Below are 115,343 nucleotides of genomic sequence, written 5' to 3'. Positions count from 1 at the left end.
GGAACGGCAACAGGCCCTCGATCAGCCACGCCGTCGGCTTGGCGGAATCAAACCCGTTGCCCTGCAACGCTCCCGGCCAATCCTTGCGCAGATCGACACCGACTGCGCGTCGAACAGCGGTCGGCGCAGCTCCGTGGCAGGCAAGAGTCGCCGACTTGTACTCGAGCACCCCGGGCATGTCGATCTCGTAGACAGCCGTGCCGGCCGGCCAGGCCAGCCGGTATGCGCGCGAGTCCAGTCCCGCTGCCAGAATGACCACCTGCTGGACCCCAGCAGCGGAGCTTTCGGCGCAGAACCGATCGAAGTAGTGGGTACGCACCGCATGGTAGTTCACGAGCCGTCGGTAATCTGAATCCGCTTGGTGCTCTGAGGATGCCGCCCACGCAGCGATGCTGGCTCTCGTTCCCTCGAGCTCCGGCGCGGAGATGAGCAGTTCGGCGACCTCGTCGCGCACCAACGGGTTAGCGCTGTTGGTCTCCGCGGCGCGCAACGCGGCAACGATAACCGCGGTGGAACCCACGCCGGTCTGGACGTCCCAGGCATCGTCATCAGACCGGGTCACGGACACCCTCATCTCAGACAAAATCAGAGCCGCCGTCGACGTTCACGGTGGCGCCGGTGACGTAGCCGTTGCGGCGGGATGCCAGATATGTGGTGATGGAAGCGATCTCCTCGGGTAGGCCAGCGCGACCAAGATCGCAGGGCTGATGGAAGTTGTCCTCGATCCACTTCATAACATGCACGGGGTTGCTGGCATCCAGGCCGTCGGCGGCAAGGATGTCCTTGAGGTTCTCAGTGAAGCTGGCCGTGACGATGGTCCCCGGACACACGCAGTTAACCAGAATGCCGTCCTTAGCAAGGCTTTTCGATAGATTCTTGGTCACGCTGCTCAGAGCCGCCTTGGAAGCGGTATATGCGACGATCCGGGGATTCTGCCGCTGAATGGAATGGGCAGACAGCGTGACGATGCGCGCCCACTCGGCAGCTCGCAGCATCGGCAACGCTGCGCGGATCGACCGCACGCCTGACATCGTGCCAAGTGCGAACGCGGCGTCCCAGTCTGCGTCGCTCATCTCTTCGAAATAGCCGTCGCCCGGGCCGATGGTGTGCACCAGGCTGTTGAGGTGGCCCCAATGCTGCGACAGCTGGGCGAAGCCGGCCGCGATGGAGTCAGCGTCAGCCATATCGACGCTGATCCCGATGGCCCCGGGAGCGCCCGCCGCCCGCAATGTCTCGACCGCGCTGTCCAGCGCCACCTTGTCGCGAGCCATTACCGCGACGCTGGCACCCTCGGATGCCAGCGTTTGGGCAATGGCCAATCCCATGCCCTTGCTACCGCCGGTGACAACGGCTTTCGATCCAGCCAACCCCAGGTCCATCGTGGCTCCTTCTGCTCGGTGGTGTTGTTCGTACTGAAGCGCAGCGGTTCATGCGCCGGCTTGCCAATCATCCGGCGCGGCAAGTACTTCGGCGACCGCTTCGGGGGTGACGCCCAATGCGCGCAGACAGGCGCGCATTACCCGCCTGCGGACGTCAGCGCGCACATTATTTTGCGTCGCCCATTGCCGTTGCGTGCACGCCCACACCGCGCCTTGCACGATCTCGGCGTCGGTCGCCGGATCGATATCGTGGAAAACGCCCTCATGCAGACCACGCTCGAGTTGCTCGACGAGCGGCTTGAGCATTGTGTCCAGTGCAGCTTGGACGAGTTCGGGCGAGCTGAACATCAACGTCTGCGCTTCCAGTGACACCTGACGCAGACTCGAGCCGACGCCGCTGTCGAAGGCCACATCTAGGCGGCCGTCAATCCAGGCGACTACAGCGTCTATCGGGGTCGCGCTCGCTCTCATTTTGCGCCGCAGCCGGCGCATCTCGCTAACGGCAGCTTCCCTGAAGACCGCCGACACGAGCTGCTCTTTGGATTCGAAATGCCGGTAGAAAGCACGGGTGCCCAGATGACACCGCTCCAGCACCTCGACGACGTTGAGACCCCGCACCCCTTGCTCGCGAACGATTTTCGAGGCGGCCGCCAGAATCGCACGGCGTACCTCAGGATCGGGACCCAGTTTGTCGCGCCGGGTGGCACGACCGACAGCGTGCTGACTGCTCCTTGTCACCGGTTCGGCCTCGGGCACGTCCCTGACCATCGCGCGCTGCCGCGCCGAAACCGTACTGTGGCGATTACCGTATGGGATCATCTGGCCGCGAATGCATCGGGGAAGCGACGCTCGAGTGTGCTGCGCACGCCGTCACGCCAACGGACTGCGCACGACCCGACGAGCTTTTCGCGTCGGGTGTTGTCCGAAGCGAACGAATCTAGTGTCACGTCATCTTCGACGAATTGGGGGGCGATCCCTGCGAGTTCACCCAGGTACTCGGCAAGCTGCCGATGCGAAACGGCTTCGTCCCCAGCCCAATTGAGGACGGTGGCCGGAACCGAGGCGACGTCGAACAGCGGTCCGCTTGCCTGCTCTGCGATGTCCGCTTCAGAAATCGGCGAGCCCCAATTGTCATAGCCGCGTGGCACACTGATGGGTTGCCCCGCCAGAATCTGCTGGAAGAACAGAACAGGCAAACCGCCGTGGCTCGCCATCCCATAGCCAATGTTCATCCGGGCGATGGTGGCAGGAAGGTCAAGCATGCGTGCCGCGGCGCGGACAACGCCCTCGGACGCGATTTTTGCGACGGGATAGCTGGTCATGTAGGAGGCCTTGCCACCCAACGGATCGGTCTCAGCGTATCGGTGCTCAGGATCTTGGCGCTCGTAGACCGCGGATGCTGATACAAAGAGAAACGACTCGGCCCGCCGGCAGTGCTGCATCAGCATTCCCGTGCTCTCAGCATTGACCCGGACAGCGGCGTCATGTTCTGGCTCGATGATGACGAAGGCCGCATGCACGACATGGGTGAAATCGTCTGGTATCGCCGAGAAGTCGTTCGCCTCGATAGACCATGCACAGGTCTTGATCCCAACCTTCTCGATTTCTCGCCGTAGCGCGGGATCACTGAACCGGGCGGCACACCAGACCTCGTTGTCGGCCGCCAACTTCTCGGCGATTGGTCGACCGATCTGGCCGGTCGCACCGGTGACAAGGATCTTCCTGTCCGACAGCATCAGGTATTCCTAGCCTGCGGTTGCCCAGATCACGCGGATCGGGTTAGGCGGTGGCGTCGTAGGTGGCGAGATACTCAGCGAAACTGGCACGGACCCGATCGGGCGTCAGGCCGTAGTCAGACAGGTGGGGGTCGTGCGCACCACGCGCGCCCGGTTTGTGCCCATCGGCCCACTGCTCAACCGAGCGCAGTGTCGCGTCAGTGAACCCCAGTCCCAGCTGCTTGTAAGCGCCTTCCAGCGCACTAACCGGATTGACCTGCAGGTCGGCGAAGGAAACGTCGGCGAAACGGTCGTCGCCGACCCGCTTGCGGAAGTCCATCGCCCGCCGTACGCCCTCGGCCCAGCTCGCGAGCTGCTCGGCACCGAGTTCCTCGGCGTCGTCGCGGTCGCTGCTCCAGCTGCGCACGTATTTGATCAGGCTGCACACCGACGCCAGCACCTTGGCCGGATCACGATGGCTCCACATGAATTTCGCGTTCGGATATGCATCAACGAGCGCGTCGAGAGCGAAAATATGAACGGGTGTCTTGAGGTGCCACAGGCTCGGCTTGCAGTGCCACTGCAAAAGTTTGAGAACCCGCCGATGGTAAGTGTATGTCTCGCGCATGTCGCAGTCCATCAGCCACGACAGATAACTCGGGACGCGGACCACGCCGTCAAAATGAAACGTACGGAAGCTCATTCCCATCAGATCCTGACATTCGGTGGGCGCCGTCGCCTCCGAGTTGTGCAGCGTCTTCATCAGCGGGAACATGTCATAGAGCATCTCAATGCCCGCTTCAGCCTGGGCGATCCGGGGATCGGTGTGCTGGGTTTCCGCCTCCGGCGGAGGCGTCGGCTGCTGCGATTCCCACATGCGAAGCGATCGGAACTGCGGGTCGGCGGCCACCAACTGGCTCAATGCTGTTGTGCCGGTGCGGGGTAGACCGATCACGAAGACCGGGCCGTCGATGATCTCGTCTTCCATCTCGGGGTGCTGTTTGTAGGCGTCCTCGATCTTGAGGCGCTGAATCAGGGCGTTGCTGATGGTGGCGTGTTGGATCACCCGACCCATGTCGTTCAGGCCGGCTTCGGTGTTCAACGCCTCGACGGTCCTCTCGAGCCCCTCCCGGTAGTAGGACGACCCGAAGTCGTCTAGTCCGGTCGCCGCGCGAGCGCCATCTTCGAGTTCGTCAGCTGAGAATGTCACCGTGCGAACCTCTCGTGTACGGCGCGTCGTCGCGCCTCGACAATTGCCTGCCGCTCTTCGGGATTGACCATCTTCGTCTCGGCCGGCAGTACCGTCGCGATATCGTCGAACTTCACCACCTGTGCCTTCGGCGTCGGTGCCGTCTTCGTCCGTACACACCGCAGGATCATCGCGCCGTTGCTGTGGCCTGCGGTATCGAGCCAGTTCGCGACCCCGGGATCCCGCGCGCTGAGCACCACCCGCACCAGCCCATCGGAATCCACCGCCGCCTGCGCAGCGTTCAAGCTGGACTGGTGGCGTCCGTAGTGGATGGTCTCCCACCACGGATTGCCCAGCGAATAGCTCCAGTAGACGCCTTCGGGTGGTTCGACCTCGAGGATCAGCGCCTCGTCGGCATCGAGCGCCCAGCGACCGATCACCGGTCTGTTTTCGGCAGCCGCGCCCATCGCGCTGCGGTCGATTCCCGGCAGAAATCCATTGACGGGCGGCGCCGCGCCGAAGTCCAGGAAGAACTTCAAGTTGTCGTGAACGAAATCCCCCAGCGCGACCAATTGGCGCGACACGGTGACATCCCGATCGAGGGAAAGGTCCTCCGACTGAACGGATCCGCCGATCCGCTCGATCTGCAGCGACGAGGGCACCTCGGTGTCCCAGTCGTAAAAGAAGTGCCGCACCGTTAGCGTGGGATGCTCGCCCTCGATGCGCATCCAGTTGCCGCTCCGCTCATCGGCGGACAAGATGACCTCGAAGTTTCCGTCGGCGTCCACCTCAAGTTCGTCGACCAGGGCATTGGACGTCGCAACGATGCCGTTCATCGTCTGCAGTCCGACATAGCGAGCGGTACCGCGGTTGCCGTACAACCGGTAGCTCTCCCCCCCGCGCAGGGCAGATCCGGTGTACAAGCCGTCCGGGCACTCCATCCCCCAGCTGATGACGTCGTCGGTGCTGGTGGCTCGGACACCGAGAATCGGGTCGGGGTCGAACCGTAATGCGGTATCGATACCGGCTGCCAGCAGAACCAGCAGGTGCCGCATGCCCGCCGCCAGATCAATGCGGTTACCGCTGACCGGGTCGGATTCGACGAGCGCCGCCGAGCTCGTGAGCCGCTCCGTCAAGTACGACCAGGCCTGCGGCAGGTCCGGCTGGTCCCCGTCGGCACCGGTTGACATCGACGCCTCGGCGATCGAAAACGGCAACCATGCCATTGGCTTGTCATGATCAGCCACGATTCCTCCACTCACTGCCCCGGGCTGGCTAACCGAAAATGCTGTTTTCGACTCAGGGTGCAAGCACTGTCACACGTGGTTGCAACGATTGTCAACGGCGAAACCGTGCGCCACGAGATCACCAGGACCGATCAGCGCGTCGCCTCGCCCGTGCTGCCTCGCGGCTTCATCACGCCAACTGCGTTGAGCCACTGGGCTTTTTCTGACGCAAATGGGAAGGCGGCGCATCGCCAGGCCATCCGCACTGGTCGCCCGCGGGCGATCAAATGACTTCGCCGGAGCCGGGGCAGGAACTGTCGTGAACTCCAGCTTCGCATCGTGGCAAGCCCACCGGCGACCTCACATATATCCTTACCGTAACCTATACCGCAAGGTGCGCGTCTTTGGCTGCGTGCATCGCGTGAAGCTGCAGGTAAGCGGGATTTGATGGACCGCGGAAGCAGTCCATCAAACAAGGAAGGTGAGCCGGTGAAGACACCCGATGTCCACGATCCGTCGTTCTGGCAAGGCCAACCCGACGATGAGCTTCGCGATCTCCGACGCACCTGCCCGGTCGCGCACCATCAAAGCGAGGGCTTTTGGGTCGTCGCCCGCCACGAGGACATCGCCCAGATCAGTAAGGACCCCGCGACATACAGCTCCGCCAAGGGCGTCCTGATCGGCGATCGTAAACGACAGGTCGCGGCCGCCGACTCGATCCTTTACATCGACCCGCCGCGGCACGTCACCCAGCGGCGAATTGTCAACCGGGCGTTCACCGTCCGTCGGGTGGCCGAGTTAGCGCCGGTCATCGAGCGGATAGCTTCGGACGTCTTGGACGCTATCGACCCGGGCACCCCGGTCGACGCGGTTGACGCGATCAGCGCTCCGGTGCCCCTCCTGGTCATCGCGCACATGCTGGGTGTACCGGGCGAGGACCTGCCGGCCTTCCGGGCGTGGTCGGACGCGATAGCTGTCGCGGCGACCGATCCGACTGATCCGCGGGCCATCGCCGCAGCTGACTTCTTTGTCTACTTCAACGAAAGGCTCGATGCTCGAACGGCCGAGCCCAAAGACGACTTGCTCAGCGCCGTGGTCGCCGACTCCGAACTGACACGGGCCGAACAACTCGGCTTCTGCATGACCCTGCTGGTAGCGGGTAACGAGACGACGCGCACTCTCATCAGCGGTGGCCTGGCCGCACTGGCTGATCATCCAGAACAACGCGCGAAATTGGCGGCTGACGAGTCGCTGATTCCCGCGGCGGTCGAGGAGATGCTGCGCTGGGTCACGCCGATTGTCGCCATGTCGCGCACTACGACGTCCCCGGTCGAAATCGGGGGCCAGCATGTCGATGCGGGTTCGTATCTTGTCATGCTCTATGCGGCGGCCAACCGTGACGAGACGGTGTTCGGCGCGGATGCACACGAATTTGACGTGGCCCGCTCGCCCAACCCGCACCTGTCGTTCGGAATCGGCGAGCATTTCTGTCTGGGGGCACAGTTGGCGCGACTGGAGGCCAGGATTGTCTTCACCGAAATCTTGCGCCGATGGCCCGATTACGTGGTGTGCGAAGGCCGGCTGATGGGCGCGTCGACGCTGCTGCGGGAAACCGTGAAATTGCCAATACTGTTTCGGCCCAATGAATGACGGCATCGACGTTGGGCTTCGCGACCGACCAAATCACGCCCAAAGCGGCGGGCAGTGGTGGTCGGTCGTCCGCGGTGGCGCACCGAGCCGAACGCCTGGCCTTGGTAGGCGCACGCGCCCCAGTCAGGTCGTAACGCCCACCCATTCACCAGAAAGGCCACGTTGATGGCGTCGGTCGATTCCCCGGAGATGACGCTGTTCGCTTCGACCACGCAAGCGTTCCTCGACCGCGAAGTACCCCTCTCGCGCGTGCGGGAGCTGCACGAAGTCAGCACCTCGTTCGAACCCGGCTGGTGGCGGAGGGCGGCCGAGCTCGGCTGGACCGCACTGCTAGTCCCAGAACGACTCGGCGGCGGCAGCGTCTCGGGTAATGGCGTCGATGACTTGGCCCTCGTTGCCCGTTACATGGGCCGGAGCGTGGCGCCGGGGCCGCTGCATCCCGTCAGCGCCGTGCTGACCGCACTCGTGGAAGCCGCGACGAGCGACGCCGTTGGCGGCGACCCGGATCATGGCTCGACCATCGCATCACTTGTCGACGGCACGGCCATCGCATCGTGGGCGGTGTATGAGCCGGGCCGGGCCTGGGATCCTCTTGGGGCCGAGGTCACGGCGACGGCCACCGAGTCCGGGTATCGCATCGACGGCGTGAAGGACCGCGTCGAAGCCGGGTGCGAATGCGACACACTGCTGGTCATGGCCCGCACCGTCGACGGGCTACGACAGTTGCTCGTCTCAGGGGACGCCCCTGGGGTCAGCAGGGCGCAGGAACCGTCGATCGATCTGGTCAAACATTACGCACGGGTAACCTTCGACGCGGTTGAGGTGCCCGCGACTGCCGTGGTCGGCACGGCGGCACAGACGCCCGCGATCATCGAGCGGCAAAGCCAGATTGCCCAGATCCTGCAGTGCGCCGAGGTGGTCGGCATCCTCGACGCCGTCCTCGACTTCACCATCCAATGGGCGCTTGACCGCACGTCTTTCGGTCGTCCGCTCGCGTCCTATCAGGCACTTAAGCACTGCTTCGCCGATATGAAAATGTGGCAGGAAGCGTGTCGCGCGACCACGAATGCGGCAGTGGCCGCCGTTGCCGAGCGTTCGCCGGCGGCGGCGCGCGCTGCCAGCATCGCCAAGTCATATGTGGGCGAACGGGCGGGCGTGATCCTGCAGCAGTGCGTGCAGTTGCACGGCGGCATCGGCGTTACGTGGGAGCACGACCTCCATGTCTACCTACGGCGAGTGGCGCTTTATCGCTCGCTTTACGGCACGCCCGAGGAGCACAACCTGCGCGTCTATGCCGCCGAAGAACAGCAACGAGAAGGGTCTGGATCCGGAAATGGCTGATCCGCAGTCAAACGTGACCGAGTCGACGATGACCAAGGACACCGAGACGGTGGCCGAGTTTCGCGCGCGGGCGAGGACCTGGCTGGCCGCGAATATGGCACGCGTCCCGAAGAATCCGGCAGACTTGCCCATCCATCGCGACGACGAAGCGTCCTGGGCACGCGTCCGTCAACTGCAACGGCGGCTGTTCGACGGAGGTTTCGCCGGCATCTGTTTCCCGCGCGAGTACGGCGGGCTCGGTCTGGATTACGCCTATCAGAAGGCCTTCGACGCCGAGTCCGAGGGTTATGAACTGCCCCTCATCCTCAACGCTCCCAGCTTCGCCATCTGCTGTGCGACGTTGCTCGACACCGGGAGTGAGGAGCAAAAGAAGATGCACATCGGTGCCGCGTTGCGCGGCGACGAGGTGCTCGTGCAGCTGCTGTCGGAGCCCAGCGGCGGTTCGGATCTGGCTGGGGTGATCACCCGCGCCGACCGCAGGGAAAACAAGTGGGTGCTCAACGGCGCGAAAATCTGGAGCAGCGGAGCCTTCGCGGCCGACTACGGACTATGCCTCGCCCGAACCAATTGGGACGTGCCCAAGCACGAGGGCCTGACGATGTTCCTGGTCCCGATCAACCATCCCGGCATCACGCTGCGGCGTATCAAACAAGTCAACGGCTCGCTCGAGTTCTGTGAGGAGTTCTTCGACAACGTGGAGCTCGGTGACGACGCTGTGGTCGGCGGAGTCGACAATGGCTGGGCTGTCGCGTCGCGTCAGCTCTTCCACGAGCGCCGCGCGGTGGGCAAGGGCTCCGAGTTCTGCAGTGGCGTTGGTATCGAGAACTTCGACAGCAAACCGGCCGACCTCGTCGAGTTGGTCAACGAGACCGGACAGGCAGGCAACGAGCGGGTCCGGGAACTGGCCGGGCGGGGCCTCGTGCACCGGGCGGTGCGCGATCAGCTTGCCGACCACGTCTACCACGCCGTCCTCGACGGCTCGTTGCCTCAGGCCGGCGGATCGCTGCTGCGGCTATGCCTCGGCGTCACTGAGAGTCTCGTGTCCGACATCGCGCTGGCGATCGCGGGCACGGCAAGCGTCGTCGGGAATTCAACGGAAGCATTCACCGCCGGACAGCGATACCTGTCGCGTCAGGGCGACTCCATCGGTGGCGGCACCACCGAGATCGCGCGCAACATCATCGGTGAGCGGATCCTGAACTTTCCCCGCGAGTACGCCGCCGACCGGGGCATACCGTTCAACGAGGTACGCAAGAATCGAGGCCACGGGACGTCCTCACAAAGTGAGGCACCGCCAACGTAGTCGGCGAGTTGCGCCGCACGAGGCCTACAGAACGGCGCCGACGTCCTTGCCCTTGGCGATGTCGTCCCAGTCGATACCGAGTTCCAGCAGAATCTCTTCGGTGTGCTGGCCGTGCTCGGGTGCGCGGGAGGGTTCGGGCGGAGTCTCGCCGAACTGCACGGGGGCGGCCACCGTCCGGTACTCCTTGCCCTGGTCGTCGACGTTGGCGATCAGGTAGCCGTTCGGCCCGGCCTGCGGGTCGTTGAGGGTCTCGCGAGGTGTCGCGTAGGTGGCCCACACGCCCGGCTCGTCCGCGAGCACCTTCTGCCAGTGCGCAAGGTCGTGCTCGGCGAACGCCTTGTTGAGGATCGCAACCGCTTCGCTGGTATGCGCCACCAGGTTGGCCGACGGCACGAACCGCTCGTCGGTGGCGAGTTCGGGCAGCCCGATCCGGTGACAGAAGCCGGCCCAGAACTTGTCCGGCTGCAAAAAGACTAGCTGGATCCAGCGGCCGTCCTGGGTCTTGTAGCGGTTCACCACGGGGTTCATCGCGACTCCAGGAGGAGCCCCCGGGATGCCGTCCGCGTCGAAGAAGTCGGCCACCAGAATCGACGGCGCGATAGCCCACATCGCCTGCGCCAGTAGCGATGAGTCCACGATGGTGGCTTCGCCCGTGCGCTCGCGGTGGAACAGCGCCGCACACACCCCGCCGGCCAAGGTTGCCCCACCCTGTAAGTCACCGAACGCGGGCCCCTGCACGGCAGGATAATCGGAGCCGAACGGCGTCAACGTGTACGCCACCCCGCCGCGCGCGGAGTAGGTGGCTCCGTCAAAGCCGCCCTGGTTTCTATCCGGACCGCGCACCCCTAGGCCCGATCCTCGCGCGATGATGATATTGGGATTGAAGGCGCGGATGTCCTCGACGGTCAGGCGCGCTCGTTCAAGGGCGCCGGGAAGCCAATTGGTCAACAGCACGTCGGCGGTAGCAAGGAGACGTCCGAAGAACTCGCGGCCGAGCTCGGACTTGAGATCGATCGCGATGCTGCGCTTGCCCCTGTTGCCCAGCTCGAGCATGAAATCGGCGTCCACACGCGCAGCCTCGCGGGTGAATCCGCCAACGACCAGGGCCCGGCTGGGGTCGCCGAACTCGACGCTTTCCACCTTGATCACGTCCGCACCCCAATCCGCTAGCGCCGCTCCGGCGGACGGCACATAGGTCCATGAGGCGATCTCGACAACCCGGACCCCGCTGAGCACACGCGACATAACCAAACCTTTCGATAGCGCGCCGGAGGAACCTGGCGAGCATTTGCCAAGCTGCGTTGACACGACGTTACCGTAAGACCTACCGTTATCGTCACCGAGTCGCCGCAAAAATGACGATCCCGCGACCCGCGGTGGCCCTGGGTAGTGCTATCCAAGGGCCTAACCGCCACCACCTTCAACGGTGGACTTTTGTGCGGGGCCGACGCTCCCGATGGCGGATACGAGGCGAGCGGAATCGGCACACAGAACGGCGTCGAAGGCTGAGCAGCACCTAGACACACCAATCATCGGCCACCGCCGCGTCGGCGATGGCGAACACAACGAACAGGAGTCATAGTGGGACGAGTCGAGGGCAAGGTCGCGGTCATCAGTGGCGCGGCACGCGGGCAGGGGCGGTCCCACGCGCGGCTACTGGCCGCCGAGGGCGCCAATATCATCGCCATCGATGTGTGTGAGGACATCGCGTCCAACGACTACCCGCTGGCCCGACCAGAAGACCTCGACGAAACCGCCCGCCTGGTAGAGAAGGAAGGGCGCACGGCCTACACCGCGATTGTCGACGTCCGCGATCGGGCCGCGCTGGCGGCGGCCATCGACACCGGAGTGACCGAACTGGGCAGACTTGACGTCGTCGTGGCCAACGCCGGGATCGCACCGCTGACCAAGGGCGGTCCGCGCCAGGCCTTCATCGACGCCGTGGACGTCGACCTGGTCGGGGTCCTGAATCTGGTTCACGTCAGCCTCAAACACCTCAAGGCCGGTGCGTCGATCATTGCCACCGGCTCGCTGGCCGCGTCCCTGGCCTCGCAGAACACCAGTGGGATGGACGCCGGCCCCGGTGGCGCCGGCTACGGCTTTGCCAAACAAGTGGTGTCGCACTACGTCAACAACCTCGCACTGCAGCTGGCGCCCGAATTCATCCGTGTCAACGCCGTGCACCCCACCAACGTCAACACCGCCATGCTGCACAGCCCGCCGATGTACGCCGCCTTCCGGCCCGACCTCGACAACCCCACTCGCGAGGACGCGGAGGCGACCTTCCCCATCCTCAACGCCATGCCGGTTCCCTATATCGAACCCGAGGATGTCAGCGAGGCCGTGTTGTACCTGGCATCGGACGCCGCGCGCTACGTCACCGGCCAACAGCTGCGCATCGATGCCGGTGGCGCAGTGAAGGCCATCCCGTGGTCGGGCTCCTAACAGGTCGACACGAGTCCCACGGATCGGCGCGGCGACGATCCGGCGCGGCTTCGCGACCGATGGCCCGCACCGCGGTCGGTGTCCGTTGACATCGGCGCAGCACCGCGCGGTCGACCGCTGGAAGTGCGGCGCCGACCGCCGACACCCCCCGACGACTGAAAGCAGGCGAATCATTGTCCGAAACAATGAAATTCGGCATCACCTTGGCCAGGGCCAACTCGTCACTGTGGCCGGAGTTGACACAGCGCGCCGACGACCTCGGATTCGAGTCGGTCTGGATTCCAGAACATCTGGTGCTGCCGGTGCAGATGGCCGGCAGCCCCCACAAGGGTGACGAGCATCCACCGATCCCACCCCAAACGCCGGTGTTCGACGCGCTGAATTACTTGTCGTTCCTGGCGGGCACCACACAGAACATTCGGCTCGGCACCCAGGTCTACAACATCGGTCTGCGCCATCCCTTCATCAGCGCACGCGCCGCCGCGACCCTCGACATCGTGTCGGGCGGGCGCTTTGAGTTCGGTGTCGGTGCAAGCTGGTTGCGCGAGGAGTGGGACGCCGCCCAATTGGATTTCAGCACCCGCGGCGCCCGGATCGACGAGACGTTGCAGGTGTGCTTCGCGCTGTGGACCGAACCTGTTGTCTCCCACCACGGTCGGTTCTTCGATTTCGACGAGGTGATGTTCGAACCCAAGCCAGTCCAGCCTGGCGGACCGCCCATCCACGTGGGCGGTGACGGCATGGCCGCGTTGCGGCGCGTCGCCCGCTACGGCGACGGCTGGCTCCCAATGAACCACACTCTCGACATGCTGCCGGTATCTCTGCAAAAGCTCGGCACGCTGTGGGAGGAGCAGGAAAGGCCCGGGCGCCCACAGATCAGCATCGGTCTGCCGGTGGAATCCACCGACGACGTGCGCAGACTGGCCGACGCAGGCATCGACCGCCTGATCATCGCTCCGTGGCAGCGCACCAGCGGAGCAATTGACGGAATCAGCCGATTCGCCGACGAGATCATCGGCCGGCTGTGAAAGAAAACCCCCGGGGCGGTGACCCGCAGTGGTTCAGGTTACGGTAGGAGTTACCGTAGGCGTGTGTCGACCCGAAGAGGCCACCACCAGGGTGGCGTTGGGCGTTGGGATACGGAGGATCTATGCAAAAGGCGCTTGCATCCGAAATTTCGACCTGGCCCAATGAGGAGCCCCAACTGATCGGCAGCCGCTGCAGCGAGTGCGGCGCAACCACCTTCCCCGTGCAGGAACGCTGCCCGAAATGCAGCGGCGCCCAGATGTCAGAACTGCTGCTCCCGCAGCGCGGGACCCTGATCGCTTGGACGACACAGGGATTCGCGCCTGGCGCGCCGTTCACTGGCCCGACGGGAAACATGTTCACGCCATTCGGCATCGGCCTCGTGCAGCTCGATGGCGTGATCCGGGTGGAGGCCAGACTCACCGAGAGCGACCCGGCGAAGCTGCGATTCGGCATGGAGGTTGCTCTGACGATGGTCCCCCTCACCACCGACGACGAAGGTAACGAGATCCTGACGTTTGCCTTTCAGCCCGTCTAATCGGAACTGCGCGAAGGAGATTGACAATGAACGACGTGGCCATCATCGGTGTCGGGTTGCACCCGTTCGGCCGGTTCGCCAAATCTGCGGTGCAAATGGGTGCGGAGGCGATCCAACTCGCGCTCGCCGACGCCAATCTCGATTGGCCGGACATCCAGTTCGCCGTGGGCGGCAGCCATGAGGTGTCCAACCCTGACGCCGTGACACGGCTCGTCGGACTGACCGGAATCACCTTCACCAACGTGTTCAACGCATGCGCGACCGCAGCCACCGCGATCAAGGTCTGCGCCGATACGATCCGGCTTGGCACACACGAGATCGGCATCGCCGTCGGGCTTGACAAGCATCCCCGCGGCGCATTCAGTGACGATCCGGCAACCATGGCCTTGCCGCAGTGGTACGGGGAGAACGGGCAGTTCGTCACCACCAAGTTCTTCGGCATGAAGGCCAACCGGTACCTGCATGACCATGACATCTCACGGCAAACGCTAGCCAAAGTGGCGGCCAAGAACTTCCGCAACGGTGCGCTGAATCCTAAAGCGTTCCGCCGTAAGCCAATACCTGAAGAAGAGATTCTCGCCTCAGCGGTGCTGAACTATCCGCTCACCCAGTACATGTTCTGCGCGCCGGACGAGGGAGCCGCGGCGGTGATCATGTGCCGCGGCGACATCGCACACCGATACACTTCCACGCCCGTGTATCTGCGAGCTGCCGAAATCCAGACCCGTCATTTCGGTTCCTACGAAGTACATGCCACCTGCGCACCAGTCGAAGAAACGGCCTCGCCCACCGTATACGCCGCACGAGCCGCCTTCGAGGCGGCCGGGCTGGGGCCAGCCGACGTCGATGTCATCCAGCTGCAGGACACCGACGCGGGCTCGGAAGTGATTCACATGGCCGAGACCGGATTCTGCGCTGATGGCGATCAAGAGAAGCTCATCGCCGACGGGGCCACCGAGATCGGTGGTTCGATGCCGGTCAACACCGACGGGGGGCTTATCGCCAATGGCGAGCCGATCGGCGCGTCGGGGCTGCGCCAGGTCCACGAACTCGTCGTGCAGCTGCGTGGCCAGGCCGGCGCCCGGCAAGTACCCGGGGAACCCAAAGTCGGGTTCGCTCAGGTCTACGGCGCTCCCGGTACCGCCTCCGCGACGATCGTGTCGCTCTGACACCTGGCGAGTCCCGGCAGCACACCGGCTACGCTAGGCCTTCGCGCACCGCGTCGGCCAGATCGTCGAGTATCTCGAGCAGCTCACCGGACTCGTTGTCGGAGAGCGCATTGAGAAGCGGACGCAACTCGCGTTCGAGGTAATCCAATACCTCCTGCGCGTGGCGGCGCGCAATCAAAGACCGCAGCTCTTCGATCGCCGATTCCAGAGTCTCGGAATAGGATTCGGTGCGGGCAAGCTGCGTTGCCAGGACGTCCACCAATTCCCAATCCCGGTACATCGCGTTGGTGGCCTCGGCGATTCCGAAACCCGTGACCGGCCGTCCCCCCATGGTCCCGCGATACCGGTAAGGGCCTTCCAAGTATTCGATCGGCAATGCGTGGGCGGGAGCGTGAACAACAGGCTCACAGATGAGCTCGAGCTCCAGTTCCTTGGAGCTGAGCCGGTGCCGGTCGGGCAAGTACCGCCCACCTGAAGGTGGTCGTACCAGAGGACGAATCTCGTTGGGCCAGCGCACATAACCGGTCGTGGTCACTTCGAGATCTTCGACGCACGCAGGTGCGGTTCCATCAGCGTAGGCAATCGTGACACCGCTAAACGGCACCACCGCATTGCCGATCCGGCGGTCGAATTGCCGCCAGACGCTCAGGTCGACGCCGTTGTCGAGGCTGATGGTGTGCCACTCGTGAGCCTGTCCGCGGGCGTCGCCGCCGGTAGCACCGCCGCCGGCGTAACGAGGGAACCACTGCCGATCGACGTGGCCCGAATGCCCGATCACCTCTTCTGCCACATCACCCCAGCGCAGCGTTCCCTCCATCCGCATGCCGGTCTGGAAGTACGAATAGGTGTCGTCCTGCAAACACGCGACGATCTTGCCGTTGTACGTTGATGCGCCGACCGGCACCGGAGGACGTGTGGGCGTCACCCGCAATCGCAGTTCCATTGCCGCGCCGTCATGGTCGCGGCCAAAAGCGGCGAAGTCGTAGGTGTAGGGCATCAGCTCCCCCGCACTGTCGCGGCACTCCGACCACACGGCTGTTCCCGCACTGCTCTCGTATCGGAGAGCCAAGTAGCCCTCCGCACTGGTCAGTTTGGGGCGCGCGCCGGGCTCCAGGTTCTTCGGCGGCATGTCGTAGTCGGTGAACGTGCCGTAGGCAGCGCGATCGACATCGAACAACGCGAACGTGTGAAAGTCGGCGACCACGTCTGGGCCCGGGCGGTTTCTGTTGAAGATCGCAATGAACGCGAAATGCCGCCCGGCAGCTTCAACGGCCAGATGCCCAGCGAGGTACCAGGTATCCGACTCGTAGTCAGGGTGAGTGCCTTCCGCAGCCGGGAAATCGAGCTGTGAATCACCCGGCACCAGTCGGTAGGGATACCGACGCCAATCGACCCGCGTCGAATCGGCGGTCTCGTCCATTCGCACTTGCCTCAACCTCGATGTCTCTTACTCGTTGACGATTACCGTGCGGATACCCGCACCGCGAACCAGATCGTCGAACGCGACGTTCACGTCCTCGAGCTTCACCCGCCCGGTAATCAGCTGATCCAGCGGAAGCCGACCAGTGCGCCAAAGCCCGAGCAGAAGCGGGAAGTCTCGGCTGGGAACCACCGAGCCGTATTGACAGCCCACCAGGGTCTTGCCGTGCATATAGAGGTCGTAAGCCGACAGAGAGACCAGTTCGTCAGGCGGCGAGGCGCCCACGATGCAGGTGGTGCCACCTCGGCGGGTCGCGCCGATCGCGGTCTCGATGGTGCCGCGGTGACCGACGGCCTCAAAAACGAAGTCCGCGCCGCGGCGGCCCGTCATCGACCGAATCTGTTGGACCACATCGCCGTCGGCCGGATCAACCCCGGCTGTGGCGCCCAGCGAGAACGCGGCATCCCTGCGCGAAGCAACCGGGTCGACCGCGATGATCTCGGCGGCGCCACGAACCTTTGCGGCCATTAGGGACGCCAGGCCGACGCCGCCGAGCCCGATTACGGCCACCGAGCTACCGTGGTCAACCGGCGCGGTGTTCAGGGCGGCGCCCGCCCCGGTGGCGACACCGCAGCCGATCAACGACGCGATCTCCAAAGGGATTTCGGGGTCGATCGGGACGACGGCCCGCGCGAGGCAGTTCGTGGCCGTGGAGAAACTGGACACGCCCATCGCCGTAAATAGCGCCTCACCCTTACTGTCCGTGGCATAGGGCATCGCGTACACATCGCGGATGGCATTGCGGCACAGATGGACCTCACCGTGCCGACAAAACCAGCACTGCCCGCACGCCGCCACCCACGAGATCACCACGTGGTCCCCGGGTACCACGTGATGCACCTCGGAGCCCACCGCCTCGATCACGCCTGCGCCTTCGTGGCCCAGCACGCAGGGCGTGCCCACCGGGAGCGCGCCGGTGGCTTGCGACAGGTCAGAGTGGCACACCCCACTGGCGGCGATCCGCACCCGAACCTGGTCGGGCGCAATCGGTGCAAGCGTTATGTCCTCGATGCTTAACGGCCATCCGATCGCCCGAAGGATGGCGCCGCGTTCGACCATGGTGTGCACCTCAATGCTGCGGGGAATATCGGGGGTCACTGACTTGCGGCCGTTGTCCGTTCGTCCGGGAGCGCCTTGACGGTTTCCGGCAACCCGTACAGGGTTTTGGCGTTACCGCGCATGATTCGCTCACGCTGGTCAGCCGGGAACCGGTGCACCGCCCACGCCGGAGAGTCGAAACTCCAGTGCGGGTAGTCGGTCGAGAACATCAGGTTGTCACCGAGGTCCATCATTTCCATGTACTCGCGGAAAATCCCGACCTCCACGTCCTCAAGCGGCTGAGTGGTGAAATAGACGTGGTCCCGGACGTAGTCAGAGGGACGACGACGCACATGCGGCAGGTCGGATCGGCGCTGCTCCCAAATGCGATCCATCCGTGACATCACCGGCATCGCCCAGGTGAAGCCGCCCTCCACAAAAACGACCCGCAGGCCGGGATGCCGGTCGAACGCCCCATCGAAGACCAGGCTCATCAAATGGGAGACGTACAGCAGCGGCCAGGAGGCGAAAAAGTCATGCCAATGCGCAGGGTTGCCGACGGGGTAATGCGGAATCAACTCGAACGGTGTTTGCCCCATCAAATGGGTGGCCACCGGCAACCCGTTGCGTGCTGCCGCCTCGTAGATAGGGTCGAAATGCGGATTGCCGAAGGGGATTCCCCTGGTCTGCGGAGTGATCAATACCTCGGCCATGTAAGGGTGGCCGGCCCAGCGCTCGATCTCTCGTCCGGACTCGATCGGGGTTTGGGCGCTGACGCTGATCGCTCCCCGCCAGCGTCCATGCCAGTTGTTCTTGTCCAGCCAGACATCGGCTAACCAGTCGTTGTGCGCGGACTTCAGGATGTGCTCGGCCTGGGGAAGCTTTGCGTCGCACATGGGCTCGAGGACAGCGATGCTCACGCCAGCGTCCAAGAGAAGTTGCTTAGCGGCGAACTCCGGATCGGTTCCAGCGAAGCCGCCGCTGGGTGGCATCGAGTCAACCCGCATCGAGCTCGTCTTGAACGCCTCAGGGGTGTCATAAAAGTGCGGGAGAGGCGTCCTGGCGTTCCCGGTCGGCCAGATTCGGTCGACCCACTCCGGCGGTGCATAGGACTTGATCACCTCGGTGGAGGCCGGCAACGGATGCACATCGGTGTCGACGATGGTGACGGCGATCTCCTCGGTGACGATCTCGGACCGGGGCCGCTCAATTGTGGTCATGGGACCCTTCCCTTCGTAAGTGATGCGAGGCCGAAAAGGTCACTCGCATTGCGCCAGAGCACTTTTTCCCGCTGCTGATCACCAAGGCCCGCGGTCACGTCCTGCGGTGACGTCGTTGACCAGTGCGGGTAGCTCGACCCGTACATCAGCAGGTCGGCCTTGTCCGAGAATTCCAGCCACCGCTGTGCCTGCGCGGCTGGTCCGTCGAATGCCGATGAACAGAACCGCACGTGGTCTTTCAGATACTGGCTTGGGTATCGATCGACCCACGGCGTCTGATCGCGGTTGGACAGCCAGAACGTATCCAACCGCCAGATCAGTGGCGTCAGAATGTCGTAGCCGCCGTCGGCGAACGTGAAACGCAGGTTCGGGTGGCGCCCGAAAACGCCTTCGACGATCAGCGTCGCGAGGTGGACGAAATAGTTGAGGGGCATGAAGGCGGCATAGCCCGGGTACGTGTCGGCGTGGCCGGCGAACGTGGGCGCCCGATCGACCCCGTTACCGCCGTTGATGTGCACGGCCACGGGGAGGCCATGGGCCGCCGCGGCCTCCCAGATCGTCTCGAACATGGGCTTGCCGTAGGGCTCTCGGGACTGCATCGGCACCCCCACCTGGACCATCTTGGGGTGGGCGCCGAGGCGCTCGATCTCCGCGACCGCGCCGCGCGGATCTTCAGGGTTGACCCGGATGGTACCGAGCAGCCTTCCGGTGGTGTCGGCATCCAGCCATCGCGCGATGAGCCAGTCGTTGGTCGCCGCGCAGATGCGGCTGTTCAGCAGGTAGTCGGCGATGTTCCCGCGGGTCAGCGGGTTGAGGATGGCGAGGTCGACGCCGCCGTCATCGAACAGATGCCGGCACACCGTGTCAGGGTCCGAGCCTGGATATTTGCCGTCGTACAGGTCGGCGCGATAGTCCCCACCAGGGGCCTGATACCACTGCTGCTCGACGTCGGGAATGGCGCGATTCTTGTACGCGGGCGCGATGAATTTCCGGATCTCAGCGTTGTGGCGGAAATGCGGCTGAACATTCGTATCGATGATGAGACTGGAATCGCTCATGCGGTCAGATACACCGTCCCATCGGTCACCTCTACCGCATAGGTGCGGATTCGCTTGCTCGGACGTGCCAGGCTTTTGCCGGTCGTGAGGTCGAATTCCCATTCATGCCAAGGACAACGAATGATCCTGCCGTCATTGACATGCTTCAGCTGCCCGGGTTCATCGGGCGCATACTCGTTGGTGCCGCAGACCAGGCCTTCGCACAGCGGGGCCCCCTCATGCGAGCAATAGTTCGCGATCGCGTACACCGTGCCGTCCACGTTGTAGACGCCGACGCCAAATTTCCCCACCGGCACGATCTTTGACGTGCCCGGAGGCAGTTCGTCCAGTGCGCACACGACGTGGCGTTGCATCATGCGCGCGCCCCGATCTCGCTTCGCTGCTGCGTGAAGTCGGTGATATAGCGGGCGCCCGGGGTCACGACGACGGGTGGATCTTCGCCCAGGATCTCGAACGCGATCGTCAGGGCGCCGATCCGAGTCTCGGGCACCTTAACCTCCTCACCGGTCCGGTCGGCCGCAGATGAGCTGGCCCGTCCTTGCGCAGCCAACACACATATAGTTACCATGCGCGTTACCGTTAACATTACGGTTAACCTGTAACTCAGGCAACCCGCCTAGGGCGCTGCCCATCAAGTTCACGGTGTCGGCCATGCGGCGCAGCTGTCGCCTGCACCACCGGGAGGACCGTCACCGACCATGCCTTACGTAATCACGCAGTCATGCTGCAAAGACGCATCCTGTACCGCGGTCTGCCCGGTGAATTGCATCCATCCGCGACTCGATGACACCGCATTCACCACCGCGGAAAGCCTTTACATCGACCCCGACGCTTGCATCGACTGCGGGGCATGCGTCGAAGAGTGCCCCGTCGGCGCCATTGTCGCCGACGATGAGCTGACCGACTCCCAGGCGCGTTACCTCGATATCAGCTCGGCTTATTTCCGCAGCCGCGCGCACAGCGACGACGACTTGCGCATGACGGTCCTGCGCCCGAGCGCCGATCTGACCGGGTTTCGGGTCGCGGTCGTCGGGTCCGGTCCTGCGGGCATGTATGCCGTCTGGGAGCTGCTCGAACACCAAGGCATCGCGGTCGATGTTTACGACCGCTCTTGGGCACCATTCGGATTGATCCGCACGGGAGTGGCTCCCGACCACCCGGGGACCAAAAAGATCACCAAACTGTTTGAGCGGGCCGCACGCAAACCCAATGTGACCATGCACCTCGGCGTCGAAGTGGGGACCCACGTCTCGCACGAGGAGCTGTCCGCCGCCCACAGCGCCGTCATCTACGCCACCGGAGCCTCGGCAAACCGCACGACGCGCCTACCCGGCGAGCATCTCGACGGTGTGCATTCGGCGACTGGGTTCGTCGGCTGGTACAACGGCGATCCCGACCATGCAGATCTGGTACTCAACCTGTCCGGCGAACGTGCGGTCATCATCGGCAACGGCAACGTAGCACTCGACGTCGCTCGCGTCCTGCTCACCGACCCCGCCGAGCTCATCCACACTGATATCGCCGAGCACGCCCTAAAAGCGTTGGGCAAGAGCACCATCCGTGAGGTTGTGATTGTCGGGCGCCGGGGTCCGGCGCAGGCAGCGTACAGCAGCCCGGAACTGATCGCCCTGCTCGACCTCCCCGGTGTGGACGTGATCATCGACCCGGCCGACACTGTCATTGATCCTGCCACCGCCGAGCAGCTCAGTCAGTCCGATGTCGAGCCGGCTGCCCGTCTGAAAGCTGATCTAGCTGAGGAGATTTCGCGCCGGCCGCCCACCGGCGCGACACGACGGATCGTTTTCAAGTACCGGCGCTCGCCGACACGATTCTGCGGGGCAAACAAACTCTCCTCCGTGCGCCTGGCCCGAAACACGCTGGTGCCCAATGGCGACGGCAGCATCAGCGTCCAGACAGGCCCTGAATCCGACGAACTCAGCACCGGGCTGGTGCTCGAAGCGGTCGGACACCGTGGCGTTGCAGTCAAGGGTGTGCCCTTCAATGTGGTGCGCGGCGTGATTCCCAACCACCAGGGCCGGGTGTTGGCATCGCCGGGGGGTGAGCCCCTCCCGGGCGTCTACGTGACCGGTTGGATCAAACGAGGGCCGTCGGGTGTGATCGGCAGCAACAAGCGATGCGCCCGGGAAACGGTCACCCAGCTGGTGGCAGATGCGGCGACTGGTGTGGTCGTGGCGGCCCCGGACCAGAGCGGCTTTCGCGAGTTGCTGCGCCGGCGCCAGCCGGACACCATCGGCTTCGATGGCTGGCGGCGGATCGACGCCGCCGAGACGCGGGCCGGCCAGCGACTGGGACGACCGCGCATCAAGTTCACCGAGGCGGCGGCGATGTTGCGCGCCGCCACCGGGGACGGACAGTACAGCCCGGACCGGTCGGGCACGAATGACAGCGCAAGAGGTTCATGAACACACCAATAGCCTTTGGCCACAACGATTTCCGTATACGACGTAACTTCTGGGCAAGGAGGATGAAGTGACCATCTCACAAGTGGTTTTCGACCCATTTTCTGACGACTTTTTCAACGCGCCATATGAGACCTATCGGCGGATGCGTGATGAGGCTCCGGTCTACTACAACAACGAATACGATTTCTACGCGCTGACCAGGCACGCCGATGTCGCCGCCGGATTGAAGGACTTCGCCACGTTCTCGTCGGCGCGTGGAATCGATCTCGAAATGGTGCAGTCCGGCCAACCGGTGCCGCCGCTGGTCATCATGATGGACCCACCCGCACACCGACGGATGCGTGGCCTGGTCAACAAGGTCTTCACCCCGCGCGCCATCCAACGCCAACAACAGATGGTCACCGAACAGATCGAACGATTCCTCAGCGCCGCCGACCCCGCGAATTTCGATGTGGTGCAGCACTTCGCCGCGTTGTTTCCGGTCGAGGTGATCACCGAGATGCTCGGTGTCCCGGCCGAGCTTCGCCAGCAGGTCCGGCTGTGGCTGGACAAGCAGCTTGAGCGGGAATACGGCAAGATCGCAATGCCAGAGGCCGGACTTCAGGCCGGTATCGAGACCGGCCTCATGTACTACAACCTCGTCCAGGACCGTCGCGCGCAGCCGCGCGACGACATGATCAGCTCACTGATCGCTGTCGAGGTCGAGCGCGAGGACGGCACCAAAACGAAGCTCGATGACCTCGAAATCACCGGTTTCGCATCGCTGTTGGGCGGGGCCGGGGCCGAGACGGTAACCAAGTTGGTCGGCAACGCCGTCGTCACCTTCGCCGAGCACCCCGATCAGTGGCAGATACTGCTCGACGACCGTGGCAAGATTCCGGCAGCCATAGAAGAGCTACTGCGCTGGGAAGCACCCGCCCAGTATGTCGTGCGCTACAGCATGAAAGAAATCGAGTTGCACGGCACCACAATTCCGGCGGGCAAACCCGTCATGCTGGTTGTGGGTTCGGCGAATCGGGACGAACGCGCCTTCACCGACGCCAATACCTTCGACATCGAGCGTGATCGCAGCGAGGCGCAGAACCTCGGAATGGGCTACGGCGTGCACAGCTGTCTGGGTGCAGCACTGGCTCGTATGGAGAGTGCGATTGCGATCGATAAGCTGCTCGATTTCATGCCCCGATATGAGATTCAGCACGACGGTTTGAAGCGCGTCGCGATGACGAATGTGATTGGCTGGCACAACGTGCCGGTGCGAGTGGTGCGATAAGTCGATGTCGATCTTGGCCTCTGCGAAGCGCACCAGCGTTTGGCTCGGCTCATCCGCACGTCTGCGGGCCCGAAGGCCGTTGCGCGCTGATCAGCGTCCACGACGAGATTGACCGCACTGCAATTGATTACAGATCCCCCCGGAGGGGTGCAGGTCGGCTAAGTGGTTAGGACGCGCCCGACATTGGGTGGGTAGCCCACGACGGCAATGAGGCCTCAACGGCTCGCCGCAACACGGCCGAACGGGTTTCGGGGTCGGCCGGAGCCCCCGTGTCGTACATTGCCTGCACCGCACCGTTGACCGCACCGACGAAGGCGCCGACCACCGCACCGATGGTGATCTGGTCCAACTCGTCGGAGTACGCATCGTGCAGTTGTCGGGCAATCTCACGTTGGGCGTCGACTTGAAGCTGAAGGGCGCGCCCGCGGATAGCCGGCACGGTTTGGATGAGCCGAGCCCGCAGCTCGCCGTGCCTGCCCCCAAAGTCGTGCCCCGCCTCGATGACATCGCTGAGGGACCGCAACAGCACCTCACCGACACTGTCATCGGATCGTCGTTCGGCGATCGCCGCGTACGCCGCGCCGATCCGCGTCTCGGCCTCGTCGAAGAGCAGTTCGTCCTTGCTGGCGAAGTAGCTGAAGAAGGTGCGCGGAGCGACGCCAGCGGCGGCGGCGATATCGGCGATGGTCGTTTCGTTGTAACCCTGCGACTCGAAAAGGCCCATGGCGGCCTCGACGATTGCCGCCTTGGTGCGCTCACGCTTTTGCTCTCGATGCGTCCCGGCCGGTGCAGGCCCCATGACCCCACAGTAAAGCAGCGACGCCCGTCACACCCAGTAATTGCACAGATTGCAATCTTGCACTGATTGCAGTATTGCACTGACTGCAGTACCCTGGGGCCGGGGGAAGCCACTTCGGTCGGGAGGGATATGACGCTCGAAAACGTTGAAGGCCGGGGCTATTCGCCGCAGCTCAGCTGTGTGCCCTCAGCACAGTGTTGCGGTCGGCCAATTCGAGAATTACCGCCGCGCCGAGAACCGGCGACCGCCGACCCTCCACGCGCAACTCGTCACCAGGCAAACTCCGCTCGCCGTGGGCTGCCGCGATCACAGGCCAAGGTGCAATGTTGAAACAGTTGACCGATCCGCAGATGCTGCGCGATCTGGAGCCGATCGCAGAAGCCAATGTCCATCGACATTTATCCGTGGCCGTCGAGTGGCATCCCCATGACTATGTGCCCTGGGATCGCGGCCGTAATTTCGCGAACATGGGTGGCGTGGATTGGGCGCCGGAGCAGTCGCAGCTCAGCGCAGTCGCGAAGGCGGCAATGATCACCAACCTGCTCACCGAGGACAACCTGCCGTCGTATCACCACCATGCGGCTCAGAATTTCTCCCTTGACGGCGCTTGGGGGACGTGGGTGGGCCGTTGGACGGCCGAGGAAAACAGGCATGGCATCGCGATCCGTGACTATCTCGTCGTCACTCGCGGCGTTGACCCGGTGGCGCTGGACCGGGCGCGAATGGAGCATCTGACAAAGGGATTCGGACCCACCGCCGAGGAAGAGACACTGCGCAAGGCTGACTTTCTCGTGTCGGTCGCTTACGTCACGTTCCAAGAACTTGCTACCCGCATCAGCCACCGCAACACCGGCAAGGTGTGCAATGACCCGATCGCAGACCGGATGCTGCAACGCATCGCCGCCGACGAGAATCTGCACATGATTTTCTATCGAAACATCTGCAGTGCGGCGCTCGATCTCGTCCCCGACCAAGCCCTCGAGGCGGTTGCCGACGTCATCGAGAACTTCCGGATGCCCGGTCAGGGCATGCCCAATTTTCGCCGCAACGGCGTGCTGATGGCCAAACATGGCATCTATGATCCGCGCCAGCATCTCGACGACGTCGTGACACCGAACCTACGTAAATGGCGAATCTTCGAACGGGACGACTTCACGTCCCGAGGTGAACAACGCCGTGAGCAACTCGCGGCCTACCTGGAAGACTTTCAACGCCGAGTACTCAAGTTTGAGGAACAACGCGACCGCCTGCTCGCCCTGCAGGCGCGTAAGGAGGCAAGCCGAGCCGTTTGACGGTGCAGTGAGCAGGCATACGCAATGCTAGTGCCGGTCAATCGGTCCCAGTCAAACCGGTTCGTACCGCGATGCTGGTGTTTGGTGCCTAAGCTGCGACGGCCCTGTCACCCTGAACCGTCCCTGCAACAACAACCCGGTCGTTGACCATGAAATACGTTGCAGCGCTTGGCTCGTTAGCTGCCGCCAGGGTTGATGGCGGTGGTGTTCGGGGTGACGATCTGAGATGCATTCAAGGGCTGCAGTGCCTGCCGTAAGGTCCGCGGGGCGGAAGGGACAACGGCTCAGTGACTAGGCATACGGTGGGAGTATGGCGTCCAAACAGACCCTCTTTCGAATCTTCTACCGGATCGGCTTCACCCCGTGGGACGGTCATCCGATCGGGCAGACTCTGCGCGATCTGGTAGAAGGAGCTGGCGACACGCCCGCGCTGCCCGCGGGATCGGCGCTTGACCTCGGATGCGGTACCGGAGATTCCTCCATCTATCTCGCTGAACACGGCTGGAAAGTCACCGGTGTTGATTTTGTGCCAAAGGCGCTCAGCAAGGCCCGCGCCAGGGTCGGCGCGGCTAGTACTTCCGTGAACTTCGTCCAGGCCGATGTCACGCATTTAAGCCGGGCCAGCATCGGTGCCGACTTCCAGTTGATCGTCGATAACGGGTGCCTGCACAACATGAGCGACGACGCTCGCGACGCGTACGTCCGGGAGGTCAGCGCGGTGGCGGCATCCGATGCACGGCTGTTGATCGTCGCGTTCGTTCCCGGCGGGAGGTTCGGCGTGCCGGGCATCGACCCCGCCGAGATGGAAAGACGCTTCGCACCCGGCTGGACGCAGTTGTCCGCCGGCGACGAGCAGGACCTCGATGCGGCACGGCTGAGGCGGGGAAGCGCGCGCGAGAATACCCCGACGCGTTACTACCTCTTTCAGCGTCGCCCGTGAGGGCTCGGCGCTAGCCGGTCAGCGGGCGGTAGAAAGCGCTCACTGCACTTGGCGGCCAATTCACGGGCCCCGGCATTCCCATTAGCCCACCACGTCCGCCGCCACCCGGAGTGCTCCGATGCGGCTCATGGGGTTCAGAGCGTGGAGCTCAGCGGATCCTCGGAGGTCATGCGTTATTGTCATGCGTTGAGCCTCGAGAGGCGGATAGGCAGTTGTGAGCGCCTGGGTTCAGACATCGACCCACTGCTCGTGAGCATTGCGGTGCTCACCGCCGCCCTGTCCCGTAGACGGCCACGACGATCATGCGGTCGAGGCTGTTCTCCGACCACACGCCGATCTGGGTGTTGGCACAGCTCGTCATGATGGCCAGGTAGGCCGGGTTAGATTGCCACTGTCTGATCACCTCGATGCCGTTGGCGGCGAAGGCCGAACCCGCCATGGAGGCAGGATCGATGGACACCGTCTCGGCCACTTGCCCCTGATATCCAGCAGCCAGCGCACGGTCCTGCGGAGTGCTGCCGTCCGATCCGGTGTCGCCGTCGAGGCTGCGGTCGTTCAGCATGTCGAGGGTGTGCCATTGTGCGGCCTGCCGCAATTGCGGGTCGGAACGCAACTCCTTCGGACAACCCGAAAGTTGCTGCAGCGCATAGACGTGGGCCACCACACCGTTGTTCAAGCGGAAGTTGTCGGCGCCCGCGACCGGAGCGGTCGCCGTCGCAAGCACCGTTAGCGTCGTCACGGCCATTAGACGAATGCCTAGCCGGGGTAGATCCGCGACCCCTCCTTCGAAACCGGTACGAGCGCGCCACGAGATCAGCGATGCGTGGGCCTCAGTCATGTCGCGCTCTCTTCTCCTGGTCGTGTCGGTCGTAGCCGTGATCGGAAATTGCCGGTCGTTCCCTTTTCGCCGATCGCAGAAACCGTCGGACATGGTCCACTCATGGATAAGACAGTGGTGATGCGTTGAGTCGCAACATGATCGACGACATGAGAGCGCACTCTTCGCCTTGATCGCGCGCCATCGCCAGCGCAGCTTGGCGCACGAACCCCGTCTTTGTGTGGTTGAACACGTACATCGCCATGTCGATGCCACCCTGGTGGTGGCGGTACATCAACTGCAGGAACACAATTTCGTTGTCTCGTCCTTTTAACCCCTGCAGTCGGACGAGGTCGGCCCGCGACGCCATGCCCGGCATGAGCATGGCGTCCGACTCCATCCCCGGCATCGACATGGTCTGCGTTTGCCCGTCGTGTCGCGAGTCGGCGCTGCCCGCACCGTGCGGTGCGGTCATCCACGCCATCGGGTGGGCTGCGACCGGCGGGGCGCCGGCGGCTTGCAGCCAGCCGGTCATCTGACCGATCTCGAAGATCTGTTTGGTCCGGATCTGATCGGCGAGCACTCGCACGTCGTCATCAACTCCGGGGGCGAGCACGTCGGCCAGTGTCACCGCCTGTTGGTGATGCACCGACATGTCCTGGGCGAACCCTGTGTCGACTTCTGAAAGCGCGGGTTTGGGCGCCGGCGCGGCGTCGTGGTGCGTCACGAGGATCACCACGACGGCGACGAAGGCCAGCAGTGTGCCGATCCTGGTGATCAGCCACCGGGTGCGGCTCATTTGGGCGGATAGATCGAAGGGTCGAGACGTAGCACCTGAAATCCGTTGTCCGAGCACGTGACGTACAGGAGGTTGCCGCGGAATTCCGGCGGTGACATGCACCAGTCGGCGGTGAGGTCGGCTCCGCCTAGGAACCGTCGACCATCGATCTGGGCGTCCGTGCCTTGGATGTCACCGTCGAGGATCGCTCGCGCGACGGGGAAGAGCGCCGCGATCAGGGGCTGGGCCCCGGTCAGGTGGGTGAATTGGATGTGGCTGGAGTTGGTGAGGTCGGCGTCGCGCCCCACGGCGGCGGGCGGGTTGTAGTAGGCGATCTCGTGGATGTCGTCGGGGTTGCGCACGTCGAAGATCCGGATACCCGACTGTTCCCAGCCGCAGGCCAGCGCCTGTGGATCGTCGCGCCTGTCGACCGAGCAGTAGTGCGAGTCGTAGGAGAAGAACCCGTTGTTCGAGGCGCTGGTGAACGCCCGATCCTGATGCGTGGGCAAGTCGATGTCCAGCTTGATCTCGTTGCGTAACGTCATGTTCGACAAGTCGGAGGCATCGAAGAGCCGCACCCCGCCAGCGCCCGCCTCCTGCACGTTGAACAGGTGCGGCACCCCGTGGTAGTTGACGTAGATGCTGTGCTGGTTGGCCAACCCGTCACCCCAGTGCAAGTTGCTGCGCATGGGCAGCAGCTGATGCATCGTTCCTGGAGCAGCCCGGTCTTGCACGGCGGAGGAATCGAGCACATTGATTCCGTTCAGGATGGACATGAACAGCGTGTTGCCGTCCGGCGTGAAGTCCATGCCGTGAGCCCCAAGGCCGGCTGGCGCGCTCCAGACGACGTGGGGATTGCTCGGGTCGCTCACGTCGACGGCGCTGGCCCACAATTGCCCGGTGGCCCAGTAGGTGTCGCCGTCGGGGGAGAAACTGCCTTCATGAGTGAGCATGGGGATCCGCATCCCGGGCAGTGATCCCCGCTCGGTGTTGAGCAGCCGGGGATGGGCGCAGTCGCCGGCAATGTCGTAGAGCGCGATGTAGCCGACGCCGAGCCCTATACCGGCCCCGGTTCCCGCGAGCAGGCCACGTCCGTCGTGGACCTTCAACGACTCCCAGGTGCCGTCGAACATCGCGGCATCGTTGAGTACTGCCGTCAACTTCGGATGTGCGGGGTCGGAGGCGTCGACGACTCGCACGCCGAGTCCGTTGTTCCGAGTGGAGGCGATGTAGGCGCAATTCTTATAGGAGGAGCTGACGAAACTGGCCCCCTGGCCCTGCAGCTGGCCAACGAGATCGACGTTGCAGTTGTAACCCTGTGCGCTGCGCCCGGATTGCCGGTCCTCGGTGGTCACCTCGCCCTGCAACCCGGTCTCGATCCGATCACCCGGGCGGCACGTCGCCGGTGCCACCGCAGTCCGCCACACGTCGGTGGCCATGTTGAAACCGGGGGGCACGTCGGCCGAAGCCGGCACGGCACTGGTCAACAGCAGCAGCGCCACCATCGTCCACACGAACAGCCGGTAGTCGCGCGGATCGAGGTGCCAGAACTGCGTGTCAGGACCACACCGCATTGAGGCGTGGCGCGGCACCGCTCGGTCAGGCATCGGCACGCTCGTCATCGAGCGGGTTCTCCACAGCGCGGTAAGACGATCCCTGCGCAGTTCGGCCGACGCAGGCACGCAGCTGGGAATCAGCGGCGCGGCCACCAAACTCGCGGCCAGCGCGCGTGTCGCGATCGAAACACCTTCGGCCAGCTCCGGCAACCACGGAAGCGCACTTTACTACCGACGTAGAAGATTGACTACATTTATAGTAAAAATAGTGAAATTGGGGTGGTTACACTTCGTGCATCATTGCCCAACGTCGATACGATCCCGCGCGGCGGCGTCGCGAATTGTGCGACGCCGCCATCGAACTCATCGCAAGCGGTGGCATCCGCGCACTTACGCACCGAGCTGTCGACGCGCGGGCCGGCTTCCCCGCGGGCACCGCATCGTCGTCCTTTCGCAGCCGCGATGCCCTGCTGAGCGGGGTCTTTACCCGAGTCGCAGACCGCTACCTCGCCGACATGATCGCCTGGACCGAAACGACCGAATTGTCCTCCGAGCACCGCAGCACGCTGGCGCTGGCCCAAATGGTGATGCTGTACGCCGAGGGTTCTGGCTCCGTACTAAACAAGGCACGAGTCGAGCTGACGTTCTATGCCGTCAGACACCGCGAACTTGACGAGATGGTCAAAGAGATCGGCTGGCAGTTCTACACGCGCGCCAAAGCAATCATCGCCGCCGACCCCGCCGCGGCCACAGATCCTGCGCTGCTCGAAAGCCAGACCCTTGTCACCCTCACCTTCCTCGACGGTGTCTTCAACGGCTTCGCCCGCAACTTCCGTTTATTCGCCGATGCAGCAGAACTTAACCGCCACATCCAGGGCATTCTGCGCGGAGTAGGCAGACCGTAAGCGTCCAATTCCCAGAACTTTGAGCATGGCCACGACCCCGATTTAGCCGGGGCGGAACTTCCCCGCCGGGTGCCCATCGCCTGCGCGGGCACTTCTGTTTGCGACCCCAGGCGTTTAACCAACTCACATCCGGATATCTAGGCATTATTCGCTTTTTGCGCTCTGCTGCAACGGGTTTCGGATTGGGACAATGGCCGATAAGTCATGGGCGCCAGTACTGTCAACTCGCACAACAATTTTCGCCTTAGGCTCGCCAGTGTTCAGATACCTTCTACTGAGTCACCGGGTCAATCGGCGCGGTCGGTGTGACGACCCGGAAGGAGCGGTCCCATCGGTGTCCCTCCCCCGCTTCGGGAGGTACGGCCCACCTGCGTGGCTGGCGTTGATATCACGTTCTGAGCGCCGGTGTCGAGGTCCAACGTGCAGCGAGAGCCTCGCATATCGTGCGTTGTTGGTCGTTGCTCAGGGGGTGCATGAGCAGTCCCTCGATGGCGAAGACGCCGATCATCACTTCGGCGTCCAGCCCTGCTGTGGGGGTGCCGGCGTTTTCCAATTCGGACCGCAGCAGGCTAGCGGTGAAGAGGTGGAAGTTGTTGTGCCACTCTGCGACTGTCGGGGAGCGTTCGGCGCGGGCATGCACGGTGCTCACCAGGCGGCTCATTTGTTGCAGTTGGTGCACCACCCACAACAGCCGCACGGACATGGGTTCGTCGGCTACCGACTGGTATTGCGTCCAGGCCTCAGCCACGACGTCGTTAAGGACCGCGACCAGCACGTCGTCCTTGTCAGAGAAATACCAGTAGATCGTATTGGCTGCGACCCCGGCCGCAGTGGCCAGGCGGCCCATCGCGGTGGCGTCATAGCCGGCGTCGATGAAAAGTTCGCGGGCGGCGGCGACGATCTCCGCGCGTTTCTCGTCGGCCGCCTGCGGCCGTCTGTTGCGCGGCATGAGACTCATCCTAGACCGTGTCTTGAATGCCAATCAAGATACTGCTAAGTTCCTTGAATGGCCATCAAGAAACAGCGTCACGAGGAAATTCGATGAGCACCGGGCACACCTTCGTCCGCCACGACACCGCCTTTCTCTCTGAGGGCACGGCGTGCGCGGCGTGGTTGTACCGGCCCGATGGAGTCGACAACCCGCCGATCGTGGTGTTAGCGCACGGATTCGCCGCCTTCCGCGACTTGCGTCTGGATGCCTACGCCGCACGCTTTGCGCAGGCCGGCTACGCCGCGCTGGTCTTCGACTACCGGCACTGGGGCGCCAGCGAAGGCGAACCTCGCCGCCTCCTCGACATCGGCCACCAACACGCCGACTGGCGCGCCGCGGTCGCCTACGCCCGCAGGCTCGAGGGCATCGACACCACCCGCGTGGTGGGATGGGGTTCCTCGTTCGGCGGCGGACACGTCCTGGACCTGGCAGCCCACGACGACGAGCTCGCTGCCGCGATAGTGCAGGTACCCCACGTCACCGGCCCGGCATCAGCGTTCGCCCAGCACCCGAAGCTGGTGGCCCGCTTGCTCGTTGCCGCCGTGCGCGACCAGGCCGGCTCCTGGCTCGGCGCCAAACCGTACCGGGTGCAGTCCATCGGCCGACCGGGCCGGGTGGCGATGATGACCTCCCCCGGTGCATTTGAGCTTGTCGAGAAGATGGCCGGGGACAAGCACGAACAGCTCCTCGCCGAAAACGATGTCGCCGCGCGTATCGCGCTACGCGTGCCGTTCTACTCCCCGGGCCGCCACGTCGCAGACATCACCGCACCCACGTTGGTGCAGCTGGCCAAACACGACGACGTCACCCCATACGCCAAAGCCAAAAAAATCGTGGCCCGCATCCCCAAAGGTGAAGTGCTCTCTTATGACTGCACCCACTTCGAGCCCTACCTCGACCCGCACTTCGAACAGATCGTGTCTGATCAGATCCGGTTCCTCCAACGCCACGTACCGATTTCATCCCGAGGCCACAGTCGATCACCAGATGACACCCCAGAGGCTGGCGTTGCCGCTCCAACAAGATCCGGGTAAGCACAAGCCTCTAGGCCGCCCGTGGGAGAACCTGCCGCGTCGGAGACGATGAGCTGCGATGAGCCTAGGTGGGTGCAAGTGTGAAAATGCCTGTCCAACAGTGGAATCATCCGCCCTCAACCACCCATGATTATGCCGATTTCAGAAACGTCGACGGGCCGACGAATCGTTGAACCAGTTCGTACTCCGCGACTTGGTCCTTGACCGGCCAGTACCACAGAGCCAGGGTGACGCGGACGAGCCACTGCGCCGCGAGCGGGTCAACGTGTCCGATGATCTCTTCGGCCATAGCGGCGACCCCGGGAGAATCGGTGAGCCATTCGCCGTCGTGGTTGGGCTGGATCGATCCCATGATCAACGGGCCTAACGGTTCAGCGCGGATACGGGCCAAGGCGACCGCGATGGCCGTCGCCACGCGCTCGGTACCGTGCAGGTTCTCGATCGCCATACGCACCGCCTCGACGATGCGCGCCGACATGCGCATGGTGACCGCCTCCAGGATCGCCTTCTTGCCGCCGGCGTTGCGGTAGATAGTGGACGGCGCGCAGTGCACCGCGGCCGCCAGCGCGTCGATCGAGAAGTTCTCGAATCCGCCGCGCGACACTAGATCTGTGGCGGCGGCATAAATCCGCTCCGCGGCCTCGCTGCGGCGGTCCGCGCCAATCAGCCAGTCGTTACGTGCCATATGTGCTCCTGCCATGGGGATGATGCGGAAACTGGTTCTTGCGCGACGAGGATTTAAGATGACTGTCGAGCACTCCAACGTGCTGGTCAAGAGCACCCAGTGCGAAATGATTGGTCACCGGCCTCCCAGAATGCATGTCAACTTCGCATCCGGCCATTGACCGAGGAAACACGCGCCTCCACCGTGGGGGCATGACACTGCTCGGCAATCCGGTCGACTCCCAGTGCCAACTGTCAAGCCGCACGATCGTGGTGCATCACCATCACAGCGCGGGCCCGTGTCGCGCGACGCGGCCTCCAATGTGCAATGTGCGACGCAACACCCTCCACGAACACCCGCGCGACCTCCACCGCGCCTTGTCCCCCACCGCCGCGTCGGCCGTAACGGCCCGCTGTACCCGTCCCTTATTCGCGCCCAACGGAGGAAACTTCTTGAGCTATCTATCGCTGGGCTCCCACGCAGCTGCGGCACGTCCACGAATTCACGTCAAAGGAGCCGATGAATGACCCTCAGCCAAGACGTACGGTTCCTCGGCACGATGGCCCAGCCGCTCGGTCACGCCGCCCGCGTCAACACAGCCAGAGCTTTTCGAGGCCGTTGGCGTCAGTACCGGTTCTGGACCGGAGCTGAGATCACTGACTACGACCCGATCGACCCCGCACATTTAGCGCAGCCACATGAGGCGTACCGGACGCTCCATGCCGGGGGGCGGGTTCAGTACAACCCCAAGCTGGGGCTCTGGATTTTGAGCCGGCTGCCTGATGTCCGCGCGGGGGCCCGTGCCGCCGAAACGTTGTCCAGCTCCGACGGAGTCACCCGATTAAGGATGGCAGGACCACTCCTGGTGACCATGGACGGCAAACGACACAATGAGATGCGCCGCCACGTGCTGCCTGCGTTCACCAAGGCGGCGCTGGAAAGCTGGCAGGCGCTGATCGACGACCTCGCTGTCAAACTGGTCGGTGAGGTCCTGGACAACCCTGGCTGCGACGTGATGCAGCGTTTGGCGATACCGATGCCCATGCTGCTCATCGCACACATGCTGGGCATTCCCGACGGCGACATTGACGACTTCCGGCGCTGGTCGGCGGCCGCCGTGCGGGCAGCCGATGTGGACATGAGTCGACGCGGCATGACGAGCCTCAAATCGTCGATCGGCGGAATTCGCGACATCTACCGGTATTTCCGCCAGCAGTTCGCGATCGGCGGTCTGAAAGGGTCAGACACCGTCCTTGGGAAGCTGCTCAGTGAAAATGCCAGCGGTTCAATCAACGACGACGAGCTATTCTTCTTCGCCATGCTGCTGCTGATCGCGGGCAACGAAACCACGACCAACCTGCTGGGCGGCATGTTCGACGTCTTCGCTGAGCATCCGGAAAAGTTCGACGCACTCCGTGCCGACCACTCCCTGATCCCGAAAGTGGTCGAGGAACAATTGCGCTTCTCATCACCAGTGCAAGGGCTCTACCGCACGGCGCGCACCGACTACCCGGTCGGTCCCGTAACCATTCCGGCCGGTGCCCGGGTGCTGCTGTCCCTCGGTGCGGCCAATCGTGACCCGCAGGTGTTCGACGAACCCGACGAATTCCGCGTGGATAGAAACCCGACCGAACACCTCGCCTTCGGATTCGGCGCACACCTATGCCTGGGCGCACAGCTCACACGAATGGAAGCCCGGGCGGTACTGCGCGAGCTCGGGACCCGAGTGCGCCGGATCGAGGTCATCGGTGAAACGCAGTGGTCGGCCAACAGCACGCTGCGCGGGCCGGTGCGGATGAACGTGAGACTTACCCCCTCCGTCGCTGCGGGATGATGTCTGCATCGGTGTTTCCCTGCTGCGTCGGCATGTACGCCGTCCTGGGTCACTGACCTGTGCGCCAACGTATTTGGCGATGTAACTGCAATAAAGAACCGATACCCTGGGTTGCGTGCCGTGACGGGGCTGCGAAACCAGTCAAGGCAACCCCCGATCCGCGGTTGTTCTTCATCGGCGCCGTCATCAGCGCCATCACCATCACCAACCGGCCCCTCTCTGCCGGGCCTGTTCCGTCCGAGTTGGCGCTTCAGAGGAACCCACTTCAGAAGTGACTTATTCGCGCCTGAGCACTCCGGCGGGGATCGCACAGCGGGCATCAGGACGGTCCCCGCTGTGCTGGCTCAGATCGATGCCGGCCCGGCATCTGTGATTCGTCTGATGAAAACAGCGTACTTCAATAATGGATAACCGCTGATATCCATGCGCTACGCCGTCGTGACGTGTGTCGCTATGTTGTTTGCGCTTGACGGCATCACCAATATCGTTGGTGTACAACGTACTTCGCGAGTCCAACAACCTACGGACGAAAGCGGATGGGTACCAACAACGTGACGCTAACGCTTAGAGACACTAACCAGATTCTCATCTTCATGGCGGATCCGCCATTTCGACGTCACGAAGATGAGAATTCCGCCATGTTGGATGAGAACCTACAATCGCCGACCTAATCCGTGAGCGCACGCTTGCCGTGGTTGACATATCGCGTGCAATGTCGTACGAATAAGACATGTCGGTAGGTTTGTCTCAAAGCTCTCCGGTCGTGTTTCAGCTCGCCACCGCGGAGACCTGGCCGAACCCGTGGCCGATGTACCGCGCGCTGCGCGATCACGACCCGGTACACCACGTCGTGCCGCCGAAACATCCTGAGCACGACTACTACGTGCTGTCCCGCCACGCCGACGTCTGGTCGGCCGCCCGCGACCACGAGACGTTCTCCTCGGCGCAGGGCTTGACAGTCAACTATAACGACCTGGAACTCATTGGGCTGCAGGATAATCCGCCATTCGTGATGCAGGATCCGCCGGTCCACACCGAATTTCGCAAGCTGGTGTCACGCGGATTCACCCCACGCCAGGTCGAAGCGGTGGAGCCCAAGGTCCGCGAATTCATCGCCGAACGCCTCGAGAAGCTGCGCGCCGACGGCGGCGGCGACATCGTCACCGAGCTGTTCAAACCACTGCCGTCGATGGTGGTCGCTCACTATCTTGGTGTGCCCGAAGAGGATTGGGCCCAATTCGACGGCTGGACCCAGGCCATTGTTGCGGCCAATACCATCGAAGGCGGCGTCACCGGCGCACTGGAAACCGTCGGCGATGCCGTCGGGTCCATGATGGCCTACTTCACCGGTCTGATCGAGCGGCGCCGCACCGAGCCCGAGGACGACACCATCTCTCACCTCGTCGCCGCCGGGGTCGGAGCCGACGGCGATGTCGCCGGGACGTTGTCGATCCTGGCGTTCACCTTCACCATGGTCACCGGCGGCAACGACACCGTCACCGGAATGCTCGGTGGCTCAATGCCGTTGCTGCACCAGCGCCCCGACCAACGTCGGCTGCTCGTGGAAGATCCGGACCGCATCGGCGATGCCGTCGAGGAACTGCTCCGGCTCACCTCGCCGGTGCAAGGACTGGCGCGCACGACCACCCGCGATGTCACCATCGGCGACACCACAATCCCGGCCGATCGCAGGGTGCTGCTCCTGTACGGGTCGGGCAACCGCGACGAACGCCAATACGGGCCGGACGCCGACGAACTCGACGCGGCCCGATGCCCGCGCAATATCCTGACTTTCAGCCACGGCGCACACCACTGCCTGGGCGCGGCCGCGGCCCGGATGCAAACGCGGGTAGCGCTGAGCGAGCTGCTGGCGCGTTGCCCGAACTTCGAAGTCGACGAGTCCGCCATCGAGTGGGCGGGCGGCAGCTATGTCCGGCGGCCCATCTCGGTGCCGATCACGGTGAGGTCCTGATGGCCGGCGTCCCCAAAGGGAAAGATTGGTTGGCCGCGAGCCGCACCGAAGTGGCCGCCGACCGGATACTCGACGCTGCCGAGGACCTGTATACACAGCGGGATCAGGCGACGATCGGCATGAACGAAATAGCCAGGGCCGCAGGCTGTTCCCGTGCGACGCTGTACCGGTACTTCGAGAATCGCGAGGCGCTGCGCACCGCCTATGTGCACCGGGAGACGCGCAGAATCGCCAGGGTGATCAACGAGCAGGTCGATGGCATCGACGACCCGCGCGAACGGCTGGTCGCCGGCATCACCGCGACACTGCGGACGGTGCGCGCCAGCCCGGCGCTGGCGTCGTGGTTCGCCGTCACCCGCCCGCCGGTCGGTGGTGAGCTCGCCGGCCAGTCCGAGGTGATTACCGCCCTGGCGGCGGCATTCGTCAACTCCCTCGGGCCCGAGGACCCTGCGGTCGTCGAACGTCGGGCGCGTTGGATGGTGCGGGTGCTGACGTCACTGCTGATGTACCCCGGACACGATGACGCCGACGAGAAGGCCATGATCGAGGAATTCGTCGTCCCGATCGTCACCCCGGTCAGCGCCCGCGGCTAGGAGCGGTCAGGCCCGTGCGGGAAGGTCAGCTGGGCACCTTGGTCAAACGGTGCAGCAGCCAGGCGGGGGGAATCGTCAGCGCCAGTGTCGCGACGAACAAATACAGCATCGAGCCCGTGTAGACGTGCGCCCGCACCACGTAGTCCATCGCGAATTCCATTGTCACCAGATGGATCAGGAAGATCTCGTAGGAGATCTCGCCCAGCCATATCATCGGTCGCGATGCCAGCAGCCGCGAGTACAGACCCCGGTCACCAAGGGCCAACGGCGCGACCGCCAGCGTGGCGATCACGGTGTAGAAGACCGTCTTGACCACCGCTTCCCACGCCGACGCCGGCGAGGTGGTGGGTGCACCCCCGATGGGAGTGGCGACGATGAAATAGCTGATGCTCGCCAGCGGGATGGCCACGAACGCGTAGCAGCGCACGCCCATCGCCTGTAGCACCGTCAGCAGCATGCCGCCGAGAAACCAGGCCAGATAGGTCGGCAGCCACAGCCGGGCGCCATCGGGAAACCAGTGATCGACGTGCACCAGGGCCAGCCACGTCGGGCTGATCAATGCCAACGTCAGCAGCGCGCCCACCACCAGCCGCGGCCGCCAGCGCCGTCGAGAGATCACCACCAGCAGGAAGTACGCCAAAAACGGCAACAGGACGTAGAAGGACGCCTCCACCGCCAGGCTCCACATTTGGGTGAGCCCCTGGTGCAGGTACTTGCCGAGATAGCCGTCGCAGTAGATCTGCGTCAGCGTCAGGTTGCGGAACAGCCCGTACCAGCTGTGTCCGGGATTGGGTCCCGCTTCGCGGAAATGGTAGAGCACATAGGCGAACAGCACGACGACGACGTAGGCCGGCATGATGCGCCGAATCCGATGCCGCGCATAGCGACTCACCGACGGTGACGGACGGTCGATGACAACCGCCTTCACCCACGGACGGAACAGCAAGAAACCCGACAGCACGAAAAAGATCGGCACCCCGATCTCCATCCTGGCCCCGACCAGGCCCCAATAGCCGTGGGTGTACTTGCCGGTGGTGTAGGCCGCGTGCGTGCCGACGACCAGGATTGCGGCCACCGCCCGGATACCGGTGAGCGACGCGACCCGGTCCACGCCGGCGACCTGTTCGAGTCCGCCCTGGGCGTCCCTTTCCTCGGACAACGTCATTCGGCGTGTTTCCTGCGCGGTTTGCCGCCCCCCGATCCAGGCCCGCGACGGGCATTCTCGGAGGACTTGCCGGCCGAGCGCTCCGGGCGGAGGTCGATCAATATACCCGAGATACGGGTTCGCTCAAGCTTTTTCAGCGTCGTCGGGTGCAGTTTTTCCGGCAGCTCCACCAGCGAGAAGTCCGGTCCGATGGAGATGTGGCCGAAATCGCTGCGATGTAGCCCCCCCTCGTTGGCGATAGCGCCGACGATCGCGCCGGGCCCGACCTTGTGACGCTTGCCGACCGCGATCCGGTAGGTGGCGAAATCTTTTGTTGGCCTTGACTTGTCAGGGCGGTCCCGGCGTTCGGCGTTGCGCTCGTTGCGCTCGCGCCGCTGCGGCGGCGGTTCGGGAGACAGCAGGAACGCCTCGCCATCGCGGGACTGCAAGGCCAGCGCCGCGGCGATGTCAGCCATCGGGACGTCGTGCTCGCGCTCGTAGTCCTCCACCAGCCTGCGGAACAGCTCCAGTCCTGAACCGCCGAGCGTGTCGGTGATGGAGTCGGCGAATTTCGCTACCCGTTGGGCGTTGACGTCCTCGACGCTGGGCAGTTCGACCTCGGTCAACGTCTGCCGGGTCGCCTTTTCGATCGCCTTGAGCATGTGGCGTTCTCGCGGGGAGACGAACAGCAGCGCGTTTCCCGAACGCCCGGCCCGGCCGGTGCGTCCGATGCGATGCACGTAGGACTCGGTGTCGTGCGGGATGTCGTAGTTGAGCACATGCGATATCCGCTCTACGTCGAGTCCCCTGGCTGCCACATCGGTGGCGACCAGGATGTCGATTCGTCCATCCTTGAGTGCGGCGATGGTCCGCTCGCGCTGAGCCTGCGCGATGTCGCCGTTGATGGCGGCCGCGGAAAACCCTCGGGCCCTCAGCTTTTCGGCAACCTCCTCGGTCGCCTGCTTGGTGCGCACGAAGACGATCATCGCCTCGAACGGCTCCACTTCGAGGACGCGGGTCAGCGCATCCATCTTGCGCGGACCGGCCACCTGAATGTAGCGCTGCGAAATGTTTTCCGCGGTGGTGGTTTTCGACTTAGTCGTGACTTCCAGCGGATCGTGCAGGTACTTGGTGGTGATCTTGCGGATCGCCGGCGGCATGGTCGCCGAAAACAGGGCCACCTGTTTGAATTCCGGGGTTTCGGACAGGATGCGGTCGACCTCTTCGGCGAACCCCATGGTCAGCATCTCGTCGGCCTCGTCGAGCACCAGGTAGTCCACGTGCGAGAGGTCCAGGGTGCCGCGTTCCAGGTGGTCGATGACCCGGCCCGGGGTGCCGACGACGACCTGGGCGCCGCGCCTCAGGCCGGCAAGTTGGACGGTGTAGGACGCGCCGCCGTAGATCGGCAGCACGTTGATCTGGGGCAGATGGGCGCCGTAGCGACTGAACGCCTCGGCGACCTGCAAGGCCAGCTCGCGGGTGGGCGCCAGCACCAGGGCCTGCGTCGCCTTATTGGTGACGTCGATTTTGGACAGGATGGGGATGGCGAACGCCGCCGTCTTTCCGGTTCCGGTCTGCGCCAGTCCCACCACGTCGGAACCGGCCATCAGCGCCGGAATCGTCGCCGCCTGAATCGCCGTCGGCGACTCGTAGCCGACGTCGGCGATCGCCCGCATGACGGGGGCAGGAATCTGCAGCTCGGCGAATGTCGTAGAAGCAGCCGCGGGCGAGCTGTCCGGAAGGGTCATGGTTCCTCGGAGTTTAGTGGTGATCGCTAGCCCAGCACAGCTGGGCGCCGCGGGTCACCACCGTCGAGCCCAGCGTGATCGCTAGCCCAGCACAGCTGGGCGCCGCGGGTCCCCACCGTAGCGTCCGGGGATACCGGTACGGTTGCCCGATGTGTGGTTGCTACCTCGTCGCGCCGAGCCACTGACCGCTGCCGTACTGATCGCGGCGACGCTGAGCGGCTGCGGCTCGGGGGATTCCACCGTCACCAAGACGCCGCAGTCGGCGACCGCCACCCCGTCGATCACCGCTCCCGCCACGCCGGGCGCGTCCTCGGGCGCGGTTGCCGCACCCAGCACGCCGACCGACCCGTGCGCGATCGACCTCGCCTCGCCGACGATCGCCAAGGTGGTCTCCGACCTGCCCCGCGACCCGCGCAGCCAGCAGCCATGGAACGCCGAGCCGCTGGCCGGTAACTACAACCAGTGCGCCCAGCTGTCGGCGGTGATCATCAAAGCGAACACCAACGCCGTCAATCCGACCACCCGGGCCGTGCTGTTTCATCTCGGGCAGTTCATTCCGCAGGGCGTGCCCGACACCTACGGCTTCAACGGCATCGACGCCACACAAACCACCGGCGACACCGTGGCGTTGACCTTCCCTGGCGGCCTCAACGGATTGAACACCGACGTGCGCTTCCACTGGAACGGCAACGGCGTGGAGCTCATCGGCAACCCGGGCCACTGAGCCGGCACGCACAAGCCGAAACGCCGCGACGTCGGTGGCCTCACCTACAGTTGCTGCTGTGTTCGTCACCGGCGACAGCATCATCTACAGCGCGTCGGATCTGGCCGCCGCCGCGCGATGCGAGTACGCCCTGCTGCGTGAGTTCGACGCCAAGCTGGGCCGGGGGCCCGCCGTCACGGTGGAAGACGAACTGCTCGCGCGCACGGCCACTCTGGGTGACGAGCATGAGCGACGCGAACTCGAGCGGCTCCGCGGCGAATTCGGTGGTGCGGTCGCGATCATCGGCCGTCCGCACTACACCATCGCCGGGCTGACCGCGGCCGCCGAGGCGACCCAGCGCGCCATCTTGCACGACGCACCGGTGGTGTATCAGGCCGCCATGTTCGACGGCCGCTTCGTCGGGTTCGCCGACTTCCTGGTCCGCGACGGCGAGCACTACCGTCTCGTCGACACCAAGCTGGCCCGCTCCCCCAAGGTCACCGCGTTGCTGCAACTAGCGGCCTACGCCGACGCGCTGACCAGAGTCGGCGTCGCGGTGGCGCCCGAGGCCGAGCTCAGGCTGGGCGACGGCTCGGTCATGACGTATCGGGTCGCCGACCTGATCCCGGTCTTCGCGTCGCAGCGGGTGCTCCTGCAGCGGCTCTTGGATGAGCACTACGCCGGGGGCACCGCGGTGCGCTGGGAAGACGACGGCATCCGCGCGTGCTTCCGCTGCCCGTTATGCACCGAGCAGGTACGCGCCACAGACGACCTGCTGCTCGTTGCCGGCATGCGAGTAAGTCAGCGAGACAAGCTGATTGACGCCGGAATCACGACGGTGACCGGTTTGGCCGCGCATGGCGGACCGGTGCCGGATCTGGCGCCCAGCGCGCTGGGCAAGATGACCGCCCAGGCCAAACTGCAAGTACTGCAACGTGATACCGGAAACCCGCAGTTCGAGATCGCGAATCCGCAGCCACTGGCGCTATTGCCCGACCCCGACCCCGGCGACCTGTTCTTCGATTTCGAAGGCGATCCGCTGTGGACGGCCGACGGTCACGACTGGGGTCTGGAATACCTGTTCGGTGTCCTCGAAGCCGGACCGACCGGCAAGTTTCGGCCGCTGTGGGCGCACAGCCGGGTGGACGAGCGCAAGGCACTGACCGACTTCCTGGCGATGGTGGCCAAGCGCCGCAAGCGTCGGCCCAACATGCATATCTACCACTACGCCCCGTACGAGAAGACCGCATTGCTGCGGCTTGCCGGCCGGTACGGAGTCGGCGAGGACGCCGTCGACGAGCTGCTGCGCAGCGGCACGCTCGTCGACTTATACCCCTTGGTGCGCAAGAGCATTCGGGTCGGTGCCGAGTCGTTCAGCCTGAAGGCGCTGGAGCCGCTGTATATGGGCACGCAGCTGCGCGCCGGTGAGGTCACCACGGCCACCGATTCGATCACCTCCTATGCCAAGTACTGCGAACTGCAGGCCGCCGGCCGCGTTGACGAGGCCGCGACCCTGCTCAAGGAGATCGAGGACTACAACAACTACGACTGCCGGTCGACGCAGGAACTCCGCAACTGGTTGCTGGTGCGCGCCTGGGAGTCTGGCGTCACACCGATTGGGGCCCAACCGGTTTCCGGTGGCATAGGCGTCGAAGACCACGACGGGCTGGCGGCCAAACTGGCGGCGCACACCGGCGATGTCGCCGTCGGCGACCGCACAGCGGAGCAGACGGCGGTCGCACTGGTCGCCGCCGCGCGCGGCTACCACCGGCGCGAGGACAAACCGTTCTGGTGGGCGCATTTCGACCGGCTGAACTTTCCCGTCGAGGAGTGGGCGGACAATACCGACGTGTTCGTCGCCGCCGACGCGGCACTGGTGGCGGATTGGCATACGCCCCCGCGTGCGCGAAAGCCGCAGCGGCGGGTGCAGCTTCGCGGCGAGCTGGCACGCGGTGAGCTGACGAAGAATATGTTCGCGCTCTACGAACCGCCAGCTCCGCCGAGTATGACCGACAATCCCGACCGTCGAGCGGTCGGACGGGCCGAGGTCGTCGAGGTCGACGACCTCGCGGTGCCCACCGAGGTGGTGATCGTCGAACGAATGGGCAGTGATGGCAACCCGTTTCACCAGCTGCCGTTCGCGCTGACGCCCGGCCCACCCGTTTCCACCGCAGCGCTGCGGGATTCGATCGAATCCACCGCGACCGCGCTGGCCACCGCGTTGCCCGAGCTGCCGCACACGGCGATGACCGACGTCCTGCTGCGCCGCACACCGAGAACCCGCAGCGGCGCTGGACTGCCCCGCAATGGCGATAGCGTCTCCGACATCACCGCAGCGACACTCGATCTCGACGCGTCATACCTCGCGGTGCATGGACCGCCGGGGACCGGCAAGACGTATACCGCGGCCGCGGTGATCACCCGCCTGGCCACCGAGCACGGCTGGCGAATCGGCGTGGTGGCACAGTCGCATGCGACGGTGGAAAACCTGCTGGGCGCGGTGATCGACGCCGGGCTGGATGCGGGCCGGGTCGCCAAGAAGCACTACGACCACCAGGCGCCACGGTGGCGCGAGATCGACGGCGGCGACTACGCGGCGTTCATCGCCGATACGCCGGGGTGCGTGATCGGCGGCACCGCCTGGGATTTCGCCAACGCCAATCGCGTGCGGCCGGGCAGCCTCGATCTGCTGGTGATCGACGAGGCGGGCCAGTTCTGTCTGGCCAACACCATCGCCGTGGCACCCGCTGCGGTGAACCTGCTGCTGCTGGGGGATCCGCAGCAGCTGCCGCAGGTCAGTCAGGGCACCCATCCGGAACCGGTCGACACGTCCGCGCTGGACTGGCTGGTCGACGGCCAGCGCACGCTGCCAGATGAGCGTGGCTACTTCCTGGACCGCTCCTACCGGATGCACCCGGCGGTCTGCGCGGCGGTTTCGACGTTGTCCTACGAGGGCCGGCTGCATTCGGTCACCGAGCGCACCGCCGCGCGTCGCCTCGACGGGTATCAGCCGGGGGTGCACGTGAATACCGTTAGCCACCAGGGTAACTCGATTGATAGCCCGGAGGAGGCGGACGCGATCACCGCCCAGATCGCGCAGCTGGTCGGCATGTCGTGGACCGACGAGCACGGCGCCCGGCCGCTGACCGCCCGCGATGTCTTGGTGCTGGCCCCCTACAACGCGCAGGTGGCGCTGGTGCGTCAACGGTTGACGTCGGCCGGCCTGGGCGAGGTCCGGGTGGGCACCGTCGACAAGTTCCAGGGCGCCCAGGCGCCGGTGGTCTTCATCTCGATGACGGCATCGTCGGTCGACGAAGTGCCCCGCGGAATCTCGTTCCTGCTCAACAGGAATCGGCTGAACGTCGCCGTCAGCCGGGCGCAGTATGCGGCGGTGATCGTCCGCTCGGAGTTGTTGACCGAGTATCTACCCACCACGCCCGTGGGCCTGACCGAGCTCGGCGCCTTCCTGGCGCTGACGTCGACCCGGTGACGACGGCTACGCGCGGGGCGAACGCCGGCGCACCCGCTTGCCGCCGTCGGCTTGAAAGTCGTTGCGCGTGAGGTTGATCTCGTCGTCCGGCTCGCGACGAAGAATGAACTCCACGTAGTCGTCGTCGTCATAGCCGTCGACCACCCCGTCGTGGTGCTTATCGGACTTCGCGCTCTTGCTTGCGCGGCCCGCCGGCGACGGCGCGAAGCCAACCAAGAACAGGGCGGCAATGATGCCGAACAGCGCGATGAACGCCGGCAGCAGCACCGATTGCGACATCGCGGCCGAGAACGGCTCGCGCACGAAGACGGGTAGCCGCAACCCGACCCCGCCGTCCGCCGCGGCGGACGCTTCCGGCACCTCGGCACCGATCCGCCAGGTCATGAACGCGGCCATGCCGGCACTGCCGAGCACCGCGCCCAGCTGGCGCACCGAGTTGTACACCGCGGAGCTCGCGCCGGCCAGGTGCGGTGGCAGGTTGCGGGTCGCGGTAGCCGTCAGCGGCGACCAGACGAACGCCATGCCGACACCTACCGCGGTGAACGGCAACACCAACCGCCAGATCGGTGTCTGCGGGGCCATCTCAAACGAGAGCCAGGTCAAGGCGATCGCGAGCACCGAGAAGCCGAAGCCCAGCACCGGGCGCGGGTGGTATCGATCGACGATCCTGCCGACGAACGGTGCGAACACCCCGCTGGCGATGGCCATCGGTGCGATCAGCAGCGCCGAGCGCGTCGGCGTCAGCCCGCACACGGCCTGCGTATAGAAGATCAGCGGCAGCATCATCGCCGTCGTCGCGAACGAGATGATGGCCACACCGACGTTGCACAGGCTGAAGTCCCGGTCACGGAAAATCTCCAGCGGAATCAGCGGCTCCCGGGTGTTGAGCGACTGCCAGTAGACGAACGCCGTCATCAGCCCGATCCCGGCGACGATCAGCGCCCAGATCCAGGGCTGCCAGTGTTCCGTTTGGCCCTGTTGCAGGCCGAAGACGATCAAAAACATACCCACACCGGACAACACGACGCCGACCACGTCGAAACGGTGCGCCTGGGTCGGCAGATCCGGGATGAGCCACACCGCCAGAGCCAGCCCGGCGATGCCGACGGGGACGTTGACGAAGAAGATCCACTGCCAACCCAGCCCGTCCACCAGCACTCCGCCCGCCAACGGCCCGACCAGGCTGGCCACCCCTGCGGTCGCACCCCACACGCTCACCGCGACACCGCGCCGCTGGGCCGGGAAAATCCGGGTGATGGTGGACAGGGTCTGCGGCGTCAGCAACCCGGCGCCGACACCCTGCACGACTCGCGCGGTGATCAGCAGGGCGGCGCTGCCGGACAGCCCACACCAGACCGAAGCAACGGTGAACACCACCAGACCGATCAGGTAGAGATTCTTGGGGCCGAACCGGTCACCGAGCCGGCCGGCCACCAGCAGCACCACCGCGTATCCCAGCAGGTAGGCGCTGGTCACCCAGATCACCGAGCTGTAGCCGATGTGCAAGTCGGCCATAATGGTCGGGTTGGCGATGGCGACGATGGTCGCGTCGACCATGATCATGAAGAAGCCGATCATCATCGCCCACAGCGCATTCCACGGATTCGCCGAGCGCGAGGACGGCGTGGTCATGTCCCCCCACCTCGTTTCGGCTCCCGGCGATGCTGTCCAGCCTGCATTATCCCGGGTCGGGCAGCCAGCGCCGCAGCCGCGGACCGAATACCAGGAAACGCTGCGGCTCGGCTCGGGTTGAGCAAACGCGGGCTAGCCTGGAAGGCACGCAGTCACAGGAGGGGCACTATGAGCTCTCGACGCACCGAGCGAAGCGCCGCAGCCGATCGGCAGCAGGACGCCGCGCAGGGCACGCCTAAAGCATCCGCCCGCGCATTGGCGCAGGTCATCGAGCGCAGTACCCGGGTTCAGGCCCCGGCCGCGGCGGCCTACGTGGCGCGGCTGCGACGGACGGATCCGGGCGCCACCCCCGCCGAGATCGTCGAGAAGCTGGAACGTCGTTATCTGGCCGCTCTGACGGCCAGCGGGGCCGCGGTGGGTTCCGCGGCGACGTTCCCCGGGGTGGGGACGTTGGCAGCGATGTCCGCGGGCGCCGGCGAGACCGTGTTCTTCATGGAGGCGACCGCCGTATTCGTGCTGGCCAACGCCGTGGTGCACGGGATCCCCGCCGACCACCGGGAACGGCGCCGCGCCCTGGTGTTGTCCGTCCTGGTGGGCGACGACAGCAAGCGCGCCATCGGCGAGTTGATCGGTCCCGCACGCACCAACGGCGGGTGGCTGGCCGAGGGAATGGCCTCGTTGCCACTCTCGACGCTGGGGCGACTGAACACCCGGATGCTCAAGTACTTCGTCAAGCGGTGGGCGGTGCGACGTGGCGCGCTCATGTTCGGCAAGATGCTGCCGGTCGGCATCGGCGCCGCGGTGGGCGGCGCGGGTAATCGCATCGTGGGCAAAAAGATCGTCCGCAACGCCCGTGACGCTTTCGGCGCCCCGCCGGCCCGCTGGCCAAGCACCCTGCGCGTGTTGCCGACCGTCCACGGAGTCGGCTAGCGCCCGTCGCCGGCCTCCGTCTCTCTGGCGAATTACCGCCGAAGCGATAGCCTTTGTGGGGCGGAAAAAGTTTTCCAGCCGCCACGGGTGTGAGGTACTCCGTCGACCGGGGTGCGAGATGGCGCAGGCGTGAGGCGAAGCGCCGGCAGAACAAAGGAATTGAGGCGAACAGCGGCCGTGAGCAACGTAAGTTCACCATTCGGGCAAAACGAATGGCTGGTCGAGGAGATGTACCGCAAGTTCCGCGACGACCCTTCGTCGGTGGATCCCAGCTGGCACGAGTTCCTGGCCGACTACAGCCCCGAGCCGGCCTCATCGCCGCAGGACACCGCTAACGGGCCGGCCGCCGCGGCGCCCGCCGAACCCAAGCCCGGGCGCCGCCGCGCCGCCGCCCGCCAAAGCCCCGACCCCGCAGCCGGTCGAAGGCGACGAACTGCAGGTCCTGCGCGGTGCCGCCGCGGTTGTCGTCAAGAACATGTCCGCATCGCTCGACGTGCCGACGGCGACCAGCGTCCGGGCCGTTCCGGCCAAGCTGCTCATCGACAACCGGACCGTCGTCAACAACCAGCTCAAACGCAACCGCGGCGGCAAGATCTCGTTCACCCACCTGCTGGGTTACGCGGCGGTGCAGGCCGTCAAGAAATTCCCGAACATGAACCGGCACTACGCCGAGGTCGACGGCAGGCCCACCGCGGTCACCCCGGCGCACACCAACCTCGGCTTGGCCATCGACCTGCAGGGCAAGGACGGCAAACGCTCCCTGGTGGTAGCGGGCATCAAGGGCTGCGAGGCGATGCGGTTCGCCGAATTCGTCTCGGCCTACGAAGACATCGTTCGTCATGCCCGCGACGGCAAGCTCACCGCCGAAGACTTTGCCGGAGTCACGATTTCGCTGACGAACCCCGGCACCATCGGCACCGTGCACTCGGTGCCCCGACTGATGGCCGGCCAGGGCGCGATCATCGGCGTCGGCGCCATGGAATACCCCGCTGAGTTCCAGGGCGCCAGCGCGGAACGCATCGCCGAACTGGGCATCGGCAAGCTGATCACCCTGACCTCGACCTACGACCACCGCATCATCCAGGGCGCGGAATCCGGCGACTTCCTGCGCACCATCCACGAGATGCTGCTCTCGGACGGGTTCTGGGACGAGATCTTCCGCGAGATGGGCGTTCCGTATCTGCCGATTCGCTGGAGCACCGACAACCCCGACTCGATCGTCGACAAGAACGCCCGCGTCATGGAGTTGATCGCGGCCTACCGCAACCGCGGCCATCTGATGGCCGACATCGATCCGCTGCGGTTGGACCAAAGCAGGTTTCGCAGCCACCCCGACCTCGAAATACTCAATCACGGCCTGACCCTGTGGGATCTGGACCGGGTGTTCAAGGTCAACGGGTTCGCGGGCGCCGAGTATAAGAAACTGCGCGACGTGCTGGGTCTGCTTCGCGACGCGTACTGCCGTCACATCGGCGTCGAGTACACCCACATCCTCGAGCCCGAACAACAGCAATGGCTGCAGGAGCGGATCGAGACCAAACACGTCAAACCGACTGTGGCCGAACAGAAATATATCCTGTCCAGGCTCAACGCCGCCGAGGCCTTCGAAACGTTCCTGCAGACCAAGTACGTAGGGCAGAAGCGATTCTCGCTGGAGGGCGCGGAAAGCCAGATCCCGCTGATGGACGCGGCCATTGACCAGTGTGCCGAGCACGGCCTGGACGAGGTCGTCATCGCGATGCCGCACCGCGGCCGGCTCAACGTGCTGGCCAACATCGTGGGCAAGCCTTACTCGCAGATCTTTTCCGAGTTCGAGGGCAACCTGAACCCGTCGCAGGCGCACGGCTCCGGCGACGTCAAGTACCACCTCGGCGCCACCGGCATCTACCTACAGATGTTCGGCGACAACGACATTCAGGTATCGCTGACGGCCAACCCGTCGCACCTGGAGGCCGTCGACCCGGTGCTCGAGGGGTTGGTGCGTGCCAAAGAGGACCTGCTGGACAAGGGTGACAGCCCGGAGGGCTTCTCGGTGGTGCCGCTGATGCTGCACGGGGATGCCGCGTTCGCGGGCCAGGGTGTGGTCGCCGAGACGTTGAACCTGGCACTGCTGCCCGGTTATCGCGTCGGCGGGACCATCCACGTCATCGTCAACAACCAGATCGGCTTCACCACCGCGCCCGAGTTCTCCCGGTCCAGTGAGTACTGCACCGACGTCGCCAAGATGATCGGAGCCCCGATCTTCCACGTCAACGGCGACGACCCGGAAGCCTGCGTCTGGGTGGCGCGGCTGGCCGTGGACTTCCGGCAGAAGTTCAAGAAGGACGTCATCATCGACATGCTGTGCTACCGCCGGCGTGGGCACAACGAGGGCGATGACCCGTCCATGACGAACCCCTACATGTACGACGTGGTCGACACCAAGCGTGGCGCCCGCAAGAGCTACACCGAAGCCTTGATCGGTCGCGGCGACATCTCGCTGAAGGAGGCCGAGGCCGCACTGCGCGACTACCAGGGCCAATTGGAGCGAGTCTTCAACGAGGTCCGCGACCTGGAGAAGCACGGCGCGCTGCCCAGCGAATCCGTCGAATCCCTGCAGCCGGTCCCCGCGGGGTTGTCCACCGCGGTGGACAAAGCGTTACTGGCCCGCATCGGCGACGCCTTCGTGGCGGTGCCGGAGGGATTCTCCGTACACCCGCGGGTGCTACCCGTGCTGGAAAAGCGCCGGGAGATGGCCTACGAAGGCAAGATCGACTGGGCCTTCGGCGAACTGCTCGCGCTGGGCACCCTGGTGGCCGAGGGCAAGCTGGTGCGGCTGTCGGGACAAGACACCCGGCGCGGCACCTTCTCCCAGCGGCACTCGGTGATCATCGACCGACACACCTGCGAGGAGTTCACGCCGCTACAGCTGCTGGCCACCAACCCCGACGGCACCCCGACCGGCGGCAAATTCCTGGTCTACGACTCGCCGCTGTCGGAGTACGCCACCGTCGGCTTCGAGTATGGCTATACCGTCGGCAACCCGGACGCTCTGGTGTTGTGGGAGGGGCAGTTCGGCGACTTCGTCAACGGCGCGCAGTCGATCATCGACGAGTTCATCAGCTCCGGTGAGGCCAAATGGGGACAGCTGTCCAACGTGGTGCTGCTCCTACCGCACGGCCACGAGGGCCAGGGCCCCGACCACACCTCAGGCCGCATCGAGCGGTTCCTGCAGCTGTGGGCCGAGGGTTCGATGACCATCGCGGTGCCGTCGACCCCGTCGAACTACTTCCACCTGTTGCGCCGGCACGCGCTGGACGGCGTCCAGCGCCCGCTGATCGTCTTCACGCCGAAGTCGATGTTGCGCAACAAGGCGGCCGTCAGTGATATCAGGGACTTCACCGAGAACAAGTTCCGCTCGGTGCTGGAAGAACCCACCTACGAAGACGGCATCGGCGATCGCAGCAAGGTCAGCAGGATCCTGCTGACCAGCGGCAAGATCTACTACGAGCTGGCAGCGCGCAAGGCCAAGGACAACCGCGACGACGTGGCGATCGTGCGGATCGAACAGCTCGCGCCGCTGCCGAAACACCGTCTCGACGACACGCTGGACAGCTACGAGAACGCCACGCAGTTCTTCTGGGTCCAGGAGGAGCCGGCCAACCAGGGTGCGTGGCCGTCGATGGGCTTGACCCTGCCCGAGCTGCTGCCGGATAAATTGAGCGGGATCAAGCGCATTTCGCGGCGGGCGATGTCGGCCCCGTCGTCGGGGTCGTCGAAGGTGCACGCCGTCGAGCAGCAGGAGATCATCGACACCGCGTTCGGCTGACGGCCCACCCGGCATTATCGGGGACCGCTGGTACCGGTTAACCTCGAAGCAGTTTTCCGATACTAGGGAGGGTGTTCATGCGTGGATTCGCGGGCAAGGTCGCCGTGGTGACCGGAGCCGGTTCGGGTATCGGGCAGGCACTCGCCGTCGAGCTGGGCCGCTCGGGTGCCAGCCTGGCCATCAGCGACATCGATACCGAAGGCCTGGCGCACACCGAGGAGCAGCTCAAGGCGATCGGTGTGCCGGTCAAAACCGACCGTCTCGACGTGACCGAGCGCGAGGCGTTTCTGCTCTACGCCGACGCGGTCAACGAGCATTTCGGCAAGGTCAACCAGATCTACAACAACGCCGGCATCGCGTTCACCGGCGACATCGAGGTCAGCCAGTTCAAGGACATCGAACGGGTGATGGACGTCGACTTCTGGGGCGTCGTCAACGGCACCAAGGCCTTCCTGCCGCACCTGATCGCCTCCGGGGACGGCCACGTCGTCAACATCTCCAGCGTGTTCGGGTTGTTCTCCGTGCCGGGTCAGGCGGCGTACAACTCGGCGAAGTTCGCCGTCCGCGGTTTCACCGAGGCGCTGCGGCAGGAAATGATCCTGGCCCACCACCCGGTGCGGGTGACCACGGTGCACCCAGGCGGCATCAAGACCGCGATCGCCCGCAACGCCGGGGCCGCCGAAGGCCTCGACCGCGAGCAGCTGGCCAACATGTTCGACAAGAAGCTGGCCATGACCAGCCCGCAAAAGGCCGCCCGCATCATCCTGGACGGCGTGCACAAGAACCGGGCCCGGGTGCTGGTCGGCCCGGACGCCAAGATTTTGGACCTGATGGTGCGGCTGACCGGCTCGGGATACCAGCGGATCATCGGGGCCTCCTTGGGCCGCATGATGCCGCGCCCGACGTAAAGCTCAGCGCCCCAGCGGGTGCTCGGCCAACCACGCGCCGGCCACCGCCAGCGGATCGGCGCCGCCGGCCACCTGACGGCGCATGTCGGCCAGGGCCGCGGTGTCCAGCACGCCGGCGACCTCGTTGATCGCCAGCAATTGCCGATCCGTCAGCGCATTGCGTCGGTACAAGGGCACCACGTTTTCGGCCTGAATCAACGCGGGCTTGCCGTCGGCCAGCGACACCAGGTCGCCGGGGATCGAGGGATCGGCGGTGGTGGCCCACGCCGCGGTCACCTGTCCGGCCCGTAGCGCGGCGAACATCGTTGCGTCGTCCGGGAATTCGCGCGGAGCCGGCAGCCGGCAACTGCCGATCGCCGCGGGTGCCCGGCGGCCGGTGACCAGCCCGACGGCCAGCCCGTCGCAGTGCTTTGGTAGCAGGGAAAGGTCGGCGTTGCGGTCGTTGCCGCCCCACGCCGTGGCGGTGGTCGCAGTGACCAGCAACACGGGTTTGTCTTCGCCGGCCGTCGCGTAATCGCCGGCGGCGACACCCTCGGGCAGCGCCGACACCATGGCGCGGTAGACCTGCGCGTCGGACTTCGCGTCGGACTGCGCCTCGCCGGGCCGCAGCGTCTGCAACATCTGGCCGGTGAGGACGGGGACGACGGTGAACGCGCCGGAGTCCAGCTCCGCCATGGGATCCGCGGCCGCCTGGGTGTGTGCGGCGACACCGTATGAGCGCAGCGCCGCAAGATAGACGCCGGCCAACAACGTCGACTCGGCGTCGGGGCCGGATCCGACGACCACGTCGTGGCGATTGTCGGGATGAGCCGCGCAGCCGGCCCAGACAAGCACAGCGAGCGCGGCGGCGAGCAGCGTCGCGGCCAGCCGTCGGGCTTTCACCCGAGCTGTCTCAGGCGTCCGAGGCTTCCGCAGCCTGAGCCACCGCCTTGGCCACCGCCTCGCTGACGCGCAGGTCCAGCGGGCTGGGGACGATTCGTTCGGGCGCCAGGTCGTCGCTGACTACGGAGAAGATCGCCTCCGCGGCGGCCACCATCATCTGCTGCGTGATCCGGCGCGCCCCGGCGTCCAGTGCGCCGCGGAACAACCCCGGGAACGCCAGGACGTTGTTGATCTGGTTCGGGAAGTCGCTGCGGCCGGTGGCCACGACGGCGGCGTGCTTGGCCGCGATGTCGGGATGGATCTCCGGATCGGGGTTGGACAGCGCGAACACGATCCCCCCGGGCGCCATGGTGGCGATCAGCTCCTCGGGGACCACACCCGCGGAGACCCCGAGGAAAACGTCGGCCCCATCGAGGGCTTCGACCATGCCGCCGGTGAGGCCGCGGGGATTGCAGCTGCGCGCCAGGTCGGCCTTGACGGCGTTCATGTCGTCGCGACCGGTGTGCAGAATGCCACGCGAGTCGAGCACTGTGATATCCGAAACACCCATGGCAAGAAGGAGTTTCGAGCACGCAACGCCGGCAGCGCCGGCACCGGAGACCACCACGCGCAGCGCTGTCATGTCTCGGCCGAGCAACGTGGAAGCGCCCATCAGAGCCGAAAGGACCACGATCGCGGTGCCGTGCTGATCGTCGTGCATGACCGGACAGTCCAGCGCCTCGATGGCCCGTCGTTCGATCTCAAAGCAGCGCGGAGCCGAGATGTCCTCGAGGTTGACCGCACCAAAGGTCGGCCGCAGCCGCACCAGGGTGTCCACGATCTCGTCGGGATCCTTGGTGTCCAGCACGATCGGGATCGCGTCCAGCCCGGCGAACTCCTTGAACAGCGCGCTCTTGCCCTCCATCACCGGTAGCGCCGCCGCCGGCCCGATGTCGCCGAGGCCGAGTACCGCGCTGCCGTCGCTGACGACGGCCACCAGGCGATGCGCCCAGGTGTAGCGGGCGGCCAGGGTGTGGTCGGCGGCGATCGCGCGGCTGACCTGCGCGACGCCCGGGGTGTAGGCGATCGACAGTGCGCGCTGGGTGTCCAGCGGGGCCCTCAGCTCTACCGAGAGTTTGCCGCCGACGTGAGCGTCGAAGATCTCGTCGTCTCCGATGACAATCTGCGACTGCACGATTTCGGACACGCGCCCAGGGTACTGACTACTCATTAGTAGCCCTAATCGACTGGATCCGTGCGCGACGACCCGTGCTTGCGCCTGTCACGCGCCTCAGATGAGGCCCAGCTCGGTCACCGCATTGCGCTCGTCGGCCAGCTCGGCGGTCGATTTGTCGATCCGGCCGCGGGAGAAGTCGTCGATCTCCAGGCCCTGGACGATCGACCAGTTGCCGTCCTTGGTGGTCACCGGGAACGACGAGATCAAGCCCTCCGGCACACCGTAGGAGCCGTCGGACACGACCGCCATCGAGACCCAGTTGCCGTCCGGGGTGCCCAGTAGCCAGTCCCGGGCGGCGTCGGTAGTTGCCGACGCGGCCGACGCGGCCGAGGACGCCCCACGGGCGTCGATGATCGCGGCGCCGCGCTTGGCGACCGTCGGGATGAAGTCGTTCTCGATCCAGTTCTGGTCGTTGACGACCTCGGCGGCGTTCTTGCCGCCGATCTCGGCGTGGAAGATGTCCGGGTACTGCGTGGCCGAGTGGTTGCCCCAGATGGTGATCTTCTTGATGTCGGTGACCGCGCTCCCGGTCTTCTTGGCCAGCTGCGAGATCGCCCGGTTGTGGTCGAGCCGGGTGAGCGCGGAGAACCGCTCCTTCGGAATGTCCGGGGCGTTGGACGAAGCGATCAGCGCGTTGGTGTTGGCCGGGTTGCCGGTCACGCCGATGCGGACATCGTCGGCGGCGACGGAGTTGAGCGCCTTGCCCTGGGCGGTGAAAATCGCGCCATTGGCCTCGAGCAGGTCGCCGCGCTCCATGCCCGGGCCGCGGGGACGGGCACCGACGAGCAGGGCCAGGTTCACGCCGTCGAAGATCTTGTTCGGATCCGCGCCGATCTCGACGCCCGCCAGCAGCGGGAACGCGCAGTCGTCAAGCTCCATGACGACACCCTCGAGGGCCTTGAGCGCGGGCTCGATCTCGAGCAGGCGCAGCTCGACCGGGCGGTCGGGTCCCAGCAGCGAGCCGCTGGCCAGGCGGAACAACAGGCTGTAGCCGATCTGGCCGGCAGCTCCGGTCACGGCGACCTTCAGAGGACTTGCGCTCACTTCGATTTACTCCTTGGACAGAGAGTTTCGGTCGTGCTCGAAACTAGCGCACCCGCCGGATCCACCGGCGCGCGGCCACCGCGCACTCTTCACATGATGTTCTGGCCGAACGCGTAGCATGAGCACCGCTCTGCCACACCTGCGCTGCGATAGGAGGTTTGGGGTGTTAGAGGGATTCGACGCTTTGCCCGAAGTGCTGAGACCAATCGCGCACGCGCCACGCCCCGAACCCGATCCCCATCCGCACCACCGGTCCCTGATCGACTGCGCGGTGTACGCCGAGGGCCACCGGATGCCCGGCACATTCACCTACGATGACGCACTCGTCAAAGTGAACCAGATCCAATTGCTCGGGCACGAGGCGTTCGTCTGGGTCGGCCTGCACGAGCCGGACCTGAGCCAGATGCAGGAAGTGGCGGACGTTTTCGGGCTGCACCCGTTGGCCGTCGAAGACGCGGTCTGCGCGCATCAGCGTCCCAAGCTGGAGCGCTACGACGACACCTTGTTCCTGGTGCTCAAGACGGTCAACTACGTCGAGCACGAATCGGTGGTGCTGGCCCGCGAGATCGTGGAGACCGGGGAGGTCATGGTCTTCGTCGGCAAGGACTTCGTGGTCACCGTGCGCCACGGCGAACACGGCGGACTGTCCGAGGTGCGCAAGCGCATGGAGGCCGACGCCGATCAGTTGCGGCTGGGGCCGTTCGCGGTCATGCACGCCATCGCCGACAACGTGGTGGACCACTACCTCGAGGTGAGCGGTGCGATGCAGTCCGATATCGACAGCATCGAGGTCGTGGCGTTCGGCCCGGGCCGCAAGCTCGACGTCGAACCGATCTACTTGATCAAGCGTGAGGTCGTCGAACTACGCCGGTGCGTCAACCCGCTGTCCGTCGCATTCCACCGCATGCAGATCGAAAACAAGGACATCATTTCGAAAGAAGTGCGGCGCTACCTGCGCGACGTCGCCGACCACCAGTCCGAGGCCGCCGACCAGATCGCCAGCTACGACGACATGCTCAACTCGTTGGTGCAGGCGGCGTTGGCCCGTGTCGGTATGCAGCAGAACAACGACATGCGCAAGATGGCGGCCTGGGCCGGTATTTTGGCGGTGCCCACCATGGTGGCGGCCATCTACGGCATGAACTTCCATTTCATGCCCGAGCTGAACTGGACCTGGGGCTACCCGGGGATCATGGCCTTGATGATGGTCTCCTGCCTCGGCCTGTATTTCCAATTCCGCAGGAACAACTGGCTTTAGCCTGCGCTTCGTGCGTTTCATGCGGCGTCGAGTGTGCGCCGGCGGCGTGGAGTGTGCGGCGGCGGCGGGAATTTCGGGCTATGCCGACCCCGGGCGCACACTCAGCGCCGTGCCTGCACACTCAACGGGATGTGCCGTCAATCAGGTTGCACCGCAGGACGATTCGGATCGAGGACGTCGACCCCGTCGTTGTGCCATGCCTGGCGCATGGCGTCGGCACCCTTAAGCCGCACCCAGGCGGCCTCCGTTGCGGTGATGGGAGTCGCCGACAGAAAGGTCACCGGATCGCGCGGCGGCTCGAGCGGTAGGTCGGGAATATCGCTGTGGCCCAACAACACCGCGGTGAAAGGGACCCGCGCGGTCGGCCGTGTCCACATCGGCGAGCCGAGGTCGATCAATGCGTCGGGGACCAGCACCACACCGTCGACGGCGGGCGTTGCGGCCAGAATCGCCAGGCTGCGGGCGATGCCGCTGATCGGTCCGGGATCCCGAAGGCACAGCACGACTTCGGCACGCGGGCCGCGCAACTGGTCCACCTGGATCTGCGTCGGGTCGCTCATCGGGTGGCGCGAGCACCCCACCGACACGTACCGCACCACACCGTCGGGCGAGCGGAATCGCAATACCTCGATGGATTCGGTACCGAGAAACGTCACGCTCGCGGAGTCGGGTTCGGAGTCGACGCCCGACGCGGCGAAGTGGCCACGCAGGTGCGCCCTTACCTGATCCAGGCTCACTGAGCTACGGGTGGCACAGGTACGGTCAGGTTCACCCCGGAGTCGGCGTCGAAGACGGCGAGTTTCGTTGCGTCGAAAGCCAACTCGATCGACTGCCCGATCGCCGCCGTCGACTGAGCGGAAACTCGTGCCACGAACTGGTTTTCGTGGACCTGCTCCTCCGCGGCGAGTTCGTCCAGCTGAGCCGCATGCACGTCCCACCCCCGCGAGGAGAAGTACACATATTTGTCGGCGCCCAACGACTCCACCAGATCGACCTTGACCTCGAAGATCAAGGCCTGTATCCGCTGGTAGCCGTCGATCAGCGCGGCGTCGGACAGATGCTCGGGCCGCACCCCGACGATGACGTTCCCGGGCCTGGGATGCGCGGCGATCACCTGCTGGACCTCAGGTGCCAGCATCACCTCCCCGAACGGCAGGGTCAGTCCGTTCGGGGTCAGCGTGGCGGGGAAGAAGTTCATCGCCGGTGATCCGATGAATCCCGCGACGAAGAGATTGGCCGGACGCTCGTAGAGCTCGCCGGGTGTGCCGATCTGCTGTGCGACACCACCATGCATGACCACCACGCGGTCCCCCAGCGTCATGGCTTCGGTCTGGTCGTGGGTGACGTAAACGGTGGTCGTACCCAGCCTTTTTTGCAGCCGGGCGATCTCACCGCGCATCTGCACGCGCAGCTTGGCGTCCAGATTGGACAGCGGCTCGTCCATCAAGAACGCCTTGGGGTGGCGCACGATTGCCCGGCCCATCGCGACCCGCTGCCGTTGCCCGCCCGACAGTTGCGACGGCTTACGGTCCAGAAGTTCGGTCAGGTCAAGGATTTTGGCCGTGTCGGCGACCTTCTGCGCGATATCGGCCTTCTTCATCTTGGCCAGGGTCAGCGGGAAGGCGATATTTTGGCGCACCGTCATGTGCGGGTAGAGCGCATAGGACTGGAACACCATCGCGATGTCGCGGTCCTTCGGCGCCTTCTCATTCACCCGCTCGCCGCCGATGCGCAGCTCGCCCGACGAGATATCCTCAAGCCCCGCAATCATATTCAGCGTCGTGGTCTTACCGCAGCCGGATGGCCCGACCAGGATCACGAATTCACCGTCGGCGATGGTGATGTTCAGGTCTTGCACCGCGGTCGCCCCATTGGGGTAACTCTTGTTGACGTGCTCCAGCACAATCTCGGCCATCGCGCTATCCCTTCACAGCGCCAGAAGTCAACCCGGCGACAATCCGTCGTTGGAAGATTAGAACAAACACGACGATCGGGACCGTAATCACGATCGCTCCGGCCGCGATCGATCCCGTCGGCTCCTCGAACTGCGAAGTGCCGGGGAAGTTTGCGATGGCCACCGGCGCGGTGATCGCCGCCTTGGTCGCGGTCAGCGACAGCGCCAGCAGCAGGTCGTTCCACGCGAAGATGAACACCAGGATCGCGGCGGTCACCAATCCGGGTGCGGCCAGCGGGACGATGACCTTGCGGAACGCCTGCGCGGGCGTGGCGCCGTCCATCTTCGCAGCCTTCTCCAGGTCCCACGGAACCTCGCGAAAGAAGGCCGACAATGTGTAGATGGCCAGGGGCAGCGCGAAGGTGATGTAGGGCAGGATCAATCCCGGCCAGGTGTCGAACAATCCGACGGCCCGCTCGATGTTGAACAACGGCGTGACCAAAGAGATCGCCGGGAACATGGTGATCAGCAGGGTGGAACCGATGAGCAGCCGCTTGCCGGGAAAGTCCAGCCTGGCAATCGCATAGGCCGCCATCGCGCCCAGCACCACGGCAATCGCGGTGGTAATCAACCCGATTCCGATGGAGTTGATCAGCGCCGAGCTGAAGAAGTCACCCCGGAAGATGCCGCGATAGTTGTCCAGGGTCACCGACGACGGAATCAGCTTGCCGTCCTTGACCATTGACGTCGGCTTGAGCGACAGGGACAGAATCCACAGCACCGGAAGCCCGGCATAGCCGACGACCAAAAGGTCGGTAACGGCCCACAGCACGGTGCGCCGCGCGCCCGCCACCTCAGCGCCCATCGACGTCACCACCGGGCGCCGCGACCCCGAACAGCTTGACGTAGACCAGCGCGATGATGCCGGCACAGAAGAAGATCAGCACGCTGATCGCCGAGCCGAGCCCGATGTCGAAGCCCTTGAACAGGTTGTTGTAGCCCAGGATCGACACCGAGTCGGTATCGGTGGCGCCCTGGGTCAGCACGTAGATGTTGTCGAAAATGCGGAAGGCGTCCATCGTCCGGAATAACAGGGCGACCACCACCGCCGGCTTGATGATGGGCAGGGTGATCCTGATCAGCCGCCGCCACGCGCCCGCACCGTCGACTTGGGCGGCTTTCAACAGATCCTGAGGCACCAGCGCCAGCCCGGCCAGCAGCAGCAGCGACATGAACGGCGTGGTTTTCCAGACCTCGGCGAGGACGACGATGCTCAGTGCTGGGATCTGTTCGGTCAGCGGCGCGCTGCCCTGTGGCAGCAGGTTGGCCAGGTAGCCGGTGCCCGGCGTCCAGGCGTAGTACCAGCTGTAGGACGCGACCACGGTAACGATGCCGTACGGGATGAGCACCGCGGTGCGGACCAGGCCCCTGCCGAAGAGGGTGTGATGCATCACCAGGGCCAGCGTCAGGCCGATCACGAACTCGATCAGCACGGAAACCGTTGTGATTGACAGTGTTACGGCCAGCGCCGTCCACCAGTAGCGGTCGGTCAGGATTGTCTGGTAATTGGCCAGGCCGATGAATCTGGTGTCGTTGGGAGTGGCCAGATTGTTGTGCTGCAGGCTCAGCCAGATCGCGTAGCAGATCGGGTAGGCCGTCACCGCCAACATCAGAATCGCCGCGGGCGCAACAAGAATGAAGGCCAGCCGCTGCTCGGCCGGACGCTTCCAGATCGCCGCCCGCGTCGCTGGCAGCCCGGCGGCGCGGGTCACGGCAGTAGCCCCTTGCCGTCGATGGCCTTCTGCACCTGCTTGGTCAGCTCGTCGGCGGTGCGGTCGGGATCGATCTCGGTGATCGGGCTCAGCGCCGCCGCGATTCGAATTGCCATGGCCTGATACGCCGGCGTCACCGGACGCACCGCGGCGTCGGTGAGCTGTTGGCGGATCACGGTGTACATCGGATACTTGGCCTGGAATTGCGGATCGGAGTACAGCGAGGTGCGCACCGCCGGCAGGCCGCCGTTCAGCGAAACGTACTTCTGGTTCTGCAGGCTGCGCAGGCAGCGCACGGCTTCGAACGCCTCCGCGCGGTGCCGGGTGGTGCTGGCCACCGCCAGGTTGGCCCCGCCGATCGTCACCTTGGCCGGCCGGCCGTCGGCCACACCGGGGAACGGGGCGAACCCGAATACCTTCTGGCTGGCCGCATATGCGAGGTGAAATTGCTCGTCGTTGGGGACAAACGTGCCCAGCTCATTGATGCTGCCGGCCAGTGCCGGATCCTGGTTGAGCGGCAGGAAGCTCACGCCACCCTTGACGGCGTTCTGCAGCAGCGACGCCAGCACGTAAGGCCAATTGACTTCCAGGGCAGCCTGACCCTGTTCGACCGCCAACCGGGCGGTGGCCGCGTCGGTCCGGGTGATCGAGGGGTCGGCCCCCGGCGCGGTGGCGACGGCCTTGAGGATCCGCAAGGCGTTGACGGTGGCGGCCCGGTGCTCGGGCGTGTCGGTCAGGGTGACGCGGCGGCCGTCTTCGGAAAGCACCTGACCGCCGCCGCTTTCCAGCAGCGTGTTGAACCACACCACCAGGCCCTCGCCCTCGTTGGCCTGTACGGCGATCCAGCTGGGCTGGCCTGCGGCGTGCAGCCGGGTCGCCTCGGCCACCATGTCGTTCCAGTTCTGCGGCGGCTGATGGACCAAATCTGCTCTATACCAGAGTAATTCGGTATTGGTGGTGATCGGTGCCGCGTACAGCTTGTGCTTCCAGCGGGCCGTGGCGAGGGGGCCGGGCAGCGTGTCGACGGTGGCGTCGGTCTCGGCCTGGCCCGCCGGGTCGTCGGAAAGCGGCAGCGCCCAGCCGGCTTCGGCGAACTCGGCCGTCCACACCACATCCAGCGCCATCACGTCCAGGGTGCGGTCGTGACCGGTCAGGCGCCGGGCCAACTGCAACCGCTGTTCGCCGGGAGCCCTGGGCAGCCCGATCTGATGAATGGCGAACCGGCCGCCGAATTGTGTGGTGCAGTCGCGGGCAACCGCGGTGAACGTCGCCGAATCATCGGACGGTGTATAGAGGCTGATGATCAGCTCGTTGCTGGTCGAGCCGCAGGCCGCAACCGATGCCATGATCAACGTCGCCAGCACGATGACGCCCATGCGGCGTGCGTGCCCGCGACTCACCTTGACCTCAGCCTTTCGTCGTGGCTTCAAATCGCCAGACGTGCCAACAAATCCCGCGCCTTTTCCGCGTTTTGCGGTTCACACAGTACGTCGTACCGGCCGGCCACCAATTGCATGGTGGAGCTGAAATCCCTTGTGCCACGGGCCATTGCGTATGGAACCGCGGAGGTGATCAACCCGAAGAACACGCCGGCGACCAGACCGGTCAGCAGCGCCCCCCACGGGCTGGGGCTGAAGAAGCCGAGCACCAATCCGATGAACAGTCCCAGCCACGCCCCGCTCAGCACTCCACCGCCGAGCACCTTGGGCCAGGTCAGCCGACCGGTGACCCGCTCGACTTGCATCAGGTCGACACCGACGATGGTCACCTGCTGGACCGGGAACTGCTGATCCGACAGGTAATCGACGGAGCGCTGGGCTTCGGCGTAGGTGGGGTAGGACCCGACCGGCCAGCCCTTGGGCGGTGTCGGCAGGCCGGGCGCATTACGGCGCCCCGCGACCGAGCCGCCTGGTGACGCACCGGGGACCTGCCCGGGCTGGTAAGGGTTAGTCATCGGCGCCCATTCTCCTCCCCCGTGGCCAGACTTTCATCCCGGCCCTACCACCGCATCCGCGCGACCCCGCGCGGACCGGTAAGCAAACGCCCCGCCGCCGGGGGTCCGCGCTCCGGGTTCGCTACGGCGCAGAGTCCGCCGCCGACCGCGGGACGAGCAGAACTGGCCTGCCGCAACGTGTCTAAGCGCACGTCGGCGCCTCGGCTTTGCGCCGCGCCCGCCACCAGCACATGGGCTAGGTTGAACGCATGACAGCTCCGGGCCCTGCCGACGGCGAGGACGCCCGCGACGACGGGGCTAATCCTCCCGAGGCCGGCGGGTGGGCGCAGACGCAGCCCGCCTGGGAGGTTCCCGGTGCCCCGCCCCACCAACTACCCGCCCCCGCCCTACCAACCACCCGGTCCGCCATTTGGCAATCCGTCACCGCCGCCCGGCTACCTCGGGCCCGCGCCGGAGTACGGCGGACCACCGCCTGGATATGACGCATCGCCACCCGGTTACGGCCCACCTCAATATCCGGGTGGCTACCACTACCCGACGCCGGACTATCCCGGGGCATACGGACCCCAGCCGGTGACGCCGTCCGGGACGAACGGGATGGCGGTCGCCTCGCTGATCGCGTCGTTCACCGGTCTGTTGTGCTGCATCGGCGGGATCGTGGGCATCGTGCTGGGCATCATCGCGCTCGACCAGATCAAGCGGACCCGCCAGGACGGCTACGCGTTGGCCGTCGCCGGCATCGTGATCGGAATCGCAACGCTAATCATCGCTTTGATCGTCGGGATCTTTGCGATGCATTCGAGTTAGCGGCGCCGGACAACGCTGCGGCGGCTGCGCGCTTGGCATCGGGCTGCATAGGCTCTCTCCCATGGCATCGGTCAACAGGGTCTACGTCGCGCGGCTGTCACGAATGTTGGTGCTGGGCCCGCTCGGTGAGAACTTCGGCCGGGTCCGCGATGTCGTGATCAGCATCAGCATCGTCCGCCAGCAACCGCGGGTTTTGGGCCTCGTCGTCGACCTGGCGACCCGGCGCAGCATCTTCATCCCGATGCTTCGGGTCGCCTCGATCGACCCCAACGCGGTGACGCTCAGCACGGGCAGCGTGTCGCTGCGGCATTTCGAGCAGCGGCCGGGCGAGGTCCTGGCGATGGGCCAGGTGCTCGATACCCAAGTCAAGGTCAACGACCCCGCGCTGCCGGAACTCGCCGGCCGGGACGTGGCGATCACCGACCTGGGAATCGAGCAATCGCGCACCCGCGACTGGCTGGTGACCAGGATCGCCGTGCGCACCCAGCGGCGGCTGGGCCGGCGGGGGCCGGTGAACGTGGTGGATTGGCAAAACGTGCAGGGTCTGACGCCGTCGGCGCTGGCGATGCCGGGCCAAGCCGTGGCACAGCTGCTCAGCCAGTTCGAAGGCCGTCGCGCCGTTGACGTGGCAGACACCATCCGCGGGCTGCCGCCCAAGCGTCGCCTCGAGGTGTTCAAGGCCCTCAGCGACACCCGGTTGGCCGACATCCTGCAGGAGCTGCCGGAGTCGGAGCAGGCCGACGCGCTGTCGCAGTTGGGTACCGAACGCGCGGCCGACCTGCTCGAGGAGATGGAACCCGACGACGCCGCCGACCTGCTCGGTGTGCTGAACCCGACCGACGCCGAGTTGTTGCTGGCCCGGATGGATCCCGGCGAATCCGCGCCGGTGCGAAGACTTTTGAAGTACTCCCCCGACACCGCGGGCGGGTTGATGACGTCGGATCCGGTGGTGCTGACCGCCGACACCACGGTCGCCGAAGCCCTGGCCAGGGCCCGCGATGGCGACCTCACTGCCGCGCTGTCGTCAATGGTCTTCGTGACCCGGCCACCCACGGCCACGCCCACCGGGCGCTATCTGGGCTGTGTGCACTTGCAGCGGCTGCTTCGCGAACCCCCGAGCGAGCTGGTCGGCGGCATCGTCGACTCCGATCTGACACCGCTGACACCGCAGACCCCGCTGGCGTCGGTGACCCGCTACTTCGCCGCCTACAACCTGGTCTGCGGACCCGTGGTCGACGACGACAATCATCTGTTGGGGGCGGTGACCGTGGACGACCTGCTCGATCACCTACTGCCACACGACTGGCGCGCGGACGTCCAAGAGCCTGACGCCGCCGTCGAGCCCGTCGACGCAACCGGAGGGTCCCTGTGAGCAAAGCGACCGAACCGCGGCGGCTGTACACCCCTCGGTCGTCGCGCTGGAACGCGTTGCGGCTGGATCCCGAGACGATCGGTAACAGCACCGAGGCCATCGCACGCTTCTTCGGCACCGGCCGCTACTTGCTGATCCAGTCCATCATCGTGATCATCTGGATCACGGTGAACCTGGTGGCGGTCGAGTACCGCTTTGACCCCTACCCCTTCATCCTGCTCAACCTGGCCTTCTCGACGCAGGCCGCCTACGCCGCGCCGCTGATCCTGCTGGCCCAGAACCGTCAGGAGAACCGGGACCGGGTCACCCTCGAAGAGGACCGTCGCCGCGCCTCGCAGACCAAGGCCGACACCGAGTTCCTGGCCCGCGAGCTGGCCGCGCTGCGGCTGGCCCTCGGCGAGGTCGTGACCCGCGAATACCTGCGCGACGAGCTCGACGAACTGCGCACCGTGCTGACCGACCTGGCACCCCGCAGACCGGGCGAAGAGCCCGCCCCGGCCAGCGACACCCGTGTGCCCGCCGCCAAGAAATCACCGTGAATATCGAATCCACCATTGCGCCACTCCCGTCACGGGAGTTATGTATGGTGATCTAGTTCACGAAGCTAAGAAGAGGTTTCCGGCAGCTCACACCCGCTTCCGCTAGCCCACATACTTAGGACGGTCGAGTGCACATTGGGGGCCGCAGGGGTGCACGCCCGGTCGATGCGGCGGCCGGGAATCGGGCACCACGCCTGACCCGTACGCCGGCGTTCGGCGTAGCCGTGATCGCCCCTTTGGTACTCGCCGGAGCGGTCTCGGGCGCGCCTCCCCCACAGTTGCACGGAAAGAGCCCGATTCCCTCGGTGCATGCCGTGATCACGCCGGTGGCTGCGGTGTCGCCGACCGTGCCCGACCTCTCCGGTCCCGTCGTCATCGCCATTGACCGCGCGCCGACGGCATTCCACATCGGTTCGGCGACGACCTCCGCGCCACCGCCGCCGATGATCGTGAACACGCCTGGCGCACTGGGCATTCCGACGATCGCGCTGTCCGCCTACCGCAGCGCCGAAATGAAGATGGCCGCCGAGGCACCGGGTTGCGGCGTCAGCTGGAACCTGCTGGCCGGCATCGGTCGCATCGAGTCGGGCCATGCGGGCAACGGCGCCGTCGATGCACGCGGCACCGCTGTCGTGCCGATCTACGGTCCCGCGCTGGACGGCACGCTGCCCGGCAACGAGACCATCATCTCCAGCAGCGCCGGCAGCCGCGTCACTTATGCCCGCGCGATGGGGCCCATGCAGTTCCTGCCCGGCACCTGGGCGCGCTACGCCTCCGACGGCAAGGGCGACGGAACGGCCGACCCGCAGAACATCTTCGACGCCACCCTCGCCGCCGCCCGCTACCTGTGCAGCGGCGGGCTGAACCTGCGCGACCCGGCTGGGGTCATGGCCGCGATCCTGCGTTACAACAACTCGACGCCCTACGCGCAGAACGTGTTGGGCTGGGCCGCGGCCTACGCCACCGGCGTGGTCCCGGTCGACCTGCCGGCGATCACCGGACCGCCGCCCCCGCTGGGCAGCTCACACGACGAGCATCCCGAGGGATTGGGCCCGGGCCTGCCGATGAACATCAACGGCCTGTCGATCAACGACCCGATGGCGCGGATGCCGCTGATCGACCTCAACACGCCGCAGCCCACCGGTGCGCCGCCGATGTTCCCGTGGATGGCCCCGGCGACGCCGCCACCGGCGCAGGGCCACATGCCCGGCTGCACCCTGATCTGCATCGGCTCGCAGGGTCCGCCGCCCGCTGACCCCGCCCCACCATGGGGGGCGCAGCCTTTCGCGCCACTTCGCGCCCGCGGCCCCGCCGCCGCCTCCGGACCCGGTGGCCGTCCCGCCCGCCGCCGCGGTCCCGGCACCGCAAGCCCAGCCGGCGACACCACCCAAGGCCTCGCCGGCGCCCAAGCCCGCGAACCAGGCCCAGGGGGCCCACGGTCCGGCGCCCTCCCCGGCCGGCTAACCCCGCCTGCCAGCTGGCCGAAAGCCGGGCCGCCTACACTCGGCGGTGATGTCCGATCATGACTCTTCTGGCTCGCAAGCTGATCTGAGCACAGCAATCCGGGCCGCACTGGCCAAGGTGATCGACCCCGAATTGCGGCGTCCCATCACCGAACTCGGCATGGTCAAGAGCGTCGACATCGCGCCGGACGGCGGTGTGCACGTCGGGATTTACCTGACCACCGCCGCGTGCCCGAAGAAGACCGAGATCACCGACCGCGTCACCGAGGCCGTCGCCGACGTTCCCGGCACCGGGGCGGTGCGGGTCAGCCTGGACGTGATGAACGACGAGCAGCGCACCGAGCTGCGCAAGCAGCTGCGCGGCGACGCCCGCGAGCCCGTCATTCCGTTCGCCCAGCCCAGCTCACTGACCCGGGTGTACGCGGTGGCATCCGGCAAAGGCGGGGTGGGGAAGTCCACCGTCACCGTCAACCTGGCGGCAGCCATGGCCGCCCGCGGACTGTCGGTCGGCGTGCTCGACGCCGACATCCACGGCCACTCCATCCCGCGGATGATAGGCACCACCGACCGGCCCACCCAGGTCGAGTCGATGATCCTGCCGCCGATCGCCCACGAGGTGAAGGTGATCTCGATCGCCCAGTTCACCGAGGGCAACACCCCGGTGGTGTGGCGCGGGCCCATGCTGCACCGGGCGTTGCAGCAGTTCTTGGCCGACGTCTACTGGGGCGACCTGGACGTGCTGCTGATGGACCTGCCGCCGGGCACCGGCGACATCGCCATCTCGGTGGCGCAGCTGGTCCCGAACGCGGAGATCGTGGTGGTAACCACGCCTCAGCTGGCCGCGGCCGAAGTGGCCGAACGGGCGGGCAGCATCGCGATACAGACCCGCCAGCGCATTGTCGGCGTGGTGGAAAACATGTCCGGCCTCACCCTGCCGGACGGCTCCACGCTGCAGGTATTCGGTGAAGGCGGTGGCCAGCAGGTCGCCGAACGGTTGTCGCGGGCGGTGGGCGCCGACGTACCGCTGCTGGGTCAGATCCCGCTGGACCCCGCGCTGGTGGTCGCCGGCGATGACGGCACACCCATCGTGCTCAGCGCACCCGATTCACCGGTGGGCAAGGCGCTGCGCAGCATCGCCGACAGCCTGTCGTCGCGACGGCGTGGGCTGGCGGGCGTCTCACTGGGACTCGACCCGACCAAGCGCTGACGTTTCAGGTCGCGTCGGAGTCGAACGGCGCATGACCGGGCGCGTGCTGCTGGGCCCCATCCTGTGCACCGTTCGTCTGCCCATTCGGCGCCGGCGTCGCCGGGGCGCCGGTGGCCGGCCGGTCGAAGTTCCCGGTCAAGAAGGAATCGTCGCCGTCCAGCAGATGCTTGGTCAGCGCGGCGCGCGGCGTCATCCCCCGCAATTTCTGCAGCTCACTGAGCGGACCGCGTAGGTCGTCGAACTCGGGGCCGAGGTCCTGGCGCAGCTGGCTGGTCATGCCGCTGAGGTAGTCGCGTGCCTGGCGCAGCGTGTTCGACGTCCAGCGGATCGCACCCGGGAGCCGTTCCGGGCCAAGGATCACCAGCCCGACCACGACGAGGACCAGGATGTGCTCCCAGCTCAGGTTGCCGAACACGGCTAACCGCCGTCGGCGTCGGGTTTGACCGTCAGCGTGACGTTGCGGCCATCGCGGACCACTTCGATCGGAGCGTCTTGCCCGATGCTCAGCTGTCGCACCGCGACGACGAATTCGTCGGCGTCGGCGACCTTGCGGCTGCCGACCTTGACGATGACGTCGTTCTCCAGCACGCCGCCCTTTTGCGCGGGGCTGCCCGCCTTCACGTTGGCGACCTGCGCACCGGACGCGATCGCGTTGCTCACCGACCGCGTGCTGACACCCAGCGTCGGGTGCACGATCTTGCCGTCCTTGATCAGCGCTTGCGCGACCTGCTTCACTTCGTTCACCGGGATCGCGAAGCCGAGCCCACTTGCGCTGTCCGACAACGACTTACCCGCCGTGTTGATGCCGATGACCTGGGAGTCCATGTCGATCAGCGGGCCACCGGAGTTTCCGTGGTTGATCGACGCATCGGTCTGCAGCGCGTCGATGACGGTGTCGGTGTCGGAGCCCTCGCCGGACAACGGCACCGGGCGGTGCAGCGCGCTGATGATGCCGTGGGTCACGGTGCTACGCAGTCCCAGGGGCGCACCCGCCGCGAGCACTTCGTCACCGACGCGCACCTTGTCGGAGTCGCCGAGCCGGGCCACGCTCAGGTTGTCGACGTTGTCGACCTTCAGCACGGCCAGGTCGGTCTTGGGATCGCGCCCGACCAGGTTGGCCGGCACTTCCTTGCCGTCGTTGAACACGACGGTCGTCTTGAACTGGCTGGGGTTGTTGGCGGCTTCCGAGATCACGTGGTTGTTCGTCACGATGTACCCGCGACCGTCGATGACGACGCCGGAGCCCTGCATGCCCTCCTGGTCGCTCTTCGACTCGATGGTCACCACGGAGTTGGCGGTCGCGGCCGCCACCTTGGCGAAGCGGCCGGCCGGCCCTTCGGTGTTGTTGTCGGTCGACAGTGTCACCTTCGAGGTGGTGAACGCATCGACGACTTCGGCCGTCTTGCGACCGATCACCCCGCCGATCAGGCCGATGACCAGCGCGATGAGCAGCAGGATAGCCAGCGCGAGGTAGGAGACCTTCCTGCCGAAGAGCACGTCGCGCACACCGAGCTTGCCACCGTAGCCCGCCGGGGCGTGCGGCTGCGCAGGGGCGACGGCCGGGACGCCCAGCGCGGCCGCGGCCGCCGGGTCACGCCACGGATCGTCGGGTTCGTCGTGTTCGGACCCGTTTTTCTCGCTCGCCAACGCGGCGGCGTCGACCGGGTGGCGCTGCAGCGAATCGGCGGCGGCATCGGGCCGGCTGAACGCCTCGGCCAGCACCGGGTCGGCGGGTTGATCGTGCGGCCGAAACTCGGTCTGCTGCTGATATTTCGGCGGCCGGACGCGTTCGGCAACGAACGATCCCTGCTGACCGACGGGACGACCGAACGCCTGACGCGCCGCGGGGTCGACCGGCGGCCGGGAGATCGGACGCGGCGCAAGGCGGTCCCCGTTGTTGCCGCTGTCTTGCGTCTTGTCGAAGCCTTGGTCGGAGGTCACCTTGTCCTCTGGGATGTTCTGCTGAGCGCCCGAAACAGGCCGATGTCCACCCTAGTATCCACGGTTCCGAAGGGGTCGGTGCTAACCCACGCGCTGCGGCAGCCCACCCGGCTAGCGGCGCTTGCGCTGGTCGCGCGCGTCGCGGTCAGCGAAACGGTCTGGTGGCTGGGGGTCCTCGGGCGCGCAGTGCGGAATCTCGGACAGCAGTCCGAGCAGGGCGCTGGGAATCCGGATGGGCCGCGAGTCGCGCAACGCCGCTCGCGCGCGGGTCTGGTCGTCAACCTCGGCGGAGCATTGCGGGCACAACGACAGATGGTGTGCGGCGCGCAAATGGGCATTCATCCGCAGCTCGCCATCGACGAACGCCGCGATCGCTTCCACCGAGAGATGCTCGGTGGAGCTGAACTGACGGGGCGCGCCTACCGGCGCATCACTCTGGGAGGCGAACTGGGCGGGCAGCCACGAGAACGCGCGCCGAAACACATGTCCTCGATCGACCATCACCAGTTCCTTTCGCTGCCACCCACTCACGAATGTAGCGCGATGAGGTGCTGAATCGCTCGTCTGCATGCAGCGAAACTCAGTCGATTTGCGGGCTGAACGCGGTAAGCGCTAGGCCGACTTGGTGTGCAGCACGTCGCCGCTGTGCTCGGAGTGCGCGGCCAGGTAGTCGCGCAGCGCCTGCCGTCCGCGGTGGATACGGCTGCGGACAGTGCCCAGCTTCACGCCGAGGGTGGCGCCGATCTCCTCGTAGGACAGACCTTCGATGTCGCACAGCACCACCGCGGCACGGAACTCCGGCGGCAGCGAATCCAGGGCGGCCTGCAGATCGGGCCCAAGCCGCGAATCGTGGTAGATCTCCTCGGGGTTGGGCTCGTCGGCGGGCACCCGGTCGTAATCCTCCGGCAGCGCCTCCATCCGGATGCGGGCACGGCGCCGGACCATGTCGAGGAACAAGTTGGTCGTGATGCGGTGTAGCCAGCCCTCAAAGGTGCCGGGCTGATAATTCTGCACGGAACGGAAAACCCGGATGAAGGTCTCCTGCGTCAGATCCTCGGCATCGTGCTGGTTACCCGAGAGCCGGTAGGCCAGCCGGTACACCCGGTCGGCGTGCTGGCGGACCAGCTCGTCCCACGACGGCATCGTGGTCTTGTCCCCGGTCGCGTCGAACACCGCGGTGCCCTGCAAGGCATCCGGAGCGTCCACCCATTCGTCGTCGGGACATTCCTGGGCGTGTGCCATGCTGCTCGGACTCAAAAAGGTGGTGATGGTTGGATCCTCCGGCTTTACCCTGCCAATGGTCGGCAATTCGTCATCGGCAGCAACACGCAGCCGCCACTCGCTATTCCCCGCCCAGCGCCCTCCGCGTTCCATATGGCAACCGTCGCGCATCGGCGTATGCGCGACATAGGAGCAGTCTGAGGTTTGGCTGAGAAACCTGTTCGTTACCTCGGCTGAGCAGGGCGTTTGCGGAGGAAGTGAGCTAGGTCGCGCCGGGCGTGTCGTAAATGGTTCGGCTGCCGCGCGCCTGATGGACCGCACGGCAAATTGGAATACGCTGCGGGGCATGGACGGCACCGACCCAGAAGCCCCCGGCCAGGCGTCCCCCAGTCGAGCCGAATCGCTGTTCGCGCATGCGGAAGGATCGATATCCGAGGACGTGATTCTGGCGGGCGCCCGCGAGCGGGCCGTCGACATCGGCGCCGGGGCGGTGACGCCGGCGGTCGGTGCGCTGCTCAGCCTGCTCGCCAAGCTCAGCGGCGGCAAGGCGGTCGCCGAGGTGGGCACCGGCGCGGGCGTGAGCGGGCTCTGGTTGCTGTCGGGGATGAGCGACGACGGCGTGCTGACCACTATCGATATCGAGCCCGAGTATCTGCGGCTGGCCAAGCAGGCCTTCACCGAAGCCGGCATCGGACCGTCGCGCACCAGGCTGATCAGCGGCCGCGCCCAAGAGGTGCTCACCCGACTGGCCGACGACTCCTATGACCTGGTGTTCATCGACGCCGACCCGATCGATCAGCCCGATTACGTCGTCGAGGGCGTGCGCCTACTGCGCTCCGGCGGTGTCATCGTCGTGCACCGGGCCGCGCTGGGTGGCCGGGCCGGTGACCCCGCGGCGCGCGACGCCGAAGTGGTTGCCGTCCGCGAAGCCGCCCGGCTCATCGCTGAGGACGAGCGGCTCACCCCCGCGCTGGTGCCACTCGGTGACGGCGTGCTGGCCGCGGTACGCGACTAGCCGGGTCGGACCCGCCGGGACCAATAGGCGACCCTCAAGAGCGATATCACCCGCGATATCGCTTCTCGGGATCTGGTGGTGGTTACCCCGAGGTGCTGCCGTGGCGGATGTGACTGCCGATTTCTTACGCATTCTTAGCGCGCTAGGTGCTTGACCTCCGGTTGAACGAGCGTTTAGTGTGCTGAACATGCGTTCAGCTGACTTGACCGCAGCCGCTCGAATCCGTGACGCGGCCATCGAGCAGTTCGGTCAGCGCGGCTTCGGCGTCGGGCTGCGCGCCATCGCCGAGGCCGCGGGGGTCAGCGCCGCACTGGTCATCCATCACTTCGGCTCCAAGGAGGGCCTGCGCAAGGCGTGCGACGACTTCGTCGCCGAGGAGATCTACAGCAGCAAGTCCGAAGCCATGCAGTCCAACGACCCCGCGACATGGTTCGCGCAGCTGGCCGAGGTCGAGGGCTATGCGCCGTTGATGGCATACCTGGTGCGGAGCATGCAGACCGGCGGCGACCTGGCGAAGATGTTGTGGCAGAGAATGATTGACAACGCAGAGCAGTACATGGACGAGGGCGTGCGAGCCGGGACCATCAAGCCCAGCCGCGACCCCCATGCCAGGTCACGGTATCTGGCCATGACCGGCGGCGGTGGCTTTCTGCTCTATATCCAGATGCACGACAACCCAACGGATCTGCGGGCCGTCCTTCGCGACTACGCCCGAGACATGGTGCTGCCGGCCCTCGAGATCTACACCGAGGGCCTGATGGCCGACCGCACCATGTACGACGCATTTCTGGCCGCCGAAGATCAAGGAGAACGCCATGACAGTTGACAACTCCGCCAACTCCGCGCCGATCGAAGTCCGCGGTCTGATGAAGAATTTCGGTGCGGTGCGAGCACTCGACGGGCTCGATCTGACGGTGCGGGCCGGGGAAGTGCACGGGTTCCTCGGGCCCAACGGCGCGGGCAAGTCGACGACCATCCGCGTCCTGTTGGGTCTGGTCAAAGCTGACAGCGGAAGCGTGCGACTGCTGGGCGGCGATCCCTGGACCGACTCCGTCGAATTGCATCGCCAGATCGCCTACGTACCGGGCGATGTCACGCTATGGCCGTCGCTGACCGGCGGCGAGACCATCGATCTGCTGGCCCGCATGCGCGGCGGCATCGATGACAGACGCCGCAAGGAGCTGATCGAGCGCTTCGACCTGGATCCGCACAAAAAGGCCCGCACCTACTCGAAGGGCAATCGGCAGAAAGTCTCCCTGATTTCCGCCTTCTCGTCGCGCGCAGCGCTGCTGCTGTTGGACGAACCGAGCAGTGGGCTGGACCCGTTGATGGAGAACATCTTTCAGCAGTGCGTGGCCGAAGCGCGGGACCGCGGCGCGACGGTGCTGCTGTCCAGCCACATCCTGGCCGAGACTGAAGCGCTGTGCGAAAGGGTGACCATCATCCGGGCCGGCCAGACCATCGAGAGCGGGACGCTGGACTCGATGCGTCATCTGAGCCGCACCTCGATCAAGGCCGAGATGACGGGTGATCCGGGAGACCTCACCCGGATCAAGGGCGTCGAGGACATCAGCGTCGACGGCAACACGGTGCGCGCACAGGTCGACGGCGAGAGCCTCGGCGAGCTCATCCGGGTGCTCGGCGACGCCGGCGTGCGCAGCCTGATCAGCCAGCCGCCCACCCTGGAAGAGCTGTTCTTACGCCATTACGACACCGGACGCAGCGACAAGAAGGTTTCCGCGTGATGAGCACGGCAACTCTGCAACGGCCGGATCCCGCGGGACATATTGGGCCGCAACGTAGTTCGAATTTCTCTGGGACTCTCGGCATGCTGCGCCTCTATCTGCGCCGCGACCGGGTCTCGCTGCCGCTGTGGGTGCTGCTGCTGTCGCTGCCGTTGGCCACGGTCTATGTCGGAAGCATCGAAAAGGTCTACCCCACCGAGGCCGCGCGGGCCGGCTTCGCCGCCTCCATCATGGCCAGCCCCGCCCAGCGCGCGCTCTACGGTCAGGTGTACAACAACAGCCTTGGCGCGGTTGGCATTTGGAAAGCCGGGATGTTTCACGTGCTGATCGCCGTGGCCGTCATCCTCACGGTGATACGGCACACCCGCGCCGACGAGGAAGCCGGACGCACCGAACTGATGGACTCGACCGCCATCGGCCGTTACGCCAGCCTCAGTGCGGCGCTGATGCTGTCGTTCGGGGCCTCGATCGCCACCGGCGCGATCGGCGCGGCCGGATTGCTCAGCACCGCCGTCCCCGCCGGCGGATCGCTGGCCTTCGGGGCGGCGCTGGCCGGCTCCGGGCTGGTGTTCACCGCCGTCGCCGCGGTCACCGCGCAGCTCTCACCCAGCCCGCGGTTCTCCCGCAGCTCCGCGTTCGCCGTCCTGGCGGCCGCATTCACATTGCGCGCCATCGGCGATGCCGGCTCCGGCCCCTGGTCGTGGCTGTCGCCGCTGGGCTGGTCGTTACAGGTCCGGCCCTATGCCGGTGACCGCTGGTGGGTGCTGCTGCTGCATCTGGCGACCGCGGCCGTCCTCACCGCGGTGGCCTACCGGCTGCTCGCCGGCCGCGACGTCGGCGCCGGGCTCGTCGCCGAGCGTGCCGGCCCCGGTCGTGCGGCCCCGACGCTGAGCAACGCCTTCGGCCTGGCGTGGCGGCTGGACCGCGGCGCACTGCTGTTGTGGACCGTGGGCGTGTGCCTGTTCGGCCTGTTGATGGGCAGCGTCGCGCATGGCGTCGGCGACGAGCTCGGCTCGGGGATGGCCCGTGACATGGTCGCGCGGATGGGCGGCACCAGCGCGCTGGAGGAAGCCTTCATCGCGGTGGCTTTTACGATGATGGGCATGGTGGCCGCCGCGTTTGCCATATCGCTCTCTCTGCGACCGCATCAAGAAGAATCCGATCAGCGAGCCGAGACAACACTGGCCGGGGCCGTTTCGCGAAGTCGTTGGCTGGCAAGCCATGTGGTGATCGCGCTGCTCGGCTCCGCGGTCGCGATGCTGGCCGCCGGCGTCGTGGGCGGACTGGTCTACGGCATCGCGGACGGCGACATCGTCGGCAAAGTGGCGATGGTCGCCGCCACCGCGGCCGTGCAGCTGCCCGCCGTCTGGCTACTGTCCGCCATCGCCGTCGGGTTGTTCGGCGTGGCGCCACGGTTCACGCCGGTGGCGTGGGGGGTTCTGGTCGGCTTCGTCGCCTTGTACCTGATCGGGTCGCTGGCCGGGTTTCCCCAGTGGGTGCTCGACCTCGAACCGTTCGGCCACGTGCCGCGGGTTGGTAAGGACTTCACCGCCGTGCCGTTGCTGTGGCTGCTGGCCATCGATGCGATGCTGATCGCGTTGGGCGCCATGGCTTTTCGACGGCGCGATCTGCGATCGTGAAGACAGGGGAATTTCACGCGCCGTGGCGGCGCCCGAGCGCGCTGCGGTACGCGCTGACCCGGATTCGCGGCATGGTCCGACCGCCCGTCACGGTCACCGAAGCGCCCGCCGATATCGTTATCGACCGCGACGTCGACGTGCCAACACGGGATTCAACAGTGCTGCGCATCAACGTCTGTCGCGAGGATGCCGACGCCCCCAGGCCGGTGATTCTGAGCATCCATCCCTACGGCAAGGACAATCTGCCGAAGCGGCGCGCCATGATGTGGACCTATTCGCTGCAATACCGGGTGATCCGCCAGCCCCAACCGGTGTCGTTCTCGGCGCTGACCGGGTGGGAGGCACCGGACCCGTCGTGGTGGGTGCCGCAGGGCTTCATCGTGGTCAATGCCGATGCGCGTGGCTGCGGTCATTCCGACGGCACCGGAAAGCTGCTGTCGCGGCAGGAGGCCGAGGACACCTATGACCTGGTGCAGTGGATCGCTGAACAAGCTTGGTGCGACGGCAATGTCGTCATGCTCGGGGTGTCGTACCTGGCGATCAGCCAGTACGCCGTCGCTGCCCTGCAGCCACCGGCGCTGCGGGCGATCTGTCCGTGGGAGGGCTGGACCGACGTCTACCGCGACCTGATGTTTCCCGGCGGTATTCGCGAGGTCGGCTTCGCGCGTCTGTGGGGGCGCATCGTCGATCGGACGACGCGGCAGACCTACAACCTCGTGCAGATGCAAGACGAGCACCCGCTGCGCGACGACTTCTGGCAATCGCTGGCCCCCGACCTGACGGCGATCAACGTGCCCATGCTGGTTTGCGGCAGCTTCTCGGACAACAACCTGCACAGTCGCGGCTCGATGCGGGCGTTCACCCGGGTCGGCTCCAAGCACGCCCGCCTCTACACCCATCGCGGCGGCAAGTGGGCGACGTTCTATTCCGATGCCGCGCTGGCCGAGCAGCTGAGGTTCTTCCGCGCCGTGCTGGACGGGTCACCCGAGACCCGCAGTGTCCGCCTGGAAGTGCGCGAGGACCGCGATACCGTCACTGCGGTGCGAGAGGAAGCCGAGTGGCCGCTGGCCCGCACCCGTTGGCGGCCGTTATATCTGACTGCCGGGCAATTGACGACCGAGGCGCCAACCACCCCGGACGGCGTGACATTCGAAACACATTCTCGTGCAGCAGCATTCAGTTGGACGGCGTCCGAAGACACCGAGCTGACCGGTCCGATGGTCGCCCGATTGTGGGTCGAACTGGAGGGCTGCGATGACGCGAACCTGTTCGTCGGCGTGGAGAAGTGGCGCGATGGACAATTCGTCGAGTTCGAGGGATCGTACGGTTACGGCCGCGACCGGGTGACCACCGGTTGGCAGCGAGTTTCGCTGCGCGCGCTGGACCCCGAGCTTTCCCAGCCCTGGGAGCCAGTGGCGGCGTGTACTGAGCCGCGGCCGGTGTCCGCCGGTGAGGTGGTCCGCGTCGACGTGGCGCTGGGGCCGTCGGCGACGTTGTTCAGGGCGGGCGAGCAGCTGCGGTTGGTGGTCGCCGGGCGCTGGCTGTGCCCGACCGCCAAACTCACCGGCCAATTCCCGGCGGCCTACTCGAATTCCGGGCGCGGTCGCATCACCTTGCACTGGGGACCCGATCGGGGCGCACACCTGCTCATCCCGGAGATCCCGGGCTAGCGGCGACCTAGACCCAGACGCCCTTGCCCACGGCGACCACACCGCCGCTGCTGATCGCGAAACGTTCCCGGTCCTTTTCCAGATCCACGCCGACCATCTCGCCCGGGCCGATGACGACGTTCTTGTCCAGGATCGCGTGGCGGACCACCGCGCCGCGGCCCACCCGCGTGCCGGGCATAATCACGCTGCCTTCGACGATCGCACCGTCGTCGACGACCACGTTCGACGACAGCACCGAGTTGCGCACCGAAGCGGCCGAGATGATGCTGCCCGCGCCCACCACCGACTCCTGGGCGGAGCCGCCGTTGACGAACTTCGCCGGCGCCAGATTCTCCGTCGCACCGCGAATGGGCCAGCGCCGGTTGTACAGGTTGAACACCGGATGCACCGAGACCAGGTCCATGTGCGCGTCGTAGAACGCGTCCAGCGTTCCCACGTCGCGCCAGTACGCCCGGTCGCGATCGGTGGCGCCGGGCACCTCGTTGTCGGAGAAGTCGTAGACCGCGGCAATCCCGTCGTCCACCAATCGCGGGATGATGTCGCCACCCATGTCGTGATCCGAGTTGTCGTCGTCGGCGTCGGCACGGATCGCGTCGATCAGCACCTTGGTGGTGAAGATGTAGTTGCCCATCGAGACGAACGAGGTTTCCGGCTCATTCGGAATTCCCGGCGGTTCCAGTGGCTTCTCCAAGAAGTTCCTGATCCGGCCGGATTCGTCGGCGTCGATGCACCCGAACGCGCTGGCCGCGGCGCGCGGCACCCGGATGCCGGCCACGGTCGCACCGGCGCCGCTCTCGATGTGGAACTGGACCATTTGCTCGGGGTCCATCCGGTATACGTGATCGGCGCCGAAAACCACTATGTAGTCCGGGTCTTCGTCGTAGATCAGGTTGAGCGACTGATAGATCGCATCGGCGGAGCCGGTGTACCAGCGCGGGCCAAGGCGTTGCTGAGCCGGTACCGGGGTGATGTACTCACCGGCCAGACCGGACAGCCGCCAATTCTGCGAAATATGACGGTCAAGTGAATGCGACTTGTATTGCGTGAGAACGCAGATCCTCAGATAGCGGGCGTTGACGAGGTTGGACAGCACGAAGTCGATGAGCCGGTAGGCGCCACCGAAGGGAACTGCGGGCTTGGCCCGGTCCGCGGTCAGCGGGTACAGCCGTTTGCCCTCACCGCCGGCCATGACGATGCCCAGCACATGGGGCGCTTCCCTCATAGCTCCAAACCTAATGGCCACCGGGAACAGCTGCCAGGGGCAACACGTATTGGCCCTCCAACCGGTCACCCGCTGACGGTCTGTCCGTCAAGGTATTTGGCTCATTTCGGCGCGCCGATCGCCGTGACCTTTTGTCCTCCCCCGGCGCGCGCGACGCGTCGGCGCCAACTACGGTGCGGGTATGCGGGTGGCGATGATGACTCGGGAATACCCACCAGAGGTCTATGGCGGGGCCGGGGTACACGTCACCGAACTCGTCGCCCAGCTGCGCAGATTGTGCACGGTCGACGTGCACTGCATGGGTGCGCCGCGCCCGGACGCATTCGCCTACGGGCCCGACGCGCGGCTGCGCAATGCCAACCCGGCGCTGTCCACGTTGTCGGCAGATCTGGTGATGGCCAATGCCGCGTCGGCCGCGACGGTCGTGCACTCACACACCTGGTACACCGGGCTGGCCGGGCACCTGGCCGCGATGCTCCATGACGTGCCGCACGTGCTGACGGCGCATTCGCTGGAACCGCGGCGGCCGTGGAAGGCCGAGCAGCTCGGCGGCGGCTACCGGGTGTCAACGTGGGTGGAACACGACGCGGTGCTGGCCGCCGACGCGGTGATCGCGGTCAGCTCGGGCATGCGCGAGGACGTGCTGCGGGTCTACCCCGCCCTGGATCCCAGCGTTGTGCATGTCATCCACAACGGCATCGACACCGACGTGTGGTATCCGGCCGGGCCGGGGCGAACCGGATCGGTGCTGGCCGACCTCGGGGTCGATCCCGGTCGGCCCATGGTGGCGTTCGTCGGTCGGATCACCCGGCAAAAGGGCGTCGCCCACCTGGTGGCGGCCGCGCACCACTTCAGCCCTGACGTGCAGTTGGTGCTGTGCGCCGGGGCGCCCGACACGGCGGAGCTGGCCGAAGAAGTTCGGACCGCGGTGGCTGGGCTGGCCGCCAGCCGCTCCGGGGTCTTCTGGGTCCAAGAAATGCTGCCCAGCGCGGAGCTACGCGAAATCCTCTCGGCCGCAACAATTTTCGTATGCCCCTCGGTGTACGAGCCGTTGGGCATCGTGAACCTGGAGGCGATGGCGTGCGGGACGGCGGTGGTGGCCTCCGACGTCGGTGGGATACCCGAGGTGGTCGTCGACGGGCTTACCGGGTCGCTGGTGCACTACGACGCTGACGACCCGACCGGGTATCAGAACAGGCTTGCCGCCGCGGTCAATGCGCTCGTCGCCGACCCAGAAAAAGCGGAGCGCTACGGTCATGCCGGACGCCAGCGCTGCATCGACGAATTCTCCTGGGTCCAGGTCGCCGAGCAGACGCTGGACATCTACCGGAAGGTCTGCGCCTAACCCGGCAGGTGGTTACGCGCCTTGGCGGACCGGACACCTTCGGTGCGAAGGGCCTAGCTGGTGACACCCTTGAGTTCGTCGCCTAGGGCGGCGGCTTCGTCGGGCGTCAACTCGACGACAAGACGACCACCACCCTCGAGTGGTACTCGCATCACGATGCCGCGCCCCTCCTTGGTTGCTTCCAGAGGACCGTCTCCGGTCCGGGGCTTCATCGCCGCCATCGAGTGCTCCCTCCAGATTCGAGCTGGCCCGTCCTCGCGGGCGCGGTCGGCGCCGAGCATGACCCGCCAGCGAATTTCCAGCCGTACCCGACGTTGAACTGCCAAATCACCCTTCTATTGTTCCCTATCCGGGTGACCAAATGCACAAGACCCGGCTGTGAGGGCCTCGGCGAGCCGATCAATGCGCCCTAAGAAGTCGTCGAAGGCACCCAGCAGGCGCGGATGTGGTCGTCCACCATCCCGGTCGCCTGCATCAGCGCGTAGGCGGTGGTGGGCCCGACGAACCGGAAGCCGCGCCGTTTGAGTTCTTTGGCCATCGCCTTCGATTCGTCAGTGGCCGCAGGGATTTCGGAGCTGTCGGCGGGCCGCGGCCGGGCCGGTGGCGCAAACGACCACAGCAGCTCGGACAACTCGTCGCCGGACCCCAACTCGGCGGCCACGCGGGCGTTGGCGATCGTCGCGTCGATCTTGGCGCGGTTGCGCACGATGCCCGCGTCGGCCATCAACCGCTGCACATCGGCGTCGGTGAACCCGGCGACCTCCTCGATGTCGAACCCGGAGAAGGCACGCCGGAAGTTCTCCCGTTTGCGCAAAATGATCAGCCACGACAGCCCGCTCTGGAAGGCCTCCAGGCTCATCCGCTCGAACAGCGCCACCCGGCCGTGCAACGGCCGGCCCCACTCCTGGTCGTGATAATCGCGGTACATCTTTGACTGGGAACTCGCCCAGTCGCACCGAATCAATCCGTCATCGCCCACGTCTAGTCCTGACGGTCCTCGCCGTCCTGAGGTTCCGTGGGGTCGTGTTCGACGCCTTCAGGGGCGGCGGCAACCGAGGATGCGTGCACCGCCGCCAGCTGGCCGCGCAGCGTCTCCAGCTCGCGAGCCAGCCGGTCCAGGACCCAGTCCACCTCGCTGGTCTTGTATCCGCGCAGCACCTGGGTGAATTTCACCGCGTCGACGTCGGAGCCGGTGACGCCGTAGGCGGGCAGCACGGTCGCCGTCGTGCCGCGCGGCAGCGGGGGCAGCTGCTCACCGCGGCCGAACAGCAGACTGGCCGCGACGAACAGCACGACCGCTACCAGGACCAACACGACCAAGTACAGCAAGACCAATGCCACGCCGTCATCTTGCCCTACGGCGCCGACAATTCAGCGATCAGCGTGGCCTGAGCAGATTCATCGGCGGCCGGTCCACCAGCGACACCGGCGACGTCTGCTGTGTGTAGCCCTCGTCGCCGGCGAAGAACTGCGTCAACCCGACGCCGGAGTCGGGAATCCCGCACCGCGACAGCAGGGTCGCGATGACCTGGCGGCTCATCGCCCCCAGCTCGGCCAGCGGCCGGTTGCGGTGCGCCCGCACACCCATGTTGACCTGCGCGATCGCGCCCAGGCCCAATCGGTCGAAGGTGTCGATGAGCAGGCCGATCTCGACCCCGTACCCCGGCCCGAACGGCAGCGACGTCAACAATTCCCGGGTGGCCGCGTACTCGCCGCCCAGCGGCTGCAATATGCAGCCCAGCTCCGGCCGCAGCGCCGCCAGCAACGGCCGGGCTGCCAGCTCGGTGACCCGCCCGCCACCGGTGGAGCCCGCACTGCCATCCGCATCCTCGACACCGTCGGCCTCGCGGACCATCAGGGGCCGCCGGTAGAAGCTCTTGACCAGGTGAATCCCGTCACTCGTGAGCAGCGGGTCGACCAGCCACGGCACGAACATCGGGTGCGGGTCGACCAGGTCGGAGTCGACGAACACCACGATGTCACCGCTGGTGGCCGCGAGTGAGCGCCACAGCGCCTCGCCCTTGCCGGGGCGGGTCGGCACCTCGGGCAACGCCTGTTCACGGCTGACCACCCTGGCGCCCGCGGTGATCGCGCGGATCTCGGTGTCGTCGGTGGAGCCCGAGTCAAGCACGATCAGCTCGTCGACCAACCCGTCGAGCAGCGGTGAAATGCTCTCGATCACCGAGGCGATCGTCGCTTCCTCGTTCAGGGCGGGCAGCACCACCGAGATGGTGCGGCCGGCCTTCGCCTCTTGCAGCTGCTTCAGGGTCCGGCCGGAACGACTCGAGCTGGGGCTGGACAGCCAGACGTCGCCGGGCCGGGCCGCGATGGCCCCGGTGGCGAGATCGCGGGCGACCAGCTCCGATGCGGTCATGCAAGTCCCCTCACGGTGCGCGCAGGCGGGCGCGTCCCTTCGATCGAGGCGACCATCTCCAAAACCCGCCGGGTGGCCGCAACCTGGTGCACCCGGAACATCCGCGCACCGGCGGCCGCCGCGAGCGCGGTGGCAGCCAGCGTTCCCTCGAGACGTTCGGTCAATCCCACCCCCAGAGTCTCCCCGACGAAGTCCTTGTTGCTCAAAGCCATGAGCACCGGCCACCCGGTCTTAACAAGGTCGCCCATGTGCCGCAACAGCGCGAGCCCGTGGAAAGTGTTCTTGCCGAAGTCGTGGGCCGGGTCGATCAGCACCCGATCGCGGGCCACCCCGGCCGCGACCGCCCGCTCGGCGGCGGCGGTCACCTGGCGGATGGCGTCGTCGACGACACCGCGGGTGGTCGTTCCGTAGCGCACCCGGAACGGGCGGGTCCGGGGCAGCGCGCCGCCGGTGTGCGAACAGACCAGCCCCACGTCGAACTCTGCGGCCACGTCGGGCAGCTCGGGGTCGATTCCGCCCCAGGTGTCGTTGATCAGGTCCGCGCCCGCCGCGCAGGCGACCCTGGCCACCTCGGAGCGCCAGGTGTCGGCGCTGATCAGCTGGTCGGGGTAGGCGCCCCGCAGCCATTCGATGAACGGCACCAGCCGGGCGATCTCGGTCTGCGCGTCGACAGTTTCGCCGGGGCCCGCCTTAACCCCACCCACGTCGATGACGTCGGCACCATCGGCGACCGCCTGATGGACCGCGGCCCGGGCGGCCTCGTCGCTGAACGTCGCACCGCGGTCGTAGAACGAATCCGGCGTGCGATTGATGATCGCCATGATCAGCGCGCGATCCCCCGCGACCGGCCGGCCGCACAGACTTGCTTGCACCTGTACATAGTGCATGGTGTCGGGCTAACGGGGAGCGGTCCCTGGGCTGGCGTCACATCCGTCACATCCGTCACATCCATCACGCCAGCACCGGCACGCTTGTCCATGACCGATCCGCGAAGGTGATAGCGCATGCGCTATCACCTTTGAAACGGCAGCACGCTCCCCAATTCAGGAACTGGTGTGGCCAATGTGACAAACGTGCTGGCCGAGCCTCAGCCCTGCGGCCGCTTACCGGATGCAACCTCTTCCGGGTATTCGTCGTAGTACGGCACGTAGCCCTCGTCGCGGCCGGCCAGCACGTAGAGCGGGTCGGCCACGTCGGAGCCGTAGGCCTGCTCACGCAGCTCGACCTTGCGGCTCTTGAACGTCGTGGTCTGCTCGATCGACTCCACCACCCGCACGAACAGCGGCAGCGCGTAGCTGGGCAGCTGGTCGTACACCGCGCGGGCCAGTGACGCGCCGTCGAACTCGCCGCCGTCGCGCAGCTTGACGGCGGCCATCCCGGCCCGGCCGCCGGTGTGCGGAATCTCGACGCCGAAGACCGTGCACTGCTCGACGGACTTGTCGGTGGCCAGCGCCGCTTCCACCTGAGTCGTCGCGACGTTCTCACCCTTCCAGCGGAAGGTGTCACCGAGCCGGTCGACGAAAGAGGCGTGCCCCATACCCTGCGGGCTCATCACGTCGCCCGAGTTGAACCAGCAGTCCCCCTCGCGGAAAGCGTTGCGCACCAACTTCTTTTCGGTCGACTCCTGGTCTGTGTAGCCGTCGAAGGGCTGCAGCCGGTTGACCGGGCTGAGCAGTAGGCCGGGCTGGCCGGCGGGCACCCGCTGAACCCGGCCGTTGTCGTCGCGCAGCGGGGCGCCGGTGTCCGGGTCGTATTGCACGTAGGCGAGCGGCAAAGGCGAAATCCCGGTTGTGCGCGGCACGTTGAAGATGTTGATGAACGCGCCGTTGCCTTCGCTGGATGCGTAGAACTCGCACACTCGCGCGATGCCGAACCGCTGGGTGAACTCGTCCCAGATCTCGGGCCGTAGCCCGTTGCCGGCGATCAGCCGGACCTTGTGTTTGCGGTCCGTGGGCTTGGCCGGCTGGTTGAGCAGGTACCGGCAGATCTCGCCGATGTAGATGAACGCCGTGGCCTGGCTGGCGATCACCTCGTCCCAGAACCGCGTGGCCGAGAACGACTTCCCCAGCGCCAGCGTCGCTCCGGAGTTCATGACCGACGACACCGCGACCGTCAGGGCGTTGTTGTGGTAGAGCGGCAGACAGCTGTAGAGCGTGTCGGAACTCTTCAGCCGCAGCCCCAAACCGCCGAATGCGGCCAGCGCCGCCAGCCACCGTCGGTGGGTCATCACGCTCGCCTTGGGATATCCGGTGGTGCCCGAGGTGAAGATGTAGAACGCGGGATCCCGGGCCTGCACCGCCGACGTGGACGCGGGGTTGGTGGCCGGCGCGCCCTCGGCGAACCGCTCCAGGTCGTCGATGGTCAGCGTCGCGGTGGCCGCCGGGGCATCACATTCGGTGACGGCGCTGACCAGATCGGTCTCCGCGACCAGCACCTTGGCTTCCAGCAGTCCGATGCTGTGCGCCAGCACGTCGCCGCGCTGGTGGTAGTTGAGCATGCCGGCGACCGCACCGCATTTGACCGCTGCCAGCATGGCCACCACCGTGCGGGGCGAGTTGCGCAACATGATCGCGACGACGTCGCCGTGCCCGACACCGCGCGAGGCCAGCACCGCGGCGTAGCGATTGGCGGCGGCGTTGGCGTCGCGGTAGGTCAGTTGTTGGTCGCCGAATGTCACAAACACCCGGTCGCCGAAGCGGGCGGCCCGATCCTGGAACACCGACCCGATCGACTTGTGCGCGTTCGGCCGGGCCACCAGCCCGGTCAGCGTTCCCCGCACGATCACCAGCAAGTCGGCCAGCACACCGGGTATGCCCGACGCGATGTCGGCCAGGCCGACCGGTTTGCGCGCTTTTCCGTCGTGACCGGACACGTGACCCCTCAATTCCCCTTGACGCATCCGAAAGTTACGGCGCGCACGCCTCTAATGCGGCACCCACCTTATCGACCAGGATGAGCCGGTCCATCGCCAACTGCGAGATGTACCCGCTGTCCAGCAACCCGTTCAACCAAACCCACAAGCCCTCGTAATGGCCCCAGGGATCCAGCATCACCACGGGTTTGTCGTGCATACCCAGATAGCCCGTCGTCCACGCCTCGAACAGCTCGTCGAGAGTGCCGACGCCGCCCGGCAATACGAGAAACGCATCCGACTGGTCTTCCATGATCCGCTTCCGGTCGCGCATCGTGTCGGTGACGATCAGCTCGTCGGCCGCCGCGTCAGCAATCTCGCGGCGCATCAGCTGTTGCGGTATGACGCCGATGGTCGTCGCGCCTCGCGCCCGTGCCGCGCTCGACACCGCACCCATCGCCGAGACGTGGCCGCCGCCCCACACCAACGTCCAGCCGCGGTCGGCGATCGCCTCGCCGAGTTCGCTGGCCAATTCCAGCAATTCGGGATGCATGGGTCCCGATGCGCAGTAGACACACACCGCCCATTCGCGGGATGAATCGCGTTCGGCGCGCATATCCGCCAAAGGTAGACCAAGCTCGACGACGCGCACAGTCGGGCCTCTCACCGGTCGGGCAGTGACCGAGGACACAGGCGCAATACACTCCGGCTGGTGCCGATTCGATGGAACGTCCCTCAACACGAGGCCGCATTGGAGCAGCTGGACGCTGCCCTGGTCGATTCCTCGCGGCCGGGGGCCGTGGTGCTGGGACCCGACGGCATCGGCAAATCCACCCTGGCGCGGCTGGCCGCCGAACATCTCAGCCAGCGGTATCCCGACACCGTCGTCCGCTGGGTCACCGGGACCCCGACCGAGCGCATGGTCCCGTTCGGCGCGTTCGGCCACCTGGTCGACATCGCCGACGTCGGGAAGCCGGCCGCGCTGTTGCGCGCCGCCCGGGCCTCGCTGGCGCGCGGGGTGCCGGGTCAGCTGCTGCTCGTGGTCGACGACGCCCACCAGCTGGACATCCTGTCGGCGACGCTGGTCTACCAGCTCGCGTTGGCCGGTACCGCCCGGATGATCGTCACCGCCCGCGGCGCCGAGTTCGGCGCGACGCCCGAGGCGATCGCGGCGCTGTGGTCCGACGGCCTGCTGGATCGCGTCGATGTCGCGGGGGCCGACGCGGCCAACCCGGCCGGGGTCGACGAATTCATCGCCGAATTGCCCACGCCGGCGCGGGCAGTGCTGGAATTCCTCGCGGTCGCCGAGCCGCTGTCGGTCACCGATCTGGCGGCGCTGGCCGGCGACGGCGCGGTGGCCGAGGCGCAGGACTGGGGCGCGGCGGAGACCCGGGCGCGCGCGGACGACCCGGCCGATGTGGTGGCCTACACCGCCCACCCGTTGTTCGCCGAACGGACGCTCGCGGTGCTGGGCCGCGAGGGGGCCCGGCGACGCCGCACCGAGCTGGTCCACCGGCTTTCGCAGCGGCCGTCGGATGAGCTCAGCGACCGGCTGCGGCTGGCGTGTCTGGCGCTGGACAGTGACGCCGAGCAGCCGGTGGCCGAGGTGATCGCCGCGGCCGTGCAGGCGTTGCGGCTGGGCGACCTCGTCCTTGGCGAACGGCTGGCCCGCTCGGCGCTGGACCGCTCCGGCGACCTGGCGGCGCGGCTAGCGCTGGCGAATTCGCTGGCGTTCCAGGGCCGCGGCCGGGAGGCCGAGGCGCTGCTGGCCGCGATCGACCCCGCCGAACTGAGCGAGCCGGAGCTGATGGCCTGGACGCTGCCGCGGGCGGCCAATCAGTTCTTCATGCTCGGCCAGCCGGAGCGGGCGACGGCTTTCCTGCAGACCATCCGCAACCGGATTCCGGATGCGGGTCCACGGGTCACGCTGGACGCGCTGAGCGCCACCTTCGCGATGAACGCGGGCAACCTCGCCAATGCCGTCGACATCGCCACCGAGGTGCTGGCGTCGCCATCCGCCGACGACCAGGCGGTGGCCTGGGCGGCCAGCGCGGCGACCTTGTGCGCGGCGCGACAGGGCCGCTTCGATGAGGTCGAGCCGTTGGCGCGGCGCGCGATGGACGCCGAGCATCCGGGGCTGCTGCGCTTCACGGTCGGCCTCGGTCAGACCACCACCTTGCTGATGGCCGGCCAGCTCGAGGCCGCGGCCGAACTCGCCAGGCAGTTCACCGATTTCGCCGAGTTACAGCAGCCGGGCCGCGCGATCGGTGAGGTGTTACTCGCGCATGTGCTGATCGCCGCCGGCGAATTCGGCCACGCCGCAACGCTACTCGGCCCGGCGAGCGCCGCATTGGAACGCACCGGGTACTCCTGGGGACCGCTGTCCCTGATGCTGCTGGCGTCCGCGCTGGCACAGCAGAACGACATCGCTGGTGCGGCAAAGGTATTGAGCAAGGCCGAATCCCGACACGGAACCAAGTCGGCATTGTTCGGGCCGGAGCTCGGCGTGGCGCGGGCCTGGCGGCTGGCCGCGGGACGTGATATCCACGGCGCGGTCGCGGCCGCCCGCGATGCGGCCCGGATGGCGGAGCGCGGCGGGCAGCACGGTGTTGCGCTGCAGGCCTGGCACGAGACCGTCCGGCTCGGGGACAGCCGCGCGGTGGACCCGCTGACGCGGCTGTGCGGCGAGATCGATTGCGTCGCCGGCCGCCTCGCCCTCGCCCACGCCCAGGCGCTGGCGGCCCGCGACGGCACGGCACTGCGAACGGTGTCCGACGAGTTCGCGTCGTTGGGCATGCGCGCGGCGGCCTCCGATGCCGCCGCGCAGGCGGCGCAGTACTCCTAGCCGCCCAGATAAGGCCGCAGCATCGCCACGGCCGCGGAGATCGCGGCGGCGGGCACCCGCTCGTCGCGCGTGTGCGCCAGGTTGGGATCGCCGGGGCCGAAATTGACCGCGGGTATGCCCAGCGCGGCGAACCGGGACACGTCGGTCCAGCCGTACTTCGCCCGGACCTGCCCGCCGGCGGCCTCGACCAGAGCCTTGGCGGCCGGCTGCGACAGGCCGGGTAGTGCGCCCGCCGCGGAGTCGGTCTGCTCGATCTGCACGTCGATGCCGTCGAACACGTCGTGCACGTGTTGCAGCGCGTCGACGGGCGTCCGGTCCGGGGCGAAGCGGTAGTTGACCGTGACGGATGCGGCGTCGGGAATGACGTTGCCGGCCACTCCGCCGTCGACGCGGACCGCTGACAACCCTTCGCGGTACGCGCACCCGTCGATGTCCACCGTGCGGGCCTGATAGCGGGCCAGCCGGTCCAGGACGGTGCCCAGCTTGTGAATTGCGTTGTCGCCCAACCAGGATCGCGCCGAGTGCGCCCGTGTTCCGGCGGCGCTGATCACCACGCGCAGCGTCCCCTGACAGCCCGCCTCGATGTAGCCGGCGGTGGGCTCGCCCAGGATCGCGACGTCGGCGGCCAGCCAGTCCGGCAGCTCGCGCTCGATGCGGCCCAAACCATTTGCGGCCGAATCGATTTCCTCGCAGTCGTAGAGCACCAGGGTCAGGTCATGCACCGGCTCGGCCACCGTGGCCGCCAGATGGAGAAACACCGCGTCACCCGATTTCATGTCGGCGGTGCCGCAACCGTGCAGCACGTCGCCGTCGTGGTCGGTGGTGCGGCGGCTGGGCAGGTTGTCGGCCGCGGGCACGGTGTCCAGGTGACCGGCCAGCAGCACCCGCGACGGCAGGTTTCGCCGGGTGCGGGCCAGCACGGCGTTGCCGTTGCGGACGATCTCGAAGCCGGAGGTCTGGGCGCGCAGCGCGGCCTCCACCTCGTCGGCGATGCGCGCTTCGTCGCGTGATTCGCTGGGGATGTCCACCAGCGCCGCGGTCAGCTCGATCGGATCGCCCTGCAAGTCCAGCACGCCCCCAAGGTTAATCGTTGGGGTGCGGCCAGTACCGTGGCGACCGTGACTGGAGCTGCAAGCATCGGGTTGGCGACGCTGGCCGCCGACGGATCGATCCTCGACACCTGGTTCCCCGCACCGGAACTGACCGAATCGGGCAGCACTGGCACGTCGCGCCTGGCGCTGTCGGATGTGCCACCGGAACTTGGCGGGCTGGTCGGCCGTGATGACGATCGCAACACCGAGACCGTCGCGGTCCGCACGGTCATCGGCTCACTCGACGATGTGGCCGCCGACGCCTACGACGCTTACCTGCGGCTGCATTTACTGTCACACCGACTGGTGGCGCCGCATGGGCTGAACGCCGGCGGCTTGTTCGGGGTGTTGACCAATGTGGTGTGGACTAATCACGGGCCCTGCGCGATCGATGGTTTCGAAGCGGTCCGCGCGCGGCTGCGCCGCAAGGGCCCGGTGACCGTGTACGGCGTGGACAAGTTTCCCCGCATGGTCGACTACGTCGTGCCAACCGGGGTCCGCATCGCCGACGCCGACCGGGTCCGGCTCGGCGCGCACCTGGCGCCGGGCACCACCGTGATGCACGAGGGCTTCGTCAACTACAACGCCGGCACCCTGGGCGCGTCGATGGTGGAAGGCCGCATTTCGGCCGGCGTGGTCGTCGGCGACGGGTCCGACATCGGCGGCGGAGCCTCGATCATGGGCACGCTGTCTGGCGGTGGGACAGAAGTCATCTCGGTCGGCAAGCGGTGTCTGCTGGGCGCCAACGCAGGGGTGGGCATCTCACTGGGCGACGACTGCGTCGTCGAGGCCGGCCTTTATGTCACCGCGGGCACCAAAGTCATTACGCCCGAAGGCAAGACGATGAAGGCAGTCGAACTCTCCGGCGGTAACAACCTGTTGTTCCGCCGCAATTCGGTCAGCGGGGCCGTGGAAGTGGTGGCCCGCGGCGGTCAGGGCATCGCCCTCAACGAGGACCTACACGCCAACTGAGCTGACGGGCGCCGGCGCGCGCAGCGTTGTGCCGTCGGTCTCCGGGAGCAGATACGTGCACACCAGGCTGACCGACATGAGGGCGGCGAGCATGACGCCGATCGACCAGCTGCCGTAGGTCGCCAGCAGCGTCCCGGCGATCAGCGGCGGCAGTGCGCCGCCGATCACGCCGGCCAGGTTCACCGCCAGCGCCGCTCCGCTGTAGCGATAGCGGGTGGCGAACAGCTCCGGGATGAAGGCCCCGGTGGGCCCGCTGCCGATGCCGTTGATGGCGAACATGCCGACGATCGCGACCGCGTACAACACGGGTTTGCCGGAGTCGATCAACGGAATCACCACAAACGCCCACGGCAGGCACGCCGCCCAGCCGATCAACATCAGGCGGCGGCGCCCGACGCGGTCGCACAGAGTGGCCGAGATGACGACCGAGATGACGCTCACCAGGCCGCTGAGCGCCCCGACCGTCCAGATGAAGGTGCGCGTGTAGCCCAGGTGCGAATGCGCGTACATGGCCAGGTAGGTGTTGCCCATGTAGACGAAGGCGATCGAGCCCAGCACGCTGCCCCCGGCCAGGACGATCTCGCGGCGCTGCAGCCTCAGCAACTCGGACAGTGGCGTTTTGGGCACCAGGTTGCGGGCCTTTTCCTCGGCGAACACCGGAGTTTCGTCGATGTTGAGCCGCACATACAGGGCCACGGCGATCATCACCCCGCTGATGAGGAACGGCACCCGCCAGCCCCACTGCAGGAACTCCGGGCTGTATTCGCCGATGGTGACGTTCACGCCCAGGAAGGTCAGGCTGCTCATGATTCCCGCGACACCGCCGCCGAGCAGGGTGAACATGCCGAACAGGCCACGCCTGCCGTCGGGCGCGTACTCGGCGCTCAGCAATGACGACCCGGCCCATTCGCCGCCCACCGCGAACCCTTGCACCAGACGCAGGACCATCAGGATCAGCGGCGCGGCCATGCCGATGGACGCCGTGCTGGGCACCAGGCCGACGCCCACGGTGGCCATGGCCATGATCAGCAGCGTGGCGACCAGCGTCTTCTTGCGGCCGAGCCGGTCGCCGAAGTAGCCGAAGACGACCGCGCCGATGGGCCGGGAGAGAAACGCCGTGGCGAATGTTCCCATCGAGGCGACCATGGCCACCCCGGGACTGAGGCCCGGGAAGAACACCGCGGGAAACACCAGCGCAGCCGCGGTGCCGTAGATGAGGAAGTCGTAGAACTCGATCGCCGAGCCGACCAGACAGGAGGCCGCGACCCGCCACAGCGGCGTGGAGCGCGGTTCGGCCGTCATCGTCGCAACCGGGCCCGCGGGGCGACTCGACTCACCCATTGCCCATCCCTAACTGCCCATCGGGGCGTGTGGTTTCCTGCGTCTCCACCCAACGAAGTTAGGCCAAGCCGCGAGCTCGCGCTCGTCTGACGACCTGGCAATATCCTGCCTACCGGACAAAGCGCCAGCTGACGAGTCAGATTGAGACGCTTTGTTGATACGGCCGAGACTCGGCTCACCCCTCGGACAGCAACTGCTTCTTGAGGACCTTGCCCATCGCGTTGCGCGGCAGCGCATCGACGAGCCGCACCTCGCGTGGCCGCTTGTGTATCGAAAGCTCTTGGGCGACATAGTTAATCAGCCCGTCGGAGTTCAGATCCGAGGAGCCGACGACGAATGCGACGATGCGCTGCCCCAGGTCCTCGTCGGGCAGCCCGACGACGGCCGCCTCCTGCACGCCCGGATGCCCGAGCAGCGCCGTTTCGATTTCGCCCGCTCCGACGCGGTATCCACCCGACTTGATCAAGTCGACGGATTCGCGGCCGACGATGCGATACATGCCCTGGCCGTCGGCCACCGCGACGTCGCCGGTGCGATACCAGCCGTCGCCATCGAAAGCTTCGGCGGTGGCTTCCGGCCGGTTCAGGTAGCCGTCGAACAGCGTGGCACCGCGGACCTGCAGTTTTCCCACCGTTTCCCCGTCATGCGGCACCGGGTCGCCGTTGTCGTCGAGCAGCCTGGCCTGCACGCCGGCAATCGGCAGGCCGACCCAGCCGGGACGGCGTTCGCCATCCGCGCGCGTCGAGATGGTGATCAGCGACTCCGACGCGCCGTACCGTTCGATGGGCCGGTGCCCGGTGAGGTTCGCCAACCGGTCGAACACCGGCACCGGCAGCGCGGCGCTACCGGACACCAAGAGCCGCGCCGGCCGCAGCGCCTGAGCGGCCGCCTCGTCCGCGGCCACCCGTGACCACACTGTAGGGACCGCGAAAAACAGCGAGCCGCCCGCGTCGGAGCAGGCCTGGGCGTAGCCGGCCGGGGTGGGTTTTCCGGTGTGCACGAAACGATTTCCGACCCGCAGCGAGCCGAGTAGTCCCAACACCAGGCCGTGGATGTGGAACAGCGGCAGTCCGTGCACCAGAACGTCGTCGGGCGTCCACTCCCAGGCCTGCGCGAGCGCATCCAGGTCGGCGGCGATCGCCCGGCGGCTCACCACGACGCCTTTGGGCGCTCCGGTGGTGCCCGAGGTGTAGATGATCATCGCGGTGGACTCGGGCGACGGCTCGGGATACCGATGCCAGGAGCGGGCGTGCAGCCGGACCGGGATGTGCGCCAGGCCCTCGGTTTCTTCGGGGGCCGGGCCCAACCACGCCTGGGCCCCGGAGTCGCTGAGCATGTGCCGGCGTTCGGCGGCGCCGACATCGGAGGGCACCGGGACAAAGGGGACGCCCGCGTTCAGGCAGCCGGTGATCGCCAGCACGGTCGATGGGCTCGGCGTGGCCAGCACCGCGACCCGGTCCGCCCCACCGACGCGCTCGGCAACCGAGGTCGCGGCTCCGACCAAGTCGCTGCGGCTGAGTACGGCGCCGTCGATGGTGACCGCGTCCGCGATGTCTGTGGCGGCGACTTTCGAGGGATCCAGCGATGCCAGCAGCACGTCTGCAGGCTACCTCCGGCGCGTCAGGCCTGCTCGTCCCAGATCTTCATCAGCGTGGACAGGACGTCCTCGCCGCGACCCAACCCGCCCAGGTGGCTTTCTCCCGGCAGCACGATCAGCTCGGCGTCGGGCAGCAGGGCCACGGCGTGCTGACCGTGGGCGAACGGAACGATGTGGTCACTGTCGCCGTGCCACCAGCGGACCGGGACTTTGACCTCGTCGAGCCGGAATCCCCAATCCCGGGTGAACAGGACGACGTCGTTGAAGGGCGCCGCCAGCTGCTTGCGGCTGCCGTTGAGCAGATCGTCGAGAAACATGGCCCCGAACTCGGGCCGGGTGAGCAGACGCCGGTCGCCCTCGGGCGATATCGCGGCGTACAGAAACAGCGCGGTGTTCGCGAAGGGACGGATCGCCCGAACCATCAGGCTGGCGCCGATCCGCAGGGGGTCGCCGCCCAACCGCAACAGGGGCGCCGCCCGCTTGCCCAGGTTCATCAGGCCGCTGGTGATCCCCTCGTCGCCGAGGAAGGGCGCGACGCCGCCGAGGATGCCCGCCGCCACTACCCGCTCGGGCATTGCCGCGGCGGCCGCGAGCGCGTACGGGCCGCCGCCGGACAGGCCGATGACGGCCATCTTGTCGATGCCGAGAATGTCGGCGATCGTGCGCAGGTCGTCGGCGGAGGCGGCGATGTTCTCGTACAGGTGGGGCGATGACGAGCCGGTCCCGGGGCGGTCCAGGCCGATCAGCCGGATGCCGTGCTGTTTGGCGTACAGGCGGGCCTCGGTGGGGATCTGGCGACGAGCGCCGGGAGTTCCGTGCAGCCAGAACACCGCCCGGCCCTGCGGGTCACCGAATTCGGCGAACCCGATTTGGCGGTCTTCGCCGACGGCGACGTTCCCCTCAAGCTTCGGACGAGCGATGTCGAAGACCATGCCAGCAGCTTGGCATGTGACGAGCCGTTTACCAAAGGCTCACGCGGGCACGCCGATGGCCTTGGACCTATAGTGCTGCTGCGGGACAAGGTCAGGGAGGCGTTGGGATGCGGACTTCGTTTCCGCTGCACTCCCCCGACTTCTATGCGGGCGATCCGTACCCCGCCTACCGGGAACTGCGCGCGACGTCGCCGGTCTGCTGGAACGACGTCATCGGATTCTGGGCGCTGCTGAAGTACGACGACATCCGGTTCGTGTCCAGCCATCCGGCCGCCTTCCCCCCCACCAAGGGCATCAACATGCCGGATGGCCAGCTGCCGCCCCCGGTGCAGGAGAACAATCTCATCTTCCCCGACCCGCCACGGCACCGTCAGCTGCGCAGCCTGATCAACTCCGGGTTTACCCGGCGACAAGTGGCCATTCTCGAACCCGGGATCCGCGAGATCGTGCGCGCGACCCTCGACGGTTTAGCACCCGATTCCGTCCACGACTTGATTGAGCAGGTTGCCGCTCCGCTGCCCATCCGGATGATCGCCGAACTCGTCGGCGCCCCGCGCGACGACTGGGCACAACTGCGAGCATGGTCGGATGCGGCCATCGGCACCGCCGACTCGACGACCGACCTCGACCCGATGGCCGCCGCCGGAGGGCTCTACCACTACTTCCGCCGACTGATCGCGGCCAGGCGCACCGAGGCCCGCGGCGATTTGTTCTCGGTGTTGGCCGACGCGGAGGTCGACGGCATTCGACTCAACGACGAAGAGCTGCTCGACTTTTCGTTCCTGCTGCTGGCAGCCGGAAACGAAACCACCCGCGATCTGATCGCGCTGGGCACGCTGGCGCTGATCGCACACCCCGACCAGCGCCGCCTGCTGGCCGAGGATCCCACGCTGATCCCGGTTGCCGTGGAAGAGATTTTGCGGTGGAGCAGCCCCGTGGTGCACATGGCGCGCACCGCGACCACGGACGTCGAGATTCGAGGTCGGCTGATCCGCGAGGGCGACGTCGTGGTGATGCTGTACGGGTCGGCCAACCGCGACGAAGACGTATTCGGTCCCGACGCAGAGGAATTCAAGGTGACTCGCCACCCCAACCCGCACATCGCCTTCGGCTGCGGCGAACATTCCTGTGTGGGTGCACAATTGGCCCGCGTGACGGCGTCGGCGTTTTTCGCCGAACTGCTGCGGCGCTTTCCCGAGCTGGAACTCGCCGGTGAAGTGGACCGGATGCCGGCGACCATGCTGCCCGTGGTTAAACGCATGCCGGTGCGGCTTGGCACAGGCCGCTAGGCGTTGAGCGCCCGTTCACCGATCACCCGTTCGTCGCGCAGGACGGCAACCTCGTCGCCCGAAAGACCTAGGCTGCAAAGGATCTCATCGTTGTGCTGCCCCAGCGTGGGTGACGCCGTGCGGTGCTGGCGGGCCGGACCGGGGGTGAACCGTACCGGCCAGCCCGGGTAGCGGCGCGAACCCGTGATCGGGTGCTCGAACTCTTCGTAGTATCCGCGCGCGTCGAGCTGGGCACCGATGAGATCCGGGTCGTACATCTGCTCGCCCGTGATCACCTGTTCGGCCGGAATATGTTGCGCCCGAAGGGTTTCCACGATAACGGCCGGTTGCTGGGTTCTCGTCCAGGCAGCGACCAGCTCGTCGAACACGTCGTGGTCGACCAGCCCATCATCGGGCACCGACAGCGCGACCCACACCCCGTCCTCGTCAGTCGGATACACCCCCTGCAGGTAGCCGCGCCGGCGATTGCCTTCCCGTGGCTGGACGACACCGTTCATCGAATACGCGATCACCGGTTCCGCGGTCACGCACGCGGCGACCTCGATCTGGGCGACCTCGATCAGCTGCCCCTCCCCGGTGCGGCGCCGATGCTCGAGCGCGGCCAGCAGCGCGACCCCGGCGTGCACACCGACGACGGGATCGGCGGGACCCTGCGGATTGCACGGCGGCCCGTCGGGATAGCCGGTGACCGCCGACATCCCCGCGGTCTGCTCGAAGTTCAACGCCCAGCCGACGTAGTTGCGCCAGGGACCGTGCAGGCCGAAACCCGGCATCCGGACCGCGATGACGTCGGGCTTCAGCGCGACCAGCGACTCGTAATCCAGGCCGAACTGCTCCACCACTCGCGGTGAGAAGTTCTCCACGACAACGTCGGCCTGCGCGGCCAGGCGCCGGGCGATCTCCAGGCCGCGCCGCGAGGTCAGGTCGAGCGTGAGGTCCCGCTTGTTGAGGTTGGTGGCCTGCCATAGCCCACTGCGCTCGTACCAGTCGTCGCCCTCGAAGGGGAACGCGCCGGAGTAGCGAAAACCGTCGGGCCGCTGGATGGATTCGACCTTGACAATATCGGCACCGAACGCGCCCAGGTAGCAGGTCAGATAGGCCCCGGCCCAGAACGTGGTCAGGTCGAGCACCTTCAATCCCGCAAAAGGCAATTCGCCGACCCGTTGGCGGGTCGGCGGATCAGGCTGTGCCGCAGCGCTTTGGGTGAACCGAAAAGCCTGCCCCGGACGCCGGAAGGACCACCCCTGGCCACCGCCTTCGACAAAGAACCCGCGCTCGGCGTATTGCGGGCAGTCCAGCACGGTGGCGCCGTCGTTGACCGGGGCGGCCGGAATGCGCAACGCCTGGCTCAGCTCGACGATCTCAGCGACGGTTTGCTCGGCGAGCAACGGCTCTGCCCGAGCGTAGAACTCGGCGCGCTCGGGACCGCCCAACATGATCGCAATCTGCTGCTCGGCGAACTCGGGCAGGCCGAGCATCGCGCACACATCGAGCCAGTGCTGACCCGTCAGGCAGTTGATCCCCACCCAGCCATCGGCGGCGCGGACCACGCCCAGCATCGGGGCTCCTCGCGCGTTGGCGGGTAAGCCGAGACTTCGCATCTTCTGCGCCATGAGCATGGGATAGGGCAGCGTCGACAACAGCGATTCGAGCTGCGAGACGTCCACTTCTCTGACGTGCCCGGCGGGCGGCAGCCGCAGCGCGGTCAGCGCGCCCAACGCACCGTAGGCACCCGCGACGTACTCCGCGATGCGGGCCCCCACCTGCACCGGAGGGCGGTCGGGATCGCGGGCACTTATCCAACCCGACGCGGCCTGCAGCGTCAGCGATGTGGCCGCCCGGTTTCGCCACGGTCCGGACTGCCCAAAGTGAGATATGCGGAGCAGCACCAGGTTTGGGTTGAGTTTACTCAGGCTGTCGACGTCCAATCCGGAGCCTTCCAGCGTCCCCGGCGCAAAATTCTCGACGAGCACATCCGCCTGAGCGATCAGCTCGCGGGCGTCCGCCATGGTGGCGCTGCGCTTGCCGGCATTGAGGTACTCGAACAGGCCGCAGCGCTGCGGGTCGGGCACGCCGCCGGGGAACGGGCCCCAACGGCGCAGCGGGTCTGGACTGGGCCCTTCTATCTTGGTCACCTCGGCACCGAGGTCGACGAGAAGCTTTGCGGCGTAAGGGCCGGAGATCTCTTCGGCGATTTCGACGATGTGTAGCCCGGCAAGGCGTCCCGTCACGCGGGAAGACCGATGGCCATCGGTTCCATGTACTGATGTATCCCGCCGATGCCACCGCCCTCGCGGCCCAACCCGCTGAGCTTGAAACCGCCGAACGGCGCGCCACCCGGCGTAGCGCCGTTGACGGCGATCTGGCCGGTGCGGATGCGGCGCGCGACGCCGACGGCGCGGTCCACGTCGCCGCCCCACACCGCGCCGGACAGGCCGTACTGGGAGTTGTTGGCGATCGCGACGGCGTCGTCGTCGTCGCGATAACGCAGCACCGTCAACACCGGACCGAAGACTTCCTCTTGTGCGATAGTCGAATTCGGCTCGACGTCGGTGAGAATCGTTGGCTCGAAGTAGAAGCCGACGTCCAGTCCGGCCGGACGACCGCCCCCGGCCACCAGCTTCGCCCCGTCGCTTTGTGCCCCGGCGACGTGCGCCGCTACCCGGTCCCGCTGCGCCGCGCTGATCAGCGGACCCATCTGCACGTCGGGATCGGCGGGATCGCCGACCTTGACCGCGCGCGCCAATGCGGCGAGGCGCTCGACGACGTCGTCGTACAGCGAATCGGGCAGCAGCAGTCGACTGTGCAGGATGCACGCCTGTCCGGCGTGCATCGAACAGGACTGGAACAGCATCTGCTGCAGCGCCTCGTCGGTGATGTGCGCGTCGTCGAGGATGATGCTGGCCGACTTGCCGCCCAGTTCCAGCAGGATCCGCTTCATCGTGTCGCCGGCGGCGGACATGACCTGACGACCGACCACCGAGCTGCCGGTGAAGCTCACCATGTCGATCCGCGGGTCGGTGGTGAGCAGCTTGGCCGCCTCGACTCCGGACGGCGTGACCACGTTGACCACGCCGGGCGGGATGTCGGTGTGCTCGTCGATGATCCGCGCGAGCGCCAGCCCGGCCAGCGGTGTCAACGGCGAGGGCTTGAGCACGACGGTATTGCCCGCGGCCAAGGCGTGATTCAGCTTCATGACGTTGAGACAGTGCGGGAAGTTCCATGGCGTCAACACCGACACGACACCCAGCGGCTCATGGCGCAGCAATGTATTTCCGGCGCCCATCCCACTGACCTCTTGGTCGGTCAGCTGGGTGGTCAGCTGTGCGGCGTGCATGGACATGAATGCGGCGCCGTCGATTTGCATCATGCGCTCATTCGCGGTGCAGCCCCACTCCACCTGGGACAGTGCGAAGAAATCGTCGGCGTGCTTCATCAGCGCGTCGCCCAGCTGATTGAGGCACCCGGCGCGCTGCTCGGTGCCCATGGTGGCCCATGGCCCGCTGTCGAAGGCCCGCCGTGCCGCACCGATCGCGGCATCGACCTGGGCGACGCTCGCATCGGGTGCGGTGGCGATGGTCTGCTCGGTGGCCGGGGAGATGTCGTCGTACCGACCGTCCTGCGGCTCCACCCACTTTCCATCGATGTAGAGCTGATAGCTGTCGACAAGAGCGTGTGAATCGGCCATGTGATTCCTCACCCAGTTCGGTCATCTGATCACTTGGTGTACACGCCTCGGAGTCCTCCGTCAATCGTCAATCCGTCGAATTCTGAGGTATTTCAGCGTGTTAGTGCAGTATTGACAGCGCACCGAGATGCGGAGTAGACACATCTCGCAAGACAGATCGAGTCAATCTGTCCGATCGCGTGTCCTTCGAGAGGGGCTTGCTGTGCGAACCGCATTCCCACTGCACTCCCCCGATTTCTATGCGGGCGACCCCTATCCCGCTTACCGCGAGCTGCGCGCGAGCGCCCCGGTGTGCTGGAACGACGTCACGGACTTCTGGGCGCTGTTGAAGTACGAGGACATCCGCTACGTGTCGAGCAACCCGGCGCTGTTCTCGTCGACCAAAGGCATCACCATTCCGGACCCGGCACTGCCCAGCCCCTCGCAAGAAGGGAGTCTGATCTTCACCGACCCGCCGCGGCACCGGCAGCTGCGCAAGCTGATCAACTCCGGATTTACCCGGCGTCACGTTTCGATCCTGGAGCCGAAGATCCGCGAGATCGTGCGCGGAATCCTCGACGGCATCGAACCCGGTTCCGTGCACGAATTCGCCGAAGAGATCGCCGCGCCGCTGCCCACCCGCATGATCGCCGAATTGATCGGCGCCCCTCCAGACGACTGGGAGCAATTCCGGACCTGGTCGGACGCGGCCACTGGCAACGCGGACCCCGAGATCGAACTCGACTCCCTCGTGGCGATGGGACAGCTCTTCGAGTACTTCCAAAAGTTGATCGCCGCCCGGCGGGCCGAACCGCGCGATGACCTGCTGTCGGTGTTGGCGGAGGCCGATATCGATGAGCACCGGCTCACCGACGAAGATCTCCTCAACTTCGCGTTCCTGCTGCTGGTGGCCGGCAACGAAACCACCCGAAACCTGATCGCACTGGGCACGCTGGCCCTCATCGAACACCCCGACCAATGCCGGCTCCTCATCGAGGATCCCACCCGGATTCCGCTCGCCGTCGAGGAGATGTTGCGGTGGAACAGCCCGGTCGTGCACATGGCGCGCACCGCGACGACCGATGTCCAGATTCGTGGTCAGCTGATCCGCGAGGGCGAGGTGGTGGTGATGCTGTACGGCTCGGCCAATCGGGACGAGGAGATATTCGGGCCCGACTCCGAGGAATTCAAGGTGACCCGCCAACCCAACCCGCACATCGCGTTCGGGTGCGGCGAACACTCCTGCGTCGGAGCGCAATTGGCGCGCCTGGAAGCGACCGTGCTGTTCGACGAGCTGCTGCGGCGCTTCCCCAAGTTGGAGCTGGTCGGCGCCGTGGACCGGATGCGGGCCACCATGGTGCCCGGCGTGAAGCGCATGCCAGTGCGGTTGGGGGTGTGAGCCGATGGATCTCGAGTACACCCCGGAGCAAGAGCGGCTGCGCGCCGAGATGCGCGCGACCCTGGCAGAGGTGATGACGCCGGAGCGTGTCGCCTCGGTCAGCGGACAATTGGAGGGCGGCACCGCAACTCGCGACTGTATCCGCGCCCTCGCCGCCGCTAACCTGCTGGGCGTCGGATGGCCTAAAGAGTATGGGGGCCAGGGGTTTTCGGCGATCGAACAATTCATCTTCTCGGAAGAGGCACGCCGGGCCAATGCCCCCATCCCCCTGGTCACACTCAACACCGTCGGACCGACCCTGATGCAGTGCGGCACCGAGGAACAGAAGCAGAGATTTCTGCCTGCGATTCTGGACGGCTCCGTGGAGTTCGCGATCGGCTACTCGGAGCCTGGCGCGGGAAGTGACCTGGCCTCGGTGCGCACCGTCGCGGTGCGCGATGGCGACGACTATGTGATCAACGGTCAGAAGATGTTCACCAGTGGCGCCGCCTATGCCGACTACATTTGGCTGGCTGCCCGGACCGACCCTGATGCCAAGAAGCACAAGGGCATTTCGATTCTCATCGTGCCCACCTCGTCGCCGGGATTCTCGTGGCAGCCGCTGCACACGATGCCAGGTGTCTCGACGTTCTACACGTTCTACGACGATGTTCGGGTACCGGCTAGCGCGCTGGTCGGCGAAGAAAATCAGGGCTGGCAGCTGATCACCACGCAGTTGAACTTCGAACGCGCGGCCCTGGGTAATCTCGGCGCGCTCGAGCCACTGTTCGAGAAGACGCTGGACTGGGCCCGCGCCACCGAGCTCGACGACGGGCGCGTCATCGACCAACCGTGGGTTCAGCTGGCTCTCGCCCGGGTCGAAGCGCAGGTGGCCGCCTACAAGTTGGTCAATATGCGGGTCAACGCGGCGATGACGAAGGGCATCCTGGGCATGGGGGAAGCCTCGGCCGCGAAAGTCTTCGGTACGGAACTCACCCAACAGGTCGCGCGTCAATTGCTGGAAGTGCTCGACCACAACGGAATACGCCGAGGCGACAACGCGCCACTGCGCGGGGCCCTGGAATCCGCGTACCGGTTTGCGGTCATCAACACGTTCGGCGGCGGTGCCAACGAAATTCAGCGTGACATCATCGCCATGGCGGGATTGGGCATGCCGCGAGCACCTCGTGACCTTCGGGCTCCAAACGATGGTCAGGATAAGTCAGGAGGATCCAGCACGTGACCGACCAAGATACCGAGTTCTACGCCAAGTTACGGGGGCTCGTCGACCAGCCCACCGGCGGCAGCGAAAAGCCAACGGTGGCACCGGATCCGGTGAACCAGCCGATGATCCGGCATTGGGCTTACGCGCTCGACGACATGAACCCGGCGTACCTCGATCCGGAGTTCGCCGCCGCGTCACGATTCGGCGGCATCGTGTCGCCGCCGGTCATGCTGCAAACCTGGACGATGCCGTCGCCGAAGCTGGAAGGGATCGGAGAGCGCGGCGGCGCGCCGATGGAGATCAAGGACAACCCCACGGCGTTCCTCGACGAAGCCGGATACAGCAGCACGGTGGCGACCAACTCGGAGTTCGAGATCGAACGCTATCCCCGTCTCGGCGACGTGATCAGCGCGACCTCGGTGTTCGAGGAAGTCTCCGACGAGAAGAAGACAGCGAAGGGCTCCGGCTTCTTTCTGACCTGGGTGATCACCTACTCCGACCAGAACGGCGAAGTGCTGGGCCGCCAGCGATTCCGGGTGCTGCGATTCAAGCCGGACAACTCGTGACCGCCCGACTGGCGCCGCCGATCAGTCCGGATACCGAGTTCTTCTGGAATGGGCTGCGCGAGCACAAGCTGCTGATCCAGCGCTGCAAGGGATGTGGGACGCTGCGCAATCCGCCGCGGCCCATGTGCCCCCACTGCCGTTCGTTGGACTGGGAGGCCATCGAATCCTCGGGCCGCGGCACCGTCTACAGCTACGTCATCCCGCACGAACCCAAGTTTCCCTTCTTCGAGTACCCCTACATCGTGGTGCTGGTCGAACTCGCCGAAGGGGTCCGGCTGGTGTCGAACCTGTGCGAGATCGACCCGGCCGACGTCGAGGTCGGCATGCCGGTCGAGGTCTTCTACCAGAACTTCGACGGCACTGGCACCGAAGAGCTTGTGCTACACCAGTTCCGGCCCGGCAGCTAGGTAGTGCCTCATGGACTTCACCTTCACCGAAGAACAAGAGACCATCAGCAAGGTGGCGCGCGGGCTCTTTGACCGCCGCGCCACCCCGGAGCGACTCACGGAACTCGAAGCCGGCGAGACCCGCTACGACGCCGCGCTCTGGAAAGAACTCGCGGCCCTCGACCTGCTGGGTGCCGGACTGCCGGAATCGGTGGGCGGCTCCTGCGTTTCGGGCGACGGCTTCGTGGAACTCGGGGTGCTGCTGGCCGAGGTCGGATGGAGCGTGGCTCCGGCGCCGGTCTACGCGACCTTGGTGCTTGGCGCGGATCCGATCGCCCGGCACGGTAGCCAGGAGCAACAGCAACGGTTCCTGCCCGGGGTCATCGGGGGCACCCGCATCCTGAGCGCCGGCCTGCAAGAGCCCGGCCGCTCCGACCCGATGAACCCCTGCACCAAAGCTTTTCGCGACGGCACGAAGTGGCGGCTGGACGGGACCAAAGAGCTGGTCCCGGCCGCACAGCTCGCCGACACCGTGGTGGTGCCCGCCACCACCGATGACGGTGACGTCAGCCTCTTCCTGCTGCCCTGCGACGCCCGTGGCGTCGAGATCCGGCCGGTAGCGACCACCAACCACGAGCCGCATGCGGACGTATTCCTCGATGGTGCAATCGTTTCCGACGATGATCGGCTCGACGGGCCGATCGAATCCCTCTACACCCGAGCCTTGATCGGGCTGTGCGCGATTCAGCTCGGTGTCGCCGAGCGGGCCTTGCAGATCGCCGCCGAATACACCACCGGCCGTGAGCAATTCGGCCGGCCGATCGGCAGCTTCCAGGCGGTGCAGCAGCGGCTGGCCGACGCCTTCATCGACGTCGAGGCGATCCGATGGACTACCTGGCACGCGGCCTGGCTGACCGCAAACGGACGCCCCTTGAAAGAGGCGCGGCGGGCGGCGCGGATCGCGAAGTTCTGGGCCGCCGACGCCGGTGCTCGCGTTGCGTCGGCGGCCCAGCAGGTTCACGGCGGCATCGGGATCGACATCACCTATCCCCTGCACCGTTACTTCCTCTGGGCCAAGCACAACGAGCTCAGTCTTGGATGCGCCACCGCGCAGCTGGCTGGTATCGGCAGCACATACACCTAAAGAAGGACACCGATGACGACAACCGCACACCGCACCACCACCTTGAAGTGGGCCGACATCGAGATCGGCGACGACGTCGCTCCGCTCGAAGTCGCCATCACCACAACAATGATCGTCGCCGGTGCGATCGCCTCGCGTGACTTCATGCCGGTGCACCACGACGTCGAGTACGCCAAGAAGCAGGGCTCACCCAACCTGTTCATGAACATCCTGACCACCAACGGATACTGCGTTCGCTTCCTGACCGACTGGGCAGGCCCGGAAGCAATGGTCAAGAATCTGTCGATCCGCCTTGGCGTTCCGTGCTTCCCGGACGATCCGCTGCGGTTCACCGGCAGCGTGACCGGGAAAACCGAAGGGACGGGCGGCGAGAACTTCGTCGAGGTCAGCTTCAGGGGCTCCAACAGCCTGGGCGATCATGTCTCCGGCACCGCCATCCTCAGCCTGCTCGACGGGGCTGGCGCATGAGCAGCTCACTACCCGGCAGCTGCGCCATTGTCGGCATCGGCCAGACCGAGTTCTCCAAGGAATCCGGGCGCAGCGAGTTGCAATTGGCGTGCGAGGCGGTCAGCGCCGCTCTGGACGACGCGGGCCTGGCGCCTGGCGACGTCGACGGCATGGTCACCTTCACAATGGACTCCAGCGACGAGATCGACATCGCCCGAAATGTGGGCATCGGCGACCTGAACTTCTTCTCCCGCGTACATCACGGCGGCGGTGCGGCGGCCGGCACGGTGGTGCATGCTGCCATGGCCGTCGCTACGGGAGTCGCCGATGTGGTGGTGTGCTGGCGCGCCTTCAACGAACGCTCGGGGTTCCGGTTCGGCGGCAGTGGCCGCAGCATGGCGGAGACCCCGCTGTTCATGGCGCACTACGCGCCATTCGGATTACTCACTCCCGCAGCGTGGGTGGCGATGCACGCCGAGCGCTACATGTCGACCTACGGCGTCACCAACGAGGACTTCGGCCGCATCGCCGTCGTCGACCGCAAACACGCGGCCACCAACCCCGACGCGTGGTTCTACCAGCGCCCGATCACGCTGGAAGACCACCAGAAGTCGCGCTGGATCGTCGAACCCGTACTGCGACTGCTGGATTGCTGTCAGGAGAGCGACGGCGGCGTCGCGCTGGTAGTGACCAGTGCCGAACGAGCACGCGATCTCAAGCAGCCGCCGGCGATCATCACTGCCGCCGCGCAGGGAGCGGCGGCCAACGGCGAGATGATGACCAGCTACTACCGCGACGACATCACCGGGCTCCCGGAGATGGGTGTGGTAGCCGACCGGCTTTGGCGCGATTCGGGTTTGAAGCCCCAAGACATCCAAACTGCCTTCATCTACGACCATTTCACGCCATTCGTCTTCACCCAGCTCGAGGAACTCGGGTTCTGCGGGCGTGGCGAAGCCAAAGATTTCGCCACCGTCGAACGGCTGTCGCTGGGAGGGGAATTCCCGATCAATACCAACGGCGGGCTACTAGGCGAGGCCTACATCCACGGGATGAACGGCATCACCGAGGGCGTGCGCCAGATCCGCGGAACGTCGTACAACCAGGTAGACGACGTCGAACACGTGTTGGTCACTTCAGGCACCGGAGTGCCCACCAGTGGCCTGATTCTCGCGCCGGCCGGGTAAGCGCGCGTCGTAGAGGGGATGACACCATGCCCAAACTCGCGTTACTGACCGCGGTCGGGGGGCCGATAGAGCTCGCCGAGTTTCCCTTGTCCACCCCGGCGCCGGGTACCGCGGCGCTCAAGCTGCGGATGGCCGGAATCTGCGGATCCGACTTGCACATCTTCCGTGGCGAACTGCCGTTGCCCTGCCCGTTTGCCATGGGCCACGAAATGGTCGGAGAGATCGCCGAACTCGGAGAAGGCCTCACCACCGATGCGACCGGTAACTCGCTAGCCGTCGGTGATCGCGTTGTGACGCCCTACTTTTGGTTCTGCGGTCGATGTCATGCGTGCGCGCGCGGACGCCCGTACGCGTGCCAGAATCTGATGGCCGGCGAGTACCGCACCCACGAGCAGCCGCCGCACTTCGTCGCAGCCTACGGCGAGTACTACTACACCAGTCGTCGGCAACCCCTGTACAAAGTGCCCGACGACCTGCCCGACGCGGCCGTCGCCCCGCTGAATTGCGCGCTGGCTCAGGTGCTTTTCGCGTTGCGTGATGTCCGGCTCGGTGACACCGTCGTCATCCAGGGCGCCGGCGGGCTGGGCATCAACGCTGCGGCCGTGGCGCGAACGGCGGGGGCCGCCGAGGTGATCGTGATCGACAAGATCGCCGAACGGCTAGACGTCGCAGCAGATTTCGGGGCGACCCACTGCATCGATGCAAGTCAGATATCGACCGCGAAGGTCACCGAGCAAGTGCAGGGCCGCACCGACGGCATCGGGGCCGACTGGGTACTCGAGGTAGTCGGTGTGCCGGGCGTCATTCCCGAGGGCATCGGCTTCCTCAACAACGCAGGCACGCTGCTCGAGGTCGGCAACGTCGGGATGGGACGCACCTTCGAGCTCGACCCGAGTGCTCTGGTCTACGGCAACAAGTCCATCCGTGGCGTGATGTTCTACGACCCGGTCACCCTGGCGATCGGTTTGTCGTTCCTGCGGCACACCAGCTTTCCGTTCGAGCGGCTGATGCCCAGGCCATTCCACCTGGACGACGTCAACGCCGCATTCGCCTCAGCCGATGCGGGGTTAGTGCCCCGAGGAGCTTTGGTTCCGTAATGACGCAGGCTTCCGCGCTGAACCAGGCGACCGATACCCACGAGCTCATTGTGAACTCCGCGTTCGCGTGCTTCGGCAAGCAGGGATTGCAGAAGGCAACAATCGTCGACATCGCCAAGCAGGCCGGGGTATCGCGCAGCACCATCTACGAATACTTCAGCGACAAGGCCGCCATCGTCGAGGCATGCGCCGAACACGCGTCCGAGCGCTTCTACCGCGAGATGACCAAGGCAATGGATCGGGGCGGCACGCTCGAGGACAAGCTTTGTGCGGCAGCCGTATTCGTCACACAAGCGCGACGGGTCATCTCCTCCGAGAAATACTTCGACGAGGACGCGACCAGCTTGCTGCTGACCAAAGACGCCGCCGTGCTGCTGCGCGAATGTGTCGAGTTCTTCGCGCCTTACCTCTCCGCTGCCAGGCTCACCGGCGAGGTTCGCAAGGATCTCGATGTTGAGGCCGCCGGCGAATGGTTTGCGCGCATCCTGTTCTCGTTGTTCAGCACGCCTTCGTCGACGCTGGACATGGACAAGCCCGAAGTGGTAGCGGGATTCGTGCGGGACCACGTGGTGCGTGGATTCGCCAGCGATCGCCCGCGGCCGCGGCGTGCTCAGTAAACCCCGTCGCGGGTGCGCTAGCGGCATCGCGGGTGCGTTGAGGCCGTCCTGGGTGCACACTTAACGACGCAGCGCGCGAACAAGCTCAGCACGCCGGTGTCGTCCATTAGCATTCTGCGTCATGCGACGAACGCTGGCGATCGTCACCGCGGTCACGGTTGCGGCGACGACCATGGTGGTGGGCTGCGGCGGGTCCGACGACAAGCGTGCGCAGTCACACGCGGTGGTGATCGTCTCCGGTGGCGACGCGACGAGTCCGTTCACCACCCCGAGCCAAGCGTGCGCTACCGGGCTGGCCGCGGGCAACACCGACACGGCGCTCCGCGAATATCTGCTCAAGCAGAGCTACCAGGTTTTCACCTCACCGGCGATGGCCGGGCGCGGGCAGGTGGTGGACCAAACCGGCTTCGGCTCGTTCGGGGTCTGCCCAGTCACCCTGCCGGAGAACATGACCGTGAACTCCACCGGCAGCATCGACACTGCCGGCGAGCATCTGGCACGGTTCCTGACCTACCTGCATACCGAGAAGGGGATCGACGAGGTCGATCTGGTAGGCCACTCCATGGGTGGGCTCTACTCACGCGCGGCGATCCGCGTGTTGACCACCACGACCTCCCCAGTGCGTATCCGCTCGCTGACTACCATCGGGACGCCCTGGCAAGGCTCCTACCTATCGGACTACGCCAATGACATTGTTGCGCTGACCGACTGCGCGGGCGACCAGTTCTGCGAGAACGCGATGAAGGGCTTCAAGGCCGAGGTGCTGCGCCTGATGTCTGGCTCCGGTCGCGAGGTCAACCAGGCATACTTGATGGGCAAGGATGGCTGGAATCAATTCCAGTCCGGTGTGCTGGACAAGATTCCGGTGGTCCTGATCGCCGGCAAAAAGTTCACGAAGTCGGGACCCGTGAACCCCATGGTGTGGCCCAACGACGGCATTGTGGCGCTGCGCAGTGCGCTGGCGGTCGATATCACTGACCCGGTACTTCCGCATCGGCTCTGCCACACCTTCGACGACACACACAGCATCTATGTCTCCGACGCAGCAGGGCTGGACTGGAAGACCGCACTCACCTGGGATCCGCAGGTGTTCGACGTGCTGCACTCCGCTATCGAGAATGCGCCGAAAGCGCTTGGCGGCGCCAACCGTGAGGGCTGCCCAACCTCGTGAATGCCTAATGCCTAATGCCTAATGCCGCTGCGCATACGCTGGCGGCTTCGAGTGTGCGCTGGCGGCTTCGAGTGTGCGGCCACGGCGGTATTCGGCCGATTTTCCCGCCCTCAGCGCACACTCGACGCCCTGAGCGCACGCGCTCAGTGACCGCGCTGGGCCAGCGCGCGCAGGAAGAACGTCAGATTGGCCGGGCGCTCGGCGAGCCGGCGCATGAAGTAGCCGTACCACTGGGTGCCGAAGGGCACGTATACGCGCACCTGATTGCCGGCCGCGGCGAGCCGGCGCTGTTCGTCGTCGCGAATGCCATACAGCATCTGGTATTCGAATTGGCCTGCGCTACGCCCGGATTGGCACACCATAGCCGGTACCGCGCCGATGATCGCCGGGTCGTGCGAGGCCACCATCGGATAGCCCGAGCCCGCCATCAGCGCCCGAAGGCAGGCCAGGTACGACTCGGTGACCTCGTCGGGGTCCCGGTAGGCCACCGATGCCGGCTCGTCGTAGGCGCCCTTGCACAGCCGGATCCGGGCCCCGGACGCGGCGAACTCCTCGCAGTCGCCCAGTGTGCGCCGCAGGTAAGCCTGCAAAACCGTGCCCAGCCAGCCGAAGTCGGTCCGCAGGTCACCGACGATGCCCAGCGTCGAATCGGTCGTGGTGTGGTTTTCGGCGTCGACCGTCACCCATACACCCGCCCGCTGCGCGGCATCGCAAATCGCCCAGGCATTCTCGCGCGCGATCTTGTCGCCGTCGCGCGACAGCGATTGCCCCAGTGCAGACAACTTGACCGAGACTTCCAGCGGGCGCACACCGGGCCCGGCGGGATCGGCGCAGCGGCCCAGTCTCTCGATCAGGTCGAGGTAGGTGCGCACGGCCGCATCGGCGTCTCCGGCGTTGGACACGTCTTCCCCGAGGTAATCGATGCTGACGAAGCGACTCGAATTGCGCAGGACCGCAACGCTATCGAGTGCTGACTCGATCGTCTCCCCCGGCACGAAGCGGTGCACCACCCGGCGGGTGACCGGCAGCCCTTCGGCGGCCCGGCGCAGTCCCTGGCGCCGGCTGGCCGCCATGATCGCCGGCCGCAGCGTGTTGGCGAAGACGCCGGCCATCAGTCGGATCCCATGTGCGGGTAGGTGTGTTGGGTTGCCGGGACGAAGGTCTCCTTGATGGTGCGGGCCGACGTCCAGCGCAGCAGGTTCAGCACCGATCCGGCTTTGTCGTTGGTGCCCGAGCCGCGCGAACCCCCGAACGGCTGGCGACCGACCACGGCCCCGGTCGGCTTGTCGTTGACGTAGAAGTTTCCCGCGGCGAACCGGAGCCGGTCCTGCGCTCTCAGCACGGCTTCGCGGTCGTCGGCGATCACCGCACCGGTCAGCGCGTAGCGGGATCCGGTGTCGATGACGTCGAGGATTCGCTCGTAGGAGTCGTCGGGATAGACATGCACCGACAGCAGCGGCCCGAAGTACTCGGTCGCGAATGCCTCGTCGGTTGGATCATCGGAGAGCAGGACCGTGGGGCGCACGAAATAGCCGACGCTGTCGTCGTATTCGCCGCCCACCGCGATGGTGACCCCGGCCGCACTCTTGGCCCGTTCGATGGCGTTGACGTTCTTGGCGAACGCCCGCGCATCGATCAGCGCGCCGCCGTAGTTGGTCAGATCGGTGATGTCGCCGTAGCGCAGTGCGGCGGTCGCCCCCAGGAAGTCGTCTCCCATCCGCTGCCACACCGAATGTGGAATGAACGCGCGCGACGCGGCCGAGCACTTCTGGCCCTGGTAGTCGAAGGCCCCGCGAATCAGGGCGGTGGACAACACATCCGGGCGGGCCGAGGCGTGTGCGACCACGAAGTCCTTGCCGCCCGTCTCCCCGACTAGCCGTGGATAGCTTTGGTAGCGGCCGATATTGGTGCCCACCTGCTGCCACAAATGCTGGAAGGTGGCCGTCGATCCGGTGAAGTGAATCCCGGCCAGCCGCGGATCTGCCAGTGCCACCTCGGACACGGCGAGTCCGTCGCCGGTGACCAGATTGATCACCCCGGGCGGCAACCCGGCGGCCTCAAGCAGCTGCATGGTCAGATAGGCCGACAACGTCTGGGTGATCGACGGCTTCCACACCACCGTGTTGCCCATCAGCGCGGGCGCCGTCGGCAGATTGCCGGCGATGGAGGTGAAGTTGAACGGGGTGATCGCGTAGACGAAGCCGTCCAGCGGGCGGTAGTCGCTGCGGTTCCATTCCCCCGGGCCGCTGATCGGCTGTTGCGCGAGGATCTGACGGGCGAAGGCCACGTTGAATCGCCAGAAGTCGATCTGCTCGCACGGCGAGTCGATCTCGGCCTGGTAGACGGACTTGGACTGACCGAGCATCGTTGCGGCGGCGATCTTCTCTCGCCACGGACCGGCCAGCAGGTCGGCGGCGCGCAGGAAGATCGCGGCACGCTCGTCGAAAGGCATTGCGGCCCAGGCATTCTTAGCTCGCATTGCGGCCTCGATCGCCGCTGTCGCGTCGGCGTGCAGGGCGTTGGTCAACGTGCCCAGTGTGTCCGCGTGCCGGTGCGGCGCGACGACGTCGATGCGCTCACCGTCGCCCATCCGGTGTCGACCGCCGATGACGTGCGGGAGGTCGATCGGATGGTCGGCCAGCGCCGCCAGTTCGGCGCGCAGCCGGGTGCGTTCCGGGGAGTGCGGGGCGTAGTCGTGGACCGGCTCGTTGGCCGGCAGGGGAACCTGCGTGATCGCGTCCATAGTCCCAGGGTCCTCGCCGCCGAGCACCGATCTGTTGGATGATCAGACAAGATATATCGCCCGAGGTAGTACGATCAGACAATATGTGGATGCCTGGTGTCGGCCTGGGCCAGTTGCTGCTCGCGCTGGACGCGACCCTGGTCAGCCTGGTCGACGCCCCGCGGGGCCTGGACCTTCCGGTGGGGTCGGCGGCGCTGATCGATTCCGACGACGTCCGCCTGGGCATGGCGGCGGCCGCGGGGTCCGCCGATGTGTTCTTTCTGCTGGGCGTGACCGACGACGAGGCGCTGGAGTGGATTACCACGCAGGCGCGTGACCGTGCGCCGGTGGCGATCTTCGCCAAGGAGCCGTCGCAGGCGCTGGTGACCAGGGCGGTCGCGGTCGGATCGGCGGTGGTGGCCGTCGAGCCGCGGGCCCGCTGGGAACGGCTGTACCAGTTGGTCAATCATGTGCTGGAACATCACGGGCAGGGCGACCCGGTGGACGACTCGGGCACCGACCTGTTCGGCTTGGCGCAGTCGCTGGCCGACCGCATCCACGGGATGGTCAGCATCGAGGACGCCCAGTCGCAGGTGCTGGCCTATTCGGCCTCCAACGACGAAGCCGACGAGCTGCGCCGGCTGTCCATCCTGGGCCGGGCGGGCCCACCCGAGCATCTGGAGTGGATCGGCCAGTGGGGCATCTTCGACGCGCTGCGCGCCGACAACGAGGTGGTGCGGGTCGCCGAGCGCCCGGAGTTGGGCCTGCGCCCGCGCCTGGCCATCGGGATCTACCACCCGTCGACCGGCCCACGGCGGCCACCGGTGTTCGCCGGCACCATCTGGGTCCAACAGGGGTCGGCGCCCCTGGCCGACGATGCCGACGACATGATGCGCGGCGCGGCAGTGTTGGCCGCCCGCATCATGTTTCGGTTGGCGGCGCGGCCGTCGACGCACGCGCGGCGGGTGCAACAACTGCTTGGCCTGACCGACGGTGAGGCGGTCGATGTGGCCGGCATCGCCCGCGAACTCGGTCTGCCCGCCGAGAGCAATGCCGCGCTGATCGGCTTTGACAGCGCGGACAGCGGACCTCGCCACCCTCGGCTGACCGATGTGCTGGCGTTGAGCGCCAGCGCTTTTCGGCGCGACGCTCAGGTCGCCGCGCAGGGTTCGCGCATCTATGTGCTGCTGCCACAGACCGCGACGACCCGGTCGGTCGCGTCGTGGGTGCGCGGCACCATCAGCGCGTTGCGCACCGAGCTCGGTGTGCGACTGCGCGCGGTCATTGCCACACCGGTGGCGGGATTGGCCGGGATTGCCGCGGCGCGCGGCGAGGTCGACCGGGTGCTCGACAGCGCTGAGCGACACCCGATTTCGATCGGGCAGGTGACCTCGCCGGCCGAGGCACGAACCACGGTGTTACTCGACGAGATCGTCACCTTGATGGGCACCGACGAGCGGCTGGTCGATCCACGAGTACGGGACCTGAGCGCCGCGGATCCGATGCTGGCCGAGACGCTGCGGGCCTATCTGGACGCCTTCGGTGACATCGCGGCCGCCGCAATGTTTTTACAGGTGCATCCCAACACGGTTCGCTACCGGATTCGCCGGATCGAAAAGCTGTTGTCGACCTCACTGTCCGATCCCGAAGTGCGGCTGTTGTTTTCACTGGGGCTTCGGGTACTCGAGCGGTCGGCCTAAACTTTCGCGCGAGACCGTTGTGGGTTTGCAGCGTGAGCTTTTCGGCGTGCCACTCAATTCGTCGACTGTGACGGCCCGATCGGGTTAGGGTTGCGCCGATGAGAGTTGCCATGGCCGGCTATGGAGGCAGTCGCGGGGACGTCGAGCCACTGGCCGCCCTCGGCCGGGAGCTGGTGCGCCGGGGACACGAGGCGCGCCTCGGTGTCGACCCGATGATGGTCGATTTCGTGGAGTCGATCGGCCTCGAGGCGGTCTCCAACCTGCCCGAGTTGTGGGCAATGGGCGACGGAGGGCTCCAACTGATGGAGCGTTCCCGGCGGGCCATGATCGGTTGGGCCGAGACGCTCAGCACGCTGGCCGATGGCGCCGACCTGCTGCTGGTGCTGCCGTACTTGGAGCGCACGGGTGCCAATGTGGCTGAGCACTACGGCATTCCGATGGTGACGCTGCACTTCTTCCCAGCGGCCGATGCGCGCCCTGACGGCTTGACTGAGCACATCATGAACGAAGCAGAAGACGCCCAACGCCGCGCACTGGGCCTGCCGGAGGTGCACCAGACCTCGACGCGACGGGCGTCGCTGGAGCTCCATGCCTACGACGTGTTCCCTTTTCCCGAGTTCGCGGCCGAGCGGGCGAAGGACGACAGTCGGCGGTCTGTCGTCGGCGCGCTGACCCTGCAACTGCCCACGGACGCCGACGAGGACGTCTTGTCGTGGATAGCGCGCGGAACGCCGCCGATCTACTTCGGCTTCGGCAGCATGGAGGTCCCGTCGCCGGCCGAGACGGTCGCGGTAATCAGCGCGGCGTGCGCGCGGCTGGGCGAGCGCGGGCTGGTCTGCCTGGGCCCGAACCACGCCACCGACATACCGCATTTCGATCATGTCAAGGTTGCGAGCTCGGTGAACCACTCGGTCATCTTTCCGGCGTGCCGCGCGATCGTGCACCACGGGGGTGCCGGCACCACGGCCGCCGGCATGCGGGCCGGAATACCGGCGTTGATCCTCTGGTTCTCCGCCGAAGACCAGCCGATCTGGGCAGACGTGGTGACCCGGCTGAAAGTCGGTTCTGGACGTGCCTTTTCAGACTCCACGCTGGATTCACTGACCGACGATCTGCGTTCGGTCCTCACCCCGCAATGCGCCTCGCGGGCCCGCGAGGTCGCCGCCGCGATGAGCGATCCCGCCGCCAACGTCAGCCATACCACCGACCTACTGGAGCAGGCGGCCCGGGTCAGGCGCGACAGCTCATCGCGCTGAAACCCTCAGCGCTCCAACGCCTTTGCGCAGCCATCGAGAATCGCCCGGAAGCTGGAGCGGAAGATGGGCAACGTCACGGCCTCGGTGAGCTTGCCGCCGCCGAGCGCGGGAACGGTGTACCCGGTTGCCCAGGTGACGTCAGAGCCGTCGCCCGACGGCGTCACGGTCACGGTCCCGCCCTCGTGGTTGGCCGGCGGAACCGAGCGAATGACGCGGTAGGAATAGCTGCGCGGGGCGTCCCAACCGGTGATCTCTTCGCGCAGCCACGCCCCCAGCACAATCACCTCGCGTCTCGCGCCGACGCTGGGGCCCGACACGCCATTCACCCAACCGGCTCGGAGAAACAACGGCGCTGCGGTCAGGTTGACCGGGTCGGTCAGCCAGTCGAATACCCGTTCCGGTGGAGCGGCGATCGTGCGTCGGACCTCAACCTGAACCATGGGAAACACCCTAGCCGCCACGGCGTCCGAGCGACCGCTCACTGCCCCCCGGAATGCGCACGCTTTACGATCACCGTGAATGCAAATCCACAGGTTGCAGCGGATTTTCGTCCGGTTAGTCTGCTGTGGTGACCGAAAGTCCGTCGTCGTATTTGGTGCTGGCGTCACAGCGCAGCGGCAGCACCCTGTTGGTCGAGTCGCTGCGGGCCACCGGCGTTGCCGGCGAGCCCCAGGAATTCTTCCAATACCTGCCCACCACGAGCCAATCCCCGCAGCCGCGGGAGTGGTTCGCCGACGTAGAAGACGAGTCGATCCTGAGCCTGCTCGATCCGCTGGACGAAGGGAAGCCGGACCTCGCGCCGCCCGAGATCTGGCGCGACTACATCCGCACCGTCGGCAGAACACCCAACGGCATCTGGGGCGGAAAGCTGATGTGGAACCAGACGCCGCTGCTGCTGGAGCGGGCCAGTGGCCTGCCCGATCGGTCCGGCACCGGCCTGCTGTCCGCGATCCGCGATGTCGTCGGTGAAGACCCGCTGCTGGTCTATGTCTATCGGCCCGACGTGGTGTCGCAGGCGGTGTCGTTCTGGCGGGCGGTGCAAACCCGGGTCTGGCGCGGCAGGCCCGATCCGGTCCGCGACGCGCGTGCCACGTATCACGCGGGGGCGATCGCCCACGTCATCACCATGCTGCGCGGCCAGGAGCAGGGTTGGCGGAATTGGTTCGCCGAAGAAGACGTCAAACCGATGGAAATTCCGTATCCGGTGTTGTGGCGAAATCTCACCACGGTGGTGGGCTCCATCCTCGAGTCACTGGGGCTCGACCCCAACCTGGCGCCCGAGCCGGTGCTGGAGCGTCAGGCCGACAAACGTTCCGACGTTTGGGTGGACCGATACCGGGCCGATGCCGAACGAGAGGGGCTACCACTATGACGGTGACCGAGGAACGGCGCGTCGACGAACTGCGGCTGCTGGAAGCCGAAGCGGTGCATATCATCCGCGAGGTGGTCGCCGAGCTGGAACGGCCGGTGCTGCTGTTTTCGGCGGGCAAGGATTCAATCGTGCTGCTTCGCCTGGCGGAGAAGGCGTTTCGACCGCTGCCGCTGCCATTTCCGGTCTTGCACGTCGACACCGGCCACAACTTCGACGAGGTGATCGAGTTCCGCGACCGCCGGGTCACCGGCGAAGGGCACAAGCTGATCGTCGCGTCGGTGCAAGAGTCGATCGACAAGGGCCGGGTTCCCGACCCCGGTCCCGGGGCCTCGCGCAACCGGGCACAGACCCGCACGCTGCTCGACGCGCTGGAAGCCGACGGCTTCGACGCGGCGTTCGGCGGTGCGCGCCGCGACGAGGAGCGCGCCCGCGCCAAGGAGCGCATCCTGAGCTTCCGCGACGAGTTCGGTCAGTGGGACCCACGCGCTCAGCGCCCCGAGCCGTGGTCGCTGTACAACGGCCGCATCAAGAAGGGTGAGCAGGTCCGGGTGTTCCCGCTCAGCAACTGGACCGAGCTCGACGTCTGGCGCTACATCGAGCTGGAAGACCTTGAAATACCGTCGATTTACTACGCGCACGAGCGCGACGTTTTCGAGCGCGACGGCATCCTGCTGGCCGTCTCGGAATACGCCACGCCGCACAACGGGGAGACCGCGGCGACGGAGTGGGTGCGCTATCGCACGGTGGGCGACCTGACCATCACCGGGGCGGTCCGGTCGCGGGCCACCGACATCGCCGGGGTGATCACCGAGATTTCCGCGGCCACGGTGTCCGAGCGCGGCGAGACCCGCGCCGATGACCGAACCTCGGCCGCCGCCATGGAAGACCGCAAGCGAGAGGG

General features: G+C 66.1%; 97 protein-coding genes and 5 pseudogenes (2 of these 102 cut by a window edge). 50 read left to right on the top strand and 52 right to left on the bottom strand.

The window, feature by feature from the left end; translation table 11 throughout:
* From MNAB215_RS18070 to MNAB215_RS18045, 6 genes are all read right to left on the bottom strand, one after another.
* Positions 1-562 carry the 5' portion of an SAM-dependent methyltransferase gene (locus MNAB215_RS18070; RefSeq protein ID WP_083746331.1) on the bottom strand. 386 nt of this gene lie to the left of the window's left edge, so 562 of the gene's 948 nt are visible here — the first part of the coding sequence; its start codon is at positions 560-562; its stop codon lies off the left edge, out of view.
* Between the two features lie 13 nt (positions 563-575).
* Positions 576-1,379 (bottom strand): SDR family NAD(P)-dependent oxidoreductase, encoded by an 804-nt coding sequence (locus MNAB215_RS18065; protein WP_077080042.1) that lies wholly within the window; start codon positions 1,377-1,379, stop codon positions 576-578.
* Between the two features lie 48 nt (positions 1,380-1,427).
* Positions 1,428-2,117: a TetR/AcrR family transcriptional regulator gene (locus MNAB215_RS18060; protein WP_077082118.1), complete on the bottom strand. Its 690-nt coding sequence runs from the start codon at positions 2,115-2,117 to the stop codon at positions 1,428-1,430.
* A gap of 77 nt (positions 2,118-2,194) precedes the next feature.
* Positions 2,195-3,115: an NAD-dependent epimerase/dehydratase family protein gene (locus tag MNAB215_RS18055; protein WP_077080041.1), complete on the bottom strand. Its 921-nt coding sequence runs from the start codon at positions 3,113-3,115 to the stop codon at positions 2,195-2,197.
* Between the two features lie 43 nt (positions 3,116-3,158).
* On the bottom strand, positions 3,159-4,304 hold the full coding sequence (locus MNAB215_RS18050) for a sulfotransferase family protein (RefSeq protein ID WP_077080040.1): 1,146 nt from the start codon (positions 4,302-4,304) through the stop codon (positions 3,159-3,161).
* On the bottom strand, positions 4,301-5,509 hold the full coding sequence (locus tag MNAB215_RS18045; protein ID WP_077080039.1) for a DUF1214 domain-containing protein: 1,209 nt from the start codon (positions 5,507-5,509) through the stop codon (positions 4,301-4,303). Before MNAB215_RS18045 ends, MNAB215_RS18050 begins: the two co-directional genes overlap by 4 nt.
* A gap of 489 nt (positions 5,510-5,998) precedes the next feature.
* Between MNAB215_RS18045 and MNAB215_RS18035 the strand changes: the two genes are divergently transcribed.
* The 3 genes from MNAB215_RS18035 to MNAB215_RS18025 all read left to right on the top strand — a co-directional run bounded on the left by MNAB215_RS18035 (position 5,999) and on the right by MNAB215_RS18025 (position 9,803).
* Positions 5,999-7,159 (top strand): cytochrome P450, encoded by a 1,161-nt coding sequence (locus MNAB215_RS18035; protein WP_165691586.1) that lies wholly within the window; start codon positions 5,999-6,001, stop codon positions 7,157-7,159.
* A 165-nt stretch (positions 7,160-7,324) separates the two neighbouring features.
* Complete coding sequence (locus MNAB215_RS18030; RefSeq protein ID WP_077080036.1) at positions 7,325-8,500, top strand: acyl-CoA dehydrogenase family protein; 1,176 nt, start codon at positions 7,325-7,327, stop codon at positions 8,498-8,500.
* Positions 8,493-9,803, top strand: coding sequence for an acyl-CoA dehydrogenase family protein (locus MNAB215_RS18025; protein ID WP_425436471.1), 1,311 nt, complete (start codon positions 8,493-8,495; stop codon positions 9,801-9,803). The genes MNAB215_RS18030 and MNAB215_RS18025 overlap by 8 nt, the downstream gene beginning before the upstream one ends.
* A gap of 24 nt (positions 9,804-9,827) precedes the next feature.
* Here MNAB215_RS18025 and MNAB215_RS18020 read toward each other — a convergent pair whose 3' ends face one another.
* Complete coding sequence (locus MNAB215_RS18020) at positions 9,828-11,048, bottom strand: CaiB/BaiF CoA transferase family protein (RefSeq protein ID WP_077080035.1); 1,221 nt, start codon at positions 11,046-11,048, stop codon at positions 9,828-9,830.
* Positions 11,049-11,384: 336 nt separating this feature from the next.
* Between MNAB215_RS18020 and MNAB215_RS18015 the strand changes: the two genes are divergently transcribed.
* The 4 genes from MNAB215_RS18015 (at position 11,385) to MNAB215_RS18000 (ending at position 14,981) form a co-directional block, all read left to right on the top strand.
* Entirely contained in the window at positions 11,385-12,248 is an 864-nt protein-coding gene (locus tag MNAB215_RS18015) for a mycofactocin-coupled SDR family oxidoreductase (RefSeq protein WP_077080034.1), read from the top strand.
* Positions 12,249-12,433: 185 nt separating this feature from the next.
* The gene (locus MNAB215_RS18010; RefSeq protein WP_077080033.1) at positions 12,434-13,276 is read left to right on the top strand and encodes a TIGR03619 family F420-dependent LLM class oxidoreductase; all 843 of its coding nucleotides are present in this window, start codon (positions 12,434-12,436) and stop codon (positions 13,274-13,276) included.
* A gap of 122 nt (positions 13,277-13,398) precedes the next feature.
* Complete coding sequence (locus MNAB215_RS18005; RefSeq protein ID WP_077080032.1) at positions 13,399-13,812, top strand: Zn-ribbon domain-containing OB-fold protein; 414 nt, start codon at positions 13,399-13,401, stop codon at positions 13,810-13,812.
* A 26-nt stretch (positions 13,813-13,838) separates the two neighbouring features.
* Positions 13,839-14,981 (top strand): thiolase family protein, encoded by a 1,143-nt coding sequence (locus MNAB215_RS18000; protein WP_077080031.1) that lies wholly within the window; start codon positions 13,839-13,841, stop codon positions 14,979-14,981.
* Between the two features lie 28 nt (positions 14,982-15,009).
* Here the strand turns inward: MNAB215_RS18000 and MNAB215_RS17995 are convergent, their stop codons facing one another.
* From MNAB215_RS17995 to MNAB215_RS29780, 6 genes are read right to left on the bottom strand one after another with little or no spacing between them, the layout of a single operon-like run.
* Complete coding sequence (locus MNAB215_RS17995; protein ID WP_077080030.1) at positions 15,010-16,401, bottom strand: lipocalin-like domain-containing protein; 1,392 nt, start codon at positions 16,399-16,401, stop codon at positions 15,010-15,012.
* A 27-nt stretch (positions 16,402-16,428) separates the two neighbouring features.
* On the bottom strand, positions 16,429-17,520 hold the full coding sequence (locus tag MNAB215_RS17990) for a Zn-dependent alcohol dehydrogenase (protein WP_077082116.1): 1,092 nt from the start codon (positions 17,518-17,520) through the stop codon (positions 16,429-16,431).
* A gap of 35 nt (positions 17,521-17,555) precedes the next feature.
* On the bottom strand, positions 17,556-18,719 hold the full coding sequence (locus MNAB215_RS17985; protein ID WP_077080029.1) for an amidohydrolase family protein: 1,164 nt from the start codon (positions 18,717-18,719) through the stop codon (positions 17,556-17,558).
* Positions 18,716-19,777, bottom strand: a complete 1,062-nt coding sequence (locus MNAB215_RS17980) for an amidohydrolase family protein (protein ID WP_077080028.1) — start codon at positions 19,775-19,777, stop codon at positions 18,716-18,718. The genes MNAB215_RS17985 and MNAB215_RS17980 overlap by 4 nt, the downstream gene beginning before the upstream one ends.
* The gene (locus MNAB215_RS17975) at positions 19,774-20,130 is read right to left on the bottom strand and encodes a Rieske (2Fe-2S) protein (RefSeq protein WP_077082115.1); all 357 of its coding nucleotides are present in this window, start codon (positions 20,128-20,130) and stop codon (positions 19,774-19,776) included. The genes MNAB215_RS17980 and MNAB215_RS17975 overlap by 4 nt, the downstream gene beginning before the upstream one ends.
* Complete coding sequence (locus MNAB215_RS29780; RefSeq protein WP_165691585.1) at positions 20,130-20,267, bottom strand: hypothetical protein; 138 nt, start codon at positions 20,265-20,267, stop codon at positions 20,130-20,132. The genes MNAB215_RS17975 and MNAB215_RS29780 overlap by 1 nt, the downstream gene beginning before the upstream one ends.
* A 208-nt stretch (positions 20,268-20,475) precedes the next feature.
* Here MNAB215_RS29780 and MNAB215_RS17965 point away from each other — a divergent pair, with 208 nt between their 5' ends.
* Positions 20,476-22,200, top strand: a complete 1,725-nt coding sequence (locus tag MNAB215_RS17965; protein WP_077080026.1) for an FAD-dependent oxidoreductase — start codon at positions 20,476-20,478, stop codon at positions 22,198-22,200.
* Positions 22,201-22,267: 67 nt separating this feature from the next.
* A complete protein-coding gene (locus tag MNAB215_RS17960) occupies positions 22,268-23,470 on the top strand; it encodes a cytochrome P450 (RefSeq protein ID WP_077080025.1) in 1,203 nt (400 codons plus the stop codon).
* Positions 23,471-23,636: 166 nt separating this feature from the next.
* Here the strand turns inward: MNAB215_RS17960 and MNAB215_RS17955 are convergent, their stop codons facing one another.
* Complete coding sequence (locus MNAB215_RS17955) at positions 23,637-24,269, bottom strand: TetR/AcrR family transcriptional regulator (RefSeq protein WP_077080024.1); 633 nt, start codon at positions 24,267-24,269, stop codon at positions 23,637-23,639.
* 323 nt (positions 24,270-24,592) lie between these two features.
* Between MNAB215_RS17955 and MNAB215_RS17950 the strand changes: the two genes are divergently transcribed.
* Together MNAB215_RS17950 and MNAB215_RS17945 are read left to right on the top strand one after the other, a co-directional pair.
* Complete coding sequence (locus MNAB215_RS17950; RefSeq protein WP_077080023.1) at positions 24,593-25,561, top strand: acyl-ACP desaturase; 969 nt, start codon at positions 24,593-24,595, stop codon at positions 25,559-25,561.
* Between the two features lie 310 nt (positions 25,562-25,871).
* Entirely contained in the window at positions 25,872-26,501 is a 630-nt protein-coding gene (locus tag MNAB215_RS17945; RefSeq protein ID WP_077080022.1) for a class I SAM-dependent methyltransferase, read from the top strand.
* Positions 26,502-26,781: 280 nt separating this feature from the next.
* On the opposite strand, the pseudogene MNAB215_RS17940 reads toward MNAB215_RS17945, so the two are convergent.
* The 3 genes and pseudogenes from MNAB215_RS17940 to MNAB215_RS17930 form a co-directional block, all read right to left on the bottom strand.
* Positions 26,782-27,246 (bottom strand): annotated as a pseudogene (locus MNAB215_RS17940) (CAP domain-containing protein); the annotation flags it as partial.
* A gap of 193 nt (positions 27,247-27,439) precedes the next feature.
* Positions 27,440-28,117 carry a DUF305 domain-containing protein gene (locus MNAB215_RS17935; RefSeq protein WP_077080020.1) on the bottom strand — a complete coding sequence of 226 codons (678 nt, stop codon included), beginning with the start codon at positions 28,115-28,117 and terminating at the stop codon, positions 27,440-27,442.
* Positions 28,114-29,862, bottom strand: coding sequence for an LVIVD repeat-containing protein (locus MNAB215_RS17930; RefSeq protein ID WP_245830347.1), 1,749 nt, complete (start codon positions 29,860-29,862; stop codon positions 28,114-28,116). Before MNAB215_RS17930 ends, MNAB215_RS17935 begins: the two co-directional genes overlap by 4 nt.
* A gap of 131 nt (positions 29,863-29,993) precedes the next feature.
* Here MNAB215_RS17930 and MNAB215_RS17925 point away from each other — a divergent pair, with 131 nt between their 5' ends.
* Complete coding sequence (locus MNAB215_RS17925) at positions 29,994-30,557, top strand: TetR/AcrR family transcriptional regulator (protein ID WP_077080019.1); 564 nt, start codon at positions 29,994-29,996, stop codon at positions 30,555-30,557.
* Between the two features lie 388 nt (positions 30,558-30,945).
* Here MNAB215_RS17925 and MNAB215_RS17920 read toward each other — a convergent pair whose 3' ends face one another.
* Positions 30,946-31,506, bottom strand: coding sequence for a TetR/AcrR family transcriptional regulator (locus MNAB215_RS17920; RefSeq protein ID WP_108637660.1), 561 nt, complete (start codon positions 31,504-31,506; stop codon positions 30,946-30,948).
* 92 nt (positions 31,507-31,598) lie between these two features.
* On the opposite strand from MNAB215_RS17920, the gene MNAB215_RS17915 reads away from it, so the two are divergent.
* Positions 31,599-32,582 (top strand): alpha/beta hydrolase, encoded by a 984-nt coding sequence (locus MNAB215_RS17915; RefSeq protein WP_083746161.1) that lies wholly within the window; start codon positions 31,599-31,601, stop codon positions 32,580-32,582.
* 130 nt (positions 32,583-32,712) lie between these two features.
* On the opposite strand, the gene MNAB215_RS17910 is transcribed toward MNAB215_RS17915, so the two are convergent.
* Positions 32,713-33,267, bottom strand: a complete 555-nt coding sequence (locus MNAB215_RS17910) for a TetR/AcrR family transcriptional regulator (protein ID WP_077080017.1) — start codon at positions 33,265-33,267, stop codon at positions 32,713-32,715.
* 502 nt (positions 33,268-33,769) lie between these two features.
* Between MNAB215_RS17910 and MNAB215_RS17905 the strand changes: the two genes are divergently transcribed.
* From MNAB215_RS17905 to MNAB215_RS17895, 3 genes are all read left to right on the top strand, one after another.
* Positions 33,770-35,080, top strand: a complete 1,311-nt coding sequence (locus tag MNAB215_RS17905; protein WP_077080016.1) for a cytochrome P450 — start codon at positions 33,770-33,772, stop codon at positions 35,078-35,080.
* Between the two features lie 730 nt (positions 35,081-35,810).
* The gene (locus MNAB215_RS17900; protein WP_077080015.1) at positions 35,811-37,052 is read left to right on the top strand and encodes a cytochrome P450; all 1,242 of its coding nucleotides are present in this window, start codon (positions 35,811-35,813) and stop codon (positions 37,050-37,052) included.
* On the top strand, positions 37,052-37,645 hold the full coding sequence (locus MNAB215_RS17895) for a TetR/AcrR family transcriptional regulator (RefSeq protein ID WP_077082113.1): 594 nt from the start codon (positions 37,052-37,054) through the stop codon (positions 37,643-37,645). Before MNAB215_RS17900 ends, MNAB215_RS17895 begins: the two co-directional genes overlap by 1 nt.
* 25 nt (positions 37,646-37,670) lie before the next feature.
* Here MNAB215_RS17895 and MNAB215_RS17890 read toward each other — a convergent pair whose 3' ends face one another.
* Positions 37,671-38,810, bottom strand: coding sequence for an acyltransferase family protein (locus tag MNAB215_RS17890; RefSeq protein ID WP_077080014.1), 1,140 nt, complete (start codon positions 38,808-38,810; stop codon positions 37,671-37,673).
* Positions 38,807-40,537, bottom strand: a complete 1,731-nt coding sequence (locus MNAB215_RS17885) for a DEAD/DEAH box helicase (RefSeq protein WP_077080013.1) — start codon at positions 40,535-40,537, stop codon at positions 38,807-38,809. The genes MNAB215_RS17890 and MNAB215_RS17885 overlap by 4 nt, the downstream gene beginning before the upstream one ends.
* A 142-nt stretch (positions 40,538-40,679) precedes the next feature.
* Between MNAB215_RS17885 and MNAB215_RS17880 the strand changes: the two genes are divergently transcribed.
* Both MNAB215_RS17880 and MNAB215_RS17875 read left to right on the top strand, forming a co-directional pair.
* Positions 40,680-41,261: an LppP/LprE family lipoprotein gene (locus tag MNAB215_RS17880; protein WP_077080012.1), complete on the top strand. Its 582-nt coding sequence runs from the start codon at positions 40,680-40,682 to the stop codon at positions 41,259-41,261.
* Between the two features lie 58 nt (positions 41,262-41,319).
* Positions 41,320-44,730 carry a TM0106 family RecB-like putative nuclease gene (locus tag MNAB215_RS17875; protein WP_077080011.1) on the top strand — a complete coding sequence of 1,137 codons (3,411 nt, stop codon included), beginning with the start codon at positions 41,320-41,322 and terminating at the stop codon, positions 44,728-44,730.
* 203 nt (positions 44,731-44,933) lie between these two features.
* Here MNAB215_RS17875 and MNAB215_RS17870 read toward each other — a convergent pair.
* A pseudogene (locus MNAB215_RS17870) lies at positions 44,934-46,362 on the bottom strand (MFS transporter); the annotation flags it as partial.
* Positions 46,363-46,530: 168 nt separating this feature from the next.
* On the opposite strand from MNAB215_RS17870, the gene MNAB215_RS17865 reads away from it, so the two are divergent.
* From MNAB215_RS17865 to MNAB215_RS17855, 3 genes and pseudogenes are all read left to right on the top strand, one after another.
* Positions 46,531-47,292, top strand: a complete 762-nt coding sequence (locus tag MNAB215_RS17865; RefSeq protein WP_174604597.1) for a hypothetical protein — start codon at positions 46,531-46,533, stop codon at positions 47,290-47,292.
* Between the two features lie 177 nt (positions 47,293-47,469).
* Positions 47,470-51,100 (top strand): annotated as a pseudogene (locus MNAB215_RS17860) (multifunctional oxoglutarate decarboxylase/oxoglutarate dehydrogenase thiamine pyrophosphate-binding subunit/dihydrolipoyllysine-residue succinyltransferase subunit).
* Between the two features lie 77 nt (positions 51,101-51,177).
* Entirely contained in the window at positions 51,178-52,008 is an 831-nt protein-coding gene (locus MNAB215_RS17855; RefSeq protein WP_077082111.1) for an SDR family NAD(P)-dependent oxidoreductase, read from the top strand.
* Between the two features lie 3 nt (positions 52,009-52,011).
* On the opposite strand, the gene MNAB215_RS17850 is transcribed toward MNAB215_RS17855, so the two are convergent.
* From MNAB215_RS17850 to MNAB215_RS17840, 3 genes are read right to left on the bottom strand one after another with little or no spacing between them, the layout of a single operon-like run.
* On the bottom strand, positions 52,012-52,890 hold the full coding sequence (locus MNAB215_RS17850; protein WP_077080010.1) for a glycine betaine ABC transporter substrate-binding protein: 879 nt from the start codon (positions 52,888-52,890) through the stop codon (positions 52,012-52,014).
* A 10-nt stretch (positions 52,891-52,900) separates the two neighbouring features.
* A complete protein-coding gene (locus tag MNAB215_RS17845; RefSeq protein WP_077080009.1) occupies positions 52,901-54,100 on the bottom strand; it encodes an NAD(P)-dependent malic enzyme in 1,200 nt (399 codons plus the stop codon).
* Between the two features lie 60 nt (positions 54,101-54,160).
* Positions 54,161-55,150, bottom strand: a complete 990-nt coding sequence (locus MNAB215_RS17840) for a malate dehydrogenase (RefSeq protein WP_077080008.1) — start codon at positions 55,148-55,150, stop codon at positions 54,161-54,163.
* Between the two features lie 163 nt (positions 55,151-55,313).
* On the opposite strand from MNAB215_RS17840, the gene corA reads away from it, so the two are divergent.
* The gene (gene corA, locus MNAB215_RS17835) at positions 55,314-56,408 is read left to right on the top strand and encodes a magnesium/cobalt transporter CorA (RefSeq protein WP_077080007.1); all 1,095 of its coding nucleotides are present in this window, start codon (positions 55,314-55,316) and stop codon (positions 56,406-56,408) included.
* Positions 56,409-56,545: 137 nt separating this feature from the next.
* Here the strand turns inward: corA and MNAB215_RS17830 are convergent, their stop codons facing one another.
* Genes MNAB215_RS17830 through MNAB215_RS17805 form a run of 6 tightly spaced genes read right to left on the bottom strand, consistent with a single transcriptional unit; the run spans position 56,546 to position 62,028 of the window.
* Entirely contained in the window at positions 56,546-57,139 is a 594-nt protein-coding gene (locus MNAB215_RS17830) for a suppressor of fused domain protein (RefSeq protein ID WP_077082110.1), read from the bottom strand.
* Positions 57,140-57,141: 2 nt separating this feature from the next.
* Entirely contained in the window at positions 57,142-58,323 is a 1,182-nt protein-coding gene (locus MNAB215_RS17825) for an ABC transporter ATP-binding protein (protein ID WP_077080006.1), read from the bottom strand.
* 4 nt (positions 58,324-58,327) lie between these two features.
* Entirely contained in the window at positions 58,328-59,167 is an 840-nt protein-coding gene (locus MNAB215_RS17820; protein ID WP_077080005.1) for a carbohydrate ABC transporter permease, read from the bottom strand.
* Positions 59,157-60,074 carry a carbohydrate ABC transporter permease gene (locus tag MNAB215_RS17815; RefSeq protein WP_245830345.1) on the bottom strand — a complete coding sequence of 306 codons (918 nt, stop codon included), beginning with the start codon at positions 60,072-60,074 and terminating at the stop codon, positions 59,157-59,159. Before MNAB215_RS17815 ends, MNAB215_RS17820 begins: the two co-directional genes overlap by 11 nt.
* Positions 60,071-61,450, bottom strand: a complete 1,380-nt coding sequence (locus MNAB215_RS17810) for an extracellular solute-binding protein (protein WP_077080004.1) — start codon at positions 61,448-61,450, stop codon at positions 60,071-60,073. Before MNAB215_RS17810 ends, MNAB215_RS17815 begins: the two co-directional genes overlap by 4 nt.
* A gap of 50 nt (positions 61,451-61,500) precedes the next feature.
* A complete protein-coding gene (locus tag MNAB215_RS17805) occupies positions 61,501-62,028 on the bottom strand; it encodes a YflT domain-containing protein (RefSeq protein WP_077080003.1) in 528 nt (175 codons plus the stop codon).
* A 248-nt stretch (positions 62,029-62,276) separates the two neighbouring features.
* On the opposite strand from MNAB215_RS17805, the pseudogene MNAB215_RS30555 reads away from it, so the two are divergent.
* From MNAB215_RS30555 to MNAB215_RS17780, 5 genes and pseudogenes are all read left to right on the top strand, one after another.
* Positions 62,277-62,835: pseudogene (locus MNAB215_RS30555) on the top strand (DUF4190 domain-containing protein).
* A gap of 61 nt (positions 62,836-62,896) precedes the next feature.
* Entirely contained in the window at positions 62,897-64,207 is a 1,311-nt protein-coding gene (locus MNAB215_RS17795; protein ID WP_077080002.1) for a magnesium transporter MgtE N-terminal domain-containing protein, read from the top strand.
* Entirely contained in the window at positions 64,204-64,746 is a 543-nt protein-coding gene (locus MNAB215_RS17790) for a DUF1003 domain-containing protein (protein WP_077080001.1), read from the top strand. Before MNAB215_RS17795 ends, MNAB215_RS17790 begins: the two co-directional genes overlap by 4 nt.
* 128 nt (positions 64,747-64,874) lie before the next feature.
* A pseudogene (locus MNAB215_RS17785) lies at positions 64,875-66,210 on the top strand (lytic transglycosylase domain-containing protein).
* Between the two features lie 48 nt (positions 66,211-66,258).
* Positions 66,259-67,416, top strand: a complete 1,158-nt coding sequence (locus MNAB215_RS17780) for an Mrp/NBP35 family ATP-binding protein (RefSeq protein WP_108637656.1) — start codon at positions 66,259-66,261, stop codon at positions 67,414-67,416.
* Between the two features lie 4 nt (positions 67,417-67,420).
* Here MNAB215_RS17780 and tatB read toward each other — a convergent pair whose 3' ends face one another.
* The 4 genes from tatB to sigE form a co-directional block, all read right to left on the bottom strand.
* The gene (gene tatB / locus MNAB215_RS17775) at positions 67,421-67,831 is read right to left on the bottom strand and encodes a Sec-independent protein translocase protein TatB (protein ID WP_077079999.1); all 411 of its coding nucleotides are present in this window, start codon (positions 67,829-67,831) and stop codon (positions 67,421-67,423) included.
* A gap of 2 nt (positions 67,832-67,833) precedes the next feature.
* A complete protein-coding gene (gene htrA, locus MNAB215_RS17770; RefSeq protein ID WP_077079998.1) occupies positions 67,834-69,357 on the bottom strand; it encodes a serine protease HtrA in 1,524 nt (507 codons plus the stop codon).
* Positions 69,358-69,468: 111 nt separating this feature from the next.
* Positions 69,469-69,858 (bottom strand): anti-sigma E factor RseA, encoded by a 390-nt coding sequence (rseA, locus tag MNAB215_RS17765; protein ID WP_077079997.1) that lies wholly within the window; start codon positions 69,856-69,858, stop codon positions 69,469-69,471.
* Between the two features lie 111 nt (positions 69,859-69,969).
* Positions 69,970-70,731: an RNA polymerase sigma factor SigE gene (sigE, locus tag MNAB215_RS17760; protein WP_077079996.1), complete on the bottom strand. Its 762-nt coding sequence runs from the start codon at positions 70,729-70,731 to the stop codon at positions 69,970-69,972.
* Between the two features lie 193 nt (positions 70,732-70,924).
* On the opposite strand from sigE, the gene MNAB215_RS17755 reads away from it, so the two are divergent.
* The 5 genes from MNAB215_RS17755 to MNAB215_RS17735 all read left to right on the top strand — a co-directional run bounded on the left by MNAB215_RS17755 (position 70,925) and on the right by MNAB215_RS17735 (position 76,648).
* Positions 70,925-71,593: an O-methyltransferase gene (locus MNAB215_RS17755; protein ID WP_077082108.1), complete on the top strand. Its 669-nt coding sequence runs from the start codon at positions 70,925-70,927 to the stop codon at positions 71,591-71,593.
* 187 nt (positions 71,594-71,780) lie between these two features.
* The gene (locus MNAB215_RS17750; RefSeq protein ID WP_077082107.1) at positions 71,781-72,419 is read left to right on the top strand and encodes a TetR/AcrR family transcriptional regulator; all 639 of its coding nucleotides are present in this window, start codon (positions 71,781-71,783) and stop codon (positions 72,417-72,419) included.
* A complete protein-coding gene (locus tag MNAB215_RS17745; protein ID WP_077079995.1) occupies positions 72,409-73,338 on the top strand; it encodes an ABC transporter ATP-binding protein in 930 nt (309 codons plus the stop codon). Before MNAB215_RS17750 ends, MNAB215_RS17745 begins: the two co-directional genes overlap by 11 nt.
* Positions 73,338-74,978 carry an ABC transporter permease gene (locus MNAB215_RS17740; RefSeq protein ID WP_108637655.1) on the top strand — a complete coding sequence of 547 codons (1,641 nt, stop codon included), beginning with the start codon at positions 73,338-73,340 and terminating at the stop codon, positions 74,976-74,978. The genes MNAB215_RS17745 and MNAB215_RS17740 overlap by 1 nt, the downstream gene beginning before the upstream one ends.
* A gap of 71 nt (positions 74,979-75,049) precedes the next feature.
* A complete protein-coding gene (locus MNAB215_RS17735; protein WP_083746329.1) occupies positions 75,050-76,648 on the top strand; it encodes a CocE/NonD family hydrolase in 1,599 nt (532 codons plus the stop codon).
* A 7-nt stretch (positions 76,649-76,655) separates the two neighbouring features.
* Here MNAB215_RS17735 and glgC read toward each other — a convergent pair whose 3' ends face one another.
* A complete protein-coding gene (gene glgC, locus MNAB215_RS17730; RefSeq protein WP_077079993.1) occupies positions 76,656-77,870 on the bottom strand; it encodes a glucose-1-phosphate adenylyltransferase in 1,215 nt (404 codons plus the stop codon).
* Between the two features lie 181 nt (positions 77,871-78,051).
* Between glgC and glgA the strand changes: the two genes are divergently transcribed.
* On the top strand, positions 78,052-79,215 hold the full coding sequence (glgA, locus tag MNAB215_RS17725) for a glycogen synthase (RefSeq protein WP_077079992.1): 1,164 nt from the start codon (positions 78,052-78,054) through the stop codon (positions 79,213-79,215).
* 53 nt (positions 79,216-79,268) lie between these two features.
* Here glgA and MNAB215_RS17720 read toward each other — a convergent pair whose 3' ends face one another.
* The 7 genes from MNAB215_RS17720 to MNAB215_RS17690 all read right to left on the bottom strand — a co-directional run bounded on the left by MNAB215_RS17720 (position 79,269) and on the right by MNAB215_RS17690 (position 85,056).
* On the bottom strand, positions 79,269-79,436 hold the full coding sequence (locus tag MNAB215_RS17720; RefSeq protein WP_003406247.1) for a DUF3117 domain-containing protein: 168 nt from the start codon (positions 79,434-79,436) through the stop codon (positions 79,269-79,271).
* 188 nt (positions 79,437-79,624) lie between these two features.
* Positions 79,625-80,194: a DNA-3-methyladenine glycosylase I gene (locus MNAB215_RS17715; RefSeq protein WP_077079991.1), complete on the bottom strand. Its 570-nt coding sequence runs from the start codon at positions 80,192-80,194 to the stop codon at positions 79,625-79,627.
* Positions 80,195-80,196: 2 nt separating this feature from the next.
* A complete protein-coding gene (locus MNAB215_RS17710; RefSeq protein ID WP_077079990.1) occupies positions 80,197-80,556 on the bottom strand; it encodes a DivIVA domain-containing protein in 360 nt (119 codons plus the stop codon).
* Between the two features lie 37 nt (positions 80,557-80,593).
* Complete coding sequence (locus tag MNAB215_RS17705) at positions 80,594-81,589, bottom strand: glucosyl-3-phosphoglycerate synthase (protein ID WP_077079989.1); 996 nt, start codon at positions 81,587-81,589, stop codon at positions 80,594-80,596.
* Positions 81,586-82,476 (bottom strand): dihydropteroate synthase, encoded by an 891-nt coding sequence (gene folP / locus MNAB215_RS17700; RefSeq protein ID WP_077079988.1) that lies wholly within the window; start codon positions 82,474-82,476, stop codon positions 81,586-81,588. Before folP ends, MNAB215_RS17705 begins: the two co-directional genes overlap by 4 nt.
* Positions 82,477-82,676: 200 nt before the next feature.
* On the bottom strand, positions 82,677-84,461 hold the full coding sequence (fadD6, locus tag MNAB215_RS17695) for a long-chain-acyl-CoA synthetase FadD6 (RefSeq protein ID WP_077079987.1): 1,785 nt from the start codon (positions 84,459-84,461) through the stop codon (positions 82,677-82,679).
* A 34-nt stretch (positions 84,462-84,495) separates the two neighbouring features.
* Positions 84,496-85,056, bottom strand: coding sequence for a TIGR00730 family Rossman fold protein (locus tag MNAB215_RS17690; protein WP_077079986.1), 561 nt, complete (start codon positions 85,054-85,056; stop codon positions 84,496-84,498).
* Positions 85,057-85,152: 96 nt separating this feature from the next.
* Between MNAB215_RS17690 and MNAB215_RS17685 the strand changes: the two genes are divergently transcribed.
* Positions 85,153-87,285: an AAA family ATPase gene (locus MNAB215_RS17685; protein ID WP_077079985.1), complete on the top strand. Its 2,133-nt coding sequence runs from the start codon at positions 85,153-85,155 to the stop codon at positions 87,283-87,285.
* Here MNAB215_RS17685 and dapE read toward each other — a convergent pair.
* Complete coding sequence (gene dapE, locus MNAB215_RS17680) at positions 87,282-88,358, bottom strand: succinyl-diaminopimelate desuccinylase (RefSeq protein WP_077079984.1); 1,077 nt, start codon at positions 88,356-88,358, stop codon at positions 87,282-87,284. The two genes, MNAB215_RS17685 and dapE, sit on opposite strands and share 4 nt — an antisense overlap.
* A 36-nt stretch (positions 88,359-88,394) precedes the next feature.
* On the opposite strand from dapE, the gene dapD reads away from it, so the two are divergent.
* Positions 88,395-89,348 (top strand): 2,3,4,5-tetrahydropyridine-2,6-dicarboxylate N-succinyltransferase, encoded by a 954-nt coding sequence (gene dapD, locus MNAB215_RS17675; RefSeq protein WP_108637652.1) that lies wholly within the window; start codon positions 88,395-88,397, stop codon positions 89,346-89,348.
* On the opposite strand, the gene MNAB215_RS17670 is transcribed toward dapD, so the two are convergent.
* The 3 genes from MNAB215_RS17670 to MNAB215_RS17660 all read right to left on the bottom strand — a co-directional run bounded on the left by MNAB215_RS17670 (position 89,334) and on the right by MNAB215_RS17660 (position 93,218).
* Entirely contained in the window at positions 89,334-90,650 is a 1,317-nt protein-coding gene (locus MNAB215_RS17670; RefSeq protein WP_425436543.1) for an MFS transporter, read from the bottom strand. The two genes, dapD and MNAB215_RS17670, sit on opposite strands and share 15 nt — an antisense overlap.
* 214 nt (positions 90,651-90,864) lie before the next feature.
* Positions 90,865-92,286 carry an acyl-CoA synthetase gene (locus tag MNAB215_RS17665; RefSeq protein ID WP_077079983.1) on the bottom strand — a complete coding sequence of 474 codons (1,422 nt, stop codon included), beginning with the start codon at positions 92,284-92,286 and terminating at the stop codon, positions 90,865-90,867.
* 23 nt (positions 92,287-92,309) lie between these two features.
* Positions 92,310-93,218 (bottom strand): alpha/beta fold hydrolase, encoded by a 909-nt coding sequence (locus tag MNAB215_RS17660; protein ID WP_077079982.1) that lies wholly within the window; start codon positions 93,216-93,218, stop codon positions 92,310-92,312.
* A gap of 107 nt (positions 93,219-93,325) precedes the next feature.
* On the opposite strand from MNAB215_RS17660, the gene MNAB215_RS17655 reads away from it, so the two are divergent.
* Positions 93,326-94,507 carry a cytochrome P450 gene (locus MNAB215_RS17655; RefSeq protein WP_077079981.1) on the top strand — a complete coding sequence of 394 codons (1,182 nt, stop codon included), beginning with the start codon at positions 93,326-93,328 and terminating at the stop codon, positions 94,505-94,507.
* Here MNAB215_RS17655 and MNAB215_RS17650 read toward each other — a convergent pair.
* Complete coding sequence (locus MNAB215_RS17650; protein WP_077079980.1) at positions 94,504-96,738, bottom strand: CaiB/BaiF CoA transferase family protein; 2,235 nt, start codon at positions 96,736-96,738, stop codon at positions 94,504-94,506. The genes MNAB215_RS17655 and MNAB215_RS17650 overlap by 4 nt on opposite strands.
* Complete coding sequence (locus MNAB215_RS17645; protein WP_077079979.1) at positions 96,735-98,195, bottom strand: aldehyde dehydrogenase family protein; 1,461 nt, start codon at positions 98,193-98,195, stop codon at positions 96,735-96,737. The genes MNAB215_RS17650 and MNAB215_RS17645 overlap by 4 nt, the downstream gene beginning before the upstream one ends.
* 220 nt (positions 98,196-98,415) lie before the next feature.
* Here MNAB215_RS17645 and MNAB215_RS17640 point away from each other — a divergent pair, with 220 nt between their 5' ends.
* The 10 genes from MNAB215_RS17640 (at position 98,416) to MNAB215_RS17595 (ending at position 107,392) form a co-directional block, all read left to right on the top strand.
* Entirely contained in the window at positions 98,416-99,573 is a 1,158-nt protein-coding gene (locus tag MNAB215_RS17640; RefSeq protein ID WP_245830452.1) for a cytochrome P450, read from the top strand.
* 4 nt (positions 99,574-99,577) lie between these two features.
* A complete protein-coding gene (locus MNAB215_RS17635; RefSeq protein WP_077079977.1) occupies positions 99,578-100,795 on the top strand; it encodes an acyl-CoA dehydrogenase family protein in 1,218 nt (405 codons plus the stop codon).
* Positions 100,792-101,343: a MaoC family dehydratase gene (locus MNAB215_RS17630; protein ID WP_077079976.1), complete on the top strand. Its 552-nt coding sequence runs from the start codon at positions 100,792-100,794 to the stop codon at positions 101,341-101,343. The genes MNAB215_RS17635 and MNAB215_RS17630 overlap by 4 nt, the downstream gene beginning before the upstream one ends.
* Positions 101,340-101,750: a Zn-ribbon domain-containing OB-fold protein gene (locus tag MNAB215_RS17625; protein WP_077079975.1), complete on the top strand. Its 411-nt coding sequence runs from the start codon at positions 101,340-101,342 to the stop codon at positions 101,748-101,750. The genes MNAB215_RS17630 and MNAB215_RS17625 overlap by 4 nt, the downstream gene beginning before the upstream one ends.
* A gap of 10 nt (positions 101,751-101,760) precedes the next feature.
* Complete coding sequence (locus MNAB215_RS17620) at positions 101,761-102,873, top strand: acyl-CoA dehydrogenase family protein (protein ID WP_077079974.1); 1,113 nt, start codon at positions 101,761-101,763, stop codon at positions 102,871-102,873.
* 12 nt (positions 102,874-102,885) lie between these two features.
* Positions 102,886-103,341, top strand: coding sequence for a MaoC family dehydratase (locus MNAB215_RS17615; RefSeq protein WP_077079973.1), 456 nt, complete (start codon positions 102,886-102,888; stop codon positions 103,339-103,341).
* Positions 103,338-104,507, top strand: a complete 1,170-nt coding sequence (locus MNAB215_RS17610) for a lipid-transfer protein (protein WP_077079972.1) — start codon at positions 103,338-103,340, stop codon at positions 104,505-104,507. Before MNAB215_RS17615 ends, MNAB215_RS17610 begins: the two co-directional genes overlap by 4 nt.
* A 26-nt stretch (positions 104,508-104,533) precedes the next feature.
* Positions 104,534-105,604, top strand: a complete 1,071-nt coding sequence (locus MNAB215_RS17605; RefSeq protein WP_077079971.1) for a zinc-binding dehydrogenase — start codon at positions 104,534-104,536, stop codon at positions 105,602-105,604.
* On the top strand, positions 105,604-106,221 hold the full coding sequence (locus MNAB215_RS17600; RefSeq protein ID WP_077079970.1) for a TetR/AcrR family transcriptional regulator: 618 nt from the start codon (positions 105,604-105,606) through the stop codon (positions 106,219-106,221). The genes MNAB215_RS17605 and MNAB215_RS17600 overlap by 1 nt, the downstream gene beginning before the upstream one ends.
* 121 nt (positions 106,222-106,342) lie before the next feature.
* A complete protein-coding gene (locus tag MNAB215_RS17595) occupies positions 106,343-107,392 on the top strand; it encodes an alpha/beta fold hydrolase (RefSeq protein WP_077079969.1) in 1,050 nt (349 codons plus the stop codon).
* A gap of 143 nt (positions 107,393-107,535) precedes the next feature.
* On the opposite strand, the gene MNAB215_RS17590 is transcribed toward MNAB215_RS17595, so the two are convergent.
* Positions 107,536-108,504 (bottom strand): proline dehydrogenase family protein, encoded by a 969-nt coding sequence (locus MNAB215_RS17590; protein ID WP_077079968.1) that lies wholly within the window; start codon positions 108,502-108,504, stop codon positions 107,536-107,538.
* The gene (pruA, locus tag MNAB215_RS17585) at positions 108,504-110,135 is read right to left on the bottom strand and encodes an L-glutamate gamma-semialdehyde dehydrogenase (protein WP_077079967.1); all 1,632 of its coding nucleotides are present in this window, start codon (positions 110,133-110,135) and stop codon (positions 108,504-108,506) included. Before pruA ends, MNAB215_RS17590 begins: the two co-directional genes overlap by 1 nt.
* Positions 110,136-110,218: 83 nt before the next feature.
* On the opposite strand from pruA, the gene MNAB215_RS17580 reads away from it, so the two are divergent.
* Positions 110,219-111,814, top strand: coding sequence for a PucR family transcriptional regulator (locus tag MNAB215_RS17580; RefSeq protein WP_108637651.1), 1,596 nt, complete (start codon positions 110,219-110,221; stop codon positions 111,812-111,814).
* A gap of 110 nt (positions 111,815-111,924) precedes the next feature.
* Entirely contained in the window at positions 111,925-113,070 is a 1,146-nt protein-coding gene (locus MNAB215_RS17575) for a glycosyltransferase (RefSeq protein WP_425436542.1), read from the top strand.
* 5 nt (positions 113,071-113,075) lie between these two features.
* Here the strand turns inward: MNAB215_RS17575 and MNAB215_RS17570 are convergent, their stop codons facing one another.
* Positions 113,076-113,510, bottom strand: a complete 435-nt coding sequence (locus MNAB215_RS17570; RefSeq protein ID WP_077079965.1) for an SRPBCC family protein — start codon at positions 113,508-113,510, stop codon at positions 113,076-113,078.
* Positions 113,511-113,638: 128 nt separating this feature from the next.
* Between MNAB215_RS17570 and stf0 the strand changes: the two genes are divergently transcribed.
* Together stf0 and cysD are read left to right on the top strand one after the other, a co-directional pair.
* The gene (gene stf0, locus MNAB215_RS17565; protein ID WP_077082102.1) at positions 113,639-114,442 is read left to right on the top strand and encodes a trehalose 2-sulfotransferase; all 804 of its coding nucleotides are present in this window, start codon (positions 113,639-113,641) and stop codon (positions 114,440-114,442) included.
* A protein-coding gene (gene cysD / locus MNAB215_RS17560) for a sulfate adenylyltransferase subunit CysD (RefSeq protein ID WP_077079964.1) crosses the window boundary here: on the top strand, positions 114,439-115,343 show its 5' portion. Its footprint extends 10 nt past the window's final position; the window shows 905 of its 915 coding nt (coding positions 1-905); it begins with the start codon at positions 114,439-114,441; its stop codon lies beyond the right edge, outside the window. The genes stf0 and cysD overlap by 4 nt, the downstream gene beginning before the upstream one ends.

It is taken from the genome of Mycobacterium numidiamassiliense (genome assembly GCF_900157365.1).
GTDB classification, from domain to species: domain Bacteria; phylum Actinomycetota; class Actinomycetes; order Mycobacteriales; family Mycobacteriaceae; genus Mycobacterium; species Mycobacterium numidiamassiliense.
Note: the sequence above shows the minus strand (reverse complement) of the source record. Positions and strands in the feature narration are given on the sequence as shown.

What these genes read in the sequence shown, in the direction of transcription:
- MNAB215_RS18065 (WP_077080042.1), bottom strand. Translation starts at nt 1,379, where the DNA reads ATGGACCTGGGGTTGGCTGGATCGAAAGCCGTTGTCACCGGCGGTAGC.
- MNAB215_RS18055 (WP_077080041.1), bottom strand. Translation starts at nt 3,115, where the DNA reads ATGCTGTCGGACAGGAAGATCCTTGTCACCGGTGCGACCGGCCAGATC.
- MNAB215_RS18045 (WP_077080039.1), bottom strand. Translation starts at nt 5,509, where the DNA reads ATGGCATGGTTGCCGTTTTCGATCGCCGAGGCGTCGATGTCAACCGGT.
- MNAB215_RS18030 (WP_077080036.1), top strand. Translation starts at nt 7,325, where the DNA reads ATGGCGTCGGTCGATTCCCCGGAGATGACGCTGTTCGCTTCGACCACG.
- MNAB215_RS18025 (WP_425436471.1), top strand. Translation starts at nt 8,493, where the DNA reads ATGGCTGATCCGCAGTCAAACGTGACCGAGTCGACGATGACCAAGGAC.
- MNAB215_RS18020 (WP_077080035.1), bottom strand. Translation starts at nt 11,048, where the DNA reads ATGTCGCGTGTGCTCAGCGGGGTCCGGGTTGTCGAGATCGCCTCATGG.
- MNAB215_RS18010 (WP_077080033.1), top strand. Translation starts at nt 12,434, where the DNA reads ATGAAATTCGGCATCACCTTGGCCAGGGCCAACTCGTCACTGTGGCCG.
- MNAB215_RS18005 (WP_077080032.1), top strand. Translation starts at nt 13,399, where the DNA reads ATGCAAAAGGCGCTTGCATCCGAAATTTCGACCTGGCCCAATGAGGAG.
- MNAB215_RS18000 (WP_077080031.1), top strand. Translation starts at nt 13,839, where the DNA reads ATGAACGACGTGGCCATCATCGGTGTCGGGTTGCACCCGTTCGGCCGG.
- MNAB215_RS17995 (WP_077080030.1), bottom strand. Translation starts at nt 16,401, where the DNA reads ATGGACGAGACCGCCGATTCGACGCGGGTCGATTGGCGTCGGTATCCC.
- MNAB215_RS17990 (WP_077082116.1), bottom strand. Translation starts at nt 17,520, where the DNA reads ATGGTCGAACGCGGCGCCATCCTTCGGGCGATCGGATGGCCGTTAAGC.
- MNAB215_RS17985 (WP_077080029.1), bottom strand. Translation starts at nt 18,719, where the DNA reads ATGACCACAATTGAGCGGCCCCGGTCCGAGATCGTCACCGAGGAGATC.
- MNAB215_RS17980 (WP_077080028.1), bottom strand. Translation starts at nt 19,777, where the DNA reads ATGAGCGATTCCAGTCTCATCATCGATACGAATGTTCAGCCGCATTTC.
- MNAB215_RS17975 (WP_077082115.1), bottom strand. Translation starts at nt 20,130, where the DNA reads ATGCAACGCCACGTCGTGTGCGCACTGGACGAACTGCCTCCGGGCACG.
- MNAB215_RS17965 (WP_077080026.1), top strand. Translation starts at nt 20,476, where the DNA reads ATGCCTTACGTAATCACGCAGTCATGCTGCAAAGACGCATCCTGTACC.
- MNAB215_RS17955 (WP_077080024.1), bottom strand. Translation starts at nt 24,269, where the DNA reads ATGGGGCCTGCACCGGCCGGGACGCATCGAGAGCAAAAGCGTGAGCGC.
- MNAB215_RS17950 (WP_077080023.1), top strand. Translation starts at nt 24,593, where the DNA reads ATGTTGAAACAGTTGACCGATCCGCAGATGCTGCGCGATCTGGAGCCG.
- MNAB215_RS17945 (WP_077080022.1), top strand. Translation starts at nt 25,872, where the DNA reads ATGGCGTCCAAACAGACCCTCTTTCGAATCTTCTACCGGATCGGCTTC.
- MNAB215_RS17935 (WP_077080020.1), bottom strand. Translation starts at nt 28,117, where the DNA reads ATGAGCCGCACCCGGTGGCTGATCACCAGGATCGGCACACTGCTGGCC.
- MNAB215_RS17920 (WP_108637660.1), bottom strand. Translation starts at nt 31,506, where the DNA reads ATGCCGCGCAACAGACGGCCGCAGGCGGCCGACGAGAAACGCGCGGAG.
- MNAB215_RS17915 (WP_083746161.1), top strand. Translation starts at nt 31,599, where the DNA reads ATGAGCACCGGGCACACCTTCGTCCGCCACGACACCGCCTTTCTCTCT.
- MNAB215_RS17910 (WP_077080017.1), bottom strand. Translation starts at nt 33,267, where the DNA reads ATGGCACGTAACGACTGGCTGATTGGCGCGGACCGCCGCAGCGAGGCC.
- MNAB215_RS17905 (WP_077080016.1), top strand. Translation starts at nt 33,770, where the DNA reads ATGACCCTCAGCCAAGACGTACGGTTCCTCGGCACGATGGCCCAGCCG.
- MNAB215_RS17900 (WP_077080015.1), top strand. Translation starts at nt 35,811, where the DNA reads ATGTCGGTAGGTTTGTCTCAAAGCTCTCCGGTCGTGTTTCAGCTCGCC.
- MNAB215_RS17895 (WP_077082113.1), top strand. Translation starts at nt 37,052, where the DNA reads ATGGCCGGCGTCCCCAAAGGGAAAGATTGGTTGGCCGCGAGCCGCACC.
- MNAB215_RS17890 (WP_077080014.1), bottom strand. Translation starts at nt 38,810, where the DNA reads ATGACGTTGTCCGAGGAAAGGGACGCCCAGGGCGGACTCGAACAGGTC.
- MNAB215_RS17885 (WP_077080013.1), bottom strand. Translation starts at nt 40,537, where the DNA reads ATGACCCTTCCGGACAGCTCGCCCGCGGCTGCTTCTACGACATTCGCC.
- MNAB215_RS17865 (WP_174604597.1), top strand. Translation starts at nt 46,531, where the DNA reads ATGAGCTCTCGACGCACCGAGCGAAGCGCCGCAGCCGATCGGCAGCAG.
- MNAB215_RS17855 (WP_077082111.1), top strand. Translation starts at nt 51,178, where the DNA reads ATGCGTGGATTCGCGGGCAAGGTCGCCGTGGTGACCGGAGCCGGTTCG.
- MNAB215_RS17845 (WP_077080009.1), bottom strand. Translation starts at nt 54,100, where the DNA reads ATGAGTAGTCAGTACCCTGGGCGCGTGTCCGAAATCGTGCAGTCGCAG.
- MNAB215_RS17825 (WP_077080006.1), bottom strand. Translation starts at nt 58,323, where the DNA reads ATGGCCGAGATTGTGCTGGAGCACGTCAACAAGAGTTACCCCAATGGG.
- MNAB215_RS17820 (WP_077080005.1), bottom strand. Translation starts at nt 59,167, where the DNA reads ATGGGCGCTGAGGTGGCGGGCGCGCGGCGCACCGTGCTGTGGGCCGTT.
- MNAB215_RS17810 (WP_077080004.1), bottom strand. Translation starts at nt 61,450, where the DNA reads ATGGGCGTCATCGTGCTGGCGACGTTGATCATGGCATCGGTTGCGGCC.
- MNAB215_RS17805 (WP_077080003.1), bottom strand. Translation starts at nt 62,028, where the DNA reads ATGACTAACCCTTACCAGCCCGGGCAGGTCCCCGGTGCGTCACCAGGC.
- MNAB215_RS17795 (WP_077080002.1), top strand. Translation starts at nt 62,897, where the DNA reads ATGGCATCGGTCAACAGGGTCTACGTCGCGCGGCTGTCACGAATGTTG.
- MNAB215_RS17780 (WP_108637656.1), top strand. Translation starts at nt 66,259, where the DNA reads ATGTCCGATCATGACTCTTCTGGCTCGCAAGCTGATCTGAGCACAGCA.
- rseA (WP_077079997.1), bottom strand. Translation starts at nt 69,858, where the DNA reads ATGGTCGATCGAGGACATGTGTTTCGGCGCGCGTTCTCGTGGCTGCCC.
- sigE (WP_077079996.1), bottom strand. Translation starts at nt 70,731, where the DNA reads ATGGAACGCGGAGGGCGCTGGGCGGGGAATAGCGAGTGGCGGCTGCGT.
- MNAB215_RS17755 (WP_077082108.1), top strand. Translation starts at nt 70,925, where the DNA reads ATGGACGGCACCGACCCAGAAGCCCCCGGCCAGGCGTCCCCCAGTCGA.
- MNAB215_RS17750 (WP_077082107.1), top strand. Translation starts at nt 71,781, where the DNA reads ATGCGTTCAGCTGACTTGACCGCAGCCGCTCGAATCCGTGACGCGGCC.
- MNAB215_RS17745 (WP_077079995.1), top strand. Translation starts at nt 72,409, where the DNA reads ATGACAGTTGACAACTCCGCCAACTCCGCGCCGATCGAAGTCCGCGGT.
- MNAB215_RS17740 (WP_108637655.1), top strand. Translation starts at nt 73,338, where the DNA reads ATGAGCACGGCAACTCTGCAACGGCCGGATCCCGCGGGACATATTGGG.
- MNAB215_RS17735 (WP_083746329.1), top strand. Translation starts at nt 75,050, where the DNA reads ATGGTCCGACCGCCCGTCACGGTCACCGAAGCGCCCGCCGATATCGTT.
- glgC (WP_077079993.1), bottom strand. Translation starts at nt 77,870, where the DNA reads ATGAGGGAAGCGCCCCATGTGCTGGGCATCGTCATGGCCGGCGGTGAG.
- glgA (WP_077079992.1), top strand. Translation starts at nt 78,052, where the DNA reads ATGCGGGTGGCGATGATGACTCGGGAATACCCACCAGAGGTCTATGGC.
- MNAB215_RS17720 (WP_003406247.1), bottom strand. Translation starts at nt 79,436, where the DNA reads ATGGCGGCGATGAAGCCCCGGACCGGAGACGGTCCTCTGGAAGCAACC.
- MNAB215_RS17705 (WP_077079989.1), bottom strand. Translation starts at nt 81,589, where the DNA reads ATGACCGCATCGGAGCTGGTCGCCCGCGATCTCGCCACCGGGGCCATC.
- folP (WP_077079988.1), bottom strand. Translation starts at nt 82,476, where the DNA reads ATGCACTATGTACAGGTGCAAGCAAGTCTGTGCGGCCGGCCGGTCGCG.
- MNAB215_RS17690 (WP_077079986.1), bottom strand. Translation starts at nt 85,056, where the DNA reads ATGCGCGCCGAACGCGATTCATCCCGCGAATGGGCGGTGTGTGTCTAC.
- MNAB215_RS17670 (WP_425436543.1), bottom strand. Translation starts at nt 90,650, where the DNA reads ATGACGGCCGAACCGCGCTCCACGCCGCTGTGGCGGGTCGCGGCCTCC.
- MNAB215_RS17660 (WP_077079982.1), bottom strand. Translation starts at nt 93,218, where the DNA reads ATGGTCTTCGACATCGCTCGTCCGAAGCTTGAGGGGAACGTCGCCGTC.
- MNAB215_RS17655 (WP_077079981.1), top strand. Translation starts at nt 93,326, where the DNA reads ATGCGGACTTCGTTTCCGCTGCACTCCCCCGACTTCTATGCGGGCGAT.
- MNAB215_RS17645 (WP_077079979.1), bottom strand. Translation starts at nt 98,195, where the DNA reads ATGGCCGATTCACACGCTCTTGTCGACAGCTATCAGCTCTACATCGAT.
- MNAB215_RS17635 (WP_077079977.1), top strand. Translation starts at nt 99,578, where the DNA reads ATGGATCTCGAGTACACCCCGGAGCAAGAGCGGCTGCGCGCCGAGATG.
- MNAB215_RS17620 (WP_077079974.1), top strand. Translation starts at nt 101,761, where the DNA reads ATGGACTTCACCTTCACCGAAGAACAAGAGACCATCAGCAAGGTGGCG.
- MNAB215_RS17615 (WP_077079973.1), top strand. Translation starts at nt 102,886, where the DNA reads ATGACGACAACCGCACACCGCACCACCACCTTGAAGTGGGCCGACATC.
- MNAB215_RS17610 (WP_077079972.1), top strand. Translation starts at nt 103,338, where the DNA reads ATGAGCAGCTCACTACCCGGCAGCTGCGCCATTGTCGGCATCGGCCAG.
- MNAB215_RS17605 (WP_077079971.1), top strand. Translation starts at nt 104,534, where the DNA reads ATGCCCAAACTCGCGTTACTGACCGCGGTCGGGGGGCCGATAGAGCTC.
- MNAB215_RS17600 (WP_077079970.1), top strand. Translation starts at nt 105,604, where the DNA reads ATGACGCAGGCTTCCGCGCTGAACCAGGCGACCGATACCCACGAGCTC.
- MNAB215_RS17595 (WP_077079969.1), top strand. Translation starts at nt 106,343, where the DNA reads ATGCGACGAACGCTGGCGATCGTCACCGCGGTCACGGTTGCGGCGACG.
- MNAB215_RS17590 (WP_077079968.1), bottom strand. Translation starts at nt 108,504, where the DNA reads ATGGCCGGCGTCTTCGCCAACACGCTGCGGCCGGCGATCATGGCGGCC.
- pruA (WP_077079967.1), bottom strand. Translation starts at nt 110,135, where the DNA reads ATGGACGCGATCACGCAGGTTCCCCTGCCGGCCAACGAGCCGGTCCAC.
- MNAB215_RS17580 (WP_108637651.1), top strand. Translation starts at nt 110,219, where the DNA reads ATGTGGATGCCTGGTGTCGGCCTGGGCCAGTTGCTGCTCGCGCTGGAC.
- MNAB215_RS17575 (WP_425436542.1), top strand. Translation starts at nt 111,925, where the DNA reads ATGGCCGGCTATGGAGGCAGTCGCGGGGACGTCGAGCCACTGGCCGCC.
- MNAB215_RS17570 (WP_077079965.1), bottom strand. Translation starts at nt 113,510, where the DNA reads ATGGTTCAGGTTGAGGTCCGACGCACGATCGCCGCTCCACCGGAACGG.